This window comes from Synechococcus sp. LTW-G (assembly GCF_054459035.1).
In genome coordinates this window covers 106,827-217,427 of record NZ_JBTKYW010000001.1, presented here as the reverse complement: position 1 = coordinate 217,427, position 110,601 = coordinate 106,827, and the positions used below count along the sequence as shown (strand labels likewise).

General features: G+C 62.6%; 115 protein-coding genes, 1 tRNA gene, 1 pseudogene and 1 riboswitch (2 of these 118 running past the window's edge). Of the genes and pseudogenes, 55 read left to right on the top strand and 62 right to left on the bottom strand.

The window, feature by feature from the left end; genetic code table 11:
• The 8 genes from ACXIQ9_RS01215 to ccsB all read left to right on the top strand — a co-directional run.
• On the top strand, positions 1-381 hold the 3' portion of the coding sequence (locus ACXIQ9_RS01215) for a M15 family metallopeptidase (protein WP_459015077.1). Its footprint begins 324 nt before the window's first position; 381 of the gene's 705 nt are visible here — the last part of the coding sequence; its start codon lies beyond the left edge, outside the window; its stop codon occupies positions 379-381.
• A 16-nt stretch (positions 382-397) separates the two neighbouring features.
• Positions 398-2,908, top strand: a complete 2,511-nt coding sequence (locus ACXIQ9_RS01210) for a U32 family peptidase (RefSeq protein ID WP_459015075.1) — start codon at positions 398-400, stop codon at positions 2,906-2,908.
• 268 nt (positions 2,909-3,176) lie between these two features.
• Positions 3,177-4,985, top strand: coding sequence for a translational GTPase TypA (gene typA / locus ACXIQ9_RS01205; protein WP_459015073.1), 1,809 nt, complete (start codon positions 3,177-3,179; stop codon positions 4,983-4,985).
• Complete coding sequence (locus ACXIQ9_RS01200) at positions 4,982-5,377, top strand: DUF309 domain-containing protein (RefSeq protein ID WP_459015071.1); 396 nt, start codon at positions 4,982-4,984, stop codon at positions 5,375-5,377. The genes typA and ACXIQ9_RS01200 overlap by 4 nt, the downstream gene beginning before the upstream one ends.
• 49 nt (positions 5,378-5,426) lie before the next feature.
• Entirely contained in the window at positions 5,427-5,954 is a 528-nt protein-coding gene (locus tag ACXIQ9_RS01195) for a hypothetical protein (protein ID WP_459015069.1), read from the top strand.
• Complete coding sequence (lptB, locus tag ACXIQ9_RS01190; protein ID WP_459015067.1) at positions 5,951-6,679, top strand: LPS export ABC transporter ATP-binding protein; 729 nt, start codon at positions 5,951-5,953, stop codon at positions 6,677-6,679. The genes ACXIQ9_RS01195 and lptB overlap by 4 nt, the downstream gene beginning before the upstream one ends.
• A complete protein-coding gene (locus ACXIQ9_RS01185; RefSeq protein WP_296421797.1) occupies positions 6,676-7,878 on the top strand; it encodes an LptF/LptG family permease in 1,203 nt (400 codons plus the stop codon). The genes lptB and ACXIQ9_RS01185 overlap by 4 nt, the downstream gene beginning before the upstream one ends.
• 54 nt (positions 7,879-7,932) lie before the next feature.
• Positions 7,933-8,847, top strand: a complete 915-nt coding sequence (ccsB, locus tag ACXIQ9_RS01180; RefSeq protein WP_371820483.1) for a c-type cytochrome biogenesis protein CcsB — start codon at positions 7,933-7,935, stop codon at positions 8,845-8,847.
• A gap of 81 nt (positions 8,848-8,928) precedes the next feature.
• Here the strand turns inward: ccsB and rpe are convergent, their stop codons facing one another.
• Complete coding sequence (gene rpe, locus ACXIQ9_RS01175) at positions 8,929-9,597, bottom strand: ribulose-phosphate 3-epimerase (protein WP_459015064.1); 669 nt, start codon at positions 9,595-9,597, stop codon at positions 8,929-8,931.
• A 239-nt stretch (positions 9,598-9,836) separates the two neighbouring features.
• Between rpe and glpX the strand changes: the two genes are divergently transcribed.
• From glpX to ACXIQ9_RS01140, 7 genes are all read left to right on the top strand, one after another.
• Positions 9,837-10,841 (top strand): class II fructose-bisphosphatase, encoded by a 1,005-nt coding sequence (gene glpX / locus ACXIQ9_RS01170; protein ID WP_010316931.1) that lies wholly within the window; start codon positions 9,837-9,839, stop codon positions 10,839-10,841.
• 86 nt (positions 10,842-10,927) lie between these two features.
• Complete coding sequence (locus tag ACXIQ9_RS01165) at positions 10,928-12,232, top strand: glutamyl-tRNA reductase (protein ID WP_296421639.1); 1,305 nt, start codon at positions 10,928-10,930, stop codon at positions 12,230-12,232.
• A 136-nt stretch (positions 12,233-12,368) separates the two neighbouring features.
• The gene (locus ACXIQ9_RS01160; protein WP_296421638.1) at positions 12,369-13,664 is read left to right on the top strand and encodes a glucose-1-phosphate adenylyltransferase; all 1,296 of its coding nucleotides are present in this window, start codon (positions 12,369-12,371) and stop codon (positions 13,662-13,664) included.
• Between the two features lie 151 nt (positions 13,665-13,815).
• Positions 13,816-15,231 carry an NADP-dependent phosphogluconate dehydrogenase gene (gene gndA / locus ACXIQ9_RS01155; protein ID WP_459015061.1) on the top strand — a complete coding sequence of 472 codons (1,416 nt, stop codon included), beginning with the start codon at positions 13,816-13,818 and terminating at the stop codon, positions 15,229-15,231.
• Between the two features lie 13 nt (positions 15,232-15,244).
• A complete protein-coding gene (pgl, locus tag ACXIQ9_RS01150) occupies positions 15,245-15,970 on the top strand; it encodes a 6-phosphogluconolactonase (protein WP_459015059.1) in 726 nt (241 codons plus the stop codon).
• A gap of 23 nt (positions 15,971-15,993) precedes the next feature.
• Positions 15,994-16,545, top strand: a complete 552-nt coding sequence (locus ACXIQ9_RS01145) for a CIA30 family protein (RefSeq protein WP_247478343.1) — start codon at positions 15,994-15,996, stop codon at positions 16,543-16,545.
• Between the two features lie 2 nt (positions 16,546-16,547).
• Positions 16,548-16,931 (top strand): hypothetical protein, encoded by a 384-nt coding sequence (locus tag ACXIQ9_RS01140; RefSeq protein WP_010316940.1) that lies wholly within the window; start codon positions 16,548-16,550, stop codon positions 16,929-16,931.
• On the opposite strand, the gene ilvD is transcribed toward ACXIQ9_RS01140, so the two are convergent.
• The 3 genes from ilvD to upp are packed head-to-tail and all read right to left on the bottom strand — an operon-like array spanning position 16,928 to position 19,640.
• Complete coding sequence (ilvD, locus tag ACXIQ9_RS01135; RefSeq protein ID WP_010316941.1) at positions 16,928-18,604, bottom strand: dihydroxy-acid dehydratase; 1,677 nt, start codon at positions 18,602-18,604, stop codon at positions 16,928-16,930. The two genes, ACXIQ9_RS01140 and ilvD, sit on opposite strands and share 4 nt — an antisense overlap.
• A gap of 42 nt (positions 18,605-18,646) precedes the next feature.
• On the bottom strand, positions 18,647-18,943 hold the full coding sequence (locus ACXIQ9_RS01130) for a hypothetical protein (protein ID WP_247478349.1): 297 nt from the start codon (positions 18,941-18,943) through the stop codon (positions 18,647-18,649).
• Positions 18,944-18,968: 25 nt separating this feature from the next.
• Positions 18,969-19,640, bottom strand: a complete 672-nt coding sequence (gene upp, locus ACXIQ9_RS01125) for a uracil phosphoribosyltransferase (RefSeq protein ID WP_459015057.1) — start codon at positions 19,638-19,640, stop codon at positions 18,969-18,971.
• 55 nt (positions 19,641-19,695) lie between these two features.
• Between upp and ACXIQ9_RS01120 the strand changes: the two genes are divergently transcribed.
• The 3 genes from ACXIQ9_RS01120 (at position 19,696) to cobW (ending at position 22,080) form a co-directional block, all read left to right on the top strand.
• On the top strand, positions 19,696-20,232 hold the full coding sequence (locus ACXIQ9_RS01120) for a pentapeptide repeat-containing protein (protein ID WP_459015055.1): 537 nt from the start codon (positions 19,696-19,698) through the stop codon (positions 20,230-20,232).
• Between the two features lie 5 nt (positions 20,233-20,237).
• Positions 20,238-20,385, top strand: a riboswitch (cobalamin riboswitch).
• A gap of 25 nt (positions 20,386-20,410) precedes the next feature.
• Positions 20,411-21,001: a HupE/UreJ family protein gene (locus ACXIQ9_RS01115; RefSeq protein WP_459015053.1), complete on the top strand. Its 591-nt coding sequence runs from the start codon at positions 20,411-20,413 to the stop codon at positions 20,999-21,001.
• Between the two features lie 2 nt (positions 21,002-21,003).
• Positions 21,004-22,080, top strand: coding sequence for a cobalamin biosynthesis protein CobW (cobW, locus tag ACXIQ9_RS01110; RefSeq protein WP_459015051.1), 1,077 nt, complete (start codon positions 21,004-21,006; stop codon positions 22,078-22,080).
• Here the strand turns inward: cobW and ACXIQ9_RS01105 are convergent.
• Complete coding sequence (locus tag ACXIQ9_RS01105; protein ID WP_459015049.1) at positions 22,077-22,409, bottom strand: hypothetical protein; 333 nt, start codon at positions 22,407-22,409, stop codon at positions 22,077-22,079. The two genes, cobW and ACXIQ9_RS01105, sit on opposite strands and share 4 nt — an antisense overlap.
• Before the next feature lie 92 nt (positions 22,410-22,501).
• Between ACXIQ9_RS01105 and purS the strand changes: the two genes are divergently transcribed.
• From purS to ACXIQ9_RS01090, 3 genes are read left to right on the top strand one after another with little or no spacing between them, the layout of a single operon-like run.
• Positions 22,502-22,771, top strand: coding sequence for a phosphoribosylformylglycinamidine synthase subunit PurS (gene purS / locus ACXIQ9_RS01100; protein ID WP_010316952.1), 270 nt, complete (start codon positions 22,502-22,504; stop codon positions 22,769-22,771).
• A gap of 3 nt (positions 22,772-22,774) precedes the next feature.
• Positions 22,775-23,428 carry a phosphoribosylformylglycinamidine synthase subunit PurQ gene (purQ, locus tag ACXIQ9_RS01095; RefSeq protein WP_459015047.1) on the top strand — a complete coding sequence of 218 codons (654 nt, stop codon included), beginning with the start codon at positions 22,775-22,777 and terminating at the stop codon, positions 23,426-23,428.
• Positions 23,425-24,390, top strand: a complete 966-nt coding sequence (locus ACXIQ9_RS01090; protein WP_459015045.1) for a S66 peptidase family protein — start codon at positions 23,425-23,427, stop codon at positions 24,388-24,390. Before purQ ends, ACXIQ9_RS01090 begins: the two co-directional genes overlap by 4 nt.
• A gap of 50 nt (positions 24,391-24,440) precedes the next feature.
• Here ACXIQ9_RS01090 and ACXIQ9_RS01085 read toward each other — a convergent pair whose 3' ends face one another.
• The gene (locus ACXIQ9_RS01085; RefSeq protein WP_010316955.1) at positions 24,441-25,031 is read right to left on the bottom strand and encodes a peroxiredoxin; all 591 of its coding nucleotides are present in this window, start codon (positions 25,029-25,031) and stop codon (positions 24,441-24,443) included.
• Positions 25,032-25,184: 153 nt separating this feature from the next.
• On the opposite strand from ACXIQ9_RS01085, the gene ACXIQ9_RS01080 reads away from it, so the two are divergent.
• Positions 25,185-25,517, top strand: a complete 333-nt coding sequence (locus tag ACXIQ9_RS01080; protein WP_459015043.1) for a hypothetical protein — start codon at positions 25,185-25,187, stop codon at positions 25,515-25,517.
• 110 nt (positions 25,518-25,627) lie between these two features.
• The gene (rpaB, locus tag ACXIQ9_RS01075; protein ID WP_247478376.1) at positions 25,628-26,389 is read left to right on the top strand and encodes a response regulator transcription factor RpaB; all 762 of its coding nucleotides are present in this window, start codon (positions 25,628-25,630) and stop codon (positions 26,387-26,389) included.
• Here rpaB and ACXIQ9_RS01070 read toward each other — a convergent pair.
• The 5 genes from ACXIQ9_RS01070 to ACXIQ9_RS01050 all read right to left on the bottom strand — a co-directional run bounded on the left by ACXIQ9_RS01070 (position 26,379) and on the right by ACXIQ9_RS01050 (position 29,196).
• A complete protein-coding gene (locus ACXIQ9_RS01070) occupies positions 26,379-26,558 on the bottom strand; it encodes a hypothetical protein (protein ID WP_010316962.1) in 180 nt (59 codons plus the stop codon). The genes rpaB and ACXIQ9_RS01070 overlap by 11 nt on opposite strands.
• 65 nt (positions 26,559-26,623) lie before the next feature.
• Positions 26,624-27,274, bottom strand: a complete 651-nt coding sequence (locus tag ACXIQ9_RS01065; RefSeq protein ID WP_010316963.1) for an alpha/beta family hydrolase — start codon at positions 27,272-27,274, stop codon at positions 26,624-26,626.
• Complete coding sequence (locus ACXIQ9_RS01060; RefSeq protein WP_296414968.1) at positions 27,271-27,867, bottom strand: uridine kinase family protein; 597 nt, start codon at positions 27,865-27,867, stop codon at positions 27,271-27,273. The genes ACXIQ9_RS01065 and ACXIQ9_RS01060 overlap by 4 nt, the downstream gene beginning before the upstream one ends.
• Positions 27,864-28,352 carry a YqhG/Tai3 family protein gene (locus tag ACXIQ9_RS01055; protein WP_459015039.1) on the bottom strand — a complete coding sequence of 163 codons (489 nt, stop codon included), beginning with the start codon at positions 28,350-28,352 and terminating at the stop codon, positions 27,864-27,866. The genes ACXIQ9_RS01060 and ACXIQ9_RS01055 overlap by 4 nt, the downstream gene beginning before the upstream one ends.
• A gap of 511 nt (positions 28,353-28,863) precedes the next feature.
• Positions 28,864-29,196: a hypothetical protein gene (locus ACXIQ9_RS01050; protein WP_240789399.1), complete on the bottom strand. Its 333-nt coding sequence runs from the start codon at positions 29,194-29,196 to the stop codon at positions 28,864-28,866.
• A 34-nt stretch (positions 29,197-29,230) separates the two neighbouring features.
• On the opposite strand from ACXIQ9_RS01050, the gene ACXIQ9_RS01045 reads away from it, so the two are divergent.
• From ACXIQ9_RS01045 to ACXIQ9_RS01035, 3 genes are all read left to right on the top strand, one after another.
• Positions 29,231-29,938 carry a papain-like cysteine protease family protein gene (locus ACXIQ9_RS01045; protein WP_206338383.1) on the top strand — a complete coding sequence of 236 codons (708 nt, stop codon included), beginning with the start codon at positions 29,231-29,233 and terminating at the stop codon, positions 29,936-29,938.
• 63 nt (positions 29,939-30,001) lie between these two features.
• Positions 30,002-30,169: a hypothetical protein gene (locus ACXIQ9_RS01040; protein ID WP_164498767.1), complete on the top strand. Its 168-nt coding sequence runs from the start codon at positions 30,002-30,004 to the stop codon at positions 30,167-30,169.
• Positions 30,170-30,339: 170 nt separating this feature from the next.
• Positions 30,340-30,705, top strand: coding sequence for an AbrB family transcriptional regulator (locus ACXIQ9_RS01035; protein ID WP_296414980.1), 366 nt, complete (start codon positions 30,340-30,342; stop codon positions 30,703-30,705).
• Positions 30,706-31,089: 384 nt separating this feature from the next.
• Here the strand turns inward: ACXIQ9_RS01035 and ACXIQ9_RS01030 are convergent, their stop codons facing one another.
• From ACXIQ9_RS01030 to ACXIQ9_RS01015, 4 genes are read right to left on the bottom strand one after another with little or no spacing between them, the layout of a single operon-like run.
• Positions 31,090-31,743, bottom strand: coding sequence for a DEAD/DEAH box helicase (locus ACXIQ9_RS01030; RefSeq protein ID WP_296414982.1), 654 nt, complete (start codon positions 31,741-31,743; stop codon positions 31,090-31,092).
• Between the two features lie 27 nt (positions 31,744-31,770).
• Positions 31,771-33,318, bottom strand: coding sequence for a DNA primase (locus ACXIQ9_RS01025; protein WP_296414983.1), 1,548 nt, complete (start codon positions 33,316-33,318; stop codon positions 31,771-31,773).
• A complete protein-coding gene (locus ACXIQ9_RS01020; protein WP_296414985.1) occupies positions 33,309-34,967 on the bottom strand; it encodes a DnaB-like helicase C-terminal domain-containing protein in 1,659 nt (552 codons plus the stop codon). The genes ACXIQ9_RS01025 and ACXIQ9_RS01020 overlap by 10 nt, the downstream gene beginning before the upstream one ends.
• A 3-nt stretch (positions 34,968-34,970) precedes the next feature.
• Positions 34,971-35,825: a hypothetical protein gene (locus ACXIQ9_RS01015; protein WP_131457477.1), complete on the bottom strand. Its 855-nt coding sequence runs from the start codon at positions 35,823-35,825 to the stop codon at positions 34,971-34,973.
• Between the two features lie 269 nt (positions 35,826-36,094).
• Here ACXIQ9_RS01015 and ACXIQ9_RS01010 point away from each other — a divergent pair, with 269 nt between their 5' ends.
• From ACXIQ9_RS01010 to ACXIQ9_RS00975, 8 genes are all read left to right on the top strand, one after another.
• Positions 36,095-37,015 (top strand): sigma factor, encoded by a 921-nt coding sequence (locus ACXIQ9_RS01010; protein WP_131457479.1) that lies wholly within the window; start codon positions 36,095-36,097, stop codon positions 37,013-37,015.
• A gap of 10 nt (positions 37,016-37,025) precedes the next feature.
• Positions 37,026-37,757 carry a response regulator transcription factor gene (locus ACXIQ9_RS01005; RefSeq protein ID WP_296414987.1) on the top strand — a complete coding sequence of 244 codons (732 nt, stop codon included), beginning with the start codon at positions 37,026-37,028 and terminating at the stop codon, positions 37,755-37,757.
• 578 nt (positions 37,758-38,335) lie between these two features.
• On the top strand, positions 38,336-38,482 hold the full coding sequence (locus ACXIQ9_RS01000; protein ID WP_161971435.1) for a hypothetical protein: 147 nt from the start codon (positions 38,336-38,338) through the stop codon (positions 38,480-38,482).
• Positions 38,483-38,506: 24 nt separating this feature from the next.
• Positions 38,507-38,920 (top strand): sigma factor, encoded by a 414-nt coding sequence (locus tag ACXIQ9_RS00995; RefSeq protein ID WP_131457483.1) that lies wholly within the window; start codon positions 38,507-38,509, stop codon positions 38,918-38,920.
• Between the two features lie 154 nt (positions 38,921-39,074).
• A complete protein-coding gene (locus ACXIQ9_RS00990; RefSeq protein ID WP_296414991.1) occupies positions 39,075-40,130 on the top strand; it encodes a hypothetical protein in 1,056 nt (351 codons plus the stop codon).
• Positions 40,130-40,450, top strand: coding sequence for a hypothetical protein (locus ACXIQ9_RS00985; RefSeq protein WP_240789403.1), 321 nt, complete (start codon positions 40,130-40,132; stop codon positions 40,448-40,450). The genes ACXIQ9_RS00990 and ACXIQ9_RS00985 overlap by 1 nt, the downstream gene beginning before the upstream one ends.
• 31 nt (positions 40,451-40,481) lie before the next feature.
• Entirely contained in the window at positions 40,482-40,937 is a 456-nt protein-coding gene (locus tag ACXIQ9_RS00980) for a BAR domain-containing protein (protein ID WP_247478407.1), read from the top strand.
• Positions 40,938-41,067: 130 nt separating this feature from the next.
• Complete coding sequence (locus ACXIQ9_RS00975) at positions 41,068-41,229, top strand: hypothetical protein (RefSeq protein ID WP_161971436.1); 162 nt, start codon at positions 41,068-41,070, stop codon at positions 41,227-41,229.
• Between the two features lie 38 nt (positions 41,230-41,267).
• Here the strand turns inward: ACXIQ9_RS00975 and ACXIQ9_RS00970 are convergent, their stop codons facing one another.
• From ACXIQ9_RS00970 to ACXIQ9_RS00960, 3 genes are read right to left on the bottom strand one after another with little or no spacing between them, the layout of a single operon-like run.
• Positions 41,268-41,540, bottom strand: a complete 273-nt coding sequence (locus ACXIQ9_RS00970; RefSeq protein WP_247478408.1) for a hypothetical protein — start codon at positions 41,538-41,540, stop codon at positions 41,268-41,270.
• A 5-nt stretch (positions 41,541-41,545) separates the two neighbouring features.
• Positions 41,546-41,773, bottom strand: coding sequence for a DUF3721 domain-containing protein (locus ACXIQ9_RS00965; RefSeq protein WP_296415000.1), 228 nt, complete (start codon positions 41,771-41,773; stop codon positions 41,546-41,548).
• Positions 41,770-42,480 (bottom strand): DUF305 domain-containing protein, encoded by a 711-nt coding sequence (locus ACXIQ9_RS00960; protein WP_459015776.1) that lies wholly within the window; start codon positions 42,478-42,480, stop codon positions 41,770-41,772. Before ACXIQ9_RS00960 ends, ACXIQ9_RS00965 begins: the two co-directional genes overlap by 4 nt.
• A gap of 49 nt (positions 42,481-42,529) precedes the next feature.
• Here ACXIQ9_RS00960 and ACXIQ9_RS00955 point away from each other — a divergent pair, with 49 nt between their 5' ends.
• Positions 42,530-42,907 (top strand): MerR family transcriptional regulator, encoded by a 378-nt coding sequence (locus ACXIQ9_RS00955; RefSeq protein WP_236629518.1) that lies wholly within the window; start codon positions 42,530-42,532, stop codon positions 42,905-42,907.
• Between the two features lie 24 nt (positions 42,908-42,931).
• Here ACXIQ9_RS00955 and ACXIQ9_RS00950 read toward each other — a convergent pair whose 3' ends face one another.
• From ACXIQ9_RS00950 to rppA, 5 genes are all read right to left on the bottom strand, one after another.
• On the bottom strand, positions 42,932-44,263 hold the full coding sequence (locus tag ACXIQ9_RS00950) for a multicopper oxidase family protein (RefSeq protein WP_459015031.1): 1,332 nt from the start codon (positions 44,261-44,263) through the stop codon (positions 42,932-42,934).
• Between the two features lie 122 nt (positions 44,264-44,385).
• Positions 44,386-45,141 carry a MauE/DoxX family redox-associated membrane protein gene (locus tag ACXIQ9_RS00945; RefSeq protein ID WP_115070382.1) on the bottom strand — a complete coding sequence of 252 codons (756 nt, stop codon included), beginning with the start codon at positions 45,139-45,141 and terminating at the stop codon, positions 44,386-44,388.
• Positions 45,134-45,544, bottom strand: coding sequence for a DUF411 domain-containing protein (locus ACXIQ9_RS00940; RefSeq protein ID WP_459015029.1), 411 nt, complete (start codon positions 45,542-45,544; stop codon positions 45,134-45,136). The genes ACXIQ9_RS00945 and ACXIQ9_RS00940 overlap by 8 nt, the downstream gene beginning before the upstream one ends.
• Before the next feature lie 60 nt (positions 45,545-45,604).
• The gene (gene rppB / locus ACXIQ9_RS00935; protein ID WP_131592644.1) at positions 45,605-46,972 is read right to left on the bottom strand and encodes a two-component system sensor histidine kinase RppB; all 1,368 of its coding nucleotides are present in this window, start codon (positions 46,970-46,972) and stop codon (positions 45,605-45,607) included.
• Entirely contained in the window at positions 46,972-47,676 is a 705-nt protein-coding gene (gene rppA / locus ACXIQ9_RS00930; protein WP_115070524.1) for a two-component system response regulator RppA, read from the bottom strand. The genes rppB and rppA overlap by 1 nt, the downstream gene beginning before the upstream one ends.
• Before the next feature lie 113 nt (positions 47,677-47,789).
• On the opposite strand from rppA, the gene ACXIQ9_RS00925 reads away from it, so the two are divergent.
• From ACXIQ9_RS00925 to ACXIQ9_RS00890, 8 genes and pseudogenes are all read left to right on the top strand, one after another.
• Positions 47,790-48,365 (top strand): efflux RND transporter periplasmic adaptor subunit, encoded by a 576-nt coding sequence (locus tag ACXIQ9_RS00925; RefSeq protein ID WP_236629517.1) that lies wholly within the window; start codon positions 47,790-47,792, stop codon positions 48,363-48,365.
• A complete protein-coding gene (locus ACXIQ9_RS00920) occupies positions 48,358-51,489 on the top strand; it encodes an efflux RND transporter permease subunit (protein ID WP_459015026.1) in 3,132 nt (1,043 codons plus the stop codon). Before ACXIQ9_RS00925 ends, ACXIQ9_RS00920 begins: the two co-directional genes overlap by 8 nt.
• Positions 51,486-52,655 (top strand): efflux RND transporter periplasmic adaptor subunit, encoded by a 1,170-nt coding sequence (locus ACXIQ9_RS00915; protein WP_115070378.1) that lies wholly within the window; start codon positions 51,486-51,488, stop codon positions 52,653-52,655. The genes ACXIQ9_RS00920 and ACXIQ9_RS00915 overlap by 4 nt, the downstream gene beginning before the upstream one ends.
• 27 nt (positions 52,656-52,682) lie before the next feature.
• A pseudogene (locus tag ACXIQ9_RS00910) lies at positions 52,683-53,048 on the top strand (EamA family transporter); the annotation flags it as partial.
• Positions 53,049-53,259: 211 nt separating this feature from the next.
• The gene (locus ACXIQ9_RS00905) at positions 53,260-53,757 is read left to right on the top strand and encodes an EamA family transporter (RefSeq protein WP_459015024.1); all 498 of its coding nucleotides are present in this window, start codon (positions 53,260-53,262) and stop codon (positions 53,755-53,757) included.
• Positions 53,758-54,240: 483 nt separating this feature from the next.
• Positions 54,241-54,555 carry a hypothetical protein gene (locus ACXIQ9_RS00900; protein WP_240789248.1) on the top strand — a complete coding sequence of 105 codons (315 nt, stop codon included), beginning with the start codon at positions 54,241-54,243 and terminating at the stop codon, positions 54,553-54,555.
• Between the two features lie 137 nt (positions 54,556-54,692).
• Positions 54,693-54,815: a hypothetical protein gene (locus ACXIQ9_RS00895; RefSeq protein ID WP_370318271.1), complete on the top strand. Its 123-nt coding sequence runs from the start codon at positions 54,693-54,695 to the stop codon at positions 54,813-54,815.
• Complete coding sequence (locus ACXIQ9_RS00890) at positions 54,815-54,925, top strand: DUF2811 domain-containing protein (RefSeq protein ID WP_370318272.1); 111 nt, start codon at positions 54,815-54,817, stop codon at positions 54,923-54,925. The genes ACXIQ9_RS00895 and ACXIQ9_RS00890 overlap by 1 nt, the downstream gene beginning before the upstream one ends.
• Here ACXIQ9_RS00890 and ACXIQ9_RS00885 read toward each other — a convergent pair.
• The 8 genes from ACXIQ9_RS00885 to ACXIQ9_RS00850 all read right to left on the bottom strand — a co-directional run bounded on the left by ACXIQ9_RS00885 (position 54,922) and on the right by ACXIQ9_RS00850 (position 61,109).
• Positions 54,922-56,253 carry a hypothetical protein gene (locus ACXIQ9_RS00885; RefSeq protein WP_459015021.1) on the bottom strand — a complete coding sequence of 444 codons (1,332 nt, stop codon included), beginning with the start codon at positions 56,251-56,253 and terminating at the stop codon, positions 54,922-54,924. The two genes, ACXIQ9_RS00890 and ACXIQ9_RS00885, sit on opposite strands and share 4 nt — an antisense overlap.
• A gap of 180 nt (positions 56,254-56,433) precedes the next feature.
• Positions 56,434-56,507, bottom strand: a tRNA-Met gene (locus ACXIQ9_RS00880).
• Positions 56,508-56,561: 54 nt separating this feature from the next.
• Positions 56,562-57,611 (bottom strand): peptidoglycan DD-metalloendopeptidase family protein, encoded by a 1,050-nt coding sequence (locus ACXIQ9_RS00875; protein WP_459015019.1) that lies wholly within the window; start codon positions 57,609-57,611, stop codon positions 56,562-56,564.
• A 155-nt stretch (positions 57,612-57,766) separates the two neighbouring features.
• Positions 57,767-58,240 (bottom strand): tRNA (cytidine(34)-2'-O)-methyltransferase, encoded by a 474-nt coding sequence (locus ACXIQ9_RS00870; RefSeq protein WP_459015017.1) that lies wholly within the window; start codon positions 58,238-58,240, stop codon positions 57,767-57,769.
• Positions 58,241-58,245: 5 nt separating this feature from the next.
• Positions 58,246-58,821, bottom strand: coding sequence for a bifunctional adenosylcobinamide kinase/adenosylcobinamide-phosphate guanylyltransferase (cobU, locus tag ACXIQ9_RS00865; protein ID WP_459015015.1), 576 nt, complete (start codon positions 58,819-58,821; stop codon positions 58,246-58,248).
• On the bottom strand, positions 58,814-59,959 hold the full coding sequence (gene pxcA / locus ACXIQ9_RS00860) for a proton extrusion protein PcxA (RefSeq protein ID WP_459015013.1): 1,146 nt from the start codon (positions 59,957-59,959) through the stop codon (positions 58,814-58,816). Before pxcA ends, cobU begins: the two co-directional genes overlap by 8 nt.
• 7 nt (positions 59,960-59,966) lie before the next feature.
• Positions 59,967-60,611 (bottom strand): photosystem II repair protein Psb32, encoded by a 645-nt coding sequence (gene psb32, locus ACXIQ9_RS00855; RefSeq protein ID WP_459015774.1) that lies wholly within the window; start codon positions 60,609-60,611, stop codon positions 59,967-59,969.
• A 72-nt stretch (positions 60,612-60,683) separates the two neighbouring features.
• A complete protein-coding gene (locus ACXIQ9_RS00850; RefSeq protein WP_459015011.1) occupies positions 60,684-61,109 on the bottom strand; it encodes a tellurite resistance TerB family protein in 426 nt (141 codons plus the stop codon).
• 72 nt (positions 61,110-61,181) lie between these two features.
• On the opposite strand from ACXIQ9_RS00850, the gene ACXIQ9_RS00845 reads away from it, so the two are divergent.
• Positions 61,182-61,868, top strand: a complete 687-nt coding sequence (locus ACXIQ9_RS00845; RefSeq protein WP_459015009.1) for a cofactor assembly of complex C subunit B — start codon at positions 61,182-61,184, stop codon at positions 61,866-61,868.
• Here ACXIQ9_RS00845 and lptC read toward each other — a convergent pair.
• Positions 61,801-63,009: an LPS export ABC transporter periplasmic protein LptC gene (gene lptC, locus ACXIQ9_RS00840; RefSeq protein ID WP_459015007.1), complete on the bottom strand. Its 1,209-nt coding sequence runs from the start codon at positions 63,007-63,009 to the stop codon at positions 61,801-61,803. The genes ACXIQ9_RS00845 and lptC overlap by 68 nt on opposite strands.
• Complete coding sequence (metG, locus tag ACXIQ9_RS00835) at positions 63,009-64,577, bottom strand: methionine--tRNA ligase (RefSeq protein ID WP_459015005.1); 1,569 nt, start codon at positions 64,575-64,577, stop codon at positions 63,009-63,011. Before metG ends, lptC begins: the two co-directional genes overlap by 1 nt.
• A gap of 73 nt (positions 64,578-64,650) precedes the next feature.
• Between metG and ACXIQ9_RS00830 the strand changes: the two genes are divergently transcribed.
• Positions 64,651-66,462, top strand: a complete 1,812-nt coding sequence (locus tag ACXIQ9_RS00830; RefSeq protein WP_459015004.1) for an FAD-dependent oxidoreductase — start codon at positions 64,651-64,653, stop codon at positions 66,460-66,462.
• 3 nt (positions 66,463-66,465) lie between these two features.
• On the opposite strand, the gene ACXIQ9_RS00825 is transcribed toward ACXIQ9_RS00830, so the two are convergent.
• The 3 genes from ACXIQ9_RS00825 to rpmG all read right to left on the bottom strand — a co-directional run bounded on the left by ACXIQ9_RS00825 (position 66,466) and on the right by rpmG (position 68,960).
• Complete coding sequence (locus ACXIQ9_RS00825; protein ID WP_459015002.1) at positions 66,466-68,259, bottom strand: ribonuclease catalytic domain-containing protein; 1,794 nt, start codon at positions 68,257-68,259, stop codon at positions 66,466-66,468.
• A gap of 237 nt (positions 68,260-68,496) precedes the next feature.
• Positions 68,497-68,718 carry a 30S ribosomal protein S18 gene (rpsR, locus tag ACXIQ9_RS00820; protein ID WP_010316983.1) on the bottom strand — a complete coding sequence of 74 codons (222 nt, stop codon included), beginning with the start codon at positions 68,716-68,718 and terminating at the stop codon, positions 68,497-68,499.
• 47 nt (positions 68,719-68,765) lie between these two features.
• Positions 68,766-68,960: a 50S ribosomal protein L33 gene (rpmG, locus tag ACXIQ9_RS00815; RefSeq protein WP_010316985.1), complete on the bottom strand. Its 195-nt coding sequence runs from the start codon at positions 68,958-68,960 to the stop codon at positions 68,766-68,768.
• 116 nt (positions 68,961-69,076) lie between these two features.
• Here rpmG and pheT point away from each other — a divergent pair, with 116 nt between their 5' ends.
• A complete protein-coding gene (gene pheT / locus ACXIQ9_RS00810) occupies positions 69,077-71,539 on the top strand; it encodes a phenylalanine--tRNA ligase subunit beta (RefSeq protein WP_459014999.1) in 2,463 nt (820 codons plus the stop codon).
• Here pheT and rlmD read toward each other — a convergent pair.
• On the bottom strand, positions 71,528-72,904 hold the full coding sequence (gene rlmD / locus ACXIQ9_RS00805; RefSeq protein ID WP_459014997.1) for a 23S rRNA (uracil(1939)-C(5))-methyltransferase RlmD: 1,377 nt from the start codon (positions 72,902-72,904) through the stop codon (positions 71,528-71,530). The genes pheT and rlmD overlap by 12 nt on opposite strands.
• Before the next feature lie 108 nt (positions 72,905-73,012).
• Here rlmD and ACXIQ9_RS00800 point away from each other — a divergent pair, with 108 nt between their 5' ends.
• A complete protein-coding gene (locus ACXIQ9_RS00800; RefSeq protein ID WP_010316991.1) occupies positions 73,013-73,507 on the top strand; it encodes an allophycocyanin subunit alpha-B in 495 nt (164 codons plus the stop codon).
• A gap of 674 nt (positions 73,508-74,181) precedes the next feature.
• Here ACXIQ9_RS00800 and ACXIQ9_RS00795 read toward each other — a convergent pair.
• Positions 74,182-75,246, bottom strand: coding sequence for a J domain-containing protein (locus ACXIQ9_RS00795; RefSeq protein WP_459014994.1), 1,065 nt, complete (start codon positions 75,244-75,246; stop codon positions 74,182-74,184).
• 25 nt (positions 75,247-75,271) lie between these two features.
• Positions 75,272-76,837, bottom strand: coding sequence for a DUF3370 family protein (locus ACXIQ9_RS00790; RefSeq protein ID WP_459014992.1), 1,566 nt, complete (start codon positions 76,835-76,837; stop codon positions 75,272-75,274).
• A gap of 174 nt (positions 76,838-77,011) precedes the next feature.
• On the opposite strand from ACXIQ9_RS00790, the gene ACXIQ9_RS00785 reads away from it, so the two are divergent.
• Positions 77,012-77,194 carry a sigma factor SigF gene (locus ACXIQ9_RS00785; protein ID WP_459014990.1) on the top strand — a complete coding sequence of 61 codons (183 nt, stop codon included), beginning with the start codon at positions 77,012-77,014 and terminating at the stop codon, positions 77,192-77,194.
• Here ACXIQ9_RS00785 and ACXIQ9_RS00780 read toward each other — a convergent pair.
• From ACXIQ9_RS00780 to ACXIQ9_RS00760, 5 genes are read right to left on the bottom strand one after another with little or no spacing between them, the layout of a single operon-like run.
• Positions 77,139-77,822, bottom strand: a complete 684-nt coding sequence (locus tag ACXIQ9_RS00780; protein ID WP_459014988.1) for a sigma-70 family RNA polymerase sigma factor — start codon at positions 77,820-77,822, stop codon at positions 77,139-77,141. The two genes, ACXIQ9_RS00785 and ACXIQ9_RS00780, sit on opposite strands and share 56 nt — an antisense overlap.
• Before the next feature lie 60 nt (positions 77,823-77,882).
• Positions 77,883-78,722, bottom strand: coding sequence for an ATP adenylyltransferase family protein (locus ACXIQ9_RS00775; RefSeq protein WP_424173973.1), 840 nt, complete (start codon positions 78,720-78,722; stop codon positions 77,883-77,885).
• Between the two features lie 36 nt (positions 78,723-78,758).
• Complete coding sequence (locus ACXIQ9_RS00770; protein WP_459014986.1) at positions 78,759-79,655, bottom strand: PhzF family phenazine biosynthesis protein; 897 nt, start codon at positions 79,653-79,655, stop codon at positions 78,759-78,761.
• 6 nt (positions 79,656-79,661) lie between these two features.
• Positions 79,662-80,582, bottom strand: a complete 921-nt coding sequence (locus tag ACXIQ9_RS00765) for an NAD(P)H-dependent glycerol-3-phosphate dehydrogenase (protein ID WP_459014984.1) — start codon at positions 80,580-80,582, stop codon at positions 79,662-79,664.
• On the bottom strand, positions 80,579-80,959 hold the full coding sequence (locus ACXIQ9_RS00760; RefSeq protein WP_029626305.1) for a DUF2237 family protein: 381 nt from the start codon (positions 80,957-80,959) through the stop codon (positions 80,579-80,581). Before ACXIQ9_RS00760 ends, ACXIQ9_RS00765 begins: the two co-directional genes overlap by 4 nt.
• 128 nt (positions 80,960-81,087) lie before the next feature.
• Between ACXIQ9_RS00760 and ACXIQ9_RS00755 the strand changes: the two genes are divergently transcribed.
• Positions 81,088-81,315: a hypothetical protein gene (locus ACXIQ9_RS00755; protein ID WP_010317004.1), complete on the top strand. Its 228-nt coding sequence runs from the start codon at positions 81,088-81,090 to the stop codon at positions 81,313-81,315.
• A 1-nt stretch (position 81,316) separates the two neighbouring features.
• On the opposite strand, the gene ACXIQ9_RS00750 is transcribed toward ACXIQ9_RS00755, so the two are convergent.
• Genes ACXIQ9_RS00750 through ACXIQ9_RS00740 form a run of 3 tightly spaced genes read right to left on the bottom strand, consistent with a single transcriptional unit; the run spans position 81,317 to position 86,151 of the window.
• Entirely contained in the window at positions 81,317-81,589 is a 273-nt protein-coding gene (locus tag ACXIQ9_RS00750; RefSeq protein WP_296415056.1) for a small RNA NsiR4-regulated ssr1528 family protein, read from the bottom strand.
• A 25-nt stretch (positions 81,590-81,614) separates the two neighbouring features.
• Complete coding sequence (gene metH, locus ACXIQ9_RS00745; protein ID WP_459014981.1) at positions 81,615-85,226, bottom strand: methionine synthase; 3,612 nt, start codon at positions 85,224-85,226, stop codon at positions 81,615-81,617.
• Positions 85,227-85,233: 7 nt separating this feature from the next.
• Positions 85,234-86,151 (bottom strand): branched-chain amino acid transaminase, encoded by a 918-nt coding sequence (locus ACXIQ9_RS00740; protein WP_296415169.1) that lies wholly within the window; start codon positions 86,149-86,151, stop codon positions 85,234-85,236.
• An 86-nt stretch (positions 86,152-86,237) separates the two neighbouring features.
• Between ACXIQ9_RS00740 and cobN the strand changes: the two genes are divergently transcribed.
• Positions 86,238-89,927, top strand: coding sequence for a cobaltochelatase subunit CobN (gene cobN, locus ACXIQ9_RS00735; protein ID WP_459014979.1), 3,690 nt, complete (start codon positions 86,238-86,240; stop codon positions 89,925-89,927).
• On the opposite strand, the gene ACXIQ9_RS00730 is transcribed toward cobN, so the two are convergent.
• From ACXIQ9_RS00730 to ACXIQ9_RS00700, 7 genes are read right to left on the bottom strand one after another with little or no spacing between them, the layout of a single operon-like run.
• The gene (locus ACXIQ9_RS00730; RefSeq protein ID WP_459014977.1) at positions 89,924-90,457 is read right to left on the bottom strand and encodes a hypothetical protein; all 534 of its coding nucleotides are present in this window, start codon (positions 90,455-90,457) and stop codon (positions 89,924-89,926) included. The genes cobN and ACXIQ9_RS00730 overlap by 4 nt on opposite strands.
• Positions 90,458-90,484: 27 nt before the next feature.
• Positions 90,485-91,132 (bottom strand): PHP domain-containing protein, encoded by a 648-nt coding sequence (locus tag ACXIQ9_RS00725; RefSeq protein ID WP_459014975.1) that lies wholly within the window; start codon positions 91,130-91,132, stop codon positions 90,485-90,487.
• The gene (hemJ, locus tag ACXIQ9_RS00720; RefSeq protein WP_371820527.1) at positions 91,132-91,719 is read right to left on the bottom strand and encodes a protoporphyrinogen oxidase HemJ; all 588 of its coding nucleotides are present in this window, start codon (positions 91,717-91,719) and stop codon (positions 91,132-91,134) included. Before hemJ ends, ACXIQ9_RS00725 begins: the two co-directional genes overlap by 1 nt.
• A gap of 29 nt (positions 91,720-91,748) precedes the next feature.
• Entirely contained in the window at positions 91,749-93,272 is a 1,524-nt protein-coding gene (locus tag ACXIQ9_RS00715) for a cryptochrome/photolyase family protein (protein WP_459014973.1), read from the bottom strand.
• The gene (locus ACXIQ9_RS00710; RefSeq protein ID WP_050778481.1) at positions 93,269-93,526 is read right to left on the bottom strand and encodes a hypothetical protein; all 258 of its coding nucleotides are present in this window, start codon (positions 93,524-93,526) and stop codon (positions 93,269-93,271) included. The genes ACXIQ9_RS00715 and ACXIQ9_RS00710 overlap by 4 nt, the downstream gene beginning before the upstream one ends.
• A gap of 35 nt (positions 93,527-93,561) precedes the next feature.
• On the bottom strand, positions 93,562-95,610 hold the full coding sequence (gene uvrC / locus ACXIQ9_RS00705) for an excinuclease ABC subunit UvrC (protein WP_459014971.1): 2,049 nt from the start codon (positions 95,608-95,610) through the stop codon (positions 93,562-93,564).
• Positions 95,607-96,089 (bottom strand): flavin reductase family protein, encoded by a 483-nt coding sequence (locus ACXIQ9_RS00700; protein WP_010317037.1) that lies wholly within the window; start codon positions 96,087-96,089, stop codon positions 95,607-95,609. The genes uvrC and ACXIQ9_RS00700 overlap by 4 nt, the downstream gene beginning before the upstream one ends.
• Positions 96,090-96,172: 83 nt before the next feature.
• Here ACXIQ9_RS00700 and coaD point away from each other — a divergent pair, with 83 nt between their 5' ends.
• Complete coding sequence (coaD, locus tag ACXIQ9_RS00695; protein ID WP_010317039.1) at positions 96,173-96,649, top strand: pantetheine-phosphate adenylyltransferase; 477 nt, start codon at positions 96,173-96,175, stop codon at positions 96,647-96,649.
• Between the two features lie 20 nt (positions 96,650-96,669).
• Complete coding sequence (locus ACXIQ9_RS00690) at positions 96,670-97,608, top strand: coiled-coil domain-containing protein (RefSeq protein WP_247478486.1); 939 nt, start codon at positions 96,670-96,672, stop codon at positions 97,606-97,608.
• On the opposite strand, the gene ACXIQ9_RS00685 is transcribed toward ACXIQ9_RS00690, so the two are convergent.
• The 5 genes from ACXIQ9_RS00685 to dapF form a co-directional block, all read right to left on the bottom strand.
• Entirely contained in the window at positions 97,605-98,873 is a 1,269-nt protein-coding gene (locus ACXIQ9_RS00685; RefSeq protein WP_459014967.1) for a D-alanyl-D-alanine carboxypeptidase/D-alanyl-D-alanine-endopeptidase, read from the bottom strand. The genes ACXIQ9_RS00690 and ACXIQ9_RS00685 overlap by 4 nt on opposite strands.
• A gap of 2 nt (positions 98,874-98,875) precedes the next feature.
• On the bottom strand, positions 98,876-99,391 hold the full coding sequence (locus tag ACXIQ9_RS00680) for a DUF4330 domain-containing protein (protein ID WP_459014965.1): 516 nt from the start codon (positions 99,389-99,391) through the stop codon (positions 98,876-98,878).
• Between the two features lie 62 nt (positions 99,392-99,453).
• Positions 99,454-100,152 (bottom strand): DUF1995 family protein, encoded by a 699-nt coding sequence (locus tag ACXIQ9_RS00675; protein ID WP_010317047.1) that lies wholly within the window; start codon positions 100,150-100,152, stop codon positions 99,454-99,456.
• 15 nt (positions 100,153-100,167) lie between these two features.
• Positions 100,168-101,355 carry a cysteine desulfurase family protein gene (locus tag ACXIQ9_RS00670; protein WP_459014963.1) on the bottom strand — a complete coding sequence of 396 codons (1,188 nt, stop codon included), beginning with the start codon at positions 101,353-101,355 and terminating at the stop codon, positions 100,168-100,170.
• Positions 101,352-102,476, bottom strand: coding sequence for a diaminopimelate epimerase (gene dapF, locus ACXIQ9_RS00665; protein ID WP_459014961.1), 1,125 nt, complete (start codon positions 102,474-102,476; stop codon positions 101,352-101,354). Before dapF ends, ACXIQ9_RS00670 begins: the two co-directional genes overlap by 4 nt.
• A 44-nt stretch (positions 102,477-102,520) precedes the next feature.
• Between dapF and ACXIQ9_RS00660 the strand changes: the two genes are divergently transcribed.
• Positions 102,521-102,760 carry an Hfq-related RNA-binding protein gene (locus tag ACXIQ9_RS00660; RefSeq protein ID WP_010317051.1) on the top strand — a complete coding sequence of 80 codons (240 nt, stop codon included), beginning with the start codon at positions 102,521-102,523 and terminating at the stop codon, positions 102,758-102,760.
• A 42-nt stretch (positions 102,761-102,802) separates the two neighbouring features.
• Positions 102,803-105,451 carry a leucine--tRNA ligase gene (gene leuS / locus ACXIQ9_RS00655; protein WP_459014959.1) on the top strand — a complete coding sequence of 883 codons (2,649 nt, stop codon included), beginning with the start codon at positions 102,803-102,805 and terminating at the stop codon, positions 105,449-105,451.
• 4 nt (positions 105,452-105,455) lie between these two features.
• Here leuS and ACXIQ9_RS00650 read toward each other — a convergent pair whose 3' ends face one another.
• Complete coding sequence (locus tag ACXIQ9_RS00650; protein WP_459014957.1) at positions 105,456-107,057, bottom strand: glucose-6-phosphate isomerase; 1,602 nt, start codon at positions 107,055-107,057, stop codon at positions 105,456-105,458.
• Positions 107,058-107,454: 397 nt separating this feature from the next.
• Here ACXIQ9_RS00650 and ACXIQ9_RS00645 point away from each other — a divergent pair, with 397 nt between their 5' ends.
• Positions 107,455-108,060 carry a helicase DnaB gene (locus tag ACXIQ9_RS00645; protein ID WP_459014955.1) on the top strand — a complete coding sequence of 202 codons (606 nt, stop codon included), beginning with the start codon at positions 107,455-107,457 and terminating at the stop codon, positions 108,058-108,060.
• A 7-nt stretch (positions 108,061-108,067) separates the two neighbouring features.
• Here ACXIQ9_RS00645 and ACXIQ9_RS00640 read toward each other — a convergent pair whose 3' ends face one another.
• Positions 108,068-108,910, bottom strand: coding sequence for an N-acetylmuramoyl-L-alanine amidase (locus ACXIQ9_RS00640; RefSeq protein ID WP_296415077.1), 843 nt, complete (start codon positions 108,908-108,910; stop codon positions 108,068-108,070).
• A gap of 2 nt (positions 108,911-108,912) precedes the next feature.
• A protein-coding gene (locus ACXIQ9_RS00635) for a M61 family metallopeptidase (RefSeq protein ID WP_459014952.1) crosses the window boundary here: on the bottom strand, positions 108,913-110,601 show its 3' portion. The gene runs 42 nt beyond the window's last position; the window shows 1,689 of its 1,731 coding nt (coding positions 43-1,731); its start codon lies off the right edge, out of view — the gene reads right to left on this strand; the stop codon is at positions 108,913-108,915.

Genomic DNA, 110,601 nt, shown 5'->3' with positions numbered 1-110,601 from the left:
GAGGGTGTGGACCTGCGGGTGCTCAGTGCCTTCCGCTCGATCTCCCTTCAAAAGCAGATCTTTTTCGACGTCAAATCAGAGCGCAATCAAAGTGCTCGGGAACGAGCGCAGGTCAGTGCACCGCCCGGATTCTCTGAGCACAGCACGGGCTACGCCGTTGACTTTGGCGATGGTCGACGCCCCGAGACCCATCTTTCCCAAAGTTTCGATCGCACCGAGTCCTTTGCCTGGCTTGAGCGCAACGCCAATCGCTTTCATTTCGTCCTCTCCTTTCCGAAGGACAACCGTCAGGGCGTGAGCTACGAGCCCTGGCACTGGCGTTTTGAGGGATCCGCCGATGCGCTGAAGACCTTCGATGCCGCCGGCCGCTTCTCGGAGTAATCCATGGAACTGATGCATGGCTGAGGCCCCATTGCCGGAATTGCTGGCGCCGGCGGGTTGCTGGGAATCCCTCAAAGCGGCCGCCGTCAACGGAGCTGACGCGGTTTATTTCGGGGTCGAGACCTTCAACGCACGCCTGCGGGCCGAAAACTTCAAGGCGTCTGATCTCCCCGAGGTGATGGATTGGCTCCATCGCCGCGGCCTGAAGGGTTTCCTGACCTTCAACGTCTTGGTCTTCACCGACGAGCTCAGCCGAGCGGCGGAGTTACTGCTGGCCGCTGACGCTGCCGGAGTCGACGCCCTCATCGTCCAGGACATTGGCCTTGCCGCATTGGCCCAGCAGCTCACCCCGGAGCTGGCTATCCACGGCTCGACCCAGATGTCCATCACCAGCGCTGCCGGTGTGGCCATGGCTCAAGAGTTGGGCTGCCAGCGCGTGGTCCTGGCGAGGGAGTTGAGCCTCAAGGATCTGCAGCGGATTCAGCAGCAGCTGGTGAAGCGTCAGCTGGAGATGCCCCTTGAGGTCTTCGTTCACGGCGCCCTTTGTGTGGCCTATTCCGGCCAGTGCCTCACCAGTGAGGCCCTTGGCCAGCGCAGTGCCAACCGCGGCGAATGCGCCCAGGCCTGCCGGCTTCCCTATGAACTGATTGTTGATGGAGAAGAGCTGGACCTCGGCGAGCAGCGCTATCTGCTCTCACCCCAGGACCTAGCCGCCTGGGATCTGTTGCCGGAGCTGGTGGATGCCGGCGTGGCCAGCTTGAAGATCGAGGGCAGGCTCAAAGACCCCACCTATGTGGCCGCGGTCACCGACGCCTACCGCCAGGGCCTCGATCAGCTCTCTGGTGAGCGCACGCCTCTGGAGCAGTCTGAGCAGCGGGAGCTCCGGCGAAACCTGGAGTTGAGTTTCTCGCGCGGGCTCAGCACCGGTTGGCTCGCAGGCATTGATCACCGTCAGCTGGTCCATGGGCGCTGGAGCAAAAAGCGCGGCCCCTGGCTTGGGCGCTTGGAGCGTGTTGATGGGGACTGGCTGCTCTTCAAGGGCCGTCTGGACTGCAAAGCCGGTGACGGACTCGTGCTGGAGGTCCCCCATTCCGATCCCCTGTTGCCCCCTAAAGAAGTCGGGGGACGGGTGATGGCAATCGAGCCCAGGCCGAAGGGGGGATGCGCCGTGCGGCTGGGTCCTAAGCGCGTTGATTTGCGTGGCTTGCGCCGGGGCAGTCCCTGCTGGTTGACCAGCGTTCCCCAGCGGGAGAGCCGCTTTCAGCGCATGGCCGAGCGCTCCCTGGAGGAGCAGCGGCGCCCTTTGGTGTTGAAGGCCTCGGGCTCGTGCGGGACCGCCCTTCGGCTTGAGGTCGTCAGGGCGGCCGGTCTGTCGATCGAGGGATGCTTCGTTCTCAGTGAGCAGCCCCTCTCACCTGCGCAGGGTCAAGCCTTGAACCGTGAACGTCTGGAGCAGCAACTCGGACGACTTGGCGGCACCCCTTGGCGTCTAGAGCAGCTGGAGCTGGAACTTGAACCGGATCTCTTTCTTCCGCTTGCCCAGTTGAACCAACTGAGACGGCGCCTGGTGGATCAGCTCGCACAGCAGGCCACTCCAGTCCCCCCAACGATCCGGGAGCAGCGCCCAGCGGCTGACCTCCTGGAGGCATTGATTCCTCCCATTGCTGAAGCTGAACGGCTGGAGCCCCAGTTGAGCGTTCTGGTGCGTGACCTCGACCAGCTCGATGCCCTGAAGGATCTTCCAGTCGATCGGGTGATCGTTGATCTTGAGCATCCTGCGCAGCTGCGGGAGGCCGTCAAACGCGGCAAGGGGTATTGGCCCGGTGGTCTCTGGTTGGCGGGTCAGCGGATCTGCAGGCCCGATGAGTCCTGGAGTCTGGAACCGCTAATTCGCGCTGAGCCGGACGGCTATTTGGTTCGGAATGTGGATCAGCTGGAGCGGCTAACACCCCTGGCCCCCTGCCAGGGCGATTTCTCCTTGAACGTCGCCAACCCCATCACTGCCCGCTGGTTGCTTGAGCGCTGGGGCCTGGAACGGCTGACGGCGAGCTACGACCTGGCGTTGGATCAGCTGTTGGCCCTCGTCAGGACCTGTCCTCGCGAGGCCCTCGAGCTGACCCTGCACCAGCACATGCCGCTCTTTCATATGGAGCACTGCCTGTTTTGTGCCTTCCTCTCTGAGGGGCACGACCACACCGACTGCGGCCGTCCCTGTGAGCAGCATCAGGTTCTCCTGCGGGACCGGAGCGGCGCAGAGCATCCCCTGCGCGCTGATCTGGGTTGCCGCAATACCTTGTTCAATGCCCGTGCGCAGACCGCCGCTGAGGCCATTCCCCAATTCCTGGAGGCTGGCGTTCGCCACTTCAGGCTCGAACTGCTGCAGGAAACCGCCGCGGATACCCAGCGCCGTGTCGCCCTCTACCGCCAGGCCCTCAACGGAGAGATCAGCGGGCAGATGGTCTGGCAGAGCGAACAGTTGGAAAGCCGCCTGGGGGTGACCCGCGGAACCCTGTCCGAGCGCCACTAGAGCGGTTTGTTGCTGGGATAGATTGCGTTAACGCACCGAAGGGTTCTTTGGTTTTGGTGTGTGGTCGTTCGTCACGAACGCTCCAGACACATCAGCCACGCTGCAAGAGATACCGGCTTTGTTCGATCAGGTTCATTCCTGCGACGTTGCCCATGGGTTTCAGCCACCGTTCCCAAGCCAACGCCTGCTCTTGAGTTAAGCGTTGCGGCCGTTAGCTGCGGCGTGCTCCAGCCAGACCATCCCTGACCTCCTCCCTCGAGCCCCATCCATGAGCGGCGAGCATCCCGGAACACCGATCCGCAATATCGCGATCATTGCCCACGTCGACCACGGCAAAACCACCCTGGTGGATGCCCTGCTGGCCCAGTCGGGCATCTTCCGCGACAACGAGGCCGTCCCCACCTGCGTGATGGACTCCAACGACCTGGAGCGTGAGCGGGGTATCACGATCCTCTCCAAGAACACTGCGGTGGACTTCGAAGGGATCCGGATCAACATCGTTGACACCCCTGGTCACGCTGACTTCGGTGGCGAAGTGGAGCGCGTGCTCGGCATGGTCGACGGCTGTCTGTTGATCGTGGACGCCAACGAGGGGCCGATGCCCCAGACCCGTTTCGTGCTGAAGAAGGCGCTCGAGAAGGGCCTACGTCCGATCGTTTTCGTCAACAAGATCGACCGCGCCCGCGTTGATCCTGAGCAGGCCGTCGACAAGGTTCTGGATCTGTTCCTGGAGCTGGGTGCCGACGACGATCAGTGCGACTTTCCCTACCTCTTTGGTAGTGGCATGGGTGGCTACGCCAAGCCCGACATGGCCACCGAGAGCGACAACATGCGTCCGCTCTTCGATGCCATCCTTCGCCACGTTCCGCCCCCGGTTGGCGACCCCGAGAAGCCCCTGCAGCTTCAGGTCACAACACTCGACTACAGCGATTTCCTCGGCCGAATCATGATCGGCCGGATTCACAACGGCACGATCAAGGGCAACCAGCCGGTCGCTCTGTTGCGCGACGACGGCAGCGTCAAGCGCGGCCGCATCAGCAAGTTGCTCGGCTTCCAGGGCCTTCAGCGCGTCGAAGTGGCCGAGGCCCGTGCCGGTGACCTGGTGGCCGTCTGCGGCTTTGACGAGGTCAACATCGGCGAAACCATTGCCTGCCCTGACGAGCCCAAGGCGCTGCCCCTCATCAAGGTGGACGAGCCGACCCTGCAGATGACCTTTGTGGTCAATGACTCGCCCTTCGCGGGCAAGGAGGGCAAGTTCGTCACCAGCCGTCAGGTGCGTGACCGTCTGAATAAAGAGCTGCTGACCAACGTCGCCCTGCGGGTTGAGGACACCGACTCCCCTGATCGCTGGGCCGTCAGTGGCCGCGGTGAGCTGCACCTGGGCATCCTCATCGAGACCATGCGCCGTGAGGGCTATGAGTTCCAGGTCTCTCAGCCTCAGGTGATCTTCCGCACCATCGATGGCACCCCGTCGGAGCCCTTCGAGACCCTGGTTCTGGATGTGCCCGAGGAATCGGTGGGTGCCTGCATCGAGAAGCTCGGCGTCCGCAAGGCCGAGATGCAGAACATGGAGAACACCAACGACGGCCGCACCCAGCTGGAGTTTGTGGTGCCCTCCCGAGGCCTGATCGGCTTCCGTGGTGACTTCATCCGCGCCACCCGCGGCGAGGGGATCATGAGCCACTCCTTCCTCGACTACCGCCCGATGCAGGGCGATTTCGACACCCGTCGCAACGGCGTGTTGATCGCCTTCGAGGAAGGGACCGCGACCTTCTATGCCCTGAAGAACGCCGAGGACCGCGGTCAGTTCTTCATCAGTCCGGGCACCAAGGTCTACAAGGGAATGATTGTCGGCGAAAACAACCGTCCCCAAGATCTGGAGCTGAATGTCTGCAAGACCAAGCAGCTCACCAACATGCGCTCGGCCGGTGCAGAGGAACTCGATACCCTCCAGGCCCCGATGCAGATGACCCTGGAGCGGGCGCTGGAGTACATCGGTCCCGATGAAATGCTCGAGGTCACCCCTGAGTCGATTCGCCTGCGCAAACTGCCCGCGAAGAAGCCCGCGAAACGTTGAATCAGCCCCTCGACCCTGAGGAAACCAGCCTGACGTGCGATCCCCGTTTCGGGGAGGCCGTCAGGCTTTTCAATGCGGGTGAGTGGTACGCCTGCCACGACGGCTTTGAGGAGCTCTGGCACGAAACCCAGGGACCTTGCCGTCGCACGCTGCAGGGGATCCTGCAGATTGCGGTTGCCCACCATCACCTGGACCGCGGCAATCAGCGTGGGGCCATGGTTCTTCTGGGTGAGGGCCTCGGCCGGCTACAGGGGGCAGGGCCGACCCAGTTCGAGCTCGCCCTCGACCCCTTGAGGCAGGTCGCCCGTGAACGGCTCTTGGCCCTGCACGAGAACCGCTCGCTGGAGGGCATTCCCTTACCCGAACTCACAACCATTGATGCCGATTCCTGAAGGAATGCAGCGGTGCTCGGCGATACGATGGGCATCACGCATTGCAGGAGTGGGCTTGGCCGCAGATCGCAGCACTGGCCCACTCCGGTGCAGCGCCCTCGCTAGTGGCGCAGCAAGCCTTGGACTTTTGATCGGCGTCTGCGCTCCAGGCTGGGCTCAGCAGGGCGTTCCGGCGGCTGAAGTCATCAGCGTTGAAGAGGTCGTCAGCACTGAAGCGGGCGATGGATCGGCTCCCATTCCGACCAAGCCCCTGCGGTTGAACACCGGCCTGGTGACGATTGAGTCGGACCAACAGCAAGCGGATCAGCAGACCGGTGTGATCACCGCCAGTGGCAACGTCCGCATCGTCTATCCCGATGAGCGGGTCGTGGCCACCGCCCGCCAAGCTCAGTACTTCAGCAATGAGGGCCGGGTTGTCCTCAGTGGTGATGTCGACATCCTTCAGGACGGCGGCAATTGGCTGCGTGCTGAACAGGTGATTTACCTGGTGGATAGTGAGCGCATGCAGGCCATCCCAGCCCGCGGTCAGCAGGTGTTCAGCCGGGTCGTTCTGAGCTCCGGCCCCGCGAAGCCATGAGCCTGGTCCTTGATCGCGTCGCCTTGACCATTGGCGGCCGACCTTTGGTGAAAGAGGTCAGCCTCAATCTCAATCCTGGAGAGGTGGTCGGGTTACTGGGCCCCAACGGAGCGGGTAAGACCACCACCTTCAATCTGGTGACCGGTCTGCTGCGCCCTGATTCAGGGGCCGTGACCATGGATGAGACCTGTGTGGCCGACTTCTCCATGCCGGAGCGTGCCCGCTTGGGCATCGGCTACCTCCCCCAGGAAGCAAGTGTCTTCCGCAGCCTGAGCGTTCAGGACAACCTGATGTTGGCTCTCCAGGAAAGTGGAGCCCCCAAGGAACAGCGCCGTGATCGGGTCGAGCAATTGGTGCAGGATTTCCACCTGAAGCCCTTTCAGCACCGCCTCGGTTATCAGCTCTCAGGCGGTGAACGCCGGCGCTGCGAAGTGGCCCGTGCCCTGGCTGTCGGTGAAAGCGGACCCCGCTATCTGCTGCTGGATGAACCTTTTGCAGGTGTCGATCCCCTGGCCGTGGCCGACCTTCAGACCTTGATCGCCGGACTGCGGGATCGAGGCATGGGGGTGTTGATCACGGATCACAACGTTCGTGAGACCCTGTCGATCACCGACCGCGCCTACATCCTGACGGAGGGAAGCATCTTGGCCAGTGGCCCCTCCCATGAGATGGCGAATGACCCCCTGGTGCGTCGCCACTACCTCGGGGAGGACTTCCGGCTGTGACGATCGCACCGACCTGGACCGAGCCCCTGCGCCGGCAGTCTCAAAAGCTCCAACGCCAATGGAGAACCCTGCCTCTGCTGGATCGCTGGCTGTTTGCCGAGATGCTCGGCCCACTGCTCTTCGGCATCGCCGCCTTCACCGCCGTCTCCCTCTCGGTGGGTGTCGTCTTTGAGTTGGTCCGCAAGGTGGCCGAGGCAGGCCTGCCGCTCTGGGCCGCTGGCAAGGTTCTCGCCCTGCGGATGCCCGGCTTCTTGGTGCTGTCTTTCCCGATGGCCACCCTGATGGCCACCCTGTTGGCCTTTAGTCGCCTCTCGGGCAGTAGCGAACTCACGGCCCTGCGCAGCATCGGCGTGAAGACCTGGCGCATGGTCGTCCCCGCCCTGGTGCTGGCGGCCCTGATGACGCTGCTGACGTTCGTGTTCAACGACGTCATCGTTCCGAGCGCCAACTATTCGGCCTCCAACGTCCTTGATAGCGCCCTCGGTCGCGCCCTCTCCGCCCAGACGGGCAAAAACGTTGTCTATTCGCGCTTCGGCCGGATTACACCCAAGGAGCCCGGTGGCAATGCCGGAGAGGGACTCACCCAGCTCTTTTATGCCAAGGAGTTCAAAAACGGTGAGATGCAGGGCGTCACCCTGCTCGATTTCTCCCGTGAGGATCAGCAGCAGGTTTTAACCGCCAACACTGCGGTCTGGGACGAGAACCGGGCGATGTGGGAGTTCCGCAATGGCCGAATTCTCAACATCGATGCGGCCAATAACTTCACCACCTCAGCCAACTACACCAGTTACTACTACCCCTTCACCCGGGCTCCCCAGGATGTGGGCATGCTGCCCAGTGATGCGGCCCAGATGACCGTGGCCCAGGCGCGCCGCGCCGAGGCACTGCTGGTTCAAGCCGGTGATCAAAAGGAAGCCCGGCGGCTGCGGGTGCGGATCCAGGAAAAATTTGCCTTCCCGGCCATCTGCCTGGTCTTTGGCTTGATCGGCAGCAGCCTGGGGGTTCGCCCCAATTCCCGCACCAGCCGCAGTCAGGGCTTTGGCATCAGCGTTTTGCTGATCTTTGGCTACTACCTGATGTCGTTCATCTTCAGCTCCCTCGGCATCAAGGGAACCCTCTACCCCTTCTTTGCCGCTTGGTTGCCGGTTTTGATTGGCCTTGGTGGCGGTCTTGTGCTGCTTCGCAAGGCCAGCCGCTGACCTTGCCTTTGGCGCGGCAGACTGTTCGCCATCTTTGATCTCGTCAGCGGTTTCGTGACCGATCCGGTTCTTGCGCTTGGTCTTGCTGCCTTTGCGCTGCTGCTCCTGGCCCTTCCCCTGTCCTTTTGGAGCGTCAGTGGCGGAGGCCAGGGCAGCACCGTGGTTCGCCTGCTGGTGGCGACGGCCAACTTGGCTCTGACAGCGCAACTGGTGCTGCGCTGGTGGCAGTCCGGCCACTTTCCGATCAGCAACCTCTACGAGTCCCTCTGTTTCCTGGCCTGGGCTTGCACCTTGACCCAGTTGCTGGTGGAGCGGACCTATCGCTCACCGCTCGTGGCCGCGTCCGCTACACCCATGGGTCTGGGCTGCGTGGCCTTCGCCTCCTTTGCCCTGCCGGATCAACTGCAGCAGGCCGCCCCACTGGTGCCCGCCCTGCGCTCCAGCTGGCTGGTGATGCACGTCAGCGTGATCATGGTGAGTTACGCAGCCCTCTTGGTCGGCTCTTTGCTCTCGATGGCGGTGCTTTTTACCGATCGCGGGCAGGCCTTGGAACTGCGCAGCAGCTCCATCGGCAGTGGCGGCTTCCGCCAGGCCAGCCTTGCCGCCGACGGAGCCCCGGTTGATCTCTCATTGAGCAGCGCCTCTCTCTCCCTCAGTGAGCAGCTCGACAGCCTGAGCTATCGCACGATCACCGTTGGCTTTCTGTTGCTCTCCGTTGGCATCGTCAGCGGTGCCGTCTGGGCCAACGAGGCCTGGGGCAGCTGGTGGAGCTGGGATCCCAAGGAAACCTGGGCCTTGATCTGCTGGCTTGTCTATGCCGCCTACCTTCACACCCGCCTGAGCCGTGGTTGGCAGGGACGCCGTCCTGCTTTGGTTGCTGTGGCTGGCTTTGTGGTGATCTGCGTTTGCTACATCGGTGTGAATCTGCTGGGCATCGGCCTGCACAGCTACGGCTGGTTCTTCAGCTAAACCAGCACATCGCTGCTGCACCTTGGGCCACAAAAAAAGCCCCGCTTAGCCGGGGCTTTTTCGTGACATCGGTGGGCTGGCTCAGGGGCGCTTGCTGTTGCGGATGCCGGTCATGGCATCGGCGTAGCTGGGCTGGTTGAACACGCCTGAGCCACTGACGATGGCGTTGGCGCCGGCTTCGATCACCTTCCAGGCGTTCTCGGCCTTGATACCGCCATCCACTTCGATCCAGGGATCCAGGCCCTTTTCGTCGCACATCCGGCGCAGGTCACGGATCTTCTGCACTTGGCTCTCGATGAAGCTTTGACCTCCGAAACCAGGGTTGACGCTCATGATCAGCACCAGATCACAGAGCTCAAGGCAGTACTCGAGGGTGTCGATCGGGGTGCCGGGGTTGAGCACCGCACCGGCCATTCTGCCGAGATCTTTGATCTGGGCGAGGTTGCGATGCAGATGGGTGCAGGCCTCGACTTGCACGGAAATGATGTCTGCACCGGCCTTTGCGAAGTCGGGGACGTACTTCTCCGGCTCGACGATCATCAGGTGAACGTCCAGGGGCTTCTTGGTCACCGGGCGCAGGGCCTCGACGATCATGGGGCCGATGGTGATGTTGGGGACAAAGCGTCCATCCATCACATCCACGTGAATCCAGTCGGCACCGGCTTCATCCACCGCGCGCACGTCCTCCCCAAGCCGGGAAAAATCCGCGGACAGAATCGAGGGGGAGATCACCAGGGACTTGGTGCTCATGGGGCGCAACCGCGGCTGAACAGGGGCTGATTGTAGGAATCGCCATCACCCCTCTTTTTCAAAGGCTGCATCGGCTCGGCGCGCCGTGAAGCACTGATACAGTGAGCGGCGCTAAAAGCCCGAGAGGCCCTGCTGGCGCTGGACTTCCACTCATTGACTGGTTCTCACGGCCGTCACATCAGTGCTCCAGAGCCCCAGAGCCCTCTCTGCGCTTCAACCCTTCCCATCGCCGGACCGCCGTGGATCGCACCCTGATTCAAGAAATTCTCGAGGTTGTTGAGCAGGCAGGCATCGCTTCCGCCAAGCTCACCGGCATGGGCCTGAAGAACGAGGCCGACGCAGCCGCCGTGGAGGCGATGCGTGAGCGCATGTACAAGATCCAGATGCAGGGCCGCATCGTGATCGGCGAGGGCGAGCGCGACGAAGCTCCCATGCTGTACATCGGCGAGGAAGTCGGCAGCGGCACCGGTCCCGGCGTGGACTTCGCTGTGGATCCCTGCGAAGGCACCAACCTCTGCGCCAACAGCCAGCGCGGCTCGATGGCCGTTCTGGCTGCTTCTGACCGTGGTGGTCTGTTCAATGCCCCCGACTTCTACATGAAGAAGTTGGCTGCACCCCCGGCCGCCAAGGGCAAGGTTGACATCAATAAGTCCGCCACCGAGAACATCAAGATCCTGAGCGAGTGCCTGGGACTGCCCGCTGAAGAGCTGGTCATCGTGGTGATGGACCGCGCCCGTCACAAGGACCTGATCAAGGAAATCCGCGCCACCGGCGCTCGCGTGCAGCCCATCTCCGATGGCGACGTGCAGGCCGCCATCGCCTGCGGCTTCGCTGGCACCGGCACCCATTGCCTGATGGGCATCGGCGCTGCTCCTGAGGGCGTGATCTCCGCAGCCGCCCTGCGCGCCCTGGGTGGTCACTTCCAAGGTCAACTGGTGTATGACCCCGCCGTCGCTCAGACCTCCGAGTGGGAAGGCCTGACCAAGGAAGGCAACCTGGCCCGCCTGGCCGAGATGGGTATCACCGATCCTGACCGCGTCTACGAAGCCAACGAACTGGCCTGCGGTGAGAACGTCGTCTTTGCGGCCACCGGCATCACCGATGGTCTGCTCTTCGACGGCGTGAAGTTCGAGAAGGACTGCACCCGCACCAGCTCCCTGGTGATCAGCACCCTGGACAACACCGCCCGTTTCACCACCACGGTCCACATCAAGGACGGAGCCCAGAGCATCGCTCTGCGCTGATCGCCTGATCAGCTCGAGCCGGGTCTCCTCTGGGAGGCCCGGCTTTCTTTTAGCCGTCCCTGTTGCGCACCCCCGGATCCACCTTCATGCACATCGCCGTCGTCGGACTCAGTCACCGAACGGCCCCGGTTGAGATCCGGGAACGTCTCAGCATTGCTGAGCAGAGCATGGAGGACTCCCTCCAGCGCCTGCGGGCGGACGAACAGGTTCTTGAGGCCTCGATTCTCAGCACCTGCAATCGGCTCGAGATCTACACCCTGCTTCGCAACCCTGAGCAGGGGGTTTCAGCCGTCGGCAGTTTTCTCAGTCAGCATTCCGGCCTTGAGCTCTCTGAGCTCATGCCCCATCTCTTTGCCTACCACCACGAGGAGGCCATCGGGCACCTGATGCGTGTCGCGGCTGGCTTGGATTCTTTGGTCTTGGGGGAAGGCCAGATCCTGTCCCAGGTCAAAAAGATGTACCGCCTGGGCCAAGAGCATCGCTCGATCGGCCCAATCCTGAACCGCCTGCTCAACCAAGCCGTCAGCACCGGTAAGCGGGTGCGTTCGGAGACCAACCTGGGGACCGGTGCCGTTTCGATCAGTTCTGCAGCCGTTGAGCTGGCCCAACTGAAGGTTGGACAGGCCCGCGGGATTGACGATCTCGTTCCCCTCGATCAGGAACAAATTGCGGTGGTCGGCGCCGGTCGGATGGCCCGACTGCTTCTCCAGCACCTTCAGGCCAAGGGAGCCAGGGGTGTTGTCCTGCTCAACCGAACCGTCTCCCGTGCCGAGGAGATGGCGGCGGACTTCCCCGCTCTGCCGGTTCAATGCCGACCCCTCAGCGATCTCAATCACTGCCTGAGCACCTGTTCCCTGGTGTTCACCAGCACGGGTGCCGATGACCCGATCATTACGGCAGAGCGTTTGGAGCAATTGAACCGACGCTCCTCCTTGATGTTGGTGGATATCGGCGTGCCACGGAACATCTCAGCGGATGTTTCCGAGCTCAGCGGCATCGCTGCCTATGACGTGGACGACCTCCAAGAGGTGGTTGCCCGCAATCAGGAGGCGCGCCGTGAAATTGCCGCTGAAGCGGAGGGCATGCTTCATCAGGAGGGGCAACAGTTCATCGAGTGGTGGGATGGTCTAGAGGCGGTCCCCGTGGCCAACAGGCTGCGCACCCAACTCGAGGAGATCCGCGAGCAGGAGCTCCAGAAGGCTCTGAGTCGGATGGGTCCTGACCTCTCCGCCCGCGAGCGCAAGGTTGTTGAGGCCCTGAGCAAGGGGATCATCAACAAAATCCTCCATGGTCCCGTCACGAAACTGAGGGCTCCCCAGCCCCGTCAGCAGCGGCACCAGGCGATGAAGGTCATCCAGGAGCTGTTCGAATTGGAGGACCTCCAGGGCTAAGTACCCCACCGGTTTTTCAAGGGATCACGGCTGTTCTGGGAAAAGCCGTACGAATTGCCGCCAATGTGCCCCAAATGCCGTGGAGCGGCCTCAGTAATCGCTTAACGTCGCCGTGCTTTTGGCGTAGAGGGAAGCGATGAAGCGCGTTCTGGCGATCATTCTGGGCGGCGGTGCAGGGACCCGCCTATACCCTCTGACCAAGATGCGGGCCAAGCCCGCCGTGCCCCTGGCTGGCAAATATCGACTGATTGATATCCCCATCAGTAACTGCATCAACTCCGACATCAACAAGATGTACGTGTTGACGCAGTTCAACAGCGCTTCCCTCAACCGTCACCTCACCCAGAGCTACAACCTCTCCTCTGGCTTTGGTCAGGGCTTTGTCGAGGTGCTGGCGGCCCAGCAGACCCCAGAGAGCCCCAGCTGGTTCGAGGGAACAGCGGATGCCGTGCGCAAGTACCAGTGGCTCTTCCAGGAATGGGATGTGGACCACTACTTGATCCTCTCCGGTGACCAGCTCTACCGGATGGACTACAGCGAGTTCGTCAACCACCACATCGCCACTGGCGCCGACATCAGCATCGGTGCCCTGCCGGTGGATGCCCCGCAGGCCGAAGCCTTCGGCTTGATGCACACCGACGAGAAAGGAAAGATTCGCGAGTTCCGCGAGAAGCCCAAGGGTGATGCCCTGAAGGAGATGTGGGTCGACACCTCCCGTCTGGGGCTCTCCCCAGAGGAAGCCGAGAAGCGCCCCTATCTCGCATCGATGGGGATCTACGTCTTCAGCCGCGAGACCCTGTTTGATTTGCTGGCGAAGAACCCAAGCGCGACGGACTTTGGCAAGGAGCTGATCCCTGCTTCCCTGGAGCGGGGTGACCACATCCAGAGCTACCTCTTCGATGACTATTGGGAAGACATCGGAACGATTGGCGCCTTCTACGAGGCCAACCTGGCCCTGACCGACCAGCCGAACCCGGCCTTCTCGTTCTACGAGGAGTCCTTCCCGATCTACACCCGTCCCCGTTACCTGCCCCCCAGCAAATTGCTGGACTCCCAGGTGACCCAATCGATCATTGGTGAGGGTTCGATCCTCAAGGCCTGCAGCATCCACCATTGCGTTCTGGGTGTTCGCAGTCGCGTCGAAGAAGATGCCGTCCTCCAGGACACCCTGGTGATGGGCAATGACTTCTTCGAGTCCCCTGCCGAGCGCAATGCACTGCGTCAACGTGGCGGCACTCCGGTTGGTGTCGGTCGCGGGACCACGGTCAAGCGAGCGATCCTCGACAAGAACGCCCGTATCGGCGACAACGTCACCATCGTCAACAAGGACAACGTCGAAGAAGCAGATCGCCCTGAGCTCGGCTTCTACATCCGCAACGGCATTGTCGTGGTGGTCAAGAACGCCAGCATCCCCGACCACAGCGTCATCTAGTCGCTCTCGATTCGTTGCTCTACCCCTCCCTGCCTGTGCAGAGAGGGGTTTTTTGTTGTCAACTCAACCTGTTTCAGTGTTCGCCAACAACGGTTCACGCCGCTGAAAGAGCTCGCCACACTGGTGACATTGGATCCGTCTTCAAAGCTCCATGGATAAGGCCCATTTCGGCTTGATCGGTCTCGGTGTGATGGGCGAGAACCTGGTGCTCAACGCTGAGCGCAATGGTTTCTCCAGCGTGGTCTACAACCGCACCTATGCCAAAACGGAAGAGTTCCTCTCTGGGATGGGCGCCGGCAAGAACATTGTTGGCTCCACGAGCCTGGAGGACTTTGTCAGCAAGCTTCAGCATCCGCGCCGGATCCTGATGATGGTCAAGGCCGGTCCTGCGGTGGATGCGGTCATCAAAGACATTTCGCCCTACCTCGAAGCAGGCGACCTGCTGATCGATGGTGGCAACTCGGAGTACCACGACACCGAACGTCGTGTGGCTGAGCTCGAGAGCAAGAGTTTTGGCTTTATCGGGATGGGGGTCTCAGGCGGTGCCAAAGGAGCCCTCGAAGGGCCGAGCATGATGCCCGGCGGCACCAAGGCCTCCTACGACGCGATTGAGAGCCTGGTCTGCAAGATGGCGGCCCAGGTGGAAGACGGACCCTGCGTCACCTACATCGGTCCCGGGGGCTCCGGCCACTTCGTCAAGACCGTCCACAACGGGATTGAGTACGGCATCGAGCAGATCCTTGCCGAGGCCTATGACCTGCTCAAGCGGGTTGGTGGTCTCAACGGCACGCAGATGGCCGACATCTTTGGCCATTGGAACAGCACCGAGGAGTTGGCCTCCTATCTCGTTGAGATCACCGAGATCTGTCTGCGCACGAAGGACCCCGCTGATGGCAGCGATCTGGTGGAGAAGATCGTCGATCAGGCGGGTCAAAAGGGCACTGGCCTTTGGACCGTGGTGAGTGCGCTGCAGATGGGTGCACCGGTACCGACCATCTACGCCGCCCTCAACGGGCGTGTGATGAGCTCGATCAAGCCCCAGCGCCAGAACGCCGAGGCGATCCTCCATGGTCCGGTGGTCCAATCCTTTGAACTCTGCGGCAACGACGGCACCGGTCCTCTGATGGATGCTGTCGTCCTGGCCTGCATGGCGAGCTATGCCCAAGGCATGGAGCTGCTGCGAATCGCCTCGGCTGAGCATGACTACAACCTGAACATGCCGTCCATCGCCCAGATCTGGAAAGGGGGCTGCATCATTCGCGCGCGTCTGCTCAAGCGCATTCAGGACGCCTTCAATGCCAATCCCCAGCTGGTCAATCTGTTGATCGACCCTTGGTTCGCCGAGCAGGTGAATCGGCGCCTCCCTGGTCTGGCGACGGTTGTTGCCGGTGCTGCCGAGGCCGGGATCCCGGTCCCTTGCCTGAGCAGCACCCTCGACTACATCAACAGCTACCGCACCGCCCGCCTGCCGCAGAACCTGGTGCAGGCCATGCGCGATTGCTTCGGCTCCCACACCTACCAACGGGTCGACCAAGAGGGGACTTTCCACACCGAGTGGCTCGATTGAGAGGCAACCGGCCATGACGCACTACCGCATTGAACGGGCAAGCGACGGCCAGGCCCTGGCTCGTCTCGCTGCCCAGACCATTGCTTCCCATCTGGATCTAGCCCTCGACCAACGGGATCGGGCTCAGTTGGCTCTCTCTGGCGGGAGCACCCCAGCGGTGGCCTATGGCCTGCTCGGCAAGGAACATCTCCCATGGGAAAGGGTCGATGTGTTCCTTGGCGATGAACGTTGGGTCGATGCAGAGGATGCTTCGAGTAACGCCCGCATGCTTCGGCAGACCCTGCTGAAGGACGGTCCCGGCAGCAAGGCCGCCTTCCATCCCGTGCCGACGGTGAGCCTGCCGACCCCAGAGGAGAGTGCCGCGTCATTCGCTTCGGCCATCCAGAGGGTCTGTCCTGGCGAGCCCCCGATTTTTGATCTGATGGTTCTCGGCTTGGGTGAGGACGGCCATACGGCCTCCCTGTTCCCCGGCACCGAGGCGCCGACGATCACCGATCGGTGGACCACGGTCGGTCGCGGTAAGGGACTTGAGCGCATCACCTTGACCGCACCTGTTTTGAGTGCGGCCCGCCAGGTGATCTTTCTGGTGAGTGGATCAGGGAAGGTGCAGGCCCTCAGCCGCCTGCTGGATCCGAGTGAATCACCCGATAGGACCCCCGCCAAGTTGGTCACTCCCCGCAATGAGGTTCTTGTCCTGGCGGATGAGGCCGCGCTCGCGGGTGTGACTGCGGCAGGCTGACGCCGTTGCTTTGGATCGCATCCATGCTTGCGCCACTGGTCCTGGCACAGGGAGCTGATTTCCCTGGATGGCACACCCTCAACGACACGATCATGGGGGGACGCAGCCAGGGTCAGTGTCACTCCACCGCGTCTGGCTTGCTGATGGAGGCCGTCGTTGAACCCGAGGGCGGCGGCTTTGTGAGCTGCCGCTCAGCGGTGCTGGATCCACCGCTGGATCTCTCCTCCTACGGAGCCCTCGAGCTCGAACTCGATGGCGATGGTCGCCGCTACAAGCTGGCCCTGGCCAGCCGTGATGGGGTGGCCGGCCTCACGGAACTGATCCCAGGTGGATTGCGTTGGGTGGCGGAGTTCTCCACCCGGCCCAACGGCACCTCTGTGGTGACGATTCCCTTTAGTCGTCTCACCCCCAGCGTTCGGGCCACCCCCGTTGGCCTGCCCCTTCGCTTTGATCCCGCACGGGTGACCAGAATTCAGATCTTGCATTCCAAATTTGGAGACATGGGCGGCCGTAATCCCGGCTTCCGGCCCGGTGCCCTGCGCTTGCTGCTCCGCTCGATCCGAGCCGTGGCCTGACTGTGGACCTCGAACCCCTCCTGAGCGAATTGGCCAAGGCCGCCGATGTCTGCCTGAAGCCCTATCGCCACGCCCTGCGTTTCAGTGGCGAACCGCCCTCCACCGTCGGGGACTGCAGTGATTGCTGTCTCTTGATCGAAGCGCGCGACACCGATGGGGTTCGCCACCCGGATCGCGATCTCGAGCTGGAGATCTACCGCAGCGGCGACGAACTGAATCTGATGCTCAGCATGGTGGCTGATGAACAGGCACCCATGCTTTGGCATGGCAGCCATCCCGTCTGGATGCAAGCGAACTCAGGGGAGCGCTGCGAACGCCCCAGCGCCGGCGCCCCCCTTGAAGCCCTCTGCAGGCGAATTCGCGCCTTGATTGCTGGCGAGGCCTAGAGGTCAGGCTGGTCGGTCACAGCACCTTTGCTGCTAGAGCTCACCAGCCGGGCGTACTTACCCAAAACACCGGTGCGGTACCTCGGCTCAGGCTTGCTCCAGGCGGCCCGGCGGGCGGCCAGTTCGGCGTCATCAACATTGAGTTGGATCAGCAGTTGGCTGGCATCAACGGTGATGCTGTCGCCCTCCTGGACCAGACCGATGGTTCCGCCCACGGCCGCCTCGGGCGCCACATGGCCGACCACCAGTCCAAACGAGCCCCCGGAGAAGCGTCCATCGGTGATCAGGGCCACGGAATCCAGTAGGCCCTGGCCCACGATCGCGGCGGTGGGGCTGAGCATCTCGCGCATGCCGGGGCCACCCACGGGACCCTCCTGTCGCACCACCACCACGTCGCCTGGGTTGATCTGCTTATCGAGGATGGCGGCCAGGCAGGTTTCCTCGCTTTCAAATACGCGGGCGGGGCCGGTGATCACCGGATTCTTCACCCCGCTGATCTTGGCCACGGCACCCTCTTCGGCCAGGTTGCCCTTGAGGATTGCCAGGTGTCCCTTGGCGTAGAGCGGATTGCTCAGCGGCCGGATCACGTCTTGGCCGGCTGGGGGCACCGCGGGAACATCGGCGAGCACCTGCTTGAGGGTTTTGCCCTCGATCGTTTTGCAATCGCCGTGGAGCAGACCGGCATCCAGCAGCAGCTTCATCACCTGGGGGATGCCACCGGCCTGGTGGAGATCCACGGTGACGTACCGGCCGCTGGGCTTGAGGTCGCAGATCACGGGCACCCGTTGGCGGATGGTCTCGAAGTCATCGATCGAGAGATCAACGCCAGCGGTGCGGGCCACGGCCAGGAGGTGGAGCACGGAGTTGGTGGAGCCGCCGACGGCCATGATCACGCTGATGGCGTTTTCAAAGGCCTCGCGGGTCATCAGATCGCGGGGAAGGATGTTGGCCTTGATCGCTTCAGCCAGCACCTCCGCGCTGCGGGCAGCGCTATCGGCTTTTTCAGGATCTTCGGCAGCCATGGTGGAGCTGTAGGGCAGGCTCAGGCCCATGGTTTCGAAGGCCGCACTCATCGTGTTGGCGGTGAACATGCCGCCGCAACTGCCGGCGCCAGGGCAGGCGTTCTTCTCAATGGCCGTGAGCTCCTGCTCGTCGATCCGTCCACCGCTGAACTGACCCACCGCCTCAAAGGCACTCACAACGGTGAGGTCACAGGCGCCGAGCTTGCCGGGCTTGATCGTGCCGCCGTAGACAAAGATCGAGGGGATATTCATCCGCGCCATGGCCAGCATGGCCCCAGGCATGTTTTTGTCGCAGCCGCCGATGGCGAGCAGCGCATCCATGCTCTGACCGTTCACGGCTGTCTCGATTGAATCCGCGATCACCTCGCGGCTCACCAGGGAATACTTCATCCCTTCGGTGCCCATCGAGATGCCATCACTCACGGTGATGGTCCCGAACATCTGGGGCATGGCACCCGCCGCGTGAGCCGCATCCTCAGCCCGGCGGGCCAGATCGTTGAGGCCCAGGTTGCAGGGCGTGATCGTGCTGTAGCCGTTGGCGATGCCGATGATCGGTTTGTTGAAGTCAGCGTCTCCAAAACCGACAGCCCGCAACATGGCGCGGTTGGGGGAGCGCTGAATGCCCTGGGTGATCGCGGCGGAGCGAAGCATGGCTGCGGGGTTGTCTTCCCAGCAACCTACCGAGGAGCCCTTTCAGCTCTGGGGGCTCAGCCCCTCGAGCTGCCTGCGAACGTCTTCGATCGCTTGGTTGAGCTCTTGAACCTTGTCCTGAAGTTCAACCTCCCGGACCACCGGGCGGTCGCTGTTGGGGTCAAAGGCCTGATCGTCGTGATCGGCCAGCCGACTTAGGCGCAGGCTTCGCTGTTGCCGGGTGTTTTGCTGGCGCCGCTCAGCCTCGGAGTAGAGCCACCAGGCAAAGCCAGCGGCACCGATCACAGCACCAACCAAGAGGGTGCTCAGAGAACCTGAACCGCCGTCTCGGTTGGACATCGCGTGGACCTGCTTTGAAGTTGCCTCAGCCTACGAAGCCTGACTGCGGCCTGCCATACAGACGGTCGCCAGCGTCACCTAAGCCAGGAATGATGCGCTGCTGATCGTCCAACTCGGCGTCGATACAGCCGGTGTAGATGGTCAGATCGCTGTAGCGCTCACCGAGGGTTTTCAACCCGGGACTGGCGGCAAGTGTGGAGATCACCCGCACCCGTTGGCCAGTCACCCCCTTGGTCTCCAGCTGTTCGAGCACGTTCAGGAGCGTTCCAGCAGTGGCCACCATGGGTTCAAAGACCAGCACCCCTGCATTGGCGGGGATGGTCTCCGGAAGTCCGTTGAAGTAACACCGGCAGCGACCGCTGGCCTCATCCCGTTGCAGGCCCATGTGGGCGACGGCAGCGCTAGGGATCACCGACTTGGCTCCGTCCCATAGCCCCAATCCTGCTCGGAGGATGGGCACAGCCAGTACCGGAATCGAACCGTCAACGATGGTCCCTTCCGTCTGGGCCAGTGGTGTCTGCACCTGCACCCGCTGGTAAGGGATCCAGTCCCGAATGGCCTCATAGGTCAACCATCGACCCAGTTCGACCATCGCTGTTGCAAAGAGGGGCTGAGGGGTCTCTCGATCCCGCAACACGGTCAGCCAATGGCCAATGAGGGGATGGGGAGGGACCACCACCCGAAGGGTCTTGCTCATCGGTCGCGCTCCGGTATCCGCCTGCAATAACTTGAGCGCCCAAGTTAAAGCTGCAGTGCGGAACCTCGTTGCGCTCGTTCAGTTGCTCGTGGCCCGCTCACTGAGCACCCTCGCCCTCGGCGTTGTTCTGCTGCTGGCCTCTGTTCTTCCAGCGGCCTCCCCGGCCTTGGCGATTACCGCCCCCGAACTCCGTGGTCAGCGCAGCGCTCAGGACCTGCAACCGGACATGCACGGCCGAAACCTTCAGCAGCAGGAGTTTCTAAAAGCCTCCATGGAGGGGTTTGACCTCAGTGAGACCGACCTGCGCGGGGCCGTGTTCAACACCGCCAATCTGCAAAACGCCAACCTCTCGGCGGCTGATCTCGAGGATGCCGTGGCCTTCGCCACCCGCTTTGACAACGCTGACCTCAGCGGTGCGGTCTTTCGCAACGCGATGCTGATGAACAGCAAGTTCACCGGCGCGGTCATCGAAGGCACGGACTTCACCGACGCGGTTCTGGACCTGCCGCAGCAGAAGGCCCTTTGTGCCCGGGCCAGCGGCGTCAATCCACGTACGGGTGTCGATACCCGCGAAAGCCTGGCCTGTCGTTAATCAGCGCTTAGGCTCAGTGCTCCGGTTCTTCGGGGGATCAGCCCGAGGAGGAAACGGGGAAAGTCCGGTGTAATTCCGGCGCTGTCCCGCAGCTGTGAAGAGTCCTATCCCCAGGGCTCCAGTCAGAACGCCCGCCGGTTCATTCCCATAAATCACCTGGCGCGGACCAGTCCTATTGATGTTCAAGCGTTTCGGGGCCCCTGCGCTCCTGCTGGCTTCCCTCTCTGCCGCGCCAGCTCTGGCCCATCACCCGATGGAGTCCATGGCGCTGGTTCCCTCACCGCTGAGTGGATTGATCAGTGGTCTGGCCCACCCGCTGCTGGGGCCTGACCATCTGCTCTTTCTGATTGCCCTGGCCCTGGTCGGCTTTCAACGCTCCATGCGTTGGACCATGGCGTTGCTGCTGGTGGGCCTCAGCGCCACGGCACTGGGTCTTTGGTTGCCCGGTCTGCCTGGTGCCGAGGCACTGGTCTCCCTCTCCCTGGTGGTCGAGGGCCTCGTGATCGTGGGCCGTCTTCCTGCCCTCAGCTTGATTCCCGCCTTCGCTCTGCACGGTTATGTGCTCAGCGCCTCGGTGATTGGCTGGGAGTCCACCCCCATTGCCTTCTACCTGCTGGGTTTGTTGCTCAGCCAAGGCGCTCTGTTGACCCTCTCCCTCGTTGGCCTGCGTCGCTTCAGCCAGGGGCTCCCGCTGAGCCAGAAACAGCTCCTCGCCGGTGTGATGGTCGGCATCGGCGCCGCCTTCACCTGGACCGCGCTCGTCGCCTGACCATGACTGTGGCACCCGCATCACGCCTCCCGGTCACGGTGGTGACCGGGTTTCTTGGCGCTGGTAAATCGACACTGTTGCGTCAGCTGCTGGTCTCCAGTGGCCTGCGGCTTGCCGTTCTGGTGAACGAGTTTGGTGAGGTGGGGATCGATGGCGATTTGATTCGCAGCTGCGGCTTTTGCCCTGAGGATGAGCTCGACGGACGGGTCGTTGAGCTGGCCAACGGTTGCCTCTGCTGCACCGTCCAGGACGAGTTTCTGCCGGTCATGCAGCAGTTGCTGCAGCGCGCTGACCAACTCGATGGAATCGTCGTCGAAACCAGTGGCCTCGCCCTGCCCGTGCCCCTGGTGCAGGCCTTCCGCTGGCCCGAGATTCGCACCAAGACCCGTGTGACGGGCGTGGTGACCGTTGTCGACGGTGAGGCATTGAGCGGCGGAAGTGTCGTTGCCGATCCCAGTGCCCTCGAGGCCCAACGACAGGCCGATCCAAGCGTGGATCACCTCAGTGACATCAACGCGCTCTTCGACGATCAGCTCGAAGCCGCCGATCTCGTGCTGATGAGCCGGGCGGATTGTTTAAGCGAGGAGGCCGTCGACCGTCTCCGCCGCCGCTTGAGCGACCAGGTCCGCAGCGGCGTGTCTGTTCTGCCCATGGCCCGCGGCGACGTCCCAGCGGCTCTGCTGATGGGACTCGATCGCCCCGAACACGACGACGATCATCACCACGACCACGACCACGACCACGACCACGACCACGACCACGATCACCACGACCACACCCACGTGGCGATGGAATCGCTCGCCTTCCAGTGGCAGGGAGTGACCAGCAAAGCCCAGCTCGAAGCCCTGTTGCCGGCTTGTATTACAGACCAAGGCCTGCTGCGTCTCAAGGGACGGGCTTGGCTGCCTGGTAAAACCCACCCGCTGCAGATTCAGGCGGTTGGCCCGCGTCTGGAGTGTTGGTTTGACAGCGGTTCGCGGCTGGAGCGCCCCAACGACGACGGTCTGGAGCTTGTCGCCCTGGGCCTGTCGCTCAACGGTTCAGCCCTGAAGGATCAGTTGATCGCCGGTCTGGGCTAGTCCATCGGCAAGGCTCCTTTGGCGCAGATGCCCCCCCAGCAGAGAGCCTGCTCAGATCTCCAGTGGGGCTGAACAAGCCGGGGCTCTCTTGCCGCCTCCTGAAGTTCGATCTGTCCCCGTCCATCGTGGTGAAAGTCCAGTCGGCGCCCACCGACCTGGAGCCACCAGTGCTCCCCGAGCCGTTCAACGGTCAACGTGCAGGGCTGCCAGCGGGCCGATTCGAGCTGGCATTCGAGCGGAAGGGAAAAGGGTTCCTCCCCTCTGGCGACCTGGGCGGTGAGGAGTGCCCAGGCTGTCAGCAGCCCAGTCAGCAGCGGTAGGCGATCCACGGCGACCCCTTAGGACCCCCTCCAACCTGACCACAGCCCGGTCCAGCGTCAGCCGGCCTGCCAAGATTTAACAAACCCCACCTAGAGCTCAGGTGCCCGTCTTCTCTGCCCGTGTGTTGGTCTCCCTGAGGCCCTCCGTGCTCGATCCCGCTGGTGAAGCCACCCGAGCCGCTGCCTCACGCCTGGGTGTCGATGGAATCGGCAAATTGCGGATCGGTAAGGCCGTGGAGGTGGAGCTTGAGGCTCCTGACGCCCAGACCGCCCGTCAGCAGTTGGAGCTGTTGAGTGACCGGTTGTTGGCCAATCCCGTGATCGAGGACTGGACCCTCGAGCTCAAGGACGACTCCAGCGCTGGAGCCTGAGCCATGACCCTTGGTGTCGTTGTTTTTCCCGGCTCAAACTGTGACCGGGATGTCCAGTGGGCAGCCCAGGGCTGTTTGGGCATCGAAACCCGCTTTCTCTGGCATGAGGAGCGCGATCTGAGTGGTCTTGATGCCGTGGTGATTCCAGGCGGATTCAGCTACGGCGACTACCTGCGCTGCGGAGCGATTGCGCGCTTCGCCCCTGTGCTGGAGGAAGTCGCGGCCTTCGCGAAGCGCGGCGGTCGCGTGCTCGGAATCTGCAATGGCTTCCAGGTGCTGACCGAGATGGGCCTCTTGCCAGGCGCCCTGACCCGTAACCAGAAACTCCACTTCATCTGCGAGCCCACGGATCTTCGCGTTGAGCCGGGTCACTGCAGCTGGCTTCAGGGCTACAGCAGCGGCGAGGTGGTGAATTTCCCTATCGCCCATGGAGAGGGGCGCTACCAGGCCGCTCCCGATGATCTCAAGGCCCTTGAGGACCAAGGCCAGGTGGTGTTGCGCTACTGCCGCAATCCCAACGGCTCTGTCGCCGACGTGGCTGGCCTGACCAATGCCCAGGGCAATGTGCTCGGCCTGATGCCCCACCCCGAACGGGCCTGTGACCCAGCGACCGGTGGGGTCGATGGACGCCGTCTGTTGGCCAGCCTGTTGGGATGAAACCCTGGCGCCGCCGTGAGCTGCTCCTTGGGGCACTAGCGGCAGCGGTTCCCCTGGCTGCCCGCTCCCGAGCAGCGACGCAGCGCGGCCCGGCACCGTTGAAGCCGGGAGCACGGATTGCAGCGCTCGCACCAGGCACCTGGCTTGAGCGAGAGGATCCGATGTTGGAGCTCCTGCAGCGGCGCTGCCGGCAGGAGGGTTGGCGGCTTCTCACTCCGCCTGAGCTCTGGGGCCAGTGGCGGTGGTTCTCCGGCACGGATGAGCAGCGCGCCTCCTCCCTGCGGCAGGCCTGGCTCGATCCCTCCATTGATGCGCTGTTCTTGGTCGGGGCGGGCTGGGGCAGTGCACGCGTACTCGAGCAGGGCTGGTCCATCCCGTCCACCCCACGCTGGTGTGTTGGGTTTTCAGATTGCTCAGCGGTGCTCCTCGCCCAACTCGCCGCAGGCAGTTGCGGTGGGGTGCATGGCTGGTTTGGCGGATCGGACGTTCAGTGGGAACGCCTGTCTTCTCTGCTCAAGGGGAGGCCTGTGGCATCCCTTCAGGGCCGGCGTCTACGGCCAGGCATCGCCCGCGGAGCACTGGTGGTGAGCAACCTCACCATCGCCACGAGCTTGATCGGTACGCCTTGGCTGCCCGCCCTGCGGGACAAAATCTTGGTGCTGGAGGACATCGGTGAAGCTCCCTATCGCGTCGATCGGCAGCTCACGCAGTGGCGCAGCTCAGGGTTGCTCGATGGTGTGAGCGGGATTGGCCTAGGGCGCTTCAGCTGGGCTGAGGACGATGTCTTGCCAGGGGACTTCTCTATGGAGGAGATCCTCGAGGAGCGGCTCGGAAACTTGGGTATCCCGCTGGTGTATCAGCTACCAGTCGGCCACGGGCGGCCCAACATGGCACTGCCCCTCGGCGTTCCAGCGCAGTTGGACGGTGCGACAGGAAAACTGAGCCTGGCAGCCCCTGATTGAACATAAAAAAGGGGGCCTCTCGGCCCCCGTAGATCGATGGGAACTGGGGATCAGTTCACAGCAGCGAAGAACTCCTTGCTCTTCACGGGATCGGGGTTCATGGTCTTCTCGCCAGGGGTCCAGTTGGCGGGGCAGACCTCGTCGGGGTGGTTGCGGATGTGCTGGAAGGCCTGGAGCAGTCGCAGGGTCTCATCAACACTGCGGCCGACGGGCAGGTTGTTGATGGTGCTCTGCATGATCACACCATCGGGATCGATGATGAACAGACCGCGCAGGGCCACACCGGCTTCCTCATCGAGCACCTCGTAGGAACGGGCGATGTCCTTCTTCAGGTCAGCGACCAGGGGATAGGCGATGTCGCCGAGACCACCGTTCTTACGGTCGGTCTGCACCCAGGCGAGGTGAGAGAACTGGCTGTCAACGGAGACGCCCAGGACTTCACAGTTACGGCTGGAGAACTCGCTGTAGCGATCGGAGAAGGCCGTGATCTCCGTCGGGCAGACGAAGGTGAAATCCAGGGGGTAGAAGAACAGCACCACGTACTTGCCGCGGTATGAGGAGAGGGTCACCTCCTTGAATTCCTGATCGACCACTGCAGTGGCGGTGAAGTCAGGAGCCTGAAGACCGACGAGCCTCGACATAATCCGTGAAATGATTGGTGGAGACAGGGATTAGACCCAACGTTTCGGTTAACCCGAACCCGGATCGACTTCCAGTTGTCACCGCAACAATTTATCACGCTTCTCCTGCACCCGCGCTGCCCAATAGGCTGAGGGTCTTACAGACCAGCGCTAATGGCTTGGGATCCGTCGCTGCTGCGGAAATACAACACCACCGGCCATTTTCGGCTACTGAACCAGCTCCGCGGGGAGTTGAAGGACCAACCGATCCAGCGGCCACTGTCCACGACCCGTCCAGAGGCGACCCGGCGTAATCCAATCCGTCGCCGCTCCGAGGCGGACCAACCAAGCGCCTCCCCTCAGGCAAGCTCGCCGGCCCCCAGTCGGACCAGTTCGAATCGTTTCCGCCGTCAGGCCGAGCCCACTCTGCAGCCTGCGATTACGAGCTTTGACCCGATCGTGACGGTGCCCGTTCTTCTGGACGCCTTCACAGAACAGGAGAACTAAGCAGACAGGGACGGTCCCGCCGCTGCTTCGTTACAAAGCCTGTTGTTCCTTCATAAACGGGAACCCACTCGGCTATTCGTTGAATCAGAACAGCATCTGATCCCCTCTTGATGACTGAAGCGACGACGACCGCTCCCCTCAAGATCCTGGTCGCAGATGACGAAGAGAACATTCGCCGCATCCTTGAGACCCGACTGGTGATGCTTGGTCACGAGGTGACCCTTGCCGAAAACGGAGCCCAGGCACTCGAGCATTTCCGCGCATCAGAACCGGATGTCGTGGTTCTCGACGTGATGATGCCGGAGCTCGACGGTTTTGCCGTGACCGAGCGCATTCGTGCCCAGTCGGAGGTCCCGATCATCCTCTTGACCGCCCTCGGCGATGTGGCAGACCGGATCACGGGTCTGCAGCTTGGCGCCGACGACTACATGGTGAAACCCTTCAGCCCGAAGGAGCTGGAGGCGCGAATTCGCTGCGTCATGCGGCGCGTCAGCTCTGTTCAGGCCAATGGGGTGGCCGGGCCCGGCCGCACGGCCCATGTGGTGGTCGTGGGTGACCTCAGCATCGACTTCAACAAGCGTCAGGCCCATCGGGGCGATGAGCGCATCCGACTGACCGGCATGGAGTTCAACCTGCTGGAGCTTCTGCTTAGCCGGTCTGGCGAACCGATCAGTCGCCTGGACATGCTGGAGAAGGTCTGGGGCTATAAGCCCGAGCGCTCCTCCGACAGCCGAGTGGTGGATGTGCACATCTCCCGGCTGCGGGCCAAGCTCGAAGATGATCCCGAAAACCCGGAACTGATTCTCACCGCTCGGGGCTTGGGCTACATGTTCCAGCGCATTCCCCAGGCGCTCGAGACCCTCAGCGCGTAAAGCGAACCCGATAGGCCCCATGGCTGGGGCCGAAGTGGTTCATCAAGGCATCCCGAGCTGCGTAGTGCAGTTCCTCAAGGTTGCTAGAGCGAATGCTCAGCTGCGGTTGCTCACTTTGGGCTTGCAGGTTTTCCGCTGAGCAGGAAACGCGAAAGACGACCTCGCGCATTGTTCGGTGGCCGTGTTGGCTCCACAAGTGTTGGTCACACTGCCCTTGTGCTTCCGTCGCCTGGGCTACCCGCGCTGGTGATGGGTCATGAAGTTCTGACAGTGGTCGATGGCGGCCTGCAAGTTGTCTGACTCAGTGAGTCCGGAGGCCTTGGTGGGCTTAAAGCTGTGATCTCCGCTCTGCAACCAGGTCAACTCCACCGACGCGGCCAGGGGATAGCGCTCCACTTCCTCACGGCGTCCAAAGCTGTCCCGTTCCCCCTGGAGAATGAGGCACGGGGAGTGCATGACCTCGAGATGGTCGGTGCGCAATGACTCTGGTTGTCCTGGGGGATGGAAGGGGTAGCCAAGGCACAGGCAACCCTGGACGTCGCTCAGCGTGTCGATGAGCAGGCTGGCGATGCGCCCTCCGAGGGACTTCCCAGCGATAAACAGATTGGCGCCACCTTGCCGCTGTTGTTCGCTGATTACCTCCTCGCGGTAGGCATCAAGGAGTTTGGGGAGTCGATCTGGTCCACAACGTCGACCCAGCTCCCGACTTCGCTGCATGTAGGGGAACTCGAAGCGCACCACCCGAACACCGCAATTGCCGATGCCTTCTGCGACGGTGTTCATCCAGGGGCTATCCATCGGTGCGCCTGCACCGTGGGCAAGAAGGAGTGTGGTGTTGGCCGTCTCGGGTCCATTGATCAGCCTCGCTCCATCGTCACGGGTCATGGCACCAGGAGGGAGCGGGCGTGTTCCGTCAGTGTCGCAAGGCCTGCCGTGCTGTTTTGGATGACCAGGTCGGCTTGAGGTTTCAAGGGAAGAATGAATTCCCTTTCCCCGGGCAGCGTCTCCAGCACCGTCTGCCGAATCACATAGGCCAAGGAATGCCCGCGTTCACGGCGATCACGCAGTAGGCGTCGCCAGAGGCGCAGCGGCATCGTGAGCTCCAGATAGACCATCGATCGCAGCAGCGGCTCCTCCAGCAGGAGCTGGGGACCAAAGGCGCCCTCCAGAACAATCAGGTCATAGGCCTGAATCAAAGGCTCGTGCCGGGCCTGGTGGCTGACCATGTCGTAGCGGCGAAGGCTGGTGGCGTCCCCCCTGCAGAGCTGCTCCAGATCAGCAAGCAGAGCCTCGGCATCAATGCCAGCAGGGGTGTCGTAGCCGTAGACCGCATCCGGGGTCCATTCGTGCCAGTAGTAGTCATCACAGGACAGTGGCAACACCCTGATGCCGTCACTCTCCAGAAGGTCCTGCAGGGCTCGCGTCATGCTGGTTTTCCCGGCAGCGGACGGGCCGCAGAGACAGAGAAGAGGGATCACTGCTGCAACAAGCCAGAGAGAAAACTGCTCAGCTGGAACCCACTGGGGTAGCTGACATCACCCACCACCCATGATCCATCGGCGGTCTGCTGCATCTGCAGAGAGAGCCGTTGTGGAGTCTCGGAGAGACGTCCTTTCAGACCCGTAAACACCGCGACATCGGCACTGTCGCTGCTGCAGCCCACCACGAGCACGTTGTGGGTGTAAACCTGCGTGCCACTGAAGGGATCAAAATCCAAATAGCCACGCCCCTCACCTGGGTTGAGCTGATAGGCAGCGCTCAAGTCCTGGTACAACGCTGGGCTGAGAAGGTTTTGGATGGACTTCAGCTCAGGGCGCCCCGGTGTGTCCTGCCGTCCGATTTGCCAGCGATACAGCTGAGTGATGGGCGTCTCGATGGCCGGTGAGCAGCTGCAGGCCAGTGCGCTGGAAGGCGCCAGCGCCACGCAGGCCAAGAACGGCAAGACCTGTCGGAATGCCTGCATCACTCCCCGGTTTAACTGGCCAGACCCTAGGTGTGGAGTGAACGCAGACAGCAAAAAGCCCCGCCGAAGCGAGGCAATAAGCGATGGCTCGGGGGAGACTTGAACTCCCGACCTTGGGGTTATGAATCTCGAGAACTTGGTCGTAATCCCTTGCTATCACTGGGGTGGCCTGGAGGACTTTGCACGGGACTTTGCACGTTTGCCAGATCTTGATAATTAGAAACACGGTCTCAACGCTGTCTCATTGCTGTCGGATCTGGCTTTTATTCGGCCTGCAGACGCATCAGGACGCGCTGTTCATGCCAGAGCGTGTTTGAGCGCGGAGCCAGTGGATTGGCCTTCCGGAAATGATGTCCTTGGCGGAAGTAACCGGCTGATTTCAACCGTTGGAGAGTTACACGGTGGAGGCTGAGAAGCTCGGCCATCTGGCGTGTACAGATCCACTGGCGACTTGAGTCACTCTTCATCGGTTGACTGCGGCTGCCGGAGGCTATTGGCAACTACTTGCTACTCAGTGCCGGCCTTCACCCCGCCCGCCCACGGAGCTCCCAAGGGCTAGGCCCGCCAGGATGCTCAGGCCCTGGCTGACGGCCTCATCAATCCGGTCCTGGGGGCGACTGCAGAAGGCCGAAACGGGTGCCTCTGGAGGGATGTTCTGCTGTTGCTCGAGCGCTGGCAAGCCATTGCTTCGCACGTAGAGCCAACTCAGGGCCGTGCAGTTGAGGAGATCGAAGGCCAAGGTGGCGCCCTGAAAGCTAAGGATTCCGGCGGAGATCCAAACCACTAGCCGGCGTGAGTTCATCTGCTGGAGACCCTGGAGAACGAAGGGTTCCGAGCGCTGCATCCGGAACCCTTCAGGGCCGTCTGCTCCGCGCGCCTTGTCTGAACCGATCCAGCTGCTCTCAGCGGTCCGTCATTTCCAAGAACTGCCGCATCAGTGCGAGGCCTGGGTTCTGCTGCAGGACAGCCTCACTCCGGAGCAGCTGGAGAGGTTCGCCGCTCGCTACCGAGGCGGGCTGACACCAGGGCTGATCCAGCTGCCCGTTCCCTACCTGAGCCAGAACGACAGCGCCACCGATCAGGGCCGGCGGATGTGTTTCTCCTCGAGTTGTGCCATGGCCGCTGCCTTCCTCAAGCCGGGTTGCTTGGCAGGGCAAGGGCAAGTCGATGACCAGTACCTCCGGTTGGTTCAGCGCTATGGCGACAGCACCGATGCCAGCGCTCAGATTGCGGCCCTCGGCTCCCTGGGCCTGCGGGCGCGCTTTCGTCAGGACGGTGCAATCGAGGATCTACTGCATCAGCTCAGGCGCGGGCTCCCCTGTCCTGTCGGCTGGCTGCATCGCGGTCCGGTCAGCGCACCGCGTGGCGGCGGCCACTGGAGTGTTGTCGTGGGGTGGGATCCGGCCTCAAGGCAACTGCTGATGCATGACCCCAATGGCGAGGCCGCCCTTGCCGAGGGCGGCTATGTGAGTACAGCCATTGGTAGCGGTCAGGCCCTGCGCTATTCCGAGCGCAACTGGAGCCCCCGCTGGCAAGTGGAGGGCCCGGGTAGCGGCTGGTGGATTCAACTCAGCCCGGCGAATTGATCGCTGCATGGACCTGCGGGGACAGGGCGGGGAACCCTTTGAACAGTTGCCCGAACCTTCGCGATGACCTTCACCCCAACCGCCGCCACAATCTCGCTGCACAGCCACCACCACGTGCGCCAGGGCCTGGAAGCGCAGCTGCGCCAATGCTGGGCGATGTATAGCGCTGTTCCCTCAGAAGCCAACCGCTATCAACTGGTGCGGCTCGAGCGCTTGCTCCAGGAGATCTGAGCTGGCAATCCATGGCCAGAGGCGTTAGAACCGCCACATTGCAGAGGATGACTACTGCACGCTTAAGGAGGTCTGAGGAGGCCTCCTTTTTTGATGGTTGCAATCAGCGATCTGAGCTCACTGCTATGCCTTGCGGGGCGATAGCTACTGCTTAAGTCTTATCTCTGCCAATGCTCACCGGCTCTGATCTGCTCGCCAAAGTCAAAGAGCTGGGCGATGTCTCCAAATCCGATGTGGTGCGGAGCTGCGGATACGTGAGCACCAAGAAGGATGGCGGTGAGCGTCTGAACTTCACCGCCTTCTATGAGGCCCTGCTGGAAGCCAAGGGCCTCAGCCTCGGCAACGACGGCGCCGGCCGGGGCAAAGGTGGCCGCAAGCTCAGCTACACAACCCGTGTTCAATTCAATGGCAATCTCATGATCGGCAAGGCCTACACCGCCATGCTCGATCTCAAGCCTGGAGATGAGTTTGAGATCAAACTAGGTCGGAAGCAGATCAAGCTGATCCCAGCGGGTGGTGCCGAAGAAGAGGATTGATCCTCTCCGCTGCGAATGATTGCCGCTGGATCCGTCAGCGGCTCTTCACGCAGTAGCTGCCAGAGCTGTACCAACCCAACGGGCAAGAGTTTCCCTGCTTCTGGATCGCCTCCCGGTTGTTGCTTGGGCTGCTGACGCAGTAATTGCCTGAGCTGTAGAAACCCAGCGGGCAGCTGTTGCCGGTTTTCTCCAATGCTCCGCGGGTATTCCCGCTCTTCGAGGGCACGCAGTAGCTGCCGGAGCTGTAGTAGCCGAGCGGGCACCCTCCCACTTTTGTGAGGGGTTGGACCGGTTGCTGGGCTATCGCGACTGGGCCCAGAGAAACGATGAGTCCCAGGGGTAGAAGCGCCCCCAGAACGGGTTCGCAGATGAGCTTCCTGATGGTCATGATCCGCTGCGTTGAATAATCCGGCACAACCGGTTGATCTGCTCCGCTTCTTCGATCGTGTTCGCCAAGCCGCTCGTCAATCCAGGGGAGCCCACCACGATCGAGAGGCACTGGGCCCGGCTGATCGCCACATTCAGGCGGTTTGGCGAGAGCAGAAAGCCCAGACCCCGTGGAGCATCGTCACCGCTACTGGCTGTCAGCGAGAGGATCGCAACCGGTGCCTCCTGCCCTTGGAACTTGTCCACCGTGCCCACCCTGGCTTTGCCGTCTAGGCGCTGGCGCAGGCGGTTCACCTGCACGTTGTAAGGGGCGATCACCAGGATCTCTTCTGAGCTGAGCGTGCCGCTGCCCTTGGCATGGGTGTACGACCCACCAAGCAGTGCAGACACGATCTGATCGATCCGCTCGATCTCGGCCTCACTGGTCACGCTGCAGCCGCTGTGGTGCACCGGTTCAAACACCAAGCCGCGATCAGGTAGGGAACGCCCAGATGCAGACAGGCAAGGTCTGGCCCACTGGATGGCGTTGGCGGCGTTGCCACGGCTCGCCTCAAGGCGCCCGTCATAGAAGAGCTCCGAGACAACAGCGGTGATCGAGGGCTCCATCCGCCAACTGGTGGAGAGGAAGACCCCGCGGTCTGGCGGCACCACGGCGGCGGCCGCTCTGCCCTGTCCCGCCTAGGGCACGGCCTCAGCGACCGGCTCGAGTGCATCCAAGAGGGCCTCGAGTTCCGCCTGGGACTGGCGCTGCAATAGAGCGATCAGCTCTGGACCCGGCGCCGCTGCGCCGCTGATCTCAGCCGCCACCGCCGCAGGCAGCGCAGCGGCCAGCTGCATGGCCAGGGCGGCGATCGAGCCCTCGAGCGAGAGCAAGGCGAGGTTGGACAGCCAATCCAGCGCGGCGCGGCAGGCCGGGTCCTGCAACTGCAGAGCGCCCACGAGCTCGCGGGTCTCTGGGGCATGGATAAACAGCCGTAAGGCACGCCGCTCGGCCCGTTGCCGCGCCGTGCTCAAGCCCTGCCTGTGGAGCATGGGATCGCAGTGCGGCAGCCCTCCACCCGACAGGGCCTGCGTCAGGCGCGTCTGCGCTGATTGGCGCAACACCCCATCGGGCCAGGGCTCAAACAAGGAGCGCACCTCTCGCTCCACCGCCTGCAGCGTCTCCAGCGGCACTCCTCCATCGCCCCGTAGCAATGGCGCAAGCAGCCGCTCCAGACGCCAATCGAGCCAGTGGCGCGCACTCGCCAGCAAGCCCTGAACGCCTGTTGGGCCTTCGCTGGTGATCAGGGCGTCGACGTCGACGCCACCACTGAGTTGCAGCACAGAAGCGCTCAAGCCCCCAGCCACCAGCTGCGGCTGCAGCTGCTCGATCAAGCGCTCCGTGGCGCTCTGGCCGGCTTGATCACCATCGAAAGCGATCAACAGGTGCTTCATCCCCTGGCGCCGGAGCAGTTGCAGTTGCAGCGGCGAGACGCTGGTGCCAAGGCAGGCCACGGCAGTGCGGAAGCCGGCCTGGTGCAGCTGGAGAACATCCAGCGGTCCCTCCACAAGCAACGCCGTGCCTTCCTTGCGGATCGCGTCCGCGGCTTGATCCAAACCAAAGACCAGGCCATTGCGCTGAAACAGCAGATCGCAAGCGCTGTTGCGGTACTTGGGCTCTTGGCTATCAGTCGCCCGGCCGCAGAAGCCCACGGTCTGCCCTGAGGCGTCATTGAGCGGCAGCATCAAGCGGCCAGCGGCGAAGCCCAGCTGCCAGCTGCGAGCCGTCTCGGCACTGATGCCACGGCTCTTGAGGTAGTCCGCCCCGTCACCGCCCTGCTCCAGCTGCCGCTCGAGCTCCTTGTGGAACTGGGTGCGCTGCTCGCTGCGCTTGGCCATCAACGCTCTGCGCTCGCGCCACGCCTGCTCAAAGCGCGCCTGGGCCTCGGCGTCACCGTCGGCCACGTTCACGCCACTGCGGCGGGCCAGCTCGAGCACTGCCTCTTGAAAGCTCAACCCCTGCCGGTCCTGCAGCCAGCCGATGGCATCGGTGCCCTTGCCGCAGACAAAGCAGTGCACCCGGTTGCGCTTCGGGCTCACGGTGAGCGAGGGCCGCCGGTCCTCATGCCACGGGCAGGACGCGATGTACTCCGATCCGGCCTTGCGCAGCTCTGCGGGGCTGAACAGATCGACGACGCGGGCGCGCTCGCGCACCTGCTCCAGCAGCGCCGGGGTGATCACAGACATTCGACCCCCGGATAAAGGTCCGAGCCGTTGAACACCCGCCGGCCCTCATCGGCCTCCAAGAAGCAATGGCCCCGGTCCAGGCGGATCGTGGTTTTGCTGAGGTCATTGCCGCCCGCCATCTGCCCATGGCGGAACTTGCCGTGGTGCACCTCCAGGACACCAGGCTTAGCCGGGCTGAACTCATCGAGCTTGGGGCGATCAACCAGCCAGACCGCCGAGGCGTAGCGCTCCAGCTCTGAGGTCCCCGCCAGGTGAGAAACATCCGGGCCGGTGGGGTTGCCATAGGCGCCGCGGTTGAGCTGGGCCACCACAAAGGCATCGAGCTCGCAGCGTCCGGCCATCGCCTTGATCGCCATCGCCCGCGCCGCTAGCTCTGCCGTGGTGTTACTGCCGTAGCCGGCGGTTGGGCCCATGGCGTGGAAGTGATCGAGCACCACCGCCGCCAGATCCGGATGGGCGCTCTTGCAGTCCTCCACCAAAGCCGCCAAGTCCTCCACGGTGGCAGCGAACTGGGATTGATAGAGCACCTTTCCCATCGGCGCCCCATTGGGCGCGATGCCCTCTGAGAACTGCGCGGCCCACCCCCGCAGCTGCTCGAGCTCAGGGCCCTCAATGACTCGACCACGGCCCTCGAGGTCATTGGTGCAGTAGCTCGAGCGATAGCTCCCAGCCGCACGGCGGCAGTAGTGCGAGAGCAAGCGGGCACCGATCGCGCGCCGGCTGAGCTCACAGGAGAGCACCAGCACCGAGGCCCCATTGATCGCCAGGCCCATCGCCGCTGCAATCGCCAGCGTGGTTTTGCCCACACCCGATCGCGCCGCCAACACCCAGGTGCTCTCGCCGGTGCCCGGCAGGATCCCGCCGCGCATGTCCATATCCAGCGAGGGGATGCCGGTGGAGATGGGCTTTGGGCGCTGCTCCTGCGGCAGTGAGGCCAGGGCAATGCTTTCGCTGGCCGCATCGCTGGCGCTGCAGACCGCGATGCTCTGGCGAAAACGGCCCGCCGTAATCGCGGTGGCCTCGTTCAAAAGCGCACGGCACTGCTCCAGTTCGCTGTCGATCGCGCCATCGCACCGCTCGCGGCCCAACAGCCGCCGCAGGCCCGGGTAAAAGAGCGCGCGGGCCTTGGCGCTCTGGAACAGCTGACAGGCCAGCTCGAACTCCAGCTCGGGGTGGGGGGCTCCGTCCTCTCCCCAGTCCAGTAGCGCAGAGAGCGTGGTCTCAAGCTGTTGGATTGAGCCGCGGAAGCGACCATCCAGGGCCCGTTGCTGCAGGCCCTCACGAATCGAGTGGGCGTTGAGCAGCGCCAGGTCGCGCTCACCGCGATAGAGCGCATCAATTTCAAGCGCCAGGGCCCGATGCCCGGGATCAAGCCAGAGGCCCGCGGGCACGGCCTCGTCAAAGCGCAGACCAATGGCGCGGCGGAATTGCCCCCAGCGCTGCTTCTGGTCGCCGCTCCCGCGCAGGACCGCTGCCAGCAGGTTTTTCTCATGGAGGAGCAGCGCCTCTCCATCCACCCCTGACGGCAGCGCCAGCGGTTCTGCGGCGATCAGGCCGCCGCTGGTTTCAAGCAAGGCACCGCTGTCGATGGCGCGTTGCACCACCTCCGGGTCAAAGCCTCCCGGAACCGGCCGATTCAGATCTGCCATCGCTCAATACATCTCTGCGGGTTGCTGGAACTGGAGCGCAGCGCTCCCTGTTGGCCCGTGGCCCTCGGCCTCAAGCCGCTCGATCAGTCGCTGCTTCTCAGCGGCCTGCAGCTTGAGCGCCTCGATCCCCTGGCCTCGCCATTGGTGGCCGTCCCAGAGGAACAGGCGCCGCGCACGCTCGAGATCCGCGTCGCGCCCGCAGGCCCCTGCGCCCCAGGTGAAGACATGCCAGAACTCCGGGCCCAGACCAGCTGCCTTGCGATCGGCGCTCAACAGCGCCGCAATGCAATCGCTGCCGCTGCGTCCGTTCGGGTAGGTCTCGCGCCAGAAGGAAGGCATCTCCGAGAGGGCCGCAGCGCTTCGTTCCCACAACGACTCGGGCGAGCCGGCGTAGCGGATGGCGCGCTGCAGCCGCGGGAGCAGCACGGCGCCTTTGGGTTGATAGGCCGGCCAGCTGCCGGGGCGGTGGCGGTTGTAGGTCGCCGCAAACTGCTCCACCAGATCGCTCGGTGCTTTCAGCTCAATCGAGCGCTGCGGCGCAGGCGTGGAGCTCCCTTGGCGGTGCAGTTCTGCCCGTGTGCCCTGGGGCCCTGTGCTGTAACTCAGCCAGCCCATCGCCTGCAGGTCCGCCAGGTCGTCGCGCAACAGACGCGGTTGCAGATGCCAGGCCTCCGCCAGCTCGCGGATCGCGAAGCACACCACTCCCGTTGGGCGTGCACGCCACTGCAGGTGGCCATAGAGGCTGGCGACGCGCAGGGCTCGGCTGGGCTTGCTGGATCCGCGGCGCCGCCCCTGGAGCTGCAGCAAGGCCTGGTGGGTTTGTTGGATCGCCTGCGTTCGAACGCAGAAAAATTGCATACCGGATCAGGAGGTCCTGCTCCTGTCGTGACGGCAGAGGCTATGGGCACCGCACGTCTTCCCTGCGGAGCCCCCTGGACCCCAGCCGCTGGTGTTCTCTTCTTCTTCTTTTTCTTCTCTCTATAGAAGTGAGGCACACCAGCCCTCACCCGCAGGGCACGACAGGCCTCATCCCTGGGGCACAGCAGACACCGCTGCCATAACCCAACTGCAGTGGTGAGCGCAACCGTGGAAATACGGGGAATGCTCCGCGCAGTTGCGTCCTTGCCATGGCCCCCCGTCGACCCTGCCTGACCTCCTCCGTTGATGCCTGGTTGCAGTCCGCCAGCCGTCATCAGCCCCTCAGTGAGCGCACCGTGCTCGAGCTCTCCCGCCGGATCCAACGCTGGCAGCAGCATCCCGATGGTCCGGATCATGCCCCCAAGCCCGTGCGCCGCAGCGCGCTGCGTGCACGCGATCAGCTGGTCCAACACAACCTGCGGCTCGTCAGTCACACCTGGCGGCGTAACCGCCATCTGCTGCCCCTGCGCGATGAGGGCACCGTTGATGCCATGCAGGAAGCGGCGCTGAATCTGGTGCGGGCCGCTGAAAAGTTCGATCCGGCCAAGGGTTACCGGTTCTCGACCTACGCCAGCTTTTGGCTGCAGCGCGGCTTCTCTGAATTCCTGCAGCGCGGCCGGCGCATGATTCGTTTTCCGGCGGAGAAGGCCGGTCTGATGCTCAAGGCACAGCGCTTGATTGAGCAACACCAAGCCAACACCGGTTCGGCGCCCTCGCTGCCGTGGCTGGCGGCTCAGTTGCGCTTCAACGGCAAGGCACTCAAGCCAAGCCAGCTGGCTGAACTGTTGCAGCAATGGCGCGGAACGCTGACGGACTCCCTCGATCAGGGCGTCCAGGAGGAGGAGAGCGATCGAGGGTTCTCCTTGTTAGTGCGGGCCTCGCAGCAGATCAGCCGAGAACAGGGCGATCAGCAGCGTGAGGATCAATCACTCGCGTCCCTCGAGCGCTGGTTATCTGCGCTGGAGCCGCTGGAACTGCGGGCGATTCGCAACCTTTACTTGCGCCAGCCCTGCCTCACTCCACCTCAACTGCGCCGCTCCTTCCCTGGCATGAGCCCAGAGGAGATTCAAGGTCTTAAGCAACAGGCTCTGGGCAAGTTGCGCGCCGCAGCGCTAAAGCAAGACCAGTGATCCAGAAGCAATGGGGACAGAGAACCCGCCTGCTTCCCTCCAGGTTCTTAAGCAGGCCGTAGCCGATCTCAGTGGCGGTTGGGATCTGCTGGTCTGCAGCCCTAACCAACGGCTGATCTCCACCGCTGCGCTGCTGCTAGAGCCGCTGTCCTTCCGCCTGCTCAGTCCAGCTGAATGGATCAGTGGAGCCTCCCTCAGTGGCCGCCCTGCACTGCTGCTCTGCGATGACCTCTATCCAGGCGGCGGCGCACAAACCCTGCTCACGGCGCGATGCCACAACAGAGAGCACCCGCCGATCCGGCAGGTGCTGGTTGGCCTGGATGAGCGGGTCAGCGACGAGCGGCTGCGTTGTCTTTGGCAGTGCGCTCCCCAGGGGTTGATTTGTAGCCAACGCACGGGCGAGGGCCAACTGCTTCAAGCCATGGCCTGCCTCCTGCGTGGCAACAGCTGGCTAGACCCAGCCTTTGCGGCGCGCCTGCAACAGGCCGGCGAGTGCAGAGCAGTTCTGACCGACCGTGAGCAGGAGCTCCTGCGGATGCTCGCTGCAGGCCGCACGACAACGGAGATGGCGGCCTTACTGCAGGTGCGGTGCGACACCATTCGACGCCGCTTTAGTGGGCTGTACGCCAAGACAGGCAGCCGCGGGCAACGGGACCTACTGAGCTGGGGGCTGGAGCAGGGCGTGCTGCGCAGCGGCGACCTCCTCCGTTCCGCTGAGCCTTGCCTACAAGCAAGTCGCTAAGGCAGTCGGCCTCAAGCAGTACATCCAGCGCGATGATCTGGCATGCCGTGCGCCTGCGCGGGAGCCATCCAGCCAGATGCCGGCGCTGACCCAGGGGAATGGGTCGCGGTAGGTCAAGGCATTGGCCCGTGAAGGGCAGCCAGCGCGTGATGCCATCGCCTTCTCGCCAGGGCTCAAGGCTGGTGATCTCAAGCAGCTGCTTGATGCTGTTGTCTCCCTGGCTGAGCGATGTCAGATACATCAGCTCAGCGCGCGGGCCATCGGGCAGCTCCAGGGGCATCCAGAAGCCACGGGCGGCGGCATTTGCCATGGCTTCGCGGTGGTGGTGAGTGAGAAGAACCTGTGTGTTCATGGCCTGTTGGCATCACTGCTTGGGTTCTCGCTCCGGTTCAAACCCCAGTGCAGCCCACGGCTGTGGCCTGGAGCTGCCACAGCCGTGGGATCAAGGCAGCACAGCTGTGGGCAGGTGCTTGGGGCAAGCGCAGGCAGATTCAGAGCCTGTGCTGCAAGCCACAGGATCTTTTCCCCTTTCAGGGCTGCGCTGGTCTGCGGAACCCTTGGGGAGTTGCATTGCACCCATGCCCTGGTTCACCCGCGGCAGTGTCATCGGCATCGCCTTGGCACTGATTGTTCAGCTATTGGCCCCCACACCCCTACGCGCGGTGCTGGTGGGGCGACTCGAGCCCAGCGGTGCCCATAGCCTCTCGCACCTGCACAACGGATGAATGCCAAGACGCCCGCGCCGTCCGATGACGAGCGCCCAGCGCGCCTTTGCCTGTGAGCACCTGGGCTTGGCCCATCAACAGGCACAGCGCTTTGCCCGCCGGTGGTCGGTCGCCGTCGAGGAGCTGATCGGACCGGCCTACGAGGGCCTTTGCAAGGGGGCCGTGGACTTTGATCCAAGCCGGGGCCATCGCCCCTCCAGCTATCTCGTCCCGAAGGTCAAGGGCGAGCTGCTGCACCACTTCCGCGATACCGGCTTCTCAGTGCGCATTAGCCACCGCCTGCGGGAGCTCTGGATCAAGGCCCGCAAGTACGTCACCCAAGGCCTCAGCGATCCAGAGATTGCTGAGCAGCTCGAGGTCCCGCTGGAGCGCTGGCTCGATTGTCGCTGCGCCTGCGGACAACGGCCGATTCCGTTGCATGAACTGCAGCAGATCTAGGCACCCCTGAGTGCAACAAAGCACTGCCGGTAGCCTTCATCACCTGCATGTCTCTATGGGCTTAAACAAAGAACGCAGAACCCGCAATCGCAAGCGCCAGGTAGTCAAACATCCTTGCGTTCAAGACCCCGACCGCGAACTGCTGCAGTTCAACGTGCGCCTTGCCAAGGCCCGCCAGGCTCAGGCCGATACCAACCGGATTGAGCGCAAGGCCTTCCGTGAACACGCCCGCGTTGAGAACGCAGTGACGGCCTACGCACGGGAGCTCTGTGCCCGGCTTGAGGAACAGAGCTTTAGCCGCGGTCTCACCCTGCGGAGCATTCCGGAGTCCCGCGATGCGGTCCTGATCGTGCAGCTCAGCGATCTGCACTTCAACGAGCGGGTTGATCTCCCCTCCAATCGCTATGACTTCTCGATTGCCGCACAGCGCCTCGCCAAGCTGGCCAGCCGCGTCAAACAACTGGGCAAGAGCTACGGCGCCCGCAAGGTTGTGATCGCCTGTCTTGGCGATTTCCTCAACAGCGATCGTCGCCTGGATGAACTGCTGAGCAATGCCACGAATCGCTCCAAAGCCACCCTTTGTGCGGTGGATATCCTGCGGGCCTTTGTGCTCGACCTGCGCGAGCAATTCGAGATCGAGGTGTATGGCATCACCGGCAATGAAAGCCGCGTGAACAAAGAGCTCGGCTGGAGCGATGAACTTGCCAGCGATAGCTACGACCTGATGATCTACGAGATCCTCAAGCGCGGCTTTGCCGGCGCCGATGGCATTGCGTTCAAGGGCTTCCGGTCCAATGAACTGCTCTTTGAGGTCCTGGGCCGCACCTTCCTCTGCCTGCACGGCCACCAGATCGGCGCGAACGTGCAGAAGTCGGTTCAAGAGATCACCGGCAAGTACGCCGCCCAGGGCATCACGGTGGACTTCACCCTCTTTGGTCACCTGCACGCCAGCGCGATCGGCGACTACCACGCCCGCAACGCCTCCCTGGTGGGCAGCAACGCCTACTCAGAAGCAGGTCTGAACTTCTGCAGCAAGGCCGCCCAGAACGTCCATGTGGTGACACCCGGAACCATCGACGGGATGAAGGTCGACCTGCAGGACGTGTCCGGCATTGAGCCCTATCCCTTCGCTGCCGAATGGGAGGCCTACTGCCCCAAGAGCGAGCGCAAGCTCCACACCCCCTCTGTCGTCTATCAGGTCGTCGTCTGATGTCGCATCCCATCTCCACCCACGGCTGCTCCTGCCGCCAGCAACCTGAGCAACTCGATCTCCAGCGCACGCTGCTCCAGACGATCACGGGCCTGACGCAGCTGTTGAGCCAACTCAACCAGCCCACTGCGGCGGTGGCTCCGGTGGCGGTGCCAGCTCCCCGCGGCAACGGCCTTTGGGATGAGTTGTCGGTCGTTGAACTGCGTTCACTGCTGCGCAGCTATCCGATCGATCGCAGCTCGCTGCCGGCGCCGATCGAACTCCTGCGCCGCTCAGAACTGATCGAAGCCCTCCATCAGATCCAGACCATCGTCCGCTGAACACACCACAGAGAGATCTATGACTGCAACCTTGACCGCCCCTGTCCTTGGTGAACCCAGCCCCGGCTCAGCTGAGGCTCTCGTACTCCTGGCAGCAGCTGGTGTCCTCCCAGCCGAAGCTGGAGTGGAGGACCCTCGCTTCTCCGCCGAGTCCATCACCACCTGTGTCTCCCGCCTGCTTGAGGTGAAGCACCAGCAGGAGCTCTTGGCTCACGAGCAGAAAGAACTGAATGAACAACTGCGCCTGGCGCACCTGCGCGGTGATCTGCGCTCCCATCTGCCGGCCGGCAAAGACGGCCAGGGCTATCAGATCACTCCCGATCTGGTGCTCAACCGCCGCGCCGGCCGTAAGCAATGGAGCTATTCGATCGGCTGCAAAGAGATCGAGTGCCAGCTCAAGGCACGCCAGAGCTACGAACAGCAAATCGGGATCGCCAGCTACAGCGTCGGCGCGGCATTCTGGGACATCAGAGCCGGCAGGGGTTGACGCCTGACAGCAGACCTCTGGCTCTCCTCCGCCCTGGGCTATGGCTCGGGGCTTTTTGCTGTAGATGCCCCTCCTCAGGGCGACAAGAAGCAGCAGAGTTTCTATAACGCCCCCAGTGGATACGGCTGCCATGGGACTGCTCTACGAACTGCTGATCGACTCCGCCGATGGCACCACCACCGTGCGGATCGAGGCCGACAGCCGCGAGGAAGCACTGGGAAACGGCCAGGAGCTCTTCCCGGGCTGTCGCCTCGCACTGGTGAATCCCGAGCCGGGAGAACAGAACGGTTGATGTTGTAGAGCTGCCGTTGGGTTGGCAATCTCGGTGGTTCAGGCTCGCCTCGGCCTTGAGAACCAGAGACTCAGCCCGGAGAGGATCACCACCAGAGTGAAGATGCCGAGCAGAATCGAGTAGTACGGCTGCAGATTCAACGGTCCGAAGCGTCCGGTGTGAATCTTGAGTAGCCAGAAGGCATCCACGCCCTGCTCCAGCAGGAGGCTGTAAAGCGAGCCGCTGGCGGCCGTGAGCAACAGCGGTGCCGCTGCCAGTGGAACGAGCAGTCGATGCAACCGCCGAGCCCGGTGTTGCAGAGAGCGGGGCATGGGCGTCACTCCTCGCGCAGTTCCTTGTGCAGCATCGCTTCGTTGCTGCAGGGCATCCAGCGGCCGTTGTTGTCGTGCACCCCATCACAGCCGAGCTGCTTGGCCCGTTGCTCGGTCTCGGATCGGGTCGAGTAGAGCCCCTTGGAGTGGGCCCAGCTGGCTTGAGGAAGTAGCAGTGTGGCGCTGAGCAGCACTGTGACAATGGTGCAGCGCTGGGGGACTGGGCTGATCACAGTGAAAACAGAGCGTCGTACTTGTAGTAAGCCGGTTTGTTGAGACCGTCACGCCGAAGCATGCGGCGCAGCTCGATGATTTCGCGGCGCTGGGTCACGATGATCTGGCGCGCCAGCCGCAGGATTGTGGGGTTGGTGGATTTATCCAGGGCGTCGTGCGCCATCTCCAGTGCACCGCCGTGGTGCTGAATCATGCCCTCAAGAAACCAGTTCACCCGGGTTTCAGGGCTGGGGGCCGATCCGCTCATCTGCATCGCCGTGATCTGTGCGGCGCTCATCCGCCGCAGGGCTTCCAGGCTGTTGGGATTGCCACCGGGAGGCAGCATCACTGGATACACCGGAGCCTGGGGATACCAGGCTTTGCGCCACTGCCCCATCGCCTTGATCTCATTGCTCTGCTCATTCCAGATGCCGTTGGCCAGGGCTCCCACGCCCGGTGAACCAATGTTGAATACGAATTCACTCATGCGCAGCGCACCGATGTGGTGCTGCACCATGGCGTCGATCCAGCGCAGGTCGTAGGTGCTGCCTGCAGGGCCCACCGAATGGTCATGCCCATGGTGCGGCTGTTGGCTCGGTTGCCGTTGATGGTGGTCGTGGTTGTGATCGTGACCTGAGTGATCCATCGCCGGCTGTGCCACGGACACGGCCGGTAGCCAGAGGGAGGCAAAGGCAACCAGAGGAAGAAGGCGACGCAAGTCGGACAGCACGAGTCCAGATAGTGTCTGGTCTCCCCTTACAGGAGAGTCAATCCCCGTGACGGCTTCGGATGCGTTGCTCAAGATCGGTGCGGTGGCGGAGCGCAGTGGCGTTTCGGTGAAAACGATCCGCTTCTACTGCGACCAGGGCCTGCTCCAGCCGGTGGCGCGCTCTGATGGGCGCTACCGCCTGTTCGACGACTCGGTGTTTGCCGAGCTGGCCTTGATCCGCCGTCTGCGGGCCATGGATCTACCGCTGGCGACGGTTGGCACTGTGCTGGGTGCACGGCGATCCGGGATTTGCACCTGCAACGATCTCCAGGCCACGATCCGCGGCAAGTTCACCGAGATTCAGCAGCGCGTCCACGAACTACAGAGCCTGGAAGCCGAACTCAACACGATGCTGAACACCTGGGAGCGCTGCGGCGGCCGTTGATGCGTTGCGCGATCAGCGCAGTGCTCAGGCTTCGATCAAGATGTTGCCCATCATGCCGAGCTCCTCGTGATCGAGGATGTGGCAGTGATACACGCTCTTGCCAGCAAAGTCGCTGAAGCGGGTGCGCACGCGCACGGTTTCGCCAGGGCGCACCAGCACCACATCCCGCCAGGCCCGGTAGGGCTCAGGCCTGCCATTGCGGCTGATCACCTGCATCGGATTCACATGCAGATGGAAGGGGTGATCCATCACGCCTGTGTTCAGCAGCTCCCAGTCCTCTGTGTCTCCCAATTGCACGCGCGTGTCAATGCGCCCATGGTTGTAGCTCTGGCCGTTGATCAAAAAGGCCATGCCCATGCCTGGTGCCATGCCGTGATTCATCACAAATCGGCGCGTACGCAGCGGGCTGGGGAGCTCCTCCACCGCTAAGAGCTGCTGCGGCAGAGGCTGCGGCGCTACAACGCCATTGGTGCTCACCGTTGCGATGACATCAGCTTGTTCCTGGCCAGACACCGCTCTCCCCATACCCATGCCCATACCCATGCCCATACCCATGCCGCCCATCATTGGGCGCCCCAGGCGCCTGTAGGGGAGGTTGTTCAAGCGAAACCGACCACCTTCGGGAGCCACCTGCACCAACACATCGGCACGCTCGCCGGGCACCAGCAGCAACTCCTGCAACGGCAGTGGTTGCTCCAGTGCACCACCATCAGTGGCAATCAGATGCATGGTGTGACCCTCCAGCGCCAGTCGCCAGAAGCGGGCATTGGAGGCGTTGAGAAGGCGTAGGCGCAGCAAGCCGCCGGCTGTAACCTGCAGCTCGGGGTTCACCTGGCCGTTCACGCTCAGAATCGAGCCTTCTCGGCCAAGCATCACACCAGAACCGGAGCGCTGGTTGGCGGCTGGAAGATCCTTGAGCACAAGCACTTCTTCCTGGGCCGCCTGCACTTCAGGGACGCGATCGAGATCGCCTCTCACCAGCAGCGCACCACCCAGGCCACCAAACACCTGGTCAGCCACCGTTCCATGGTGATGGGGGTGGTAGTAGAAGAGGCCCGCCGGGTGATTGTCCGGCAAGGAGAAGCTGTAGCTCTGTCGCTGGCCAGGAGCAACCCTCAGGAACACATTGTCGGCTGCTCCGCTGGGTGGAATGTGCAGGCCGTGGTAGTGCAGATTCGTTGGCTGAGTCAGGCGGTTGTGCAGCTGGATCCGCACCGCATCACCAGGCTGCAGTTCAAGCTGGGGGCCAGGGAGTAAGCCGTTGTAGGTGAGTGCCCGTCCTGATGTGCCAGGGATGCTGATGGACGTTTCCTGCGCTACCAGATCCAGCTCCAGCAGGCCAGCTTGAGAGCGCACTGGCGACGTCGCCGCCGCGTTGATGCTCCTCCGTGGATCTGCGGCCCAGTCATGGCGCAGAGCCGCGACTGAGGCTGCTGCAGTGCCACCGGCTGCCAGGGCGAGAAAGGAGCGCCGGCTGATCACAACGCACCCCCAGAAGCAAGAGCCATCACTGGCTGAATCAACATCGCCAAACCCATCAGCCCCATGATCAGATTCTCAGCGAAGCTCACCACCCCCAGCGGTGTGCGGGAGTTGCCGCCCACGCAGGCACAGTTCAGTGCCAGGTGATCGACGAACACGGCTTTGCCGACGGAGACCATGCCCATCACACCGAGAAGCACTGCTGTCACGCCAATCACAGCTTCAAGGCCCATACTCTCGGCCGATTGCAGCATCCCAAGTCCCACCAATAGCTCAACAGCGGGATACAGTTTTCCCCAGGCCTGCCAACGCTGCGTGAGCAGGTCATATTTGCGGAAGCTTGCAGCGAATGCCGCAATATCCATCAGCTTGAGCATCGCCAACAGGCAGATCGCCAGGCCCATGTAGCCCCGGATTTCGCCCCCTAATGCCAGGTTGATCAACAGAGCGCTCAGGAACACAGCGATCACTGGTGCGTAGGACACCTCTGCTGTTTCCGCGGTGACACCAAGCCGTTTCGCCAGCTCGGTGTAGCCCCCAATGCGCTCCGCGCCGGCAAACACCTGCGGCGTGGTGGTCACACCGTGGGCATGCTTGAAGGCTTCCACCTCCGCCTGGCTGCGCAGAGGATGATCCTCAAACGGAATCCCCTGGGCGCGCAGGAGCTGAAGCGCGCGCTGCCCCCACGGACAGGCATGCTCGGGCGTCTCCATCCTGTATAGACGCACAGCGCTGAGTTCCGGCTTAGCCATCACCCTCCATCGTCTGGAAGGCTTGGGTCCGGCCGGATTCGGTGAAGGTGAACACCGTGTAGCTCTCTGTCTTGAACGGTGATTCCATGCCGGGCGAACCGAGCGGCATACCGGGTACGGCAATTCCGGCCACCTGTGGGCGTTCCTTCAGCAGCCGCTGAATCGCCGACACTGGAATATGACCCTCAACCGTGTAACCCCCAATCCGGGCGGTGTGACAGGACTGCAGCTGAGGTGGAACGCCGTAGCGCTGCTTGATGCTCGCAAGGTTGCTCGTCACGTAGTCCTTCACTGTGAAGCCGGCTTGCCTGAGGTGGTCCAGCCAGCCTTTGCAGCAGCCACAGCTTGGGGAGCGATAGGCGGAAACCACCGCAGGCACAGGTATGGCGGCGACTGGAGGCATCAACAGAGGCACAGGAGGACGGCGACTGCTTCCACCGTAAACACTCCAGTCGGTGGAGAGTCAATGGGGTGGCTCAGCCGCCGGAATCTCCAGGGAGAAGCAGCTGCCGCATCCAGTCCTGGAGTGCACCTGGATTGCTGCGCGATGGCGGACGGCGATGGCTTGCGCGATGGCCAGCCCCAGCCCACTGCCACCCTGGAGGCGTGAGCGAGACGGATCCAGTCGCGTGAAGCGATCAAAGATTCGGCCCTGCATCTCCTCAGCGATGCCAGGTCCGTTGTCGGTGATTGAAAGCTGGAAATGGCGACCCTGGTGCTTCAGGGAGACGTCGATCGCGCCACCTGCTGGGCTGTGCTGCATCGCGTTGCTCAGCAGATTGATCACAAGCCGGCTGAGTTCTGTCTCCGCCCCAAGCACCTTGGCACTGGACATCCATGACGTGTGAATCAGGCTCACCTGAGCAGCCGCAGCTGTCTCTGAAAAATCCTCCATCACATCGGCCGTGATCTCGGCGAGATCACACACCGTTGCCGGCTCCCGCTCGCAGGGTCGTTCAAGGCTGGCGAGCAACAACAGGTCGCCGATCAGGTTCTGCAGGCGCCGGCCCTGGACAAGCACCCGATCCCAGCTCTGGATTGACGGCTGTTCAGCCACCATGGAACGTGTGGGGCGTTCTGCCTCCACCAACGCCAAGAGATTGGCAAGAGGCGTGCGTAATTCGTGCGCGACGTCAGCGCTGAACTGCTCCTGACGCTGATAGGCCTCTAGCAGTGGTGCGATCGCCAATCCAGCCAGCCACCAGCTGGCCGCGCCGATCGCCAAGAGCGCACTCAGAAAGACACCATGACCCAACCACAACACCTGTTGGGCTTCCCGATCGAGATCGTTCAGGCTGCGTGAAATCTGGAGGAAGCCCCACACCGGTTCTCCGCTGCCGTTGGAGTGGTGGAGATGGATGGAATAGGTGAGCCAGCGCTGGCCGAATGCTTCTTGCGTGAGCTGCCAACCTTGATCCGCAGCTGGAGATACAGCCTCCGGAGTCCCGGGAGAGCTGGCGATCAGAGCACCGCTTTGATCGAGAACACGCAGCTTGTAGCGGTCGGGATCAGTGGCACTGATTACATGGCGTTCAACCAGTGAATCTGGTGCCTTGCAAGGCTCTCCTGCGATACAGAGGCCCGGCAGAACCGCAACGAGTGCGGATGTGGGCCGGGCTCTCTGCGGCAGGACAGGCTTAAGACTGTCGTGCAGGGTTCCGGCAAGAGCCTGCAGTTCACGTCGGATCGCACTCTCCTGGCTCTGCAGCAACAGCCTTCCCATCGCGAAACCCGCGCCGTATAGGAGTGCACCCATCACCAGCAAGGAGAGTCCCGCCAGCCTCAATCGAGCTTGAAACAACAGGCGATGCGCCGGCGTTCGGATGGTCATCACAGCAACACCGCAGCGTGCGGATTCAGCCGATACCCCTTACTCGGGACGGTTTCAATCGGGGAAGCAAGCCCATGAGCAGCAAGCTTGCGCCGCAGCAATCGCACTTGAGCTGCAACAACATTGCTGATGGGATCTTGCTGGAGATTCCACAGTTGGTTGCGCAAGCGAGAGCCTGAAATCACCTGACCTGGGTGATCCATGAGATAGCTCATCAGTTGCTGCTCTTTCGTGGACAGCTCAATACTCATCTCAGCTGTGGCTGTTGTCACGACCAGTTGCCCCGTGGCGAGATCCAGCCGGAAGCAGCCGGCTTCCAGGACTGGTGCGCGATAGCTGGGATGACGCCGCTGCAACGCCCGTACCCGTGCGAGAAGTTCCTCCATCGCAAATGGCTTGCTCAGATAGTCGTCCGCGCCGGCATCCAGCCCCTCGACCCGATCGGCTGTGTCGCCGCGTGCCGTCAGCAGCAAGAGCGGCAGCTCCAGGCCCCGCGATCGCGCTCGCCTACACAGATCGAGGCCGCTGAGGTCTGGGAGCATCCAATCGAAAATCCCCAGCTCATAGCGGGCCTGATCACTGCCAAGCAGCACCCAGGCGTCCTGGCCGCTGACGCAGTGATCCACCACATGCCCGTGGTCCTGCAGAACGGCCTGGATGGATCCCGCCAGATCCGTCTCGTCCTCCACTAACAGGATCCGCATGGGCATCAGAGTGGCGGATCAACGAGGCTCAGATCCTAGTGAGCGCAGCCGGTTTCATCTGTTTTTCATCCCGGTTGCGCCATCCTCCGCCCATCCACTGCTTCCTCAGGCCTTTGCTTCTACGAATCCTCCAGCTGGCGGGAAGCGCCAGCCTTGCTGCAACGGCTCTGCTGGCCTCCCCCATCGCAGCCCCCCTCGCTCTTGCCCATGTGGGCCATGGCGATGAGTTTCAGCAGCAGGGCGACGCACGCCAGGTGCGCCGCAACGCCGAAACCGATGCCCTGTTGGGGGTGGCCACGGCAACGCCGGAAGAAGGGCCGGATGGGCTCTCGGTTCCCTCCACTGCTCTAGTCGATGCGAATGGCAAGCCACTGCTGTTCGTGCAAACCCAGACCACCTACGACCCTGTTCTCGTGGTGACGGGTTCCAGACAGGGTGACCGGGTTGTGATCACCGAGGGCCTTGATCCCACCGACGAGGTGGTGATCTCTGGCGCCCTCTCGCTGTACGCCGAATCGAAGAAGACACCACAGGCTGAGCCGGCAGCAGATAACAAAGCTGCTGCGCCACAGGACAGCGCGACGGCGAGCCCGTCCGCTCTACCCATTCCCGCCCTGGCAGCTGGCGCGGTTGTCGTACTCACCGCTGGGGCTATCTGGCTGAACCGCCGCAGGAAGACGGATGCTTGAGCGGTTGCTCAACACAACGCTGCGGTTTTCGATCGCTCGCCGCTGGCTGATCGTTGCCGCAGCCATCGCCATCAGCCTCTGGGGCCTGCTGGCGGTGAGCCAGATGCCCCTGGATGTGTTTCCCCCCTTCGCGCCGCCGCAGGTGGATGTGCAAACCAGCGCCGCTGGGCTCTCACCGGAAGAAGTGGAAACCCGCATCACGCTGCCGATCGAATCGGCAGTGAATGGCATTGCCGGGGTGGAGACCGTGCGCTCCTCCTCCAAGCCGGGTTTGTCGATGGTGCAGGTGGTGTTCAACCAGAACGCCGACATCTACCGCGCCCGCCAATCCGTGGCGGAGCGGCTGCAACAGGTGAGCGCCCAGCTGCCCGCCAACGCCGACGCTCCCGAGGTCTCCCCACTGGTCTCGCCACTGGGCACGATCCTGCAGGTTGCCTTCACGGTGACCGGCGATGGCGCCACATCGCTCATGGATCTGCAGCAGCTGATCCTGCGCTCTTACCGCCAGTCAATCCTGGCGGTGCCCGGCGTCGCCCAGGTCACGATCTACGGCGGCGATGAGCAGCAGTTTCAGGTGCTGCTTGATCCCCAGGAGCTGCAGGCTCAGGCTGTCTCGCTCCAGGCGGTGATGGAGGGTGTTGGCTCGGCGATGGCTACCAGCCCTGGGGGCTTCCTGATCGGGGGTGGCCAGGAGCGGTTGATTCGCCCCCTGGCTCAGGTTACGCAGGTGAGTGATCTCGCCGATGCGGCGGTGCAGAGCGAGCAGGGACGCCCGGTACTGCTCTCCACCTTGGGCCAGGTGAAGCGCGGTGTGGCGCTCAAACGCGGTGATGCCAGTTTCAACGGAAATCCCGCCGTTGTGCTGATGGTGATCAAGCAGCCCGATGTGGATACACCCACCGTGACTCGGGCGGTGGAGCAGCGGCTGACTGAGTTGAACCGCACGCTGCCTAACGATGTACAGGTCCAGACCACATTTCGTCAGAGCAATTTCATCGATAGTGCCATCCGCAATGTGAGCGAGTCGCTGCTCCAGGGGGTGGTGATCGTTTCGGTGGTGATCGTGCTGTTTCTCATGAACTGGCGCGCCGCCGTGATCAGCCTCAGCGCCATTCCGCTGTCACTGCTGATTGGCCTGATGTTGATGAAGAGCCTGGGCCTGGGCATCAACACCATGACCCTGGGTGGGCTGGTGGTGGCGATCGGTTCGGTGGTCGACGACTCGATCGTCGACATGGAGAACTGCTATCGGGGGCTGCGCCGCAACCGGGCCAGCGACACGCCCAAATCGCCCCTGCAGGTGGTGTTCGACACCTCGGTAGAGGTGCGCCAGCCCGTGCTGTTCTCCACCGTGATCATCGTGGTGGTGTTTGCGCCGATCTTTTCGCTCACCGGCGTAGAAGGGCGCATCTTTGCGCCGATGGGCCTGGCTTATCTTCTCTCCATCGCGGCCTCCACATTGGTGGCGGTGACCCTGTCACCCGCGTTGTGCGCGATCCTGCTTGCGCCTGCGGAGCTGCCAGAGGAGAACACCTGGCTGGCTAACCAGGCCGAGCGGCTCTACCGCCCGATCCTGGATCTAGTCCTGCGCTCACCCCAGCGGGTGCTGGCGATCGCACTGGCCCTGATCGTGGCAACCACCCTGATCTTGCCGGCCTTGGGGCGGGTCTTTCTTCCGGAATTCCGCGAAAAGTCATTGGTGAATTCGATGGTGTTGTATCCAGGTGTGTCGTTGGAGATGACCAACCGAGCGGGGCTTGCACTGACCCGTTCCCTGCAAGACAACCCTTTGTTTGAGTGGGTGCAGGTGCGCACGGGCCGCGCTCCCGGTGATGCCGATGGGGCCGGCGTGAACCTGGCTCATGTGGATGTGGAACTGAGCGATCAAGCCATGGCCAATCGGCCCGCTGCCATCGCCGAGCTGCGGCAAGCCTTTCTTAAGCTTCCCGGCGTAGCTCCCAACATCGGCGGCTTCATCTCCCATCGGATGGATGAAGTGCTCTCGGGGGTGCGCAGTGCCATTGCAATCAAGATCTACGGCACCGATTTAGGCGAACTGCGCCGCATCGGTGAGGCGGTGGAGAAGGCCATCAAACCCATTGATGGAGTGGTGGATCTGCAGTTGGAACCGCAGCTGCCGATTCCCCAGGTGCAGATCCACTACGACCGCCCGCTCGCGGCGGCGCTCGGGCTCACGGTGGAGGAGCTGTCGCAAGCAGTGGAGATCGCGCTCAACGGCAAGGTGGTGGGCCACGTGGTGGAAGGGGGTGTGCGCAGCGATGTGCTCGTGCAGCTTCAGGAGAATGCTCGCCAGAACCTGGAGGCCATCCGCTCGTTGCCGGTGGCCTTCAGCAATGGCATGACCGTTCCTCTCGGCAGTGTTGCCTGGGTTGAGGAAGGTCTGGGGGCCAACATCGTCAACCGAGAAGATGTTTCCCGCTTGATTGTGGTCTCGGCCAATGTCAACGGTCGGCCCCTTGGCAGTGTGGTGAAAGATATTCAGCGCACCATCACCCGGGATGTGCGTTTACCTCAGGGCTACACCATTCGCTATGGCGGTCAATTTGAATCAGAAGAGCGGGCAACCGCGTCTCTGGTCTTCTACAGCGCTGTTGCCGCAGTGGTGATCGGTGTGCTGATGGTGATTTCGGTGAAATCAGTGCCCGCCACAGTGGCGATCATGCTCAACCTGCCCCTGGCCCTGATCGGAGGTGTGGTGGCGGTGTTGCTCACGGGAGGAGTGCTATCGATCGCCTCGTTGATCGGCTTCATCACGCTGTTTGGCATCGCCGTGCGCAATGGGTTGTTGCTGGTGGACAACTACAACCGCCGCCACGGCGCAGGGCAACCCCTGGGCGAGGTGATCCGTGAGGGAAGCCTGGAGCGCCTCAACGCCATCCTGATGACAGCCCTCTCCTCGGCACTCGGAGCCTTGCCTCTTGCACTCGCTTTCGGGGCCGGGAATGAAATCCTGCAACCGTTGGCTGTGGTGGTGCTCGGTGGATTGATCACCTCCACGGCCCTGACCCTGCTGGTGCTCCCGGCGCTCTATGCACGCTTTGGCCATTGGCTGCTGCCCGCCCGCGACGGTTCGGCGTCGTCTCTTGCCTCTCTCCCGTCATGAACCTGAGCCTTAACCACCTCACGCATCACCTGCGCCAACCCGGCGTGCTTCTTCCTCTGGCGATCTCCGCATCTCTGCTGGTTGGAATCGGTGTGGGTCGCCAGAGCAGCCGGCCGGTCTCTGCGCCATCGGTTGCGGCGATGGACCGTGCGGATGCCAATGGCAGCGTGGCTCTCAGCGAAGACCAGCTTCGGCGATTGGGATTGACCACTGTTCGCCCCGAACTGAGCTCGGGCACGGAACGTCCGATCACTGGTTTTGTTGAAGCAGCAACATCGTCGCGCTCAAGCGTGGGGATGCCTGTGGCGGGACGTGTTTTACGTCTGATGGTGTCACCGGGCACCCGTGTTCGTGCTGGCGAACCGATCGCAGAAGTCCAAAGCGCTGATGCGGCTGCTGTACGCGCCGATGCCGATGCAGCGCAGGCCACGGCGCACTCGCTCGCATACCTGTACCGCCTTGCCGAACCCATGGCACGGCAAGGTGCACTCTCGACCCAGGAGCTGGAAAGCCGCCGCATCGCCAGCGTTACAGCCGCGACGACAGCCAGGGCAGCCGCTGCCAAGGCTTCAGCGCTAGGGAAGCCTGATGATTCAGGGCGTCTGTTGATTCGCAGTCCAATTGCCGGTCAGGTCACTGCTGTGAGCACCTCACCCGGTGCCGTCCTGTCTGTGGGGGAAGACGTGGCCCAGATCAGTGATGTCACAGGGGGTGAGCTTCGCTTCCTCGTGTCACCGGGACTCGCCACGAACATCAGGACCGGACAGCTGCTGCGCGTTCGAGCGGGAGCTCAGACGCTGCAGGCACGGGTGATCGCTGTGGCACCTGATGCGCAAACCGCCGGGCGCGTGATGCTGCTCCGCGCGCAACCTATTGATGCTCAACTCCCACCGATCGGAACAGCTATCACGGCCTTTGTGCAGATCCCATCCTCCGAGCAACGGTTCATTGTTCCGCAGGATTCCATTGCCCTGATCAATGGATCACCGGTGGTCTTTCGCTATCAACGGGGGGCTGTGGAACAGGTTGCTGTGGTGGTGGCCCAGCAAACGGCGGGGCAAGCGGAAATCCTTCAGGGTGTTCGTCAAGGTGATGTGCTCCTGAGAGGCAACACGCAGATGTTGCGCAACGCACTGGATGCTTCCAAGGACAGCAGCCAGAACTGAGTGAAGTTCAGCAACCCGATCAAACCGATGGCATCCTTGAGATGCGGTCAACTCTCTGGCTTCGCTGCGGCCGTGCTGTTCGGATGCAGCGCCCCACTGATCAGTACGTTCACGGCCAGCGGTTCGTCCCTGAGCATTGCCGGGTTGCTCTACGCAGGGGCGACTCTGGCTCTGGCGATTGTTCGGCTGATGAAAGGCCGAACCCAGGATGAAAGCCCCCTCCAACGGCGTGATGCGCCTGCCTTGGCTGGGTTGATCCTTCTGGGCGGGATCGTCGGGCCCGTTGCCCTGGTTCACGGCCTGGCGCGGTTACCAGCCGCATCGAGTTCACTGTTGCTCAACCTTGAGACCGTCTTCACCCTGGCCATCGCTGTTCTGGTGGGGCGTGAACATCTCGGCAAACGCGGCGCTGCGGCAGCAGCGCTCACCATCGCTGGGGCCATCGTTCTTTCGGATGGATCACTCGGCGGTGTCAATGCCACCGGAGCTGCCCTGATCGCTCTGGCGACCCTGGCCTGGGGGATCGACAACAACCTCAGCCAACGCCTGAGTCTGCGCGATCCGATTCAGATTGCCACCGTCAAGGCACTGGGTGCATCGCTCCATGCTCGTTCTTGCCTGGGTCCTGGGGCATCCCTTTCCACCTGCCACCGTCTGCGCGGCCTTGCTGCTTGTCGGTGCACTGGGCTACGGCCTTTCGATCTGGCTGGATCTCCTGGCGTTGCGGGATCTGGGTGCAGCGCGGGAAGCCGTGATCTTTTCCACAGCGCCTTTTGTGGGCGCCTTGTTTGCGCTTGTGGTGCTGCGTGATTCCTTCACGCTGAACCTGAGTGTTGCCGCCGGATTGATGGGGTCAGGCGTCGTTCTATTGCTGAGGGAAGAACACAGCCACTGGCATCAGCATCATGCGCTGCGCCACGACCATCGCCACTGCCATGACCTAGCAGCAGGCGATCTCCACCACGAGCACGAGCACAGCCCGCAGGAGCTCGAGGGGATGGACACCGATCACCCCTTCTGGCATGCCCATGAACACGAGCATTCCCAAACCGCCCATGCACACCCGCATGTGAGCGATGTTCACCACAGGCATCCACATTGAACAAGCACCATGCCACCAGAAACCCCCGAGCAATGCCCGAGGGTCAAGGGTGAATCACCATTCCAATGGCAATGATCGGTCGAAGCTGCTGGCGTTGGCACCTGGGGCCGAACGTTCCAGGTGTGGGTTGCTTTGATCTCCTGGGGCACCTGTGGCGGCGCAAACGGAGTGTCGATCAGTCAGGCGTACAGAGTGAGGCGGCTTTTGATGCCCTTCCTCGACATGCCCGGCTGAACGACCCGCCCACGGTTGGGTGAAGACTGTTGGAGCAGGGGCCTGCAGTCAGCGTGCTTCTTGTGCTGCTCGGGTGGGGTGTCAGCCATCGGTGGCGCCTCCTTGTGTTGGTCTCTCCAGATTCACTGACCCTGCGGGCATCTGCAATCCGAGTAAGCACCCATTGCCTCGCGGTCGCTGGTGCACAAGAGTTGAGGTTTGGACAGTGGATTGCGGACGGAACCCTTCTGGGTTGTTTCCTCGTCCCGCATGGACTTTTTCAAGCGTCTCGTTCTTGGTGCCAGGGCTCTACTGCCCCTGGTCACCCCCCATCTCCCCCAGGCCTCGGCGCCTTGTCAGCACACCCTCGAGGCCTTCGAGCAGGGTGACTGGCTCGCTGAGCTGGACCTACTGCAATTGGGTCAGAGCCTGCAGCTCAAGGCACTGCGCTGCGGCGGCTACGACGGCCATGCCTTTGACCTGATGGTCGCCATCGCCGATGTACTGGAGGCCGATCACGGCTGGAATTTTGAGCAATCGGAGGCCTGGCTGACGCGGATGGGGCTGTGGGAGGAGGAAATCTAGACCTCGTCTTGACTGCCTCTGCCCCGCGCGCGTCAAGGTCCATTCGCGTCCAATCTCGCTGTGATCGCAATTCCTTTCTTTTGACGTTTGGCTGGTCTCCGTGCGCTGATGGGTCGGTGCTTTTTCTGAGGTGGTGGTTGGCTGAGGTTCCTGATGCAATGGCACCACACATCAGTGTGGAAAACCAAATGCCGGCCGATCTCTTCGACGCGATGGTTTCTTTCATTGAGCGCCACCCCCATGTGATCAATACCGGCTGATGCAATCGGCCGTTTCCGGATTCCTCTTTCAGCAGGGCTGCCAAGAGAACCCGGTCGTGCGTCACTACCTCGACGGGCTCTTCCGCAAGCCAGATGAAGTCACCCGTTAGCCCGCTGAGGTCGATACCAGACCCGCCGCTTTCAGCTTGCGGGCCATCTCCAGAAGATCCGGTGTGATGTCATCCGGTAGCGCCACTGGTGCGGTGTGGGACTGGATCGCGTTCACCGCCACCCCCTGACCTCTGCGTCGCTGCAGCGCTTCCTTACGCCGACTGGAGCTCAGCCAGCGGAGATAGATGCGGCGATGCACATCCACGCCATGGCCCATCCAGGTGGCCATGTCGTCGTCAAAAGCCTCCGCTGTCTCGACCGAGGTGGCACAGCGAATGGCGTAGGCGTGACGCAGGTCATACGGCCGAACCCAATCCATCCCTTCTCCGTCCGCGATCGGGGCCCAAAGCTTCTGCAGACCCTTCCGCTGGAATTCCTTGTAGAGGGAGTTGGAGACGGCCACATTGTTCACGGCGATTTTCACGCCGGAGACCTCGGCAAAGCGCACCGTCCAGCGCGCATTGAGCTGGCCGTGGACGTGCTCCCAGTTCTCCCTTAGGCCGTAGCGCTCCACCCAGGCCTCCGGGACTGCCGGCGCGAAATGCTCGCCGGTCTTCGTCTTCATGTCGCCGGGAATGCTGATCCAGCCCTGGCGATCGATCCCCTCGGCGTGCCAGAGCTCGTGGGGACGGAGGCCGTAGGTGGCGATACAGCCGAACACCCATTGGTGAAATGGCTCCAGGCGGTCCAGCCAGTGCTGGAGGTCCTCATCAGTCGGAATGACCCGCACCCGCATTGAGGACGCCTTGCGGATCTTCTCCGCGGCCCCTTTGGGTCGCATGTCTCTGAGGCGTTGCAGCTCGGCCGTCAGGTCCATCTGCCCACTGCGATGAATCTGGGAGAGCGTCTCGATTCGACGGTTGAAGCTCTTGAGCTGGAGGCGTGGGTCGTGTTCCAGCACCCAGGCCTGAAGTCGCCTGGCTTCGACGGGGCCTCTGAACTGGGCAATCCTCTTGCGCAGATCATTGATGGAGTGGGCCCGGCTGCCCTCTTTGCAGATCCGAAGCTTGATATCGGCAATGCAGGCCTCCGCCAGCTCGGACCAGTCAGACCCGCTGGCAACAGTTCGGCGGCTCTGTGGCGTCGGCCAACTGCCTTGCCGATGGCCCTGGATGCAGAGATCGCGTGCTTCCTCGATGTCGTCTCGACTGCACCAGCGCTTCGGCTTGAGCGAGAACTCGTTGACCTTACGACCGCCTTCCATCTCGCGTACGTAGATGTATGGGCTGGCTGCATGCCTACGCAGCCGGAAGCGCGAGTGGCGGATCTTCAGCTCATGGACGCACTGTTCCCAGAAGGGGGCAGGTTGCAAACCGGTCTCACTCATGGCTCGGGTGCGCCGCAGGACCCTGTGAGTGTTCCCCAGAAACGTGCTGAGTAGTCAGCACGTTTTGGCTACAAGCAGCCCCAAGTCGTCACAAGTGGCTCAGAATGGTCCCGGCTGTGGAATCCCTGAAAACCCAGTCCCAGACAGCAAAAAGCCCCGCCGAAGCGAGGCAATAAGCGATGGCTCGGGGGAGACTTGAACTCCCGACCTTGGGGTTATGAATCCCACGCTCTAACCAGCTGAGCTACCGAGCCGCGGTGAGGTGATTGTAGAGGATCGCCGTGCCGAAACCCTGTTCGCAGCTGCGATCAGGCCCTAGGGGGAAGCATTTGAAGCGGATTCACCGCTCCACGGCCGGCGGGGATGATTTCGAAGTGCAGGTGGGGACCTGTACTCCGCCCGGTGCTGCCCATCAAAGAGATCACCTTGCCCTGGCGCACGACCTGACCAGCACGAACCAAGATCCTGCTGTTGTGGCCATAGCGGGTCAAGGTTCCATCGGCATGGCGCAGCTCAACGAGATAGCCGTAGCCACCGCCATGCCAGCCAGCGGAAACCACCTGACCTGACTTCGCAGCAACGATCGGGGTTCCGATGTTGTTGGCAATGTCGATGCCGCGGTGCATCCGACCCCAACGCCAGCCATAGCCGGAGGTAAAGATTCCCTTGGTGGGCCAGACCCAGGCACGGTCATTGAAGTTCTCCCCGTCGCCGAACCCAAAGTCGGGTTGGTCGGGCCAGCTCAGACCACCGGAGCCAACGGGCTTCAGACCAAGCACCATGCGGCTGCGCCCTGCATTGGCCTGGGCGATACGGATTGGGGTACCAACAACAAGCTGGGCTCCCCGAAGACCGGGGTTCAGCTTCAGGAGTTTCTGAATGCTGAGGTTGTAGCGCTGGGCAACCTTGGCCAAGGTGGTGTCACCGCGGCGGATGCGAGCGGTCTCACTGGGCTCCGGCGGTGCCTCAAGGGGTGGGGTGCGCCGCAGTTCAGACGTGTCAACGGCGGCAACCGTTTTGACCTGCTTGATGGCGGTGCTGGGGAGAACCATCCATTCACTGCGGCCAAAGACGTGATCGGCCTTGACGTCGTTCAGCTGGCTGATCAGCGTCTCGTCCTGCGCCAGCTGACTGGCGAGGTGCTTAAGGGTGATGGCTTGACGGGCTTTGACCCAGATCTTCTCGGTGCTGGGCCTGGTCTCAGCGGCAGCGATCAGGTCTGCGCTCAGGGCAGGTGGAGCTGAGATCGGCAGCGTTCCTGACTTGGAGTCAGCCAGGGAGGGGGCGACAACGGTGCCGGCAGCCCCAAGGGCTGCAGTGCTGGCTGCCGTCGTCAGTAGAAAGTGAACAGGCTTCATCCAGTTTGGCCAAAGGTCAAAGCCCGGTGGAGAAGCCAACATCCTCCGGACGGCGCGAGATTAACGACTGGCCGGTACCCGCGCAAGTCATAAGGGTCAACTTCTGGGTCGACCACAACCCAATCTCGATCTGAGACCCCTTGCCCTGCAAAGGGTTAGCCCACTTCGAGTTGCCTGAGTGCCTCGAAGAGAACAACACCCACGGATGTCGCGAGATTCAGACTTCGCACCCCGCCGCCCTGGTCCACCGAGCCCGGCATGGGGATCAACAGTCGCTGATCCACGTGCTCTAGGAGCTCCCCGGGCAGGCCGCTGCTCTCACGGCCAAACAGCAGCCAGTCATCCGCTCGGTACTGAATGCGGTGGTAGGGCTCGGTGGCGTGGCGACTCAGGGCGAGCAGGCGGCCGCCGCGCTGACGCCGCTTCTCGAGGAACTGCTGCCAGTTGGCGTGGCGTTCCAGTTGAACCCAGGGCCAATAGTCGAGACCGGCCCGCTTCAGGGTTCGGTCATCGATCTGAAAGCCCAAGGGCTCGATGAGATGCAGTTCGGTGCAGGTCGCTGCGCAACTGCGGGCCACGTTCCCCGTATTCGGTGGAATCTCCGGTTGAAACAGGACCACCCTGGGCATGGCATCTAGCGCGGGACGGGGATACCGAGCTCGTGGAGGTTCAGGGCTCGGCCGCTGACCACGAGCCAAGCCTCATGGCTGATCGCGGTCAACCGTTGTTGCAGCTCCCCCATCCTGTCGCGGAAGAGCCCGCCGATGGCCGTAGCAGGAACCACGCCCCAACCGACTTCCTCCATCACCAAGATCACAGGCTCTTGCTGCTGTTGCAATTGGTTTAACAGGGCCGTGCTGCAGTCCTGCCACTGCTCAGCAGAGGCCTCCAGGTGTTGGGCGAGCCAGGTTCCCAGGGCGTCGATCAACAGGAGCCTGGGCTCCTGGCCATCAGCGGATGGAGTGAGACCCGAAAGCGCAGCGGTCAGGTCGGCGCCGACTTCCAGGGTCTGCCAACCAGAGGGTCTGCGGTCTTGATGGTCTCGGATCCGTTGTGCCCAGGGTTCGTCATCGCCAGGAGGCTGTCCGGTGGCGAGGTAGAGAACTGGGCCCGGGTGGAGCGCAGCGAGATGTTCGGCCCAACGGCTTTTGCCACTGCGACTGGGTCCAGTGACAACCACCAGACCCGCAGGCTCGGCGGGACTAGCCACCACCGTTCATGTTTTTGAGGGTGGCCACGGCCGATGGAGAAACGCGGTTGAGGTAGCGGAAGATCCAGTACTTGAAAATCGTCGCCAGCACCACCGGGAAGGTGGCAATAAACAGAAGGATGAAGTTCTCTTCGGCGGGAAGCCCCAGGTGGTGGGCAATCCCATCGAGCAAGACGGTCCATCCTTCGGGGCTGTGGAAGCCAACAAAAATGTCCGTGAACAGGATGATGGCGAAGGCCTTGGCGCTGTCGCTCAAGCCGTAAACGGCCTCATCGAGAAAGCCCCGCAGCACCTGAAGGTCCCGGCGGCCAAACAGGCAGACCAAGACAAAGCCAACCAGCGCCGCCAGGTCGGCAAGGACATTCTTTGAAGCTTCGATGCTTTCTGCATCCGCTTCATCCTTGAGGGCATTGGCCCGGCGGGCCAGGGCGGATTGAATCTCCTCTGGGGAGGGAGGCTGTTTCCCTTCCAACAGAGCCTCAAACTCGAGCTCCTGTTGATACAGACTCAACTTGGCGACGGCCTTCTCTTGAAGGTGGGGCTTGGTGTAATTGAGGAAGGGAATCTCCGGTGCATAGCGATTCATCAGCGGTGAAATCACCAGACTCCGGCTGGCCTGTTGAATCACCAGCGGCACGAGAATCAACAGAAGCAGCACCCGCAGGGACACCAGAGTCGAGTCCCGCCGGCGGCGGAAACCAGCCACCAAGGAGGCTTCGGCCTCAGGGTCGAGCTGGCGGCGGACCCCATCAAACACACCCAGCAGGCTGCGGGGCAGCATCTCCGGGGACCGGGACATGGCTGGAGCGCTGCTGCGTCCTCGGCCGTAGCGGGAGACAACGCTCTCCACAAGCTGCAACTGTCTGAGCTCTTGGCTATCGAGCTCGGAACGCTTCGGGGCGACATCCGCCAGGTTGTCCTGGGCGACCTGCAGGGCTGCGCGAAAGCGGCGCAGCATCTGGGCCTTGGCGGATTGAGGGATGCTCAGTTCGATCTCAGGACGAACTGGGCGGTCGTTGTAGTACTCAAGCTCGAGGCTCTGAATCAGGAGCGCGGCTTCGTAGGCCCTCTCGAGGTTGTTGCTCAGATCGTGGGTGCTGGCCCGATCAAAGCTTCCAATCCAATCGGTCAACCCCATGGCGATCTCAGCGGGAGAAGACCCACCAGGTGATCATTGGCACCAGGGTGCCAACCACCAGCAAAACGACAACCCAAAGGAAGGCGTTGCTGGACTCGGTTTCTTCCTTGGTTGGAATATTGGTTTCAACTGGCATGCGCTCCACAAGCTGTGGCGGACCGGGATCTTCGCCCCCGTTGAGCACGACTTCGAGTCGGCTTAGGGCGTCGAGGCTGGCTTGCCTGTAGCGGGAGCCCTCCCTCAGGGGAAGTCCCATGGTGCTGATGGCCGTGCTGGAGAGCAAGGTGGAGGGAAGTTGCTCAAGCAGAGCTGGACTAGCAACGACGGCTGCACTGTTGTTCTGCGCCTCAATCAGGAGCAACAGCAAGCCATCGCGGCTGGCCTCGTCCTGCCACTGCTGCAGAAGTTCCTCGCCGAGGGTCTCCAGGCTGACGCCGTAATCCAGGCGCCTCAGGGTCACCAAGCGGGCATCCACCCCCAACTCCGAGAACTGCTCGAGGCGCTGGTTGACATCACCGCTGGCGGCGCGACTCAGCACATCGGCACTATCCAGCACGTGGCTGCTGGGACGCTGCGCAGGAAAGTCGGCCAATCCAGTGGCGAGTGCTGCCGATGGCGCGATCAGGCTGGTGAGCACCAGGGCAGCGGCCATCACCAGAGACCAGAGCTTTCTGCGGAGGACGTGACGCACCAGCGAACGCTTAAACCTGGGCACAGTCTGCCCCTAGCTGGCCAAGCTGTCGCGATGCAGCAGGGAGATCACCTCAAGGATTGATGCACTTCGTGCTGGCTCAAGGCCAAAGGCGTCCCGCAATTGATCCAGGAAGGTCAGTTCGGCTTGGGATTCGATGTGATCGGCGTGAATGAGGTGGGCCGCAACGGCCAGGGCCGTTTCCCGTTGTGCCATTGAAAGGAGGGGGGTTGCCTGCAGGATCAGCTCCGCACAACTGCTGGCCCTGAGTTGCAGCAACACCCGATCCAGCAGTGCACCCATGTCCTGATCGCTCAGCCTGCGGAAGGGTTGGCGATATTCCAGTTGTTGGCGCAGGGCCCTGGCCTCAACAGCACTCAGTTCCCCATCGGCTGCAATCGCAGCGAGGGCCACGGCAGCGAAGGCCTCTGGCGCTGAGGTGAGCTCGGGCTGGCCCATGGTCCCTGCGGAAGTTGCCCCATTTGAGCGTCAACCCGCGCCATGTGGAGGCGGATGTGAGCCTGTGACAACGTGAGGGGGCAAAGCGCCGACACCGTGCCTCTTCCAGCTCGCGTCTGCTTGCTCATTGGCATTCTCGGTCTGCTCTTGTGTGTCGGCAATCAGCTCAGCGCGACTGAGTTGAGCCCTGCGTTGGAGAGGGCTGGGGTGTTGAGCAGCCTGCTCTCGGTTGGCTTGATGCTGGTCGCTGTTCTCTGGACTAGGGCCGCTCCGCTGGCCCCAGATCGGGTGGCGTTAGTCGGTGAGCAGGGCCTGGAGCTCGCAGCCGAGCTGCCCGATTCCCTCCGTCAAGAGTTGGGCTGGGGCAGTCAAATGCTGTTGACCGCGACCCCGGCGGCCTCACTGTTACTGCTCTGGCGCGGGCAGGTGCTCCTGCGACGGGGGGTGCTCGACTCCAGCCTCTTTGAGCCAGGCCCGATTTGCGAGCGGGCTTGGGCAACGCAGAAGGCGATCAACCTGGTGAACCTGGCGCTCTATCCAGGTCGTGATGAGTTCAAGGGACTCCCCGAGAACACTCCAGCGCTCATCATTCAACCGATCGCTGAGGATGGACTGCTGCTGGTGGCGGGATGGTCGCCGCGTTGCTTCAGCCGCAGCGATGAGAGCTGGATTGAGGGTTGGAGCTTGAAGCTCAGAACGCAATTGGAGCAGGAGCTCGCTTCTTTCCCCCTCCCCCTTGGCCCTTCGGCGGAAGGGTGAAACGGGAATTCACCCGTTCTCCGGGGGAACTGAAGACAGCTGTTCCGTCGTCACCGATCTTTCCTTCCAAGCGCTTGGCCCGGGTCACCTGCTTGTACGTGTCGCGTTTGAGCACCACCTGGTCGGTGGCTACAAACCGCCCACTCGGCCAGTTCCAGAGACACCGCATGGCCGTCAGCCGCTCACCAGGCTGTTCCAACTCGCAGCCACGGGAGACCTTCACATCACTCTTCTCCAGATCGACCGTGAAGCGATCTCCCTTGGCTTTCAGGGCATTGAACTGACCCGTGAAGGGTTGGTCGCTGCTGAGCAACTGATCATTGATGGCCCAGCGGGTTTGCTTGGCGTCGAGCCAACCCTTGCCATCGGCGCGTCGCACCTGCACCGGCGCGACCAGGTCCACATAGCCCTGGCGCAAATTGCCGCGCAGCCCCTGGGCGGTCAGGACAAGGCTGGGCGCTGGCTTTTCGTCTTTGGCTGGAGCCGGCTTGGATTGCTCGAACTGCTCGCCGCGCACCACCGCAGGTGCGGTGAGATCGCCCCGCTCCGGCTTCCAGTCGACCCACTGGGCTTTGACTTTCAGAGGGAGCGGAGGGGGTGTTTTGGCGTTGCCTGCTTTGCTGCGTCCGTCTTGCCAGTGCTCAAGCACGGGGGCACCGCGGAGCTCGACCAGGTCACGCTTGATGAAGTACTGAGCCGTTTCCGCACTGATGCGGGACCGGCGATCGAGGGCCACGGGCCTCTGGTCGATGACCATCAGCTCCTGGCGCGGTAACCAGCGGGCGGTGTCCCCGGTGATCTCAACCGGTTCCTCGCCCAGCAGGGTGATACGGACAGTTCCTTCCAGCTGGATGGCTTGGCCATCGCCGATCACGGTGCCCCGCTCGGCAGCAATCAAGATGCTTGGCTCACCGCGCCGAAAGACCGTGCCACGGGGCCTCAGTGCCTGGGCCAATTTGCGCTGGATGTCGTAGCGAGCCTCTGGACTTTTGAGCTCCCACGCCGGGGCTCCCTTGGGGTCCTGCTGACGCAGGTCCAAGGCACGGAAGGAAAACGGTTGGCTGCCTTGCCGGGTCGCTGTTGAGCAGCCGACCAGCAGACAGACGGCACTGAGCTGCAGTGCTCGGTTGATCCGAACCATCAGAGCGGATCCTCCAGTTCCAGGCGTGCCATCACCGGGGAGGGCTCAGGCAGCGGTGCTCCGCTCTGGAGTCCACCCCAGCTGAGCTGCTCCAGCCAGGCCGAGCTCACCTGGGCCGTCGCATTGGAATCGGGAATCGGTTGCCCGAGTTGATGCAGCATTCGCCCGGAGAGATCGGGCAAGAGGGGTGCCATCAGCAGGGCCACGAGCCGAGCGGCTTCGAGCACGGCATAGAGGTCGTTGGCCACCTGCTCCCGTGTGCCCTCCTTCTTCATCAAGCTCCAGGGCGCCTGATCATTGAGATAGCCATTGGCGCTAATCGCCAGTTGCAGAGCTGCCTCGGCCGCCGAGCGGAACTCAAGGTTCTCTAGTGCTGCCAGGCTGGCGTCCTTGGCCTGTGCTGCCGCCTGGGCCAGGGGATGGGTGCTGGTCCTGGCCTGATCGGCTGGAGGTACGGCTTCATCGAACCAACGGCGAGCCATGGAGCTCGTGCGGTTCAGCAGGTTGCCGATGGTGTTGGCCAGGTCGTTATTGACCAGATCGCTGAAGCGCTGCTGCTGGAAATCCCCGTCCTCACCAAAGGGGATGTCGCGCAACAGGTACCAGCGCACGGCATCCCGGCCGCAGCGCTCGAGCAGGTCGGCCGGGTCGAGCACGTTGCCGAGGGATTTCCCCATCTTTTGACCCTCGCGGGTCAGAAAACCATGGCCAAAGACCTTGGCCGGCAGGGGGAGTCCAGCCGAGAGCAGCATGGCCGGCCAATAGACGGCATGGAAGCGAAGGATGTCCTTGCCGATCACGTGCACCGAAGCGGGCCAGCCCCTGGAGATCGCTGTGTCGAGATCGGCGGCATCGCCCTCTTCGAGCAGGGCGGTGATGTAGCCCAAGAGCGCATCGAACCAGACATAGAAGGTGTGACCCTCATGGCCTGGCACGGGGATTCCCCAGGGCAGGTTGATCCGTGAAATCGAGAAATCCCGCAGCCCTTGCTTGACGAAGTTTTCGACTTCACGGCGGCGGCTCACCGGCTGAATAAAACCGGGTTGGCTGATCAGGGCCTCGATCTGCTCTTGGTAACGGGAGAGGCGGAAAAACAGGTTCAGCTCATCACGCCATTCCAGCGGCTTGCGGTGGATCGGGCACTCCGGATCCTGGGCCTCATGGGGGTCGTCCTTGAATTCCTCGCAGGCCACGCAGTACCAACCCTGCTGGCGGCCTTCGACGATGTCTCCGTTCGCCTCGACCCGCGCAAAAAACTGCTGGACGACCTGGCGGTGCCGTGGATCCGTCGTGCGAATCAAGCGGTTGTTGCTGATCTGCCAGCGATCCCAGAGCTCTCGGTACTGGGCACTCACACCGTCGCAATGGGCCTGCGGGGTCAGGCCTGCCGCCTCGGCCGTGCGCTGAATCTTTTGGCCGTGCTCATCACAGCCGGTGATGAACAGCACCTCCTCACCCTTCAGTCTCTGGAACCGGGCCAGGGCATCGCAGGCCAGGGTCGTGTACGCGCTCCCCAGGTGGGGCTTGTCGTTGACGTAGTAGAGGGGTGTGGTGAGGGTGTAAGTCATCGGCGGGATCCTACGCAGCCCTTCCCGATCGTGCCTTCAGCTGCGAGCCTGGGGCTGACTCCTCCATCCAGGCATGCCAGCCCGCATTGATTCCGCCCCGGTGGTGGTGTGGGGAGGTGGAACCGGTGGAGTGGCTGCGGCGATCCAAGCGGCCCGCGCCGGCGCTCCGACCGTTCTGCTCACGCCTGGTTCTTGGCTGGGGGGAATGGTCAGTGCTGCCGGGGTCTGTTGCCCTGATGGGAACGAGCTGAGTCCCTGGCAATCCGGCCTCTGGGGGGCCTTTCTACGGGGAATGGCGGAACGGGAGCCAGAGGGTCTGGACCAGAACTGGGTCAGCTGTTTTGGCTTTCGCCCGATCCAGGCCGAGGCCCTGCTGCAGCAGTGGGTGCAGGAGCTCCCCAACCTGACCTGGCTGTCGTGTTGCCGTTGTCTGGCGGTGAACCGTTCCGAGCGGCTGGTGCGCTCCATCGAGATTGAACGTGAAGGGCAGCGGCAACAGCTGGCCTGCAGCGTCCTGATTGATGGCAGTGACCGGGGCGACCTCCTGCCCTTCTTGGATCTCCCCTATCGCTTGGGCTGGGAACCCCAGGAGCTCTGGGGTGAACCCAGCGCCCCCAGTGCAGAACGACTCGCCACGGAGTCGTTCTTTGAACGGCAGCCGGTGCAGTCCCCCACCTGGGTGGTGATGGGACAACTGCATGGGGAAAAGCCAGCCCAGGCCTTACCGGAGAAGCCGCTACTGCCCGCTCCGTTTGAGCAGGCCTGCCAAGCGTTTGGGCTGGAACGCACGCTCACCTATGGGCGGTTGCCTGGGGGCCTGGTGATGCTGAACTGGCCTTTGCAAGGCAATGACTGGCATCAGGGTTTGGACCGTGCCTTCAGCAACCAGGCGGACGCCGAAGCGGAGCTGGAGCGAGAGATGCAGGCCCATAGCCGCAGCTTTGCGGCGGAGTTGATGGAGCTCTGCTCCGGTTGGCTCAGCTTGGGCGATGCCTTTCCGCAGGATTCAGGCAGTCCTGACCCTGCCTTGGCGGCCATGCCGTACTGGCGAGAAGGGCGGCGAATGGTGGGCCGCAGCACCGTCATTGAGCAGGATCTCCTTCCCGAACGATCGGGCCGCTCGATTTCAACTCTGCCCCGCAATCAAGAGGGACAGATCAGTTCCATTGCCGTTGGCAATTACGCCAATGACCACCACTACCCAGGGGATGACTGGCCCCTGGCTGCCAAGAGCTGCCGCTGGGGTGGGCGCTGGAGCGGCACGCCGTTTTGTGTGCCCTACGCGGCCCTCCTGAGTGCCGATCTCGACAATCTTCTGGCCGCCGACAAGGCCTTCAGCAGCTCCCATATGGCAAACGGTGCCACGCGCCTGCAGCCGGTGATTTTCAACATTGGTCAGGCCGCGGGTGCGGCTGCCGCCCTTGCCTTTGAACGCGGTGGCGTTCCCTCTGACCTCCCGGTGATTGACATTCAGGAGCGCCTGATTGCCGACCCCGTTGCGCCAGCCGGGGTCATTCCCCTCTGGGACACCCCCTTCAACCATCCCGATTGGGCTGCGCGTCAGCGCGCCGTTCTTCAAGAACCAGGACGGTTAAGTGGATCTGGCTCATGGCAGGGAGCCAGCTCTGGCGCCGCCCAACCGGCTCCATCGGCCATTGATCGAGCTCGTGTGCACGTCCAAGGAACGATTCGTCCCATGGGGGATGGTTCCTATGCCGTTGATTTGGCAGAAGCAACGTCGGGCCGCAGTCGCTGGTCTGTGATCACGCTTGAACCCTGCGTCGATCAGTGGCTTGAACAACTCGATGGCCCCAGGCAGGTGGAACTGCTGGGCTGCTTCAACCCCTGGGGGCCTTGGCTCAGAGTCTCGGCTGTCTCGCCCTAGGTCTTAACTGGCCGACGCCACGAGTCTCAGCTGATCCTGAAGAGAGTCGACCGATTGGATGCGCAGCAGCAAGGCGTCCCCCGGGGTTGCGTGGCTTGGGCATTCCGCAGCCAGATCCATCGCCAGCTCATCGATGCGAACCAGGCCAAGATTGTCCTGTGGCCGTAGCCAGCGCAGAAACTGAGCTCGCCACTGCTGGCCCTTCTGTCCTTCAAACCAAACCTGCTGCCAATGCCGCTGGTCTTCTCGGGAAATAGCGATTCCCTCGCGGATGGCGGCATCGACCGCGTTCACCAGCTCCTGCAGGGCGTCTTCCGAGAGCGGCTCCTCCGCGGCCAACTGGCGCTGAACGAGCAGATCGCCATAGCGCCGGATCGGTGACGTGGCCTGCACATAGGCCGGAAGCCCGAGGCTGAAATGGGCCGCTGGCTTGGTGCCCATCAAGCCGCGACTCAAGCAGCGCTTGATCGCGGCGAATCGAACGGCTCCGTCTGGAAGGGCGTCCAATTCCGCTTGTCCTGGGAGTTCAGCGGGCAGCTGACTGCGATAAGGAAGGGCGATTCCCCTGTCCTGTCCGAGCTGAGCAGCGACGGCACCGGCAAGGATCATCGCTTCGGCCACCATCTGGCGCGAGTTGGTCGGTTCGGTGACCTCGAGCTGGGCCAGTCCCTCCCGGGCTCGAATCCGGCCTTCAGGCAGATCCATTTGCAGTGCCCCTTGTGAGAGTCGCCAGCGCCGCCTGGCATTCAGCAGGCCTTCCAGATCAGCAAGATCGCTGTCCTGCGGTGGGGCCAGTTCGATCAGCTCATCGGCATCGTCATAACTGAGTCGATAGATCGGCTTGACCCAGCTGCGCACCATGCCGTAGTCCGCCAGGGATCCGTCCTCGTTCAGCTCGGCCCAGGTGCTCCAGGCCGCCGTGCGGCGTCCGGCCCGCAGGCTGAAGACCCCGGTGGAGAGATTGTCCGGAAACATCGGCACATTGCCCTGGGCCAGGTAGAGGCTGCTGGCCCGCTTGCGCGCCTCTAGGTCGAGGGGCGAGCCAGCTGGAATCAATCGCCCTGGATCGGCCACATGGATCCAGATCCTTGTCCGGCCAGCGGCAGTTGTCTCGATTGCCAGACCGTCATCGATGTCGCGGGTGTCCTCATCGTCGATCGTCACGCAGCGTTGCTGGCAGAGGTCGACCCGAGTCGGGTCGCTTGGCTGCGCCTGCTCAGCCTCTACCTCTAGTCGTTGCGCTTCCAGGACAAGCGACTCTGAAAACCCTTCACTCCAGACCGTCCCGGCCAGGGAGAGGAGCTGGTGGGGGTCCCATTGACCCAAGTCCACCAATAGATGACGCAGTTGGGAGCGCTCTTGCGTCAGATGCAGCAGCGACAGGCTCTGACGTAACCCATCCGGGAGCTCAGACAACTCACGGCGTCCACTGGCCGTCTCCTTCAGCAGCTCGAGCCACTGCAGGTGCAGGGCGCTGCACTGATCTGCTGTTGTTGGTTGGCGCCTCTTCAGCAGTTGAAGCCAGCGCCGTTCTTCCTCTTCTGCAATCGCCTTGAGACGTCGTTCGCGACGCAGTGGCTTCAGCTCCTCCAGGGTGCGGGCCTGAACATGACCTTGTTTCCAACGGAACCACTGCTGACCACCCACTAGGGCCAGCCAACAGGCACTCAACTGGAGCGGCTCAGTGTTGCCATAGAGCAGATCGCAAAACTCCTGCAAGCTCACGGCTTCGCCGGAGTCCTTCAGCAGGAGCCATGCAGCCCCCCAAGCGGAGGGGCGTGGTTTGGCCGCTGCCACTCGGTCGTGGTTGAGGGCCCATGGAGAAGCCCCCAGCCGCTGCGGCGCTGACGCACCACTGGGCAGGGGGCAGATGAGCTCAAGGTGTCTTTGCGGGACAACCTGTTGCTTGGAGTCAAATCCAACCTTGAGCCGCGCTTTGCTGCCCTGGATGGATTCAACGATGGCAAGTTGAGGTGAGCGGGACTCCTGCAGACCGACGAGATCGCCGCTGTGGAAGACCGCAACGCTCAGGGATCAGCCCTCGGGATTCACGAAGGGCAGGAGAGCCACAATCCGAGCGCGCTTGACCGCGTTGGTCAGATCGCGCTGCTGCTTGGCGGTGAGGCCAGTCAGGCGACGGGGCAGGATTTTGCCGCGCTCGGTGATGAACTTCTTGAGCAGATCGACATCCTTGTAGTCGATCGGTTCACCGGGCTTAATCGGTGAAAGGCGTTTCTTGAAGAAGGAACTAGGCATGACTGAACGGAGGAGAAATGCAGAACGCGGAGATCACGCCGCCGAGATCACTTGATCTCTTTGTGGACCGTCGACTTGTTGCAGTGCGGGCAGAACTTCTTGAGTTCAATCCGTTCAGTGGTGTTGCGGCGGTTCTTCTGGCTGGTGTAACGAGACACGCCAGGGGACCGCTTGGCGGGGTTGGACCGGCATTCCGTGCACTCGAGAGTGATCACGATCCGGACGCCCTTGTTCTTAGCCATAAAGGACGTTGCGCCGCTTGTGCGATGCGATTGGACAGTGGACAACCATACCTTGTCGCCTGACCTGGCCTGGTGTCTTGCCTCTTTAAAGTCGACGCTCTGTTTGCCCGTGTCAGATGCAGGTCTCGCTCCAATGGCTCCGGGAGCTGGTGGCCTGCGATCTGGCACCGGACGTTCTCGCTGAGAAGCTCTCGATTGCCGGCTTCGAGGTGGAGGAGATCACCGATCTGGCCGCCCGTGCAGCAGGGGTGGTGGTTGGTTTTGTTGAGCAGCGGGAACCCCACCCGGACGCCAACAAGCTGAGCGTCTGCACGGTCTCAGTCGGCGCTGAAGCTCCGCTACAGATCGTCTGTGGAGCCAAAAATGTGCGCGCCGGCATTCACGTCGCCGTCGCCACCGTGGGGGCCTACCTGCCGGCCGTCGATTTAAAGATCAAGCCCGCAGAGCTGCGCGGGGTCGCCAGCAGCGGAATGATCTGCTCGCTCTCAGAGCTCGGGTTGGCCGATAGCTCGGACGGAATTGTTGTTCTCGAGGAGGCCCTTGAGTCCGTTCCGGCCATCGGCAGCCCGGTTGGCCCCCTCTTTGGTCTCGACGATCAGGTCTTCGAGTTGGCGATTACCGCCAACCGCCCCGATGGTCTCTCGATGCTCGGCATCGCCCGCGAGGTGGCTGCACTGACTGGGGCAACCCTCAACCTGCCCTCCGCAGCACCGGTGGTCAGCTCCGAGGCACTGCCTGTGGGTGCCGATGTTCAAGACCGCATCGAAGATGGCGGCCTGTTCAGTCTGACCGCCCTCTCGGGCCTCAAGGTCGGCCCCTCGCCCCGTTGGCTCCAGAGCCGACTCGAGCGTGCTGGTCTCCGGCCGATCAACAACGTCGTGGACATCACCAACCTGGTGATGCTGGAGCAGGGACAGCCCCTGCATGCCTTTGATGCAGATCGACTGGCCCAATTGAGCGAAGGCCGCCTCGACCCGGCGGCGATCGATCTCCGCGCTGGCCGCCATGGCGAAGCCTTTACGACCCTCGATGGCAGCGACCACAGCCTCAGTGAAGACGCCTGGGTCGTGAGCTACGCGGACCACGCGATTGCCCTGGCCGGTGTCATGGGAGGTGACGCGTCGGCTGTTCAGCAGAAGACCACATCGATCTGGCTCGAGGCGGCGATGTTTGCTCCCCAGACCGTCCGCAAGAGCGCCCGCAGCTTGGGGCTGCGGACCGACGCCAGCAGTCGCTTTGAAAAGGGCCTGCCGCTCGAAGTCACCCTGTCTGCCGCCGACCGCGCCGTGGCCTTGCTGCAGGAGATCTGCGGGGCCCAACTGGACGGTCGCTGGCTGCATCAACGTGCCGAGGGAGCCAAGCCGCCACTCGAGCTACGCCGCGACGCATTGCATAACCTCCTCGGTCCTGTGGTCACGGCCGATGGCGAGGAGATCGATCTAGAGGATGCAGAGATCGAGCGGATCCTCGAGGCCCTGGGCTGCAGCCTTCAGGCCGGCGAGGAGGGTTGGTTGGTGCAGGTTCCGCCTGCCCGGGCCATGGACCTGCAACGGGAGGTGGATCTAATTGAGGAGGTTGCCCGCTTGGTGGGCTACGACCGTTTCGCCAGTCACCTGCCGGACCCCATTGCCCCGGGGGGGCTGACCCCGCTGCAGGAGGCCGAGCGCCAGCTGCGCCGACTCTTGGCTAGCGCTGGGCTCCAGGAGGTCTGCAGCCTGTCCCTTGGCCCTGCAGAGGTCGACCGTCCGGGGGCTGATCCCAGCCGCCGCGTCGCCCTCGCCAATCCGTTGTTGGCCGACTACAGCCACCTGCGCGACAGCCTGGTCGATGACCTGCTTTCGGCGGCGCAGCGCAATCTGAAGGCTGGTCGTGGCGGTTTTTGGGCCTTCGAGATTGGCAATGTGTTTGATGCCAAGGCCCAGGGTTCACCGCAAAGCCAACACCTCGCTGGTGTGATCTGTGGTTCCCGTCAGGCCGAGCTCTGGAGCCAAAGCGGCAAGCCCCAAGCGCCTGATTACTTCAGTGCCCGTGGTGTTCTCCAATCAGCACTCGCCGCCCTGAAGCTGCCCTTGGAGGACAGGCGGTTGAGTGATCATCCGCTGCTCCATCCCGGTCGTGCAGCCCAGATCGTGGTTGAAGGGCGGCCACTGGGGTATTTCGGTCAGATCCATCCGGCCCTTGCGGAGCAGTTCGATCTACCGGCCACCACTTATCTCTTCAAATTGGAGGTTGGCGCGCTGTTGAGTGCGGCGACCCGGCGCAATCGCTGGCAACCCAGCTTTGCCCCCTTTGCCACGGTGCCCGCCTCCGAGCGCGATCTCGCCCTTGTGGTCCCAACGGACACCGCCAGCGCTCAGCTGTTGAATGCGATCCGCAAGGCGGGCAAGCCCCTCCTGGAGCAGGCTGAACTGGTGGACCGCTACGACGGGGAGCAGGTCGCGCAAGACTCCTGCAGCCAGGCGTTCCGCTTGCGCTATCGGGATCCCAAGCGCACGCTCAAGGACACCGAGGTCGACGAGGCGCACGAGAAAATCCGTGCGGCCCTCGAAAAGCAGTTCGGTGCCCAGCTACGCGGCTGAACCGCTGTGGGTCAGTAGGGCCAGGGTCTCGACGTGGCTCGTCTGAGGGAAGAAATCAACGGGTTGAACCGTCTCAAGGCGGTAGCCGCCTTCTTCACCACAGAGTTGCTGTAAATCCCTCGCCAGGGTCGAGGGATTGCAGCTGATGTAGGCCAACCGATCTGGAGTGCCATCAAGGATGGCGCCGAGCGCTTCGGCACTCAGTCCCTTGCGGGGCGGATCCACCAGGAGGGATCCGGTCATCTTCAACCGCTCGGCCAGCACCGCGGCCACGTCAGCCTGTTCAAAAAAGGCGGTCGTGATCCCGTTGCGTTCGGCATTGGCCGTGGCTTGGCTGACCGACAAGGGATGCACCTCAAGGCCCAGAACCTTCAGGCCAGAGCGTGCCAAGGGCAGGCTGTAGGTCCCGATTCCGCTGTAGGCGTCGATCACCGTTGCGCTCTTCCCTGCAGCAAAGAAATCCCGCAGTGGCTCAACCAGCCGCTGCGCTTGGGCTGTGTTGACTTGAAAGAAGGTGTCAGCTGCGATGCGCAGCTCAATGCCATCAAAGATTTCAAGTAACCAGGCGCGTCCAGCGATCAGGTCAGTCTCTGGACCCATTACGACGTTGGAGGCCTTCGGCTGAACGTTGAGCCCGACCCCGACGACCTCCGGCCATCGCTCCATCCAGCGTTGGGCAAGGGACTCAAGTCCCTTGAGTTGCCGGTGGCTGCTCACCAGCGTGATCAGGATTTCCCCCGTTGCCGATCCCACGCGTAGGGCCAGATGACGCAGCCCGCCTTTGGCGCTGAGGTTCACATCAACGGGCCAGCCGGTCTTCTCCAAATCCTTCTTGATCGGCTCAATCAAGGCATCGATCCTTGGATCAAGGACCGGGCAGTGATTGAGATTGACGATCTTGTGGCTGCCGCGTCTGTAGTAGCCCGCCCTCAAGCGGCCGTCCTCCGCTCGCTCCAGTGGGATGAGGGCGCGATTTCGGTATCCAAAGCCCTGCTCACAGCCCCAAACCGGCTCAACGCTGGTCTCCAATTTGGCCAGCCGGCTGAGGCTCTGCTGAACCAGGTCCCGTTTCAACTCCAGCTGCATCGCACTGGAACAGTGCTGGAGGCTGCAGCCACCACAGCGCTCCGCGAGGATGCAGGGCGGCTTTTGCCGGTCGGGACTCGCCTGACTGACCTCCAGCAGATCAGCCTCCAGATGCCGCTTGGCACAACGGCGCACACGGGCTTGAACCGTTTCACCAGGCAGTGCCCCGGGGATAAACACAGCGGTTTCCATCCAGCGGCCCACGCCCTGGCCCTCATGGCCCAGCCCTGTCACCAGGACCTCGATGGTTGAGCCCAACTGCACCTTGCTTGCTGCCATCACCCGCTTGCCGTCCTTCTTTGACCCTATCGGTGCGTAAACACCTGCTCAGAGCGGGGCTTTTCAGCGCTTGTCCTGGATACAGTGGCTGGGTCAATGGTGGTTTCGATGAGCGTCGTACGCGATCTGATCCTTCAGGCAGACGATCAGCTCCGCTATCCCACCGGCGGTGAGCTGCGCTCCATGGTGGAGTTCCTCTCCACCGGCTCTAATCGCCTTTCCGTTGTCCGGATCCTGACCGACAACGAAAAGAAGATCGTTGACGAAGCCTCGAAGCAGCTCTTCAGCCGTAAGCCCGAATACGTCGCACCTGGCGGCAACGCCTACGGCTCTAAGCAACGGGCCCAGTGCCTGCGCGACTTCGGCTGGTACCTGCGTCTGGTCACCTACGGCGTCCTGGCTGGCAGCACCGAGCTGATTCAGAAGATTGGCCTCGAGGGTGCTCGTGAGATGTACAACAGCCTCGGTGTTCCGATGCCCGGCATGGTCGAATCCATGCGTTGCATGAAGGAAGCCGCTCTGGTGCTGCTCAGCCAAGAGGATGCTGCCGTCGCCGCTCCTTACTTCGATTTCTTGATTCAAGGAATGCAGACCCCCTGCTGAGCTTTATCCCTCTTGAGTCATCGGCCGGCACACGCCGGCTTTTTTCATGCTCACTCACAGGATTAGATATGTCGCTCTTGTCCTGGATGAGACGCGTGCATAGTCTCGGCGCGCTGGTCTATTGGGCTGCCTGAGACTGATTCTCTTCATGACCGAAAGGGCGAGAAACAGCGCGAGATTGTCAGTCCCATCATCTCCTCATTCCAAGACCTGAACTGCGTCTCAGGCGTACCGACTGAAACACTCCCCGAATGCCTCCGGCTGGACTTGCGCAGACATTTGCCGAAGCTCTTCTCGTGGGTCGCAGTGGCCTTCCAGGCCTGGACCCTCAGTAGGACCAATAGGAGACGATCGAGTTAGTTTTGCCGGAAGTCACCGGAAATGAGCCGATACCCAGAAGGAATCAGGCGCGTACCTGTGTCTACAGCAGGTACGCGTCTTTGGAAAAGCAGGCCTGAACTGAATTCTTGAGCGTTGTCCAGAGTATTGGACAGTGCTGGTGAGATGCGAGGACATCGCCTGAATGCTCGGCCTTGTGCAGGCTGTCAATGCATTGCCTCGTGCAACCAAAACAACGACAAATGCCTATCTATAAAGAACTGGTCCACACTGCTTTAGCGTCTGAGAATCGTCGCATCCCGGGACCGGCGACGAGTCTCGTCTGCAACCTTTGATTAGGCAACGTCGCGATAGCGCTCCTTGAGGAACTGGTAGGCCTCGTTGAGGCGACGCATCGCATCAGCTGATCCACCGGCATCTGGGTGATGGCTGACGGCTTGGGTGCGGTAGGCCTCCCTGATCTCCCGCAGGCTGTAGGGGCGATCGGCGACCGTAGCGAGCTGGAGCATCTTCAGGGCGCTGTGAACCGTCATGCTGTTGTCGATGGCATCAAAGGAGGTGCTTCGCTTGCTGCGGCTTCGGTGACGCTGGACGAAGCGTGTGATCAAGCTCGGAACACGTGCGGCCAGCGTTGATCCACCAAAGGGGTCCTCCAGGATTCCCGCAGCAACGATCACGCGCTCAAGGGTCGGGCTCCCCTCCTCCCACTCGGGCGCATAGGAGAACATCACCTGTTGAACCAGGTTCCAGCCGAAGGGACGTCCGTCGCTGTCCCCCGATTGCGGCCAGATATCCCGGCCGAGCCAGACCATGGCCGCTTCCAGCGCAGCCTCCGTTGGCGCTTGGCCGTAGACCTCGCTCCAGTGCGAGGCGACCTGGTGCATGGCTTGTTCCAGTTCAAGCCGGTGGATCAGGGCCAACGTGGCGTCAGGCGTTGCCGCGCGGGGAGGCGCGTCGAGGGTTTGCTTGACGCGCTTGGCTTGCTTGCGCACGAAGCCGGGAAGCTGAATGCCGCCTGTGGCGGCAGGAGGCTCCGGGGACCCCTCCCGCAAAACCTCACTACTCTCGGATGAGACACGGCTCTGGTCCCGCTGTGCGACCAGGTCTGAGTGCACGAGAACAATTGAAAGGTCTTCGTCGAGGGGAATGGGTCTCTGCTCTTCTTCAACCTCGAGTGAGTCCCGTTCCTCCCCCTCCGGAGTCTTGTGAGGCTGCGATTGCGAGGAGTCGTCCTGGTCTGCGTCCTCGTCCTGGGCTCCCCTGACTTCCTGAAGTAGGCGTTCAACCGTGGCGCCGCGGCTGCGCAAGCCGAGCTGACCTTTCAGCCCGTCGATCCAGTCCAAAAGCTCCTCGCTGAGTTCCAGCGAGATCCGCCGTTTGTCGGTCTCTCGCTGGCTCACTCAGGTTCGGGAACTGTTGTTGAGGTTATCGACCCAACAGGGAGTTCATCATCTTTTGTTGGGCCTCGACAGCCTGCTGATAGCGGAGCATCAAGCTCTCACTCATGCGTGTTGGGTTGATCACTGCGGCAGAAACGCCCTCCAGATTGGGAAGTGCCGGTGGGGGCTCAACCCATTGCGGGGGAGCGACGACCGGTGGCGCGACCGGCCTGATCGTCACAGGCTCAAAGACTGGTGACTTGATCGCCGCTACGGGAACCTTGGGTGGGCTTTGTTTTGTGGCGGCAGCAGCGACCGCAGTCATCGTCTCCCGTTGTTTGAGATTGGCCAATTGCTGGTCCGAAACCACGCTCAGCAGGTGCCCAGGGGTTGCATCCGCTGGATAGACCAGGCTGACCTTGACGGGATTGCTCTGACCCGGCCGTAGATAAAGGTCGGCAATGGGGAGGCTGTCGCCGGACTTCATCCCGACGTGGACCTCTTGGTATCCATCGGATGTTTCGATGCGGATTGAGCCGCGGAAGGCGGTGAATTTGCCTCGGCCATTGATCGTGGGATGGCTGAGCACCAACTTGTGGGGGCCTGTGCCCGTGAGATTCATGGTGACGTCAAAGCGCACCCCGTAGGTCCCGACGTTGTTTAACGAGGAATCAACCATTCGGGTGACCAGGGGATTGATCTGAACTTCCCCGGTGCCGAAATGGTGGCGGTTGGTGCTGGTGAGGGGCACGTGCAGTGCACCTTGCTGGAGGTCATGGGACACGCTTGCGGTGTATTCGTCGCCAATGGCGACGCCCGCCACCCGTGAGAAGACCGTGCCGTTTTCAATTTGGCGAATCCGGCTGAGGTAAACCCGACCTGGTGCCAAACGCCGTTGATCCAGGACAGCGATCAGATCTGCATCGGACTGGGGATCCTCGGCGGCCACCACCGCCATCTGGAACGGTCCATCGCTTCGCCCCTTCAGTAGTCCGTTGGCAATGCCCTTGGCTGGGAGTTGACTGCTGAAGAGAACAATCCTGCTGCGGGCTGGGATGGTGATCTCATCGGCCAGTCTCCGGTCCAGCTTGCCGCGCAGCATTTGCACGGCTGTCGCGTCCCCTGGCCCGGTGTTCCATGGGCGATGGCCGAGAGGCTTCACGCCCATCAGATTGTCGGATTGGTAGGGCGCTTCAAAGCTGTTGCGGACAGCCCCTTTCTCAAAGCGAATGTGAACGGGCTGACTGCTGGGGTTGATCAGCAGGGTGGCCAGGGTGAGTTCACCGCGGCGTCCACCACCGCTACCCATGCGGCTCTTGTCATTCGGGTAGTACTTGTGGTGAACGTGAAGGCCGAACTCACCGTTAAAGGTGTAGGTGGCGTTGGCAAGGGGTTGTCCCGTCTCCGCCGCAATGGTCTGTCCGGGTGTTGTCGTCACCAGGATGCCTGGTCCATGCACCTCCTCCGGTTGGTTGGAGTGCAGGACCGGAACGGTGTTGAACACACCCTGCAGCGGCCGGGCCTGCTGGCCGGCCATCAAGGCCACATCGGCTTGAGCCGGGATAGGGGCGATCAACACGCCGCCAACGAGAGCAATTGCGAGGGGTCTCATCAGACCTATGGGACCAACTGCTCTCAACGTGCGAATGATTGGCGGTGGGGTGCGTTGCTGCTCCGAATTCTTTTATCTCCGGCTGATCGAAATCAACACAGAGGCTGATGCTCCTGCCGCCTGTCGCGGCAAACCACTGCTGCTGGCTAGAACGATTGAACTCAAGCATTCTCCATGATTCCTCCGTTCTTTGCTTGCGCTGATGCGGGTTCTCCGGCCCAGATGCGTCGCCGTCACCAAGAGCGCAAGCATCAGATGTTGACCTTCTGGCGCGACGGTCTGGAGCGTCAGCTGGCGGCGATCAATGCGGCCCTGAGCACCCTCGAGCGCCAAATGCAGGATTCCACCGAGTCCTGAGCTCCTCCAGTCCAGCGTGAAGCCTGCGCCGGACCGTTGCGGAGCTGATCCCCAGCAGACCAGCGGTCCGGCGCAGGCTGTAGCCCTCCAAGACCACAAGCTCCACAACCTGACTGTGGCGTTGCTGGATCGACGCCAACCAGGACTGCGCCATTCCCCGTGGCAGCAACGGGTCGGTCTCGTCGTCCATGGCTGCAATCCCCTCACAGCGCTCAGGGTCAAGCCAATCGAGCCTCTCTAGCTGTTCGGCCTGCTGCAGGACCCGCAAGGCTGTCTCACTCCAGCCCAGTCGGCGGCCCAAGCCCACTGTTGCTTGGTTGCCAGTAGCGGCCTCAATCTTGTTCAACTGCGCTAACCGATCCTGAACAGATCGGGGCAAGCGCACCAGCCGGCTGTTGTCTCTGAGGTGCCGAAGGATTGCGCCGCGGACAAAGGGCTTGGCATAGGCACCAAGGCTGCGGTCAGGTCCTGGCTGAAACCGCGCTGAGGCCCTGAGGAAACCGACCCAGCCAGCCTGGATCAAATCGTCGACGGGTTCCCTGCAGCGCTGGGCGTAGTGCCGTGCTGTTCCGAGGACAAGACCGCGATGCCGCTTAACTTCTGCGGCCTGCTCCCGCGTGGTGGGCATGGAAACAAGGTGTGCTTGCTTCAGCAAAACCTTGACCCGTCCCCCGCGTCGTCGGTGAATTCACCGAGGTTGAGCCACCGTTCGCAGCAGCTCCAAAGGACCATGGCGCTCGAGCCAATCCCGATCGGAGCCGTTCGTGAGCAGTAGGTAGCCAGCAAAACCAAGGGCATTCACGCTGAACCCCGCCGCGTGCTCCCTGGTGCGGGCCACGGTCATGAACCAGTCGGGGCTGATCAGCACGTTGTAGGGAGCTCCTGGGTGCTCGGACATCGACGGTTGCCCAAGACCCAAGCTCTCCGTTTGCTCGAGGTAGAGGCGCTCGAGTTCCGCCGCCGCTTCAGCCCCAGCCGGTGCGGTCCGGTGACTCACGCGATAGCGCCAGGGCCAGGGATCCTCCAATCCAGCCAGTTGGGCCCGGATAGCGCTGTCGAGGGGACAACAGACCTCAGACGGCTCCCGCGGCAGCAGCTGCAGGTGGCGATGGGGCTGGCTCGCCCCGGCTTCGGGGCAACTATTGAAAAACCAAAGACCACTGGTGCAGGCATCCACGGCCGCGAGTTGCATCCAGTCGGCAGGCTCAAGCCAGCCGGCCTGCGGCCTCCACTGCTGCGTGATCAAGAGCAGGTGGCCCCGTTGAACGGGAAACTTGTTCAGCAGCAACAGGTGGCTGCTTCCGAGTCGTTCCACCTCCAGGCGCTGATCCCAGGGAAGAAAGGGATTTGGCTTGGGCCCCTCCCGGCGCAGATGTTTCGGTGTGGCCGATTCCAGTCGGCGAATGACGAATGGCTCGCAGCGCGCAAGGCCTTCCAAAGCGGTATCCAGGGGGATCAGCGCACCGTTGGCTTCAGCCACGTCGCTGCAGCGCAGCGCTGCTGTGCCGTAGCGCCCCAGAACGCCCATCTCCTTGACCAAGGCCAGATCTGATTAAAGCGCCACTCAGTCCTGACTGCAGACGCTCCAGTCGCCTGGAACATGCCCTGGAGGGCCAGCTGCGACTGAGCCTGACCAGAGGACATGGCCCAGACCACTAAGGCGCACGCGGTAACCCTCCTGGAGCTCACAGCGCATCCCGCCGCAGCGGGCCGAGGGCTGCCAGCCGTGCAGGGTGGACTTGCCGAGCGCATCGGCCCACCAGGGGGCGACGAGGGCATGGGCTGAACCTGTTACCGGATCCTCCTCAATGCCGAGGCCTGGGGCAAAGAAGCGCAGCTGGTAGTCGCAGGTCTGGCCAAAGAGCTCAGCGGAGCTCCCGGCCTGCATCACCACCAGACCTTGACGATCAGCCCCTTCGAGGCGCTCACTCACCCCCCGGAGCTCCCGCAGGATCAGCGCGCCGTCCACGAGTACGACGCGATAGCCCAAGTTCGAGCGCCAGTAGCCCAAGACGTCGCTGTCCAGAACCTGCCTCAGATAGCTCGGTGCCTGCTCATGGATGAGGGGTTCGCTGGGCAGCACCAGGGAGGCAGCTCCCCTCACCTGCGGATCAACGCGAACCGCTAAGCCACCGCTTCGGCTCGCCAGGCGGAGCTCGTCTCCTACTGGAAACAGGTTCCAGTGCTGCAGGGCCAGGGTTGCGGCCAACGTTGCATGCCCGCAGAGGGGCACTTCACAGGTTGGTGTGAACCAGCGAATGCACCACTGCTGCCTCGGGTTCAGCCAAAGAAAGGCCGTCTCAGATTGCTTCAAACTGCCCGCCAGGGCCTGCATCCACTCTGGGCTGGCCGCCTCCTGCAGTTCCACCACCGCTGCGCCGTTGCCGCACAGGGGACCATCAGCAAACGCCTCGATCAGCAGAGCCCGCCGCGCCGTTGGATCGGAAGGAAGCTCAGGCATCCAGCGCTAGGCCTGCTCATCGCGAAGGGACCGCTGCATTAAGGCATGAACCGCCTCTTGGGGGCTACTTCGGCCGTCTGCCGTACGCACCACCTGCTGGCAGATCGGTAGGGACCAGCCGTGGCGCTCGCCCAGTGCCGCAACAGCCTGAGCAGTCTTGAATCCCTCGACAGTGGCGCCAACGCTGGCTTGGGCTTCGCTGGCACTGGCCCCTCCCGCCAGGGCCAAACCAAAGCGGTAGTTCCGGCTGAGGGGGCTGTTCGATGTTGCCAAGAGATCACCCAGACCCGCCAACCCGTAGAGGCTGCCCTGCTCTCCCCCCAGGTTCTGAATCACCAGTCCCATCTCCGCCATCCCCCGGCAGAGCAACGAGGCCTTGGCGTTGGCTCCGAGCTTCAGGCCATCGCAGATACCAGCCGCGATCGCCATCACGTTTTTAAGCGCACCCGCGAGTTCCACTCCAAGCGGATCGGCACTGGCATAAAGCCGCAGCTGATCGGAGCTGAGCTGCCGCTGCAGCTGCTGAACCCGACCGAGCTCCACCCCGGCCAAAACACTCGCCGCCGGGCAGCCCTGGGCCAATTCAGTCGCAAGGTTGGGACCACTCAGCACCAGAGGGTTGAGCTCGGGATTAGCGGCCTGCCAGATCTGACTTGCGGTGAGCTGGGTCTCGGGGTCGAGCCCCTTGCTACAGCTCAGCAGCGGCACTCGCAGGTCCCAGTACCCAGCTAGGTCTGTGGCCAGCTGCTTGCTCCCTGCAAGGGAGACGGCCACCAGCACCAAATCGACAGCACGTATGGCTTCGAGAGGGGACCCTCCGCTGCGGCGGCTCCAAACCTTGATCTGGTGCCCCTGGCGGCTGAACAAATCAGAAAGGGTCTGCCCCCAAGCCCCAAGGCCCAGGACACCGATGCTGAGGGCGGTCACTGGTCCGCCGCGTGGGCCTGAAGCAGCTCGAGGGGAATCACGTCCAGGCTGGAGTCCTCACAAGCTGCGAGGCGGACGGGTGGGGCCATGCCGTCTTGGTAGGCCTCTAGCCAACGGGCTGCACAGACGCACCAGTGGTCACCGGGTTTGAGCCCGGGGAAGCCATAGGCGGGCATCGGGGTCGTCAAATCATTCCCCTGAGCCTTCGAGTAGCTGAGGAATTGTTCATTGACGACGCAACAGACGCTGTGACGCCCCAAATCCGCTGCGTTGGTGCGGCAGCTGCCGTCGCGAAACCAGCCAGTCATCGGGTCACATCCACACTCCTGCAACGGTTCTCCAAGAACGTTGAGGGACGTGGTCTCAGCTGCGTTCATCGTTGGGTTGTGCCCGGTTTCAGCCGGTGAATGACGTCAATTCTGACGAAGGAGTGGAACAAAACCGCCGGGGAGGTTGACGGGATCGGGGGGTAAGGCGTTAAAGGTCATTCAGCCAACCCCCCTACATGAGCTGGGACTTCACCGAAGACGGCGCCTTCCTGGCCCTTTGCGATGCCTTCAAGGAGAGCGGCGAGAGCTCTGCCATTGAGTTCTTGGCCAACGGCGAGGGCGCATTCCACTTCCAGGAGTTAGCTCAGAACGCGGCTGGAGAAGGTGTCGATCTATCGGACTCCTCTGACCTCGAGGAGTTCCAACAGGAAGTGATCGACACCATGGAAAATCTCTGCGGCTGAGTCAGCCGTAGAAGAAGGCGACCTCTTTGTCCTTCAGGCCATCCCAGCCAGCCGCCTTGAGGCGTGCATCGAGGGTCTGTTGGTCAAAGTGCTTCGAGCCGGTTTTCACCACACGGTTCCGCATTGATTTTTTGACGCCGCTGCGGGCCCGTTGACTCTCCAGATCCATCACCTCGTTGTAGAGGGCCAGCATCTCCTGAGGGATCGGGCTTCCATCGAGATCAATGCCTGAGGCGATTGCAGCATCGACGCCGCCAGGTCCGGCAATGGCCATCGGTCAAGGGTGAGGGGCCCTGACCCTAAGCGGAGAAATAGCGAGCCTGGCTGTGCAGGGCGACCAGAGCTGTGGTGCTCTGCTCGGGCTCCAGTTGGTCGCTCTCGTCCATGCTCAACCCAATGCGATCCGTACCCAGCCAGGTGAGCTGTTGACGGGAATCCGGGACGTTGGGGCAGGCGGGATAACCAAAGGAGTAGCGACTGCCGCGATAGCGCTGAGCTAAGACATCGCGCAGGGGCATGTCTGCGGGGTCCGGATAGCCCAGCTCGCTGCGAATGCGGGCATGGACCCATTCGGCCAAGGCCTCTGCCATTTGAACGCCAAGTCCATGGAAGTACAGGTAGTCGCTGTACTGATCGCCCTTGAAGAGCTCCTGGGCGAATTCGGTGGCCCGCTCACCCATGGTCACCGCCTGCATCGGCAGCACGTCTGTGGCCCCGGGGGCGAGGTCGCGATAGAAATCGGCGATGCAGTAGCGGTTGCCTGATCGCTGGCGCGGCAGCTCAAAGCGTCCGAGCTCCTGGTCGTGTTGCTCAGGGTTAAACACCACAAGGGCATTTCCATCACGGCCACAGGGGTAGTAGCCGTAGGCCACCCGAGGGCTCAGCAGGGCCTCATCGATGCAGCGCTGCTTCCAGTGGGCAAGGACCGGCTCAGCCTTCTCAGCGAGCATGGCCTCATAGTCCTCGCGGGACTGTCCTTGGGCCTTGCGCAGTTGCCACTGCCCGGCGAAGAGGGCATTGCGATCCAGGTAGGCGAAGACAGATTCGATGTCGATCGCGTCTTCCCGCAGGACCTGACTTCCCCAGAACGGAGGGGTGAGGGCTGGCTCTTCAGGGACGGCTTCGGAGCGTTCCGTTGAGACGGGAGTGAGCGCAGCGGGAGTCGATTCAGCCTCTGCCTTGCCGCCAGAGCCCTCTGGGTGACCATCAGATTCGCCAGCATTGTCCAGACCAAGGCCCTCGGGAATCGCACCCAGGAACCCCTTGGCGTTGTCCCACTGCTCATCCGCTTTGGCGGTCACGAGGGCATCCATGAACCGCAGGTCAGCAAACGCATCTCGGCCGTAAATCACCTGACCGGCATAAACCTCACGGCAGTCCTTATTGACAAAGCGAGGTGTCAACGCAGCTCCACCAAGGATTACAGGGACATTGATCCCTGCCTCATTGAACGCAGCCAAGTTGTCCTTCATGAAGGCCGTTGACTTGACCAACAACCCACTCATGGCAATGCAATCAGCGTTGTGCTTCTGCTGCGCCTCAATGATGGCCTCGACGGGCTGCTTAATGCCCAGGTTGATCACCTCGTAGCCGTTATTCGTGAGGATGATGTCAACGAGATTCTTGCCGATGTCATGGACATCGCCTTTCACAGTGGCAATCAAGAATTTCGCTTTCGCTGAACTCTCACCCTCCACCTTGTCCATTAATGGCTCCAGAAAAGCCACCGCAGACTTCATCGTCTCGGCACTCTGAAGCACAAAAGGCAACTGCATTTGGCCGGAGCCGAAGAGTTCACCTACCACCTTCATCCCATCAAGCAGGAAGGTGTTGATAATGTGCAGCGGTTTGTAGGTCTCAAGCGCAAGACGCAGGGCATCCTCAAGGCCAATGCGCTCGCCATCGATGATGTGCTGCTTGAGCCGCTCCTCAACCGGAAGGTCTGCCAAGGAGGGACCGGAGGCGCGGGCTTCCTTGGTGGACACGCCTTCGAACAGCGTGGTGAGCTCCGTCAGCGGGTCATAGACGCAGACGCCGTTCTCAAAGCGCCTGCGGTCATTGATCAGATCGCGGCAGACCTGCTGGTGCTCATCACTGATCTTGATCAGGGGGAGGATTTTCGCAGGGCTCACGATGGCTGCATCCATGCCCGCCTCACAGCAGTCGTGCAGGAAGACGGAGTTCAGAACGATGCGAGCCGCAGGTGAGAGGCCGAAACTGACGTTGCTGACACCGAGAACCACATGGACGCCCGGGAGGTTTTCGCGAATCATGCGAATCGCCTGGACGGTGGCGAGGCCGTTCTCACGGTCCTCTTCGATGCCCGTTGAGATGGGCAGCGCTAGAGGGTCGTAGAAGATTTCATGGGCTGGAATGCCGTATTCCAGGGCGTCCCGGTAAGCGCGTTGTGCGATGGCGAATTTGCGCTCTGCGCTGCGGGCCATCCCCTCCTCATCAATGGTGCCGACCACCACACCAGCGCCATAGTCACGCGCCAGTTGCAGCACTTTGAAAAAGCGCTCGTCACCGTCTTCGTAGTTGGTGGAGTTGAGGATGCACTTGCCACCAGCCACCTTCAGGCCAGCTTCCATCTTTTGCCACTCCGTGGAGTCGAGCATCAAGGGAAGGTTGACGTTGGTGACCAGACGGCTCACCAAGGCATGCATATCGGCCTCGCCATCGCGGCCGACGTAATCGACGTTGACATCGAGAACGTGGGCGTTCTCCTTGACCTGCCCCCGGGCGACGGAAACCAGACCATCCCAGTCCTCTTCAGCCAGCAACTCCCGGACCTTCTTGGAGCCACTGGCATTCAGCCGTTCACCAATGATCAGGAAGGAGTTGTCCTGCAGATAGGGGGTAACGCCGTAGATCGAACTGGCTGAGGGTTCGTACTGCAGGGCTGGCCGTGGAGCATCAGCGTCCGGCTCAGTGCTTCCACGCACGCTGCGTTCTGCAGGTTGCAGTTCAGAAGCGAGCTCCGCCAGGGCCGCAATGTGGGCCGGAGTCGTGCCGCAGCAGCCACCGATCACCTGGACACCCAGGTCCTCGACGAAGTGCATCAGCTGCATCTTCATCTCGGTGGGCGTGAGACGGTAGTGCGCCACACCGCCAATGTTCTCGGGTAATCCCGCGTTGGGGATACAGCTGACGACGAAGGGGCTGTGGGCCGAGAGGTAGCGAACGTGCTCCTTCATCTGCTCGGGGCCGGTCGCGCAGTTCAGGCCGAGAACATCGATCGGAAAGGGCTCAAGGATCGCCACGACAGCGGCAATATCCGAGCCCACCAGCATCGTGCCGGTGGTCTCCATGGTCACGCTGACCATCAGGGGACGCCGTTCACCTTTTTTGGCAAAGGCCTGTTCAATGCCCTGGAGGGCCGCCTTGATTTGCAGGACGTCCTGACAGGTTTCAACGATGAACAGGTCGACATCTCCTGCGATCAGGCCCTCGGCCTGCTCCGCAAAGGAGTCGCGCATCTCATCGAAGCCAATGTGCCCAAGGGTTGGCAGCTTCGTCGTCGGACCCATCGATCCGGCCACAAACCTGGGCTTCTCAGGCGTTGAGTAGGCCGCCGCCATTTCACGGGCAAGCTCCGCGGCCCGCTTGTTGAGCTCAAAGGCCTTGTCTTGGATGTCGTACTCGGCCAAGACCGTTGAGGTCGCCCCGAAGGTGTCGGTCTCGATCACATCGCAGCCGGCCTCGAGAAACTGACGATGCACCGCCTGGACGGCATCCGGGCGCGTGAAGACCAGGTTTTCGTTGCAACCCTCGAGGGCCAGGCCGCCGAAGTCATCAGCAGTCAGATCCATCTGCTGCAACGACGTTCCTGTTGCGCCGTCAAACACCAACACTGGCCGCGCAGGGCTGTGCAGGCGTTCAAGGAAACCGATGCGTTGTGTGGCGAGCATCAACCGATCAACCGTCCAGGCGAATGCGCGTGACCCAATGGTCAAAGGCGGGATCACGCCCTTCGGTGATGGCGGTCAGGCGCTCGCGAATCGCGGTCATCACCGGACGCTCAGCACTGAGTTCAGTGGTTTCCACACGACGAATCGGCGTGACCTTGGCGGCTGTACCGCTCAGGAAGACTTCATCGGCAATGAATAACTCGCTCTTGTCGACGGGACGCTCCAGGGTGGGGATCCCCATCGCCTTAGCCAGCTCCAGAACACTGGATCGGGTGATGCCCTCAAGAATGTCCTGATCGACACCTGGTGTGATCAGGACACCATCGCGAACGAGGAACAGATTCATGCCGCTGGCCTCGCTGACCTTGCCGCGGCTGTTGAGCAGCAGAGCCTCATCAAAACCGCTCTTGACGGCCTCTGTTTTGGCGAGTGAACTGGTGATGTAGGCGCCGCTGATCTTGCCGCGAAGGGGCAGGGAGCGATCTTCTTGGCGGGTCCAGGAGCTAATCCGGCAGCTCACCCCCTCAGGGGAGAGATAGTCACCGAGCTCAAGGCCGTAGATCAGGAAATCGGTCTCAATGTTGTGCAGCCTCGGGGCAATCCCCAGGTCACTTGTGTAGACGAAGGGACGTAGATAGACCGGGCAGGTGGGGCGATTGGCGCACAGGAACTGATGGATCGCGCTGTGGATCGTGTCTTCGCTGAGCTCTGTCAGTAGGAGACGCGCGCTCTGACTTAATCGGCGGGCGTGGCGGTCGGCCCGGAACAGAAGAATCTCGTTGGCATCGGCCGGATTGGGGATCGCCCGCATTCCGCCAAACGCACCGGTCCCGTAGTGCAGGGCGTGGGTTGCCACCGACAGCGTGGCCTCCGCAAAGGGCACACACTTGCCACCGAACCAGGCGAAGGGCAGGAACTGATGCATGGGGTCGGTGGGGGCGGCCACAGCTGCAGACGATCCTCTCACTGCTGGGTGCCCAAGCGCGAGTGCTGAACCAGCAAGATGGAGCAATGCACCGTCTTGCGGCTGTCCCTGGTAGCCACAGCCCTGATGACGGGGTGACCTACGTGGAGCAACCCGGGGCGGAGCTGGTGTTCCTCTCCAGCGCCGACACCGACTTGGCTGCCCTCTCGGCCTGCCTGGATCAGCACAGTTGTCCGGCAGGAGCGGCTCGCCAGATCCAAGGTCTCAACCTGGCCAGCCTGCAGCACCCAGCGGTTCTCGATCACTACATCCGCACCAGCCTTGGCGGCACGCAGCTGGTGTTGATCCGACTGCTTGGCGGACGCGGGCACTGGAGTTATGGCCTCGAGCAGTTCCGGCAGTGGGCCTCTGCAGACTCCAAACGAGCGCTGGTCGTTCTGGCCGGGACCGCCGATGAGGACGAGGCCCTTGCCAGCCTCAGCAACGTTCCCGCTGAACTGGCCACAGCCAGCAGCCGCTGCCTCCGGGAAGGGGGTACATCCAATCTTCTGGAGGTCCTGGGCTCCCTTGGCCACTGGCTCGATCACGGCCAGCTGCAGCTCCCCCAAGTCCACGCCGTTGAGGACCCGAAAGCCCACGACTGGCGTGACGATCTCGGACCGCGTGTCGGTGTCATCCTCTACCGGGCGCTCCTGCAGTCCGGTGATCTGGCCTTGCCCGAGGCCCTGCTCGACTCCCTCAGAACACAGGGGCTCGCCCCGCGGGCTCTCTGGGTCAGCAGCCTTAGGGACCCAGGGGTCCAGCGAGGAACTCTGGATCTGCTCCAGCGCGAGCAGGTGGCGGCTGTGGTCTGCACCACCTCCTTCGCCTCCGTGCAGTTCGCTGAAGCAGGGCTCGGTGCCCCGCTGTGGGACGCGCTCGGTGTTCCTGTCTTCCAGCTGCTCTGCAGCACCCAAACGCAGGAGGCTTGGAGCGCCAGTCCCATTGGTCTGTCCTCCCTGGATCTGACCCTGCAGGTGGCGATGCCGGAGCTCGACGGTCGCATCAGCACACGCGTTGGAGCCTTTAAGGAGCTGACCAGAGCTGATGCGCGCTTGGCCACAGCTCTGCATCGCTATCTACCGGAGCGGGAGCGGCTCGATTGGGTTGCGCAATTGGTGCAGCGCTGGTGCAGCCTGCGCGAGACCCCGGCGTCCGATCGCCGTCTGGCCTTGGTGCTGGCGAACTATCCAACCCGCAATGCGCGATTAGCCAACGGCGTCGGGCTCGACACCCCAGCCAGCGCTGCGGCGATGCTGCAGTGGCTGAAGCAAGCGGGCTATGGACTACCGGAGCAGCTGCCAAGCGACGGAGACGGCCTGATTCAGGCGTTGCTCGCCGGACGGACGAATGACCCTGAAAGCAGCCACCTGAAGGCCCTGGATCACCTTCCCCTTGCCGATTACCTGGCTTGGTTTGACGGAATCCCCGCAGCAGCTCGCAGCAGCCTGGAAGCCCAATGGGGGGCACCAAAACAGGATCCGTCGCTGGAGAAGGAGGGCTTCCCCATCCATGGCCTGCAATACGGCCATGTGGTGGTGATGATCCAGCCGTCCCGGGGTTACGAGAGGGACCCAAGCCTCAGCTACCACTCCCCGGATCTGGTGCCGACCCACCACTACCTGGCCCACTACCTCTGGCTTAACCAATCAGCAGCGGTCCAGCTGGTCTGCCATGTGGGCAAGCACGGCAACCTCGAGTGGCTGCCTGGAAAGGGACTTGGACTCTCGCCAGGCTGCTTCCCGGAACTGGCCTTAGGCCCGATCCCCCACCTCTACCCGTTCATCGTCAATGACCCGGGTGAGGGCTCCCAGGCCAAGCGCCGTGCCCAGGCGGTCATCCTCGATCACCTCACCCCACCCCTTGGTCGTGCAGGACTCCATGGCGACTTGCGGGAACTCGAGGCTCTGATTGATGAGTACTGGGAATCCGTACAGCTAGGCAGTGCTCGGAGCGAGACGCTCCGCAGCGCGATCCTGACGCAACTGAGCCGCAGCGAACTCAGCGACGTCTTGGCCGCGGGCGACGCTGCGGATCCCCTCGATGCCGCCGACGGCTACCTCTGTGAACTCAAGGAAGCCCAGATCCGAACCGGTCTGCATCGCTTCGGCTCCCTTCCTGAGACGGAGGCCCTCGCTGAACTGCTGGCCTGTCTGGCCCGTCCCCCCCAGGAGGGTGGTCTTGGCCTAACCCAGGCGTTGGCCCTGGATGCGGCCTTGCAGCTGGACCCCTGGAGTGACCCAGAAGAATCCCCCCTCGAACCCGTCGATCAGCAGCGGCTACTCGTCCTTGGCCTCAGACACCCCAGGGTCTGCGGGGATGCCATCGCCTGGCTTGAAGATCAGGCCCTCGATCTCTGCCGCTCACTTCTGGGCGAAGTGCACAGCCACGAGGCCGTCGGACAACACACCGAGCAGGTGCTGGAGCGTCTTGGCCAACGGCTCGTGCCGAATCTGCTTGGCTGCGGTGAGGCCGAGCGCACGGCCTTTCTGCGTGGTGTAGCAGGTGATCGGATCGCGGCGGGGCCCTCCGGTGCCCCCACCCGTGGACGGCCGGATCTTTTACCGACGGGCCGCAATTTCTACAGCGTTGATTTGCGCGGGCTGCCGACGGAAGCAGCCTGGGACCTCGGTCGACGTAGCGCAGAACTCCTGCTCGATCAGCATTTGATGGAGGAGGGGGAGCCCCTTCGCCATCTCGCCCTGTCGGTCTGGGGCACCAGCACGATGCGCAATGGCGGTGAGGACATTGGCCAGGCCCTGGCCTTGCTTGGCGTTCGCCCGGTCTGGGATGGACCCAGTCGACGGCTGGTGGACCTGGAGTTGATTCCCCTCTCGGCCTTAGGTCGGCCCCGGGTGGATGTGACCCTGCGGATCTCAGGACTCTTCCGAGACGCCTTTCCCCAGCTTGTGGCGTGGGTCAACCGCGCCACGGCTCTGGTGGCTGCAGCCGATGAATCGGCTGAGGAGAACCCGCTCGCGCAAGCCGCGCAAAGGGATGGTCATGCCTGGCGGGTCTATGGCTCAGCCCCTGGGGCCTATGGCGCGGGCCTTCAAGGTCTGATCGACAGTGGTGACTGGGAGGGGCGTGGTGATCTGGCCGAGGCCTACCTGAATTGGGGCAGCTGGCGCTACGAGGGTGATGGCACTGGTGCCCTGCGCATTGCCTCCGACCGGGATGGTTTTCAGCAGCGCCTCTCGTCAGTGCAGGTCGTGCTGCAAAACCAGGACAACCGTGAGCATGACCTGCTGGATTCCGATGACTATTACCAGTTCCAGGGCGGGCTGAGTGCTGCGGTCGAGTCCGTTCGTGGAGTCGCACCAGCGGTTTGGTTCGGGGACCATTCACGCCATCAGCGTCCTCGCATTCATCGCCTGGAGAAGGAGTTCGACAAGGTGCTGCGCTCCCGCGTTCTCAATCCGCGCTGGATTGAAGGCATGCAACAGCACGGCTACAAGGGTGGCTTCGAGATGGCCGCCAGCCTCGATTACCTCTTCGCCTACGACGCGAGCACCGGTCGGGTTCCCGACTGGAGCTACGGCTCAATCTGCGAGCAGTGGCTTGAATCTCCCGCGGTCTTGGAGTTCCTGAAAACCCACAACCCTTGGGCACTGCGGGACATGGGCGAGCGCCTGCTTGAGGCCCATCACCGCGGGCTCTGGAGCGGAGCACAAAAAAACCAGCTCGCGCATCTGCGTGAGCTGGTCTTGAACGCGGAGGCGCTGATCGAGGGTTAGAGGTCCTTGACCCAGCCCTTGAAGGCACCAATGTCGCCGGGCTTCGCCGTGCTCGCCGGGGTGCTGGGCTGTGCTTCGGCCTGCTGAGCTTTCTCTTGCTGCTTCTGGGCGTTGATGGCGGCAGGGCCGCCGGGGACGTTCACGCCAACGGAGGAACCGCGCTTGCGCTCATCCAGCTCGGCCTGGCTCATCGGCTCGCAGAACGTCTTCTTGACTTCTTTGGGGATGCCACCCGTCAGGTCGGTCTGCACCTCAGGTTTTTTCGGGTCGCCCAGCCCATCAGACTTGATCACACGACGGGCCGTCATCGAGGCGACCTCGTCAACGATTTCCTTGCTCCCAGGGTTGTCAGCGGTTCCGGGGAAGGTGCGCCGGATCGTGTTCGACTGACGCATGAAGTCGACATTCCCCATGCTGCTGGAGGAATCGGCGTCGAGGAAGAACGCTTCCTCCTTCTTCTTCGCTGGCTCCCGCTTGGTCAGGGGAGACTGAGACTGGTTATTGCCGAGCAGGCGATCAAACAGGCCCATCGCAAGGGTTCAGGATCTCCGGAAACCCTAGCGGCCACAAAGCTCGAACCCATGGGTATCGGTACCGCAACTTCGCAGAAGTGCGTGTTTGGACAGAAGTTCTGAGACCGAGTCGCACACCAACGGCGTCGGACGCCATTGCGGCTGCATGTCGTAGTCGTAGTAGGCCTCGGCCCCATCGAACCCCAGATCTGCGGCCGCGGGGATCAATCGCTGAAACGGCAGTCGATAGCGGCCGGGGTGGGCCAGCAACGCCAATCCCCCAGCGGCATGGAGCCGGCGCCTGACCTCGCTGGCCTTCAGCGCTTCCCCGATCGGAGCTTGGCCCTGGCGATAGGGCTCCAGCGCAGGGTGTTCGGGATCAAAACCAAGGCCGAGGACATGAACAAGGCAGCCCTCCAGCAGGCAGCTGATCTCGATGCCACTCCAGAGTTGGGGCGGGCTCATCCCGCTCTCGACCTGTTGCTCAAACCAGCGCTGGATTGGCAAAAAAGCTGCTGTGCTGTGGTGATCGGTGACCGCAAGATGCTCCAGGCCAATGGTGAGGGCCTGCTGGGCCAAGGCCTCAGGCGCGAGGCTGCCGTCGCTGTTGGTGGTGTGGCAGTGGAAATTCAGCCGCGTTGGGCAGCATTCAGCCGTGACGGATTGCAGGACCGGGATCAGGGGATGGCGCACTAGCTGGCTGCGGCGGCTTCCTTCTCGGCCCGGAGGCGGCGCCAGCGGGCATAGAACTGAATGGAGGCGGCCATGAAGACCACCAGGGCCACGATGAACCAGGTGGCGGCTCCGGTTGGGAACTGGTTCTTGAAGACCACCAGCATCACAACGATCACCAACAGCAAGGTCGGCAGCTCATTGAGGGCCCGCAGTTGTTTTGGACTCCAGCCGCAGCTCCCCTGTTGCAGCTGCCCCATCAGGCGATAACAAAAGAAGTGATAGGCCAGCAGGGCCGCGACAAAGGCCAACTTGGCGTGCATCCATCCCTGCTGCAGCCAGGCAGGGTTGGCCACCAACAGGCCAATGGCCATGGAGACAGCCACCACCATTCCCGGTGTGGTGATGATGTTGGCCAGACGCTTTTCCATCAGCCCGTACTGGGCCTGGAACGCATCCTTGAGGGCAGGCTCGAGCTCCTCGGCCTCCCGGTGATAGATGAACAGCCTGACGAGATAAAAGAGTCCGGCGAACCAGACCACCACGCCGACGATGTGGAGGGTCTTGAACCAGAGGTAAGCCTCAGGAGGAAGGGCCGCCAGGGTGATCACAGGCCGGAGCCGAACTGGGCAACAAGTTAGGCGCCACCACTGGCCGCCAGGGCGCGATGGTTGGCCGCGGTGCTGCGGATCGCAGCCAGCTCCTCCTCCGGAAGCTTGCTGAGCTGCTTCATCACCAATCCCATCCTGTGGTTACGCCTGAGTTCAGGTTCATGGCGTGCCAAAAAATCCCAATAGAGGCTGTTGAAGGGGCAGGCTTTGGGACCAGTGCGCTGTTTGACGTCGTAGGAGCAGCCTTTGCAGTAGTTGCTCATGCGCTTGATGTAGTTGCCGCTCGCCGCATAGGGCTTGCTGGCCAGGCGACCGCCATCGGCAAAGACCCCCATGCCGAGCACGTTCGTCAGCATCACCCAATCGAAGCCGTCGATGAACATCCGGTGGAACCAGGCCGTTAAGGCTTGGGGATCCAAGCCGGCCAGCAGGCCGTAATTCGCCAGGAGCATCAGGCGTTGGATGTGGTGGGCGTATCCACTGCTCTCGATTTCCGCAAAAACAGTGTCGAGGCAACGCATCCCGCTCCCCCCAAGCTGCTCAAACCACTGCGGCAGGGGCTCTGAAGCCCCGAAATGGTTGACCTCTGCGTACTGCTCGCCGAACCAGTGATAGAGGCCGTGGGTGTACTCCCGCCAGCCCAGGATCTGACGAATCACTCCCTCGAGTCCCGCCAGGGGCACCTGCCGCTCAAGGCCCTCCCGCTCCAGCCGCTGAATGACCTCCAGGGGATGGAGCAGTCCCAAATTCAGATACATGGAAAGCAGTGCATGCCACAGAGTGGGCTCACCGCTGACCATGGCGTCCTGAAAAGGACCAAAGCCTGAGAGGCGGGTCTGAGTGAAGTGATCCAGGACCTGCAGGGCCTGGTCACGATTGACCGCCCAGCGAAAGGGTTGGGTCTCCCCTGGCAAGCCATGGCGCTGCTGCAGCCCCTCAACCTTCTCGATGACGGCCCTGGTCACGTCATCAGGCTCGAACCAGAGTGGGGCTGGACCGCTCAGACCTTTCGTTGGGGGCTTGCGGTTCTCCTGGTCGTAATTCCACTGGCCGCCAAGGGGTGAATCGGCGGTCTCCATCAGAACGCCAAAACGCTTGCGCCCTTCGCGGTAGAAGAGCTCCATGCGCAGTTGCTTGTAGCGCCCTGCCCAAGCCGCAAAGTCTTCCCGGCTCCAGAGGAACGCATTGCTTTGCATCCAGTGGATGGGAATGGGCAATGACAACCGCTCAATGGAGCGGCGAAAACCGCGATCCACCGGCTCCATCAGCCGCAGTTCCTGGATCCCCTGCTCTTGAATCCAGGCCAAGAGAGCGCTGCTGAACGTCTCCGTCTGGATGTAGTCCACAGTCCAGCCCTGGTCGCGGAGGTCGGCGGCGAAGTGGCGCATGGCACTCCACACCAGAACCATTTTTTGGGCGTGATACGCCCGTTGCTCCAAGACCGAACTGCTCTCCAGCAGCAACACCCGGCAGTCCTCAGGCCTGGCACTGGCCAGAGCTGACTGATCAGGGTTGAGCTGATCACCCAACACCCAGATGCCGATGCTCATGCAGGCTCCCCAGCCAAGCGGCAGGCCTTGGTGGCCACGGCCTGGGCATAGCCGCGTTCGACCAGTCCCGCCGCCGGCGAAAGCTGACCGTTGCGGCAGTCGATCACGATCCGCTCACGGTGGCCCCGCTGATCGCTGATGCGCATCCTCAGCTGGAAGTGATGTTTGGCGCTGCGGCTGATCTCGTCGGCGCAGATGGGGCCAATGCACAACCCGGGCGCTGCCCAGGCCGCTGCGGGAGCCAGCAACAGCATGGCAATGATCGAAGCCAGGATCCAACGCAAGGGCTTCACCCAGCCAGCTCCAACGGTCGATCATTCTCGAGGTCAACCGCGTCCTCCTGGGGCTGGCCCGCGCCAACCTCATCGCCGCCAGGGTGGAAGTGGTCCCAGATCACCTTGGCGAGTCCAGCCCCCATTCCTGGAGCTGCCGCCAGGGCCTCGGGGCTGGCGAGCTGAATCGCGTCGATGGAGCGGAAATGGGCCAGCAACTCCTTGATCCGCTTGGGTCCAAGGCCAGGGATGTCTGAGAGACGGGAGCGCTTCATCCGCTCACCCCGCTGCTGACGGTGGAAGCTGACGGCGAAACGGTGGGCTTCGTCGCGAAGCCGCCGTAGGAGCTGAACGCCGAGCTGTTCCGGTTCGCTCTCCAACGGCTCCTTTACACCGGGAATGAAGACCTCTTCGCGTTGTTTGGCCAGGGAACAGACAACGAGATCCTCATCGAGGTTGAGCTCCCGTAGGGCCTCCATCACCGCAGAGAGCTGACCCTTGCCGCCGTCGATCATCACCACGTCCGGCCAGTCATTGAGCCCGCCCGTGTGGAGCGCTGAGCCTGCCGATCGCCGCAGTTCCTTGAGATCGGCACCGGCAGCCTTGGCCTGGGCCCAGCGGCGGAAGCGGCGCCGCATGATCTCGGCCATCGCCATGAAGTCATCGGAATGACCGGAGCGGATCGAGCTGCTCTGGATCTTGTATTTGCGGTAGTGCTGCTTGGCCGGCAAGCCATCGATAAACACCACCTGCGATGCCACCGCATCGCTGCCCTGGATATGGCTGATGTCATACCCCTCGATCCGGCGGGGAGGGGGGTTCAGCTCCAGCAGCTGCGCCAGATCCTCGGTGGCGAGGAGATTTTGTTCGCTGGCGCGGCGGGCCCGTTCCAGTTCGTAGTTGGCGTTGCGTTCGACCAACTCGATCAGGTCGGCCTTTTGGGCACGTTGGGGCACGGACAAACGCACCTTGCGGCCACGAAGCTCTGAGAGCCAGTCCTCAAGCAATTGCTGTTGGGGCAAGGGGGCCTGGAGCAGGAGTTCGGGTGGAATCTCGACCCCCTCGACCTGGCTGTAGTGCTCCTCGATCACGGTCTGCAGGATCCGCCCCATGGCAGCGCGACGCGCTTCCGACGGGGGCAGGTCGCCTCCCGCCCCCTCCTCCGCTGAAGGCATGCCAATGGCATCGGCGGTGAAGCCAAGCCGGCCGACGAGCTTTCCGGCCCGCATTTGAAACAGCTGCACTGCCGCCACCCGCTCGTCGGCAGCCATGGCCAAGACATCGCGTGAGATCGAGCTATCGCCAAGGCTCATCTTCTGATCCGCCGTCAGCGTGTCGATGCCCTGGAGCTGATCGCGCACCCGGGCAGCACTCTCAAAATCCAGGCGCTCGGCGTAGCGCTCCATTTGCTCATGGAGCAGGTCCAGCAGCTCTTCATTGCGTCCCTGGAAGACCATCGCCACCTGCCTCAAGGTGCGGTGGTAGTCCTCGGAGCTGATCTTTTCTTGGCAGACCCCAGGGCAGCGGCCGATGTCGTAGTTCAGACAGGTCCGATCACGATGGAGAGGCTGGGGGCGCTGACGCAGGGGAAAGACTCGTTTGACCAAGCCCAGGGTGCGCCGCAACAGGCCAACATCCACATAGGGCCCATAAAAACGATCCAGGGGTGAGCGGAAGCGCCGCCTGCGGGTGATGAAGATGCGCGGGTAGGCCTCGCTCCAGGTGATGCAGAGGTAGGGATATTTCTTGTCGTCCTTCAGCAGCACGTTGAAGTGCGGCTGGTGGTTCTTGATCAGGTTCGCCTCAAGGGCGAGGGCCTCTGCCTCGCTGTCGGTGACGATGAACTCGATCTCACAGACCTGCCTCACCATCAGGGCGATGCGCGGAGAGTGGCCATGGCCACTCCCGCTTTGGAAGTAACTGCGGACCCGGTTGCGCAGCACCTTGGCTTTTCCGATGTAGAGGATTCGGTCCTCCGCATCCCGCATCAAATAACAACCAGGCTCAGTCGGGACCTCCTTGAGGCGAGCCTTGAGCCGCGTTGGATCCTGCAGCAGAGACTTCAACCGCCGTACTGCCAGCCGGTGCTGCTGAGTTCGAGGGCCGCGCCATCGCGGTGAAGAACGGCACTCTTGACCTCACCGACAAACACGGTGTGATCGCCATGGGCGACCTGGCCGATGAGCTCACACTCGACTCCACCGAGGGCGTCGTTGAGGATCGGCAGGCCCAGTTCGCCGAGGCTGAAGGGAGCCGCGTCAAAACGGCCACCGACGCCCTTCTGGGGTTTGAAGAAGACGGCAGCTAAATCCTTCTGGTCGGCCGCGAGGACGTTCAACGAGAAGCGCTTGGTGCGCTGAATCATCCCGTTACTGGTGCTGTCGGAGCGGACGGCCATGACCACCAGCGGCGGCTCGAACGAGCCCTGGGTCACCCAGCTGGCGGTGAAGCCGTTGACCTCTTCCCCTTCAGCCACACCACAGATGAAGACCCCGTGGGGAATCTTGCGAAGCAAGGTCTTCTTGGCGTCGGCGTTCAGTGCCATGGATCAGGCCCTCAGAGCCCAAACTCTAGGAACAGCAGGGCCTTTGCGGGTCTGAGCGAGCCTTCTCTTTCTAGGATCGACGCATGAAAGTCCTGTACCCCGGCAGCTTCGACCCCCTGACCCTTGGGCATCTGGATGTGATCGAACGGGGTTCACATCTGTTCGATGGCCTGGTGGTTGCTGTGCTGCGCAACCCGGGTAAAAACCCTTGCTTCAGCGTTGAGCAGCGGATCGAGCAGATCCGTGGAGCGACGGGTCATCTCCAACGGATCGAAGTGGCGGCATTCGACGGGCTCACGGTTGAATTCGCCGAGCGCTGTGGTGCCGGCGTGATTCTGCGGGGCCTGAGGGCGTTGAGCGACTTCGAATACGAACTGCAGATCGCGCATACCAATAAAAGTCTGGCTCCGAAGCTGGAGACGCTGTTTCTCGCAACGGCAACGGCCCACAGCTTTCTCAGCAGCTCGGTCGTCAAGGAGGTGGCCCGTTTCGGCGGACCGGTTGGTCACATGGTCCCCACAGGAGTGGCAGAAGATCTGGCGAGGCTTTTTAATCAGTAGTCCCTCCACGCACCCCGCTGATGTCTGAGACGCAGCTGACCTCCGTGCTCGACCAGCTGGATCAACTGGAGGAAGTCGTTCTCGACGGCACCCGGGTTCCCTTCAGTGGCGGGCGTTTGGTCAACGAGCAGGACGCCATCGAATTGATGGATGCCGTGCGGGATGCTCTGCCCGGTCAGTTGGTCAAAGCCGACGAACTGGTGGCCAAAAAGGATGAGTTCATCCAGCAGGCCCGCCAAAAGGCGGACGACATCGTTGCCCAGGCCAAGCAGCAGCGGGATCAGCTGATTAATAGCCAGTCGATCCGCAGTGAAGCCGAGCGGCAGGTGGCGGAATTGCGCGACCAGGCCCGCCAGCAGTGCGAGCAGATGATCGCCCAGGCCCGGCAACAGGTCGCCAAGACAGAACAGGAGCATCAAGCCAGGCTGGCTCAGCTGGAGCAACAGTTCAGCCAGCGCCGTCAGCAACTCGAACAGGAAGGGCTGCAACGCCGCCAGCAGCTTGATCAAGAAGCGATCGAGCTCAAGCGACAGCTCAGCGAGCAACACGAGGCAGCACGGAAGCAGAGCCTCACGGAACTTGAGAAGGTTCGTGTTGAGGCCCTTCGTCTGCAGCAGAGCAGCCAGGCTGAAGCCGAGCGGGTGCAGGGCGATGCTCTGCAGTTCCGCCAGCAAACCCAGCAGCAGTGTGAGGCCCTCATCGCCCGCAGCCGCCAAGAAGCCAGCACTATCCAAGAAGGGGCGAACCGCTATGCGGAACAAGTCCTCGGTGAACTCGAGGATCGTCTGCGGGAGATGGGGCAGGTGGTTGTGGCTGGCAAGCGTGAGCTGGTGAAGCTCCAGGGTGTCAATCCAGCCTCACTGGTGCCGAACCCCGTTGCTGGTCAACAGCAGGCCGTGCCGATCAACCGCGCCCGCCGCGCCGCGGATCGCATTCGCAAGGCAGCCGGAAACCGCTAGGGGCAGAGCGCACCGTTGCGGGTCTGACGGAGCAGTTGTCCAATGACCGTATTGGGGTCGCTGGACCCGTTTGAAATCATGCTGATGTAGCGAGGCCCAGCGGGGGTGTTCAGCAATCCGCTGACGGAGCGCACTCCTCGAATCGTTCCGGTTTTGCCGAAAAACTGACCCTGCAACTCGGTGTCGTACCAGTAGTTGCGGAGGGTTCCACGCTCACCGGCAATGGCCATTGAGGCGAAGTAATGGTCGGCCATTGGGTGCTGCGCCATGCGCAACATCAATGCCACCAGCAGGCGGCTGGTGAGGCGGTTGCCGCGGTCGAGACCACTGCCGTCAACCACCTTGATCCCTGCCACCGGTAGACCTTGGGCGGCCAGCCATTGGCTGGTACGCCACTGGCTTGTGACTTGGTCCCAACTTCCAGCGGCCTGGCGCAGCAGGACCTCAGCAGTGAAGTTGTGGCTCTCGGTGTTCGCCAGGCTCAACAGGCCATGCATGCCGATCGAGCGTTCCTCATGGAGCAACACCGCACTGGAGGGGGGACTCCCATTGGGGGTCGGTGCCACGGTGCTGATGCTGGCCTGTCCTCCCTGACGTTTGATCTCTGCCGCCAACAGTTGTTGAAGGCGACTCGGTGGGTCGCTCACGGCCATCGCCTTGGCATTGCTGGTGACAGCCAGACGCGTAATCGGTGCGCCATAGGCCTCGACACGGTCCTCACCAGGCCAACCTGCCGGCCACCAGCGCTGGGGGGGCTCCTCCTGAAGTTGGATACGGACCGCAGAGGGATTGGGTGAGCTGCTGCCGCCTTGTCCCAGCGCCAACTTGGCGAAGCGCTGGAGCTGGGGGGTGTTGAAGTCTGGATCCCCCTCACCGGTCAACAGGAGGCTTCCATCGGCCCTACGCCAGAGCCGGGTCGTGAGGCTGTAGTCGGGACCGAGACGGTCCAAGGCCATGGCCGTTGCGACCATCTTTTGGTTGGAGGCTGGGATACGGGGCGTTAAACCGTTCAGATCCGCCAGGAGCCGACCGGAGCCATCGCCAACACTCACGCTCCAGACGCTGGCTTCGGCACCAAGCACCTGTCGCAGGCGTGTCTGCAACGCTGGACAGCTGACCTGGGTCTGCAGTTGCGGAAATCCCAGTGGAGGCGGTGGAGCAGGCAGGGAGATCGCCCGACTGTCAGGGGCGGCCGCCTGGAGGCCAAGCGAGGGGAACAGCGCTAGGCCAAGGCCAATCAGAACCCCTGCTCGCCGCCCCGCCATGGTCAGGAGGCCCCGAGTTGGAGCCCAGAGACGGAGCCATTGAGCCTGAATTCCCGTCCCTCCAACTCAATGGGAGCACCAATCTTGAGCGTCTGGTTTCCGAACACCACTCCACCGGCTCCCTTGCGGCCCTCCCCTTTGAGCACAAAGCGGGCATCCAGGTTGCCCAATTGCTGTTGGTTGGGATCGGGAGCGGTGACGACCTTCCCATCGGCCAGAACGGCGGCCAGTTGACGCTGCAGAGGAATGACGTCATCCACCGCCACCGAGCCGTGGGGCTGGTTGCGGATCACGATCGAGACCTTGGCTTGCTCCTTTGCAGCGGCGATGAGCGCAGGCGGATTGGCCACCGGGACGTTACGGACATCGACGAACACCGTCACTGGCTGCAAACCGCCGGTGGCTCGGGCGACTGCGCCACTGAGCTTGGGGCTCCACACCACACCGCCAATGGCCAAAACCACAGCCGCCGCAGCCCCCGCATCCACCAGCGAGAAACGACGCGACAACGAAGGCATGGCGGGGAGGCAGAGTTCGAACTGTACGGAGACTGGGCCGCCGAAACAAGCATTCGTGGGAGCTAGTTCTGGAGCCCCTCGATCAGGCGATCAACGGCCTTGAGTCCTCGAGCGACCCCGCCGCCTTCACCCTCAAGGGCGTCGGCCATCTGCTCAGCATCTGGCTTGAGCTCGAAGTCCTTGACGAAGCGATAGCCGTCGGGGTCTCGCCGGTAGAGCTGCCAGTCCAGGGGATAGGCACGTCTGAGTGCGCCCTCCCCGGTGGGGATGAGGGCATAGGCGGACTGCCAGGTGGCGAGGAAGCCCTTCCGACGCTCGCGCGCCACAGTCCCAATCCCCACCGCGGCATCCTCCAGTTTTCCGTTCAGCAGAACAACACTGCCGCGGTGCTGAGCGCAGACGGCTTCAACGTCCTCGTAGTCCGCCGGGGTCGGGGCTACCAGGACCAGAAGCCCATCGCTACCGCCGTCGGCCTGCTGGAGTCGCTTGATTCCGCTGAGTTCGGTGATGCTGCCCGCCTGCTCCGCTGCGTCCCGCTTGGCCAGGGCCGCTGCACCGGCGTCAGGGAAGACCAAACGGGCCTCAGCATGGGCAGGCAACAGCGCTGCCAACAGGCGCAGCGAGACCGGCAGGATGCGCAGTCCTTCAAACCGAAATTCTGCGGTCCAGAAGCCTTTGGCTTGGCTGGCAAGGGCAGCGGCAATCGCTTCAACAGCTTCAGCTTCAGCGCGTCGCAGATCAGCGGGGAGCATCCGGGCCATGTCGTTCGGCCGACCCTAATCAGCCATCACTGCGGCGATGGCCTCCCGCAAAGCGATCGGGACAGGCGCAAGGTCAGCGTCGCGATGCCAGGACCCCAAACTGAGGCGCAGGCCGCTGGAGCTGCGCTCTGGTGCGATTCCCATGGCTTCGAGGATCGGACTGCCGGCCGCCTTGGAGCTGCTGCAGGCCGAGCCGCTGCTGATCCCATAGCCCAGACGTGACATGGCCCGAACGACCGAGCGTCCGGAGAGGGGCACGCCCTGCGGCGACGCGACCAACAAGCTGATGTGATTGGCCAGGCGCTGTTCAGGATCCTGAAGGGGATCAGGACCGGTCAGCTCCACTCCGGGGAGCTGGAGCAAACCCGTCAGCAGTGCGTCACGCCTCTCAATCAGCGGATCTTCCGTCCCTTGAAAGCGCTGAATGTTGAGCAACTCCAGAGCCTTGGCAAAGCCCGCAATCAAGGGCACCGGTTCGGTCCCAGCACGGATCCCCCGCTCCTGGCCGCCTCCGGCCTGGATTGGGCGGACTGGCACCTGGTCCCGAATCAAGAGGGCGCCAACACCCCGGGGTCCACTGAGCTTGTGACTGGCGACGCTGAGTAAATCAATGGGCAGCGCATCGAAATCAATCGGCCGTTGCGCAGCCACCTGCACTGCATCGACGTGCAGCAGCACGCCTGCTTGACGGCAGAGCCGACCGATCAGGTCCATGGGCTGGAGGGTGCCGACCTCGCTCTGCCCCCAGATCAACGACACCAAACGGGTCGGTGGCGCGAGCCGGGACTCCAGGACCGCAAGATCAATCAAGCCCTGGCGATCCACCGGGATGCGCTCGAGCTGCCAACCCTGCCGTTGCAGCTGCAGCGCCGCCGCTTCGGTGGCGGGATGCTCAACCGCAGAGAGCAAGAGCCGAGGTGCTGACCCTTGCCCGTCCCAGAGCTCAGCAGCCGAACCGAGCAGGGCGAGATGAATTGATTCGGAACCGCCGGAGGTAAAGATCAGGTCCCCACTGCAGCCCAGCTGAGCAGCGATCTGTTGGCGGCTGCGCTCGAGCTGTTCGGCGGCGGCCAGGCCGAAGCCATGCAGGCTGGATGGATTCGCCCAGGCCTCGCGATCCACCCGTTGGATCTCCGCCTGAACCTCTGGCGCCAACGGGGTGGTCGCGGCGCAATCGAGGTATTGGCGAAGATCCGAAGTCATGGTTCGCGCTCGAAGCGAGCGCGGGTCCGAGACTCCAGGGAATTGGTGGCCAGGGTCACCAGATCATCCAGGGAGGTGCTGTTCAGCAGTGCCGCGACCTTGGCTCGGGCGGCTTCGCTGGGGCAATTGTCCGGGCGAATACAGCCGTTAGCGCAGACCGTCGCGCAGTCGATCTGATCGCCTGAATCGGCGGGGGGGTGGGTCTGCTCCACGGCAGGGGGGGCCATCTCCGTCTCTGCGGCCTGCCCACGCGCCGCGGCTACGGCCTCGGCATCCGGGATGGAACCGTCGAACACATGCTCCGCCGGGCCGTCCATGAAGACCTTACCGTTCATGGCGTCCCAGTGAATCTGCAGGGGGCCGCCCGGGAGGTCGATACGGGCTGTGCGCTCGGAGAGCCCAAGGCGATGGCAGGCCACCAGGGTGGCGCAGGCTCCGGTGCCGCAAGCGAGGGTTGGGCCTGCCCCGCGTTCCCAGACCCGCATCACCAGATGGGATGGCGAGAGCACCTCGACGAAATGGACATTGGTTTTCGCCGGGAACGCGGGGTGGATCTCCAGGTGACTGCCAAAACGCTCCAAGTCGATTTCATCGACGGAATCCACAGGCACCACCACGTGGGGGTTGCCCATTCCGGCGGCGGCCACGGCAAACCGCTCGCCATCAATCTCCAGTTCGCCGCTGGGAAGCCCCGCCTCGCCGACCTCCAGGGTCGTTGGGATCTCGCTTGGCGTCAGGAAGGGCGCGCCCATGTCGACGCGAATCGTGCCGTCGGGGAGAAGCTCCGGAACGATCCGGCCCGCCAGGGTGTCGACCTGCCAGGTGCGACCGGGGCCATCCCCATCGCAATCGGCCAGGAAGCGGGCCAGGCAGCGGATGCCGTTCCCGCACATCTCGGGTTCGGTGCCATCGGCGTTGAAGATGCGCATCCGCAACTCCCCTCCGCCGTTGGGTGGCAGGGCCAGGATCACGCCGTCGCCTCCCACCCCAAAGCGGCGATCGCAGAGCTGAACCACCAGCTCCGGGGTCAAGCCAAAGAGGAAGTCCGTATCGCCCGATTGACGCCCATCGAGCATCAAAAAGTCGTTACCGAGACCTTGGTACTTGCTGAATTGGAACACGCGCGACAGCCTGTGAATGGAGGCCCACCAATGCGCTCGATCCTATGGGGAGCAGTCGGGAATGGCGGCCAGGAGACCTCGACACCTCCCAGCCAGGAGTACGCCAAATCCAGGCCTGGATCCGCGAGCAGCTGCCCCTGTCGGTCCAGCTCCTCAACGGCAGCAGCGTCACCGGCAGACCGCTCTGGGTTGACGCTTGTTTTCTCGCACTGGAATCGGAGCCCGGCACCCCCAGCTTGCTGATCAATCGCGATGCCATCGCGATGCTGCGGCCCCTCGCCTAACAGCAGCTATGGGAGCATCACTGCTCCACTCCCGATCCGCCCGTGAGCGAGTCCAGCCGCTACCAACCCCAGGCCACTGAGGCCGGCTGGCAACGGGCCTGGAAGGCAAACGGTCTACACAGCACCCCAGAGATCAAGGCCGGCGACGAGGCCTTTTATGCCCTCTCGATGTTCCCCTACCCCTCAGGGAACCTGCACATGGGGCATGTCCGGAACTATGTGATCACCGATGTGGTCGCCAGGGTTCAGCGCTTGCGCGGCAAGAAAGTGCTGCATCCGATGGGCTGGGATGCCTTTGGTCTGCCCGCTGAGAACGCCGCCATTGAGCGGGGCGTGGATCCCGGTGCTTGGACGGACCAAAACATTGCCTCAATGCGCGATCAACTCGATCAGCTGGGGCTGTCGATTGATTGGGATCGGGAGCTGGCCACGTGTCACACCGATTACTACCGCTGGACCCAGTGGCTCTTCCTGCAGTTCCTCGATGGTGGGCTGGCCTACCAAAAGGACGCCACCGTTAATTGGGATCCGATCGACCAGACCGTGCTTGCCAATGAGCAGGTCGACAGCGAAGGGCGGTCCTGGCGCTCCGGTGCTCTCGTTGAGAAGCGCAAGCTGCGGCAGTGGTTCCTGAAGATCACCGATTACGCCCAGCAGCTGCTGGATGACCTGCCCAAGCTGGAGGGTTGGCCGGAGCGGGTGCGCACGATGCAGGCCAATTGGATCGGCCGCAGCACCGGAGCTGAGCTCCAGTTCAGTGTGGTCGACGCCAACGGCCAGGAGAGTGGGGAGCAGGTCACGGTGTTCACCACCAGACCCGACACCCTCTTTGGCGCCAGCTACGTCGTTCTGGCTCCGGAGCATCCGCTCGTCCCCGCCCTGACGACGGCGGCCCACCAGACCGAAGTCGAAGCGTTCTGTGACCTGGTGTCCCGCCAGAGCGAACAGGAACGGACGGCGGAGGACAAACCCAAGCGTGGTGTGTCCATTGGTGCCCAGGTGCGAAACCCCGCCAATGGAAAACTGATCCCGGTTTGGATTGCTGACTACGTCCTGGCGGAGTACGGCACGGGCGCCGTCATGGGAGTGCCCGCCCATGACCAACGGGATTTTCTGTTTGCCCGCCAGTACGAACTCCCGGTCAAGCAGGTGATCATTCCCGAGGGCAGTGACGAACATGCCTTTGAGGGTGGAGCCTGGACCGAATCAGGGGTCTTGATCCATTCCCAGGGCTTCGATGGGATGACCAACGAGGCGGCCAAACGGGCGATCACCGAAGCAGGGGAGAAGGAGGGTTGGGCCCGTGAGAAAGTCCAATTCCGCCTGAGGGATTGGCTGATTTCCAGGCAGCGTTACTGGGGCTGCCCGATTCCGGTGATCCACTGCGAGAGCTGCGGTGTTGTTCCGGTGCCGAATGAGCAGCTGCCGGTTGAACTGCCAAGGGATGTCGCCTTCAGCGGCAAGGGGGGCTCCCCCCTGGCCCAACTTGAAAGCTGGGTCAATGTCGATTGCCCCTGTTGCGGCAAACCAGCTCGCCGCGAGACCGACACCATGGACACCTTCATGTGTTCCAGCTGGTATTTCCTGCGCTACAGCGACGCCAAGAACACTCAGCTGCCGTTTGCGAAAGACGCCGTTGACCAGTGGTTGCCAGTGGATCAGTACGTCGGCGGTATCGAGCACGCCATCCTTCACCTTCTCTACTCGCGCTTCTTCACGAAGGTGTTGAGGGACCGAGGCCTCCTTGGTTTTGATGAGCCCTTTCAACGGCTACTCACCCAGGGAATGGTTCAAGGGATCACCTACAAGAACCCCAAAACAGGCAAGTACATCCCACCCGCTGAGGTGGCCGATGCCACGGATCCCCGCGATCCGTTAACGGGCGATCCCTTGGAGACCTTCTTCGAGAAGATGTCCAAGTCCAAGTACAACGGCGTCGACCCAGCGCTTGTCATCGACAAGTACGGCGCTGACACCGCGCGGATGTTCATCCTCTTCAAGGCTCCGCCGGAAAAGGACCTGGAGTGGGATGACGCGGACGTGGAAGGGCAGTTCCGCTTCCTGCAGCGCATCTGGCGTCTTGCCGATGCAGCTGTTGAGCGCGGCCTGAGTCTCGCCGGCGGCGCTGGTTCCCCGGAGTCGCTCGCTGAGCGTCTGGGCTCAGGCGAGGCACTCTCGGAGGCAGAACAAGAGCTGCGCCGTGCGGTTCACACGGCCATCCAAGAGATCACTGACGATCTCGATGGAGACGTTCAGTTCAATACGGCGGTGTCTGAGTTGATGAAACTCAGCAATGCCATGGGGACACATTTGGCTGCGAGCTCGGATGTGCTGGCCTGCGAAGCCCTGCGCACGCTCTTGGTCCTGCTGGCACCATTTGCGCCCCACCTGGCCGAGGAACTCTGGTTGAAGCTCGGAGGCCGGTCTGCGGATGAGGCTCTAGAGAACAGCAGCATCCACACGCAGCAGTGGCCTCAATGCGACGCGTCCGCCCTGGTGCGCGCCACCGTCCCCCTGGTGATTCAGATCAAGGGCAAGGTGCGCGGCAACCTTGAGGTGCCAGCCGACGCCGACAAAGCAACGCTCGAGCGCTTGGCGCTTGAGAGCGAGATCGCAGAGAAATGGCTGGAGGGCAAAGCCCCCAGCCGCGTCATCGTTGTCCCTGGACGGCTCGTCAACCTGGTCCCCTAGGGACCTAGTCGTGAATGAACACGAGGGACTCGGGCCGCCCCCAGTCCCCTTTGGCTGAGATGTGGCGACGGTTGGCGCAGAGGTGCCGCAGGATCCAGTAGAGGGGCTCGGCAGTCTCCAGGGCCAACTTGCCTTGGAGTTCGGCCAGGGTGTGTTCCCGCTGGTCAGCCATCACCATCTCCAACCTGGACTGCAGATCCAGAAGTGCTGCCGCCGCTTTCTTGCCGGCCTCAACGCCGGGTTGGTGGTAGGCGTTGACGTTGACCAACTCGCCGTAAAAGCCCACGGCGCGCTCGAACAGTGCAATCAGGGCACCCAGGCTGTGGGCGTTCAGACGCTGCATCGTGATGCTGAGGTTGAAGCGTCCTTCTTCAGTCAAGGCTGAACGGGTGCCCTGGAGGAAGCCGTCCAAGAAGTCGCCAGGATTCTCACCCTCCAGCGGCGGAATATCGCCAGGGTCCTCGAGCACCTCGACAAAGGTCACGAAGAAGTTGTCGACACCGTCGCGCAGTTGCTGCACGTAGGCGTGTTGGTCGGTCGAGCCTTTGTTGCCGTAGACCGCAATGCCCTGGTGGACGACCTGACCGTTGCGGTCCAACTTCTTACCCAGGCTCTCCATCACCAGTTGCTGGAGGTAGCGGCTGAAGACCTCCAGACGGTCGCGGTAGGGAAGCACAACCATGTCTCGCTGGCCCTTGCCGCCACAGGCGGAATACCAGGCAGCGGCTAACAGTGCAGCCGGGTTCTGATCAAAATCGGCCACCCGAGTGACCGCATCCATCTCAGCCGCACCCGCCAGGAACTCCCGGATGTCGGAGCCAATCAGAACGCCTGGGAGCAAACCCACAGCACTGGTAATGCTGGTTCGGCCGCCGACCCAATCGAACATGTCGAAGCGCGCCAACCAACCCGAGTCCTTCGCTTCACGATCGAGCTTGCTGTCGACCATCGTGACGGCGACGGCCTGTTGGGACCAACTTCCGCCGGCTGCCTCAACGGCACGACGCGCTTGAAGCATGCCGATATGGGGCTCGGGGGTTCCCCCGGACTTGCTGACCACAATCACCAGGGTGGTCTTCAGCCGCTCACCAATAGACGCCAAAGTCCGGCGCATTCCATCGGGATCGACATTGTCGAAGAAATGGAAGGGAAGGCCAGCTCCTGGATCCTGAAGCGCCCGAATCATCAAGAGGGGGCCAAGGCCAGAGCCGCCGATGCCGATCCAAAGCACGTCGGTGAAACGCTGCCCAGAGCCATTGCCGATGACTCCAGAGAGAACGTCGCGACCGAAGGACTCAATGCGATCGACTTCAGCCTGGATGTGAGCTCCACTGGCTGGATCGGGGGCGAGCTGGGGGTTGCGTAGCCAGTAGTGACCAACCTGGCGTTGCTCATCGGCGTTGGCGATGGAGCCGGACTCCAGGGCCGCCATGGCCTGGAAGGCCTGATCAAAACGAGGCTTTAAGGCAGAGAGGGTGGCCGAATCCAGGCCCATGCGGCTGACATCGAGCCAGAAGCCGAGCTTCTCGTTGTGCCAAAGCTGACTGCAGAACCTCTGCCACTGGCTCGCGGGGTCCAGAGCGGGGGCAGAGGGGCGGGAAGACATCAGGCCAGATCAAGCGGTCCGCCCTTTGAACCTATCGGTGAAATCCAATCAGGGATACCCTTTTTGGCGTTTCCTGAGGATTGAGCCGGGACCAGATTGCGACTGTGTGGACCTGCGCATGAGTGCGGCCTCAGGCGAAAGGTCGACCTAGGCTCAAGAAAAGCCTTTTGATTGGGTTCTGACTCTCAATCTGCGCTACGGAAAGCGGCTTCGGCCCCATCGGACCAGGCGCAACCTCTGGGCCTGGCTTGGGGCGGCCACAACGGCGCTAGCCAGCCTGGCGACCTACCCGCTTGTCCAGACCGCTCTTCGCCCCAGCAACGGCGTCAGTGTCGATCGCATCGATAGCAGCAGCCATTCAGACCCAACCAAATTCAGCGCAGAAGAGCTGAAGGAGTTGCAGCGCCGCTTTGGCGTGCATGGACCCCAACCTCGGCTCGCGCGTCTATTCACCCAAGGGGTGGACCAGTTCACCCCCCTTCGGGACCACACGGTGAATCGGTTGCAATCGCTTCAGCCGGTGATCCAACAGCAAAGCCGCCGCACGGGCCTGAACCCGATGCTGTTGGCCGCGATTTTGTTTGACGAGATGCAGCACGCCAAGCCCGGTGAGGATCACCCCTTGGCAGCCCATTCCGGGCTATTCAGCACCCATGGCCCAGCCCAGCTGGGCCTCAGTGAGATGGAGAAACAGGGATTGCTTAGCCCCGATGCCAGTCCCGAGGAGATTCAAGCCGCCCGCAATCAACTGCTCGACCCGGAGCGCAACGTCGAACTTCTGGCGGGGAAAATGATGCGTCTGCTGAAGCTCCTCGACCGGCAGGCCAGTGAGACCAGCAACGTCAGTCGCTCCCACCGTCATGCCAAGACTGTGGCAACCCTCGCCTATCTCCACAACGGCAGACTCGACTACCCAGCCAGGATCCTGCGCTACATGCAGGACCCCGAACTGCACGGCTTGGTCTATGGGCGCCAGCGGCAACCCCTGTCACCGCTGATCTGAAGGGTCTTCAGCAGAGCACCCCAAGGGCCGCCAATCGCTGCTGCAGCGCCTCCCAGTTGAAGCTCCTGGGATCAGCACGCGCTGCACCAAGATCCACATGGCGGTGGGTCGTAATCCGCTCCTTCGGGATCTTGTAGCGGTTCATCCAATCCGCAAGGACGACGGCCATGGCGTCGTACTGGGCGGAGCTGTAGCCACTGTGGGTTTCCGCATCGTTCTCACCATCCAGCGGTGTCTCGAGGCTGAGGTGCAGAGCGAAATTGTTGATAGAGCCAGGAAGCTCTGGATTCAACACCGCCCATTCGCCATCGAAAGCGGAGTAACCCGCTCCATAGGCACGAAATCGGGGGTGTAGGGCTTCAACCGACTCTCCGTTTTCACCGATCAGCAGGTGGTAGCTGACCTGGTCCTCATCCCTTGGGTTGTGCTTGATGAAGGTGTTCAGCGCCGATTGCAGCCCGAAGACCGTCTCATGCAGAACAACAAGCGATGGGGTCGTCTGCAACGGATTTCCAAACGCGTCATAGGGCACGCGCTGGTCGTAGTTGGAGGGGTCGATCTTGACCCGCTTGAGGGTGGAGGGATAGGTCTGCTGCTGCGTCTTTAACCGTGCCACCAGGGCGCGGTCATTCACGCTGCATTGGCGCTGCAGGGGGCTGGTCCATGCCGCTTGAGCGGGAGGGAGAGGAGCGGGCCGTGCATTGGCAAGGGGAGCTGGCAGCCGCGCGGGAGCCTGACTCGAACGCTGCCAGAGCGGAATGAGGCTGAGGCCAGCCAAGGCGACTAGGGCCAGCCCCAGTGCACGGCGGTGCGGAATGCGAGTCGGTTGCTCTGGAACGAGCCGGACCATGGCTAGCCCACCCGTTGTTGCAACCAGGCCTCTTGGGCTGCCTGCTGGGCGGTTGTGGGGTTGGCTACAGGCTCGAGTTTGTAGCGCTTGGGCTGCGGAGCATCACTGCAGAGTTGAAGCTCCCGCAGGCTGGAACGACGGGCCATGAGCAGCGGCTGAGCCACGCCAGCACGCAGATGCGTTGGAACGTCGTCGGGCTTGGCCAGCCGCTGGCCGGCCAAGCCGATCAGTTCATCGCCCACCATCAGCCCAGCCCGCTCAGCCGGGCTATGGCGCAAAACGCGCTGAACAACCAGCCGGCCGTCCTTCAGACCCGTGGTCATTCCCGTCCAAGGATCGCTGGACATCTCCGGCTCCAGAGCCAGGCCTACATCCAACAGGTAGCCAGAACAATCAGGATCGTCGACGTCCGTCAACCATTGCTCTAGACGCCCAGCCAAACCGGTGACTTGACCTTCAAAGGCCTCCAGCAGATCGGACTCCCCATAGCCGCGACCATGGCGACCGTGGCTTCTCCAAAGCTGCTGAACAACGGCGGAGAGTGAGCTCTGATGACGCCGGAGCTCAAGATCCAAACAGAGGGCGACGACCGCCCCCTTGAGGTAATAGCTGACTTGGCTACTGGCGGAGTAGGCATCGGCCTTGTAGAGCTTGACCCAAGCCTCCTCACTGCTCTCTCTGAGGGTCTGGACCTGACGCCCAGGCGTGAGCAGGTAACGGCTGAGGTCCTCCCCAAGATCACTGAAGTAGTCCTGCGGCGTACTCAAGCCAGCGGTCAGCGGCAGCAGCTGATCGAAGTAGCTGGTGACCCCTTCTGCAAACCAGAGCGTCGGGATCACACTGGCGCGGTTGTAGTCCACCGGCCGAAGTTCCCTTGGGGTCAGACGCCGGACGTTCCACTGGTGGAAATACTCGTGGGCAACGAGCTGCAGAAACTTGCGGTATCCGCTGCTGGTCTCGAGGTTGCGGCGCCCATAGACAAGGACCGTGCTGTCGTCGTGCTCCAGGCCCCCATACCCCTCATCCAAGAGGTGCAGCACAAAGAGGTAGTCCGAACTGGCAGGTCTTGGTTCGCCCATCAGACGGCAACAGGCCAAACAGACCTGCTTCACGTCCTCGAAGAACGTCGGATAACGATCGGCGAACCACACCGCGCAGGCGGGATCTGAAAACCAGGTCACCCAGCGATGGGGAACACCCAGGACCTCGAACGGATGCGACTGGTGTGGACCTGCCTCGATGGGGCTGTCGATCAGCTGATCAAACGTTGTCGCGAGCCAAGATCCCGTGGCATCCGTGGGCAGGGGAACAAAGGCATTCCAGCCATTGGGCACCACGCAGGTCAGGCGGTGGGGACTCCAGCGCTGACCCGCAACCTCGAGAACCACCGCCGCTAAGGCGAAAAAGCCGTGGTCCTGATCCAGATGACAGGTGCGAACCGTCAGCTCCGTGGCCATGACGCCATAAGTCAGCACCAGCGGTCCCGCGGCTGGATTGCAATCGATCTGCCAGGTACTCGGATCGGTGCGGCGCACGGACCGCCCAAGACCCTGCTGAACAGCCTTGAAGCCCTCCAGCTGCTTGACGTAGTCGCGGATCAGGTAGGACCCGGGTGTCCAGCCGGGTAGTGAGACCTGTTGCTGCGCTTGTGGAGAGGAAATCTCAAGCCGCACATGCACCAGGTGGCTCTG

Coding starts and splice junctions, on each gene's coding strand:
- ACXIQ9_RS01210 (WP_459015075.1), top strand. CDS start 398: ATGGCTGAGGCCCCATTGCCGGAATTGCTGGCGCCGGCGGGTTGCTGG.
- typA (WP_459015073.1), top strand. CDS start 3,177: ATGAGCGGCGAGCATCCCGGAACACCGATCCGCAATATCGCGATCATT.
- lptB (WP_459015067.1), top strand. CDS start 5,951: ATGAGCCTGGTCCTTGATCGCGTCGCCTTGACCATTGGCGGCCGACCT.
- rpe (WP_459015064.1), bottom strand. CDS start 9,597: ATGAGCACCAAGTCCCTGGTGATCTCCCCCTCGATTCTGTCCGCGGAT.
- ACXIQ9_RS01165 (WP_296421639.1), top strand. CDS start 10,928: ATGCACATCGCCGTCGTCGGACTCAGTCACCGAACGGCCCCGGTTGAG.
- ACXIQ9_RS01160 (WP_296421638.1), top strand. CDS start 12,369: ATGAAGCGCGTTCTGGCGATCATTCTGGGCGGCGGTGCAGGGACCCGC.
- gndA (WP_459015061.1), top strand. CDS start 13,816: ATGGATAAGGCCCATTTCGGCTTGATCGGTCTCGGTGTGATGGGCGAG.
- pgl (WP_459015059.1), top strand. CDS start 15,245: ATGACGCACTACCGCATTGAACGGGCAAGCGACGGCCAGGCCCTGGCT.
- ACXIQ9_RS01145 (WP_247478343.1), top strand. CDS start 15,994: ATGCTTGCGCCACTGGTCCTGGCACAGGGAGCTGATTTCCCTGGATGG.
- ilvD (WP_010316941.1), bottom strand. CDS start 18,604: ATGCTTCGCTCCGCCGCGATCACCCAGGGCATTCAGCGCTCCCCCAAC.
- ACXIQ9_RS01130 (WP_247478349.1), bottom strand. CDS start 18,943: ATGTCCAACCGAGACGGCGGTTCAGGTTCTCTGAGCACCCTCTTGGTT.
- upp (WP_459015057.1), bottom strand. CDS start 19,640: ATGAGCAAGACCCTTCGGGTGGTGGTCCCTCCCCATCCCCTCATTGGC.
- ACXIQ9_RS01115 (WP_459015053.1), top strand. CDS start 20,411: ATGTTCAAGCGTTTCGGGGCCCCTGCGCTCCTGCTGGCTTCCCTCTCT.
- cobW (WP_459015051.1), top strand. CDS start 21,004: ATGACTGTGGCACCCGCATCACGCCTCCCGGTCACGGTGGTGACCGGG.
- purQ (WP_459015047.1), top strand. CDS start 22,775: ATGACCCTTGGTGTCGTTGTTTTTCCCGGCTCAAACTGTGACCGGGAT.
- ACXIQ9_RS01090 (WP_459015045.1), top strand. CDS start 23,425: ATGAAACCCTGGCGCCGCCGTGAGCTGCTCCTTGGGGCACTAGCGGCA.
- ACXIQ9_RS01085 (WP_010316955.1), bottom strand. CDS start 25,031: ATGTCGAGGCTCGTCGGTCTTCAGGCTCCTGACTTCACCGCCACTGCA.
- ACXIQ9_RS01080 (WP_459015043.1), top strand. CDS start 25,185: ATGGCTTGGGATCCGTCGCTGCTGCGGAAATACAACACCACCGGCCAT.
- rpaB (WP_247478376.1), top strand. CDS start 25,628: ATGACTGAAGCGACGACGACCGCTCCCCTCAAGATCCTGGTCGCAGAT.
- ACXIQ9_RS01070 (WP_010316962.1), bottom strand. CDS start 26,558: ATGCGCGAGGTCGTCTTTCGCGTTTCCTGCTCAGCGGAAAACCTGCAA.
- ACXIQ9_RS01065 (WP_010316963.1), bottom strand. CDS start 27,274: ATGACCCGTGACGATGGAGCGAGGCTGATCAATGGACCCGAGACGGCC.
- ACXIQ9_RS01055 (WP_459015039.1), bottom strand. CDS start 28,352: ATGCAGGCATTCCGACAGGTCTTGCCGTTCTTGGCCTGCGTGGCGCTG.
- ACXIQ9_RS01050 (WP_240789399.1), bottom strand. CDS start 29,196: ATGCAGCGCTCGGAACCCTTCGTTCTCCAGGGTCTCCAGCAGATGAAC.
- ACXIQ9_RS01040 (WP_164498767.1), top strand. CDS start 30,002: ATGACCTTCACCCCAACCGCCGCCACAATCTCGCTGCACAGCCACCAC.
- ACXIQ9_RS01035 (WP_296414980.1), top strand. CDS start 30,340: ATGCTCACCGGCTCTGATCTGCTCGCCAAAGTCAAAGAGCTGGGCGAT.
- ACXIQ9_RS01025 (WP_296414983.1), bottom strand. CDS start 33,318: ATGTCTGTGATCACCCCGGCGCTGCTGGAGCAGGTGCGCGAGCGCGCC.
- ACXIQ9_RS01020 (WP_296414985.1), bottom strand. CDS start 34,967: ATGGCAGATCTGAATCGGCCGGTTCCGGGAGGCTTTGACCCGGAGGTG.
- ACXIQ9_RS01015 (WP_131457477.1), bottom strand. CDS start 35,825: ATGCAATTTTTCTGCGTTCGAACGCAGGCGATCCAACAAACCCACCAG.
- ACXIQ9_RS01010 (WP_131457479.1), top strand. CDS start 36,095: ATGGCCCCCCGTCGACCCTGCCTGACCTCCTCCGTTGATGCCTGGTTG.
- ACXIQ9_RS01005 (WP_296414987.1), top strand. CDS start 37,026: ATGGGGACAGAGAACCCGCCTGCTTCCCTCCAGGTTCTTAAGCAGGCC.
- ACXIQ9_RS01000 (WP_161971435.1), top strand. CDS start 38,336: ATGCCCTGGTTCACCCGCGGCAGTGTCATCGGCATCGCCTTGGCACTG.
- ACXIQ9_RS00995 (WP_131457483.1), top strand. CDS start 38,507: ATGACGAGCGCCCAGCGCGCCTTTGCCTGTGAGCACCTGGGCTTGGCC.
- ACXIQ9_RS00985 (WP_240789403.1), top strand. CDS start 40,130: ATGTCGCATCCCATCTCCACCCACGGCTGCTCCTGCCGCCAGCAACCT.
- ACXIQ9_RS00975 (WP_161971436.1), top strand. CDS start 41,068: ATGGGACTGCTCTACGAACTGCTGATCGACTCCGCCGATGGCACCACC.
- ACXIQ9_RS00970 (WP_247478408.1), bottom strand. CDS start 41,540: ATGCCCCGCTCTCTGCAACACCGGGCTCGGCGGTTGCATCGACTGCTC.
- ACXIQ9_RS00945 (WP_115070382.1), bottom strand. CDS start 45,141: ATGGCTAAGCCGGAACTCAGCGCTGTGCGTCTATACAGGATGGAGACG.
- ACXIQ9_RS00940 (WP_459015029.1), bottom strand. CDS start 45,544: ATGCCTCCAGTCGCCGCCATACCTGTGCCTGCGGTGGTTTCCGCCTAT.
- rppB (WP_131592644.1), bottom strand. CDS start 46,972: ATGACCATCCGAACGCCGGCGCATCGCCTGTTGTTTCAAGCTCGATTG.
- rppA (WP_115070524.1), bottom strand. CDS start 47,676: ATGCGGATCCTGTTAGTGGAGGACGAGACGGATCTGGCGGGATCCATC.
- ACXIQ9_RS00920 (WP_459015026.1), top strand. CDS start 48,358: ATGCTTGAGCGGTTGCTCAACACAACGCTGCGGTTTTCGATCGCTCGC.
- ACXIQ9_RS00915 (WP_115070378.1), top strand. CDS start 51,486: ATGAACCTGAGCCTTAACCACCTCACGCATCACCTGCGCCAACCCGGC.
- ACXIQ9_RS00905 (WP_459015024.1), top strand. CDS start 53,260: ATGCTCGTTCTTGCCTGGGTCCTGGGGCATCCCTTTCCACCTGCCACC.
- ACXIQ9_RS00900 (WP_240789248.1), top strand. CDS start 54,241: ATGGACTTTTTCAAGCGTCTCGTTCTTGGTGCCAGGGCTCTACTGCCC.
- ACXIQ9_RS00890 (WP_370318272.1), top strand. CDS start 54,815: ATGCAATCGGCCGTTTCCGGATTCCTCTTTCAGCAGGGCTGCCAAGAG.
- ACXIQ9_RS00885 (WP_459015021.1), bottom strand. CDS start 56,253: ATGAGTGAGACCGGTTTGCAACCTGCCCCCTTCTGGGAACAGTGCGTC.
- ACXIQ9_RS00875 (WP_459015019.1), bottom strand. CDS start 57,611: ATGAAGCCTGTTCACTTTCTACTGACGACGGCAGCCAGCACTGCAGCC.
- ACXIQ9_RS00870 (WP_459015017.1), bottom strand. CDS start 58,240: ATGCCCAGGGTGGTCCTGTTTCAACCGGAGATTCCACCGAATACGGGG.
- pxcA (WP_459015013.1), bottom strand. CDS start 59,959: ATGGGGTTGACCGATTGGATTGGAAGCTTTGATCGGGCCAGCACCCAC.
- psb32 (WP_459015774.1), bottom strand. CDS start 60,611: ATGGCCGCTGCCCTGGTGCTCACCAGCCTGATCGCGCCATCGGCAGCA.
- ACXIQ9_RS00850 (WP_459015011.1), bottom strand. CDS start 61,109: ATGGGCCAGCCCGAGCTCACCTCAGCGCCAGAGGCCTTCGCTGCCGTG.
- lptC (WP_459015007.1), bottom strand. CDS start 63,009: ATGGTTCGGATCAACCGAGCACTGCAGCTCAGTGCCGTCTGTCTGCTG.
- metG (WP_459015005.1), bottom strand. CDS start 64,577: ATGACTTACACCCTCACCACACCCCTCTACTACGTCAACGACAAGCCC.
- ACXIQ9_RS00830 (WP_459015004.1), top strand. CDS start 64,651: ATGCCAGCCCGCATTGATTCCGCCCCGGTGGTGGTGTGGGGAGGTGGA.
- rpsR (WP_010316983.1), bottom strand. CDS start 68,718: ATGCCTAGTTCCTTCTTCAAGAAACGCCTTTCACCGATTAAGCCCGGT.
- rpmG (WP_010316985.1), bottom strand. CDS start 68,960: ATGGCTAAGAACAAGGGCGTCCGGATCGTGATCACTCTCGAGTGCACG.
- pheT (WP_459014999.1), top strand. CDS start 69,077: ATGCAGGTCTCGCTCCAATGGCTCCGGGAGCTGGTGGCCTGCGATCTG.
- rlmD (WP_459014997.1), bottom strand. CDS start 72,904: ATGGCAGCAAGCAAGGTGCAGTTGGGCTCAACCATCGAGGTCCTGGTG.
- ACXIQ9_RS00800 (WP_010316991.1), top strand. CDS start 73,013: ATGAGCGTCGTACGCGATCTGATCCTTCAGGCAGACGATCAGCTCCGC.
- ACXIQ9_RS00790 (WP_459014992.1), bottom strand. CDS start 76,837: ATGAGACCCCTCGCAATTGCTCTCGTTGGCGGCGTGTTGATCGCCCCT.
- ACXIQ9_RS00785 (WP_459014990.1), top strand. CDS start 77,012: ATGATTCCTCCGTTCTTTGCTTGCGCTGATGCGGGTTCTCCGGCCCAG.
- ACXIQ9_RS00780 (WP_459014988.1), bottom strand. CDS start 77,822: ATGCCCACCACGCGGGAGCAGGCCGCAGAAGTTAAGCGGCATCGCGGT.
- ACXIQ9_RS00775 (WP_424173973.1), bottom strand. CDS start 78,722: ATGGGCGTTCTGGGGCGCTACGGCACAGCAGCGCTGCGCTGCAGCGAC.
- ACXIQ9_RS00770 (WP_459014986.1), bottom strand. CDS start 79,655: ATGCCTGAGCTTCCTTCCGATCCAACGGCGCGGCGGGCTCTGCTGATC.
- ACXIQ9_RS00760 (WP_029626305.1), bottom strand. CDS start 80,959: ATGAACGCAGCTGAGACCACGTCCCTCAACGTTCTTGGAGAACCGTTG.
- ACXIQ9_RS00755 (WP_010317004.1), top strand. CDS start 81,088: ATGAGCTGGGACTTCACCGAAGACGGCGCCTTCCTGGCCCTTTGCGAT.
- ACXIQ9_RS00750 (WP_296415056.1), bottom strand. CDS start 81,589: ATGGCCATTGCCGGACCTGGCGGCGTCGATGCTGCAATCGCCTCAGGC.
- metH (WP_459014981.1), bottom strand. CDS start 85,226: ATGCTCGCCACACAACGCATCGGTTTCCTTGAACGCCTGCACAGCCCT.
- ACXIQ9_RS00740 (WP_296415169.1), bottom strand. CDS start 86,151: ATGCATCAGTTCCTGCCCTTCGCCTGGTTCGGTGGCAAGTGTGTGCCC.
- cobN (WP_459014979.1), top strand. CDS start 86,238: ATGCACCGTCTTGCGGCTGTCCCTGGTAGCCACAGCCCTGATGACGGG.
- ACXIQ9_RS00730 (WP_459014977.1), bottom strand. CDS start 90,457: ATGGGCCTGTTTGATCGCCTGCTCGGCAATAACCAGTCTCAGTCTCCC.
- ACXIQ9_RS00715 (WP_459014973.1), bottom strand. CDS start 93,272: ATGAGCATCGGCATCTGGGTGTTGGGTGATCAGCTCAACCCTGATCAG.
- ACXIQ9_RS00710 (WP_050778481.1), bottom strand. CDS start 93,526: ATGCTGTTGCTGGCTCCCGCAGCGGCCTGGGCAGCGCCCGGGTTGTGC.
- ACXIQ9_RS00700 (WP_010317037.1), bottom strand. CDS start 96,089: ATGGCACTGAACGCCGACGCCAAGAAGACCTTGCTTCGCAAGATTCCC.
- coaD (WP_010317039.1), top strand. CDS start 96,173: ATGAAAGTCCTGTACCCCGGCAGCTTCGACCCCCTGACCCTTGGGCAT.
- ACXIQ9_RS00690 (WP_247478486.1), top strand. CDS start 96,670: ATGTCTGAGACGCAGCTGACCTCCGTGCTCGACCAGCTGGATCAACTG.
- ACXIQ9_RS00685 (WP_459014967.1), bottom strand. CDS start 98,873: ATGGCGGGGCGGCGAGCAGGGGTTCTGATTGGCCTTGGCCTAGCGCTG.
- ACXIQ9_RS00680 (WP_459014965.1), bottom strand. CDS start 99,391: ATGCCTTCGTTGTCGCGTCGTTTCTCGCTGGTGGATGCGGGGGCTGCG.
- ACXIQ9_RS00675 (WP_010317047.1), bottom strand. CDS start 100,152: ATGGCCCGGATGCTCCCCGCTGATCTGCGACGCGCTGAAGCTGAAGCT.
- ACXIQ9_RS00670 (WP_459014963.1), bottom strand. CDS start 101,355: ATGACTTCGGATCTTCGCCAATACCTCGATTGCGCCGCGACCACCCCG.
- ACXIQ9_RS00660 (WP_010317051.1), top strand. CDS start 102,521: ATGGGGAGCAGTCGGGAATGGCGGCCAGGAGACCTCGACACCTCCCAG.
- ACXIQ9_RS00650 (WP_459014957.1), bottom strand. CDS start 107,057: ATGTCTTCCCGCCCCTCTGCCCCCGCTCTGGACCCCGCGAGCCAGTGG.
- ACXIQ9_RS00640 (WP_296415077.1), bottom strand. CDS start 108,910: ATGGTCCGGCTCGTTCCAGAGCAACCGACTCGCATTCCGCACCGCCGT.